The sequence below is a fragment of the Burkholderia pyrrocinia genome (genome assembly GCF_022809715.1).
Lineage (GTDB): Bacteria > Pseudomonadota > Gammaproteobacteria > Burkholderiales > Burkholderiaceae > Burkholderia > Burkholderia pyrrocinia_C.
This window is the reverse complement of record NZ_CP094461.1, coordinates 402,758-518,100: the sequence shown is the minus strand read 5'-3', so window position 1 is coordinate 518,100 and position 115,343 is coordinate 402,758. Positions and strand designations below refer to the sequence as shown.

Here is a 115,343-nt window from a genome sequence, read left to right as displayed (position 1 = left end):
TTACGTGCGCGGCGAAGGCGTGGGCATGGTGCTGCTCAAGCGTCTCGACGATGCGCGCGAGAACGGCGACACCGTGTTCGCCGTGATCCGCGGCTCGGCGGTGAATCAGGACGGGCGCAGCAATGGCCTGACCGCGCCCAATGGCCCGGCCCAGCAGGCCGTGATTCGCAGTGCGCTGCACGATGCCGGCGTACGCGCGCAGGACATCGGCTTCGTCGAAGCGCACGGTACGGGAACGCCGCTCGGAGACCCGATCGAGTTGAACTCGCTGACGGCGGTCCTGGGCGAATCTCGTCGGCCGGACGATCACTGCTGGATCGGTTCGGTCAAGACCAACATCGGCCATCTGGAGTCGGCGGCAGGCATCGCCAGCCTGATCAAGACCGCCCTTGCGCTACACCATCGTGCCATTCCGCCGAACCTCCATTTCCGGTCGATCAATCCTCAAATCGCGCTCGACGGCACGCCCTTCCGTATTCCGCAGCAGGTCACGCCGTGGCATCGGGAACACGGGCCGCGCATGGCCGGTGTGAGTTCGTTCGGCTTCGGCGGCACCAATGCGCACATGATCCTGTCGGAAGCCCCACGGCCCGCGGAGATCGAAGCCGACTCGGCGGCGCGCGTCGTGACGCTCTCCGCGCGCACGCCCGAAGCGTTGCAAGCGCTGGCGGCGTCCTATGCGGCGTATCTCGACGCCCATCCCGAGGTCCGTGTGCGGGATGTCGCGTTCACGGCAAATACCGGGCGCACCCACTTCACGCGGCGAGCGGCGATCGTCGCATCGAGTCTCGATACGTTGCGTTCGCAACTGGACGCCGTTTCGGCCGGCGAGCCCGCCGAAACACCGCCTGCGGTGACCTTCCACTTTTGCGCCGACGACGGCGGCAGCGCCGACGCGGTTCGGCAATTGCGTTCGACCAGCCCCGCCTTCGGCGCGCTGCTGCAGCAACAATCCGAGGCCTGCGCCGAAGCCGGGTTCACGGCATTCCAGTGCGCGCTGGCGCAACTGTGGATGTCCTTCGGCATTACGCCGGGCGCCGTCAGCAGCACGGGCGACGGGCATCGCGCCGCAGCCTCGCTGGCGGGCGTGCCGCAGGCGCCGGACGGCGGTGCGGCGGGAAACCCCGGCATCGTGATCGAAATCGGCGCGCACGCGGCCGCGTGGGACACGATCCTGCACACGCTCGCCGAGCTCTACGTACGCGGCGCGTCCATCAACTGGGATGCCGTGGAGCAGGACGCACCGCGCCGCCGGCTCGCCCTGCCGACCTACCCGTTCGAGCGTCGCGGCTTCTGGATCAGTCCACGCGCGCCTCGGCATCCGTTGCTCGGGCGCCTCATGGAGCCGCACGCGCATTCGCCGGCCACGTGGATCTGGCAGTCGCGTCTTGACGCTCCGGCAGCCACCTTTCTCAGCGGTCATCGCGTCAAGGGATCGCCCGTGCTGCCCTATTCCGCTTACGTGGAAATGGCGCTGGCGGCAACTTCGGAAATCGGCGCCGCCAGCCATACCACGTTGAAGGACCTCGCACTGCATGCGCCGTTGCCGCTGCATCCGCATGAATCGCGCACCGTGCAGACCGTGCTGAGCCGCCAGTCCTGGGGACCGTTTTCGTTTGCCGTCTATCACCGGATCGACGACACCAGCGCCGCCGCGACATGGCAGATGTGCGCGAGTGCCGAAATTCACGAATCGGATCGGAGCCACGCATGAAATTCGGCCTGATGTTCTTCGCCAGCAGTGAAGAGGCGCTGTCCGGCAACAAGTACCAGCTCGTGATGGAAAGCGCGCGTTTCGCCGATGCGAACGGGTTTTCCAGCGTCTGGGTGCCGGAGCGCCATTTCACCGAATTCGGCTCGCTGTACCCGAATCCCGCTGTCCTGCACGCCGCGCTTGCCGCTGCCACCCAACGCGTGAAGCTGGTCGCGGGCAGCGTGGTCGCAGCGCTGCACAACCCGATCCGGATCGCGGAAGAATGGTCGATGGTGGACAACCTGTCGAACGGCCGCGTGGGCGTGTCGTTCGCGTCCGGATGGAATCCGGACGACTTCGTGTTCGCGCCGGACAAATATGCGAGCCGGCAGGACGACATGCTGACCACGATGCGCGCCGTCCAGCATCTGTGGCGCGGCGGTACGCTGGATGCGCGCAATGGCGTCGGCAAGCCGGTGCAGTTGCGCATCTATCCGACGCCGGTGCAGCCGGAACTGCCGGTCTGGGTGACTGCCGCGAGCAATCCGCAGACCTTCGTGCGCGCCGGTGAAGCCGGCGCGAACCTGCTGACCCACGTGCTCGACCAGGATCGGGACCAGCTCGCGCACAAGATCGCCCTTTACCGCGACGCGCGCGCAAAACACGGCTTCGATCCGGCGGCCGGCACCGTGTCCGTGATGCTGCACACGTTCGTCGGCGACGATGCGGTGCGGGTGCGCGAGCAGGCGCGCGCGCCGTTCTGCAACTACATCCGCAGCAATATCGGGCTGTTGAACGGGCTGGCGCAGAGCCGCGGCCAGTCGGTGGACGTGCGCGCGATGAGCGCGCGCGAGCTGGACGAGTTCGTCGAGTTTCTCTATGAACGCTTCGCGCAATCGCGCGGCCTCATCGGCACGCCGGAAACCTGCGTCGAACTCGTGCGGGATCTCGAGTCGATCGGCGTGGATGAAGTGGCCTGCCTGCTCGATTTCGGTCCGCCGGTCGAGCTGATCCTCGGCAATCTTCCGCAGTTGCGTCGACTCCGGGAGATGTGCGCCCCCAGGCGAGCCGCCGCGCCGACGAGATTCGATGCCGCCGCGGTGCAGGCCCGCTGCACCGAAACGACTTCGGGCGCCGACTTCAATGGCGAAATCCGGCAGCACGGCGTGCAGATCGACGGCGTGTTCAACGCCATCCAGCAGATCTGGCGCACGGCCGGCGAGGCGCTGGGGAAAATCAGCCTGCCGGCGGACGCGCTGGCATCGTCGCAATACCAGGTGCACCCCGCTTTTCTCGACGCGTGCAGCCGCGTGCTCGCCGCCGCGATCGATCCGGACGCGCTGGAGGCGGGCGACCTGTACCTGCCCAGTTCGATCGGCGCGGTACGTGTTCATCAGCCGCCGTCGTCGGCAGATGCGTGGAGTCACGCCACGCTGCGCAAGCCGAGCGGGCACGGCGCGCTGGAGGGCGATATCCGCGTCCATGACCTCGCCGGGCGACTGCTGATCGAGATCGATGCGCTGCGGTTGCAGCATGTGCGTTCCAGGCGAACCGTCGAGCGGCACGATTTGTCCGCGCTGCTTTATCGGCGCGTGTGGAGACCGTCGAGCGTCGACGCGGCAACCGGCGGTTCGGCGCAGGGCGAGTGGCTGATTCTCGCGGACCGTGGCGGCGTCGGCGCGCAACTGTCCGGCCTGCTGGAGAGCGCCGGCGATACGTGCACGCTGCGCTTCGCCGACGCGACGCCGGAACTGCCCGCGCTCGACCGGCCGCTGAAGGGCATCGTTCACCTGTGGAGTCTCGATCTCGCGCCCGCCGACATCGCGGCGCGACGGCGTGCCAGCGCGAGCGTGCTGCAACTGGTCAGGACGCTGGCGTCACGTGCACCGGCAGCCCGGCAGGCGCGTCTGTGGCTGGTGACGTCGGGTGCGATGAATGTGCTGGACGGCGAATCGACCGCCGTCGCGCAGGCGCCCCTGTGGGGATTGGGCCGCGCGATCGCCGTCGAGCATGCGGCGATGTGGGGCGGGCTGGTCGACCTCGATCCCGCGCAGCCGTCGGCGGCGCACATCGTGCAAGCGGTACAGGCTGGCGGCAGGGAAGACATGATCGCGTTTCGCCGCGGACAGCGCTACGTCGCGCGTATCGCCCGCGACGATCGCGAATTCGTCAGCCACCGTCCGATCAGGTTCCACCATGACGCGACCTATCTGGTGACCGGCGGGCTCGGCGGGCTCGGCCTGCGGCTCGCGTCCTGGCTCGCCGCCAACGGCGCCGGCAAAGTCGTACTGCTCGGGCGCGGCGCGCCCTCCCCGGCAGCCGAGAAAATCCTGCGGACGCTCGACGCGCGGTTCGTTCGCGCCGACCTGTCGCGTCGCGAGGACGTCGCGCAAGCGCTCGATGAAATCGCAGATTCGATGCCGCCGCTCAAGGGGGTCTTTCACCTCGCGGGCGCACTCGACGATGCGCTGCTGACGCGCCAGGACGACGATTTCTTCCATCGCGCCGGAAGCGGCAAGGCCGATGGCGCCTGGTATCTGCACGAACTGACGGCCGATCTGCCGCTCGACCATTTCGTCCTGTTCTCGTCGATGGCCGCGCTGATCACCATGCCGGGCCAGGGCAACTACGCGGCGGCGAACAGCTTCCTCGACGCCCTCGCGCAGCATCGGCGCGCGCAGGGGAAACCGGGGCTCAGCGTCAATTGGGGGCCGTGGGCGGACATCGGCCATGCCGCCACCGACTACGGACGGCGCGCGCACGAGCAACTGGCTGCGCTCGGCGTCGGCACGCTGCCGCCCGAACTGGCCATCGCGACGCTGGAACGGCTGATGGCGTCGGGCGTCGCCCAGTCCGGGGTGGCGCGCATCGACTGGCCGACCCTGTTCCGGGTCGATGCGCCGGCCGCCGGGTCGGCGCTGTTTTCCGAACTCGCGCAACCGGCTGCGCAGCCTGCACAGCAGGAGACGGCATTGCTGCGCCAGCTGCATGCGTGCGCGCCGCGCGAGCGGATCGAGCTCATCACCGACACGCTCGCGAAGATGCTGGCCGAGACGCTGCGGCTCTCCAGCACCGACGCCATTGCGCCCGAGCAATCGCTGCTCGATCTCGGCCTGGATTCGCTGATCGCGCTCGAACTGACCGACCGCCTCACCAAGGTGTTCGGCAGGCCGTTTCGCGCGACGCTGTTCTTTTCCTATCCGAACCTGCAAACGCTCGCCCAATACGTGCTCAACGAACTGTCGCCTTCGCTTCCTGCTCCTGTCGTCGACGAAGCATCCGAAGACCTTGACGAAGACGACCTTTCCGAACTGATTGCCCAGGAGATCGGCGCCCAATGAACGCCAAGGCCACGCATGCACTGAAAGCCGCGCTCGACGAACTGCGCCTGCGGCGCGCGGAAATCGCGGCGCTGCGTTCGGACCGCAACGAGCCGATCGCGGTCATCGGCATGGCTTGCCGCTTCCCCGGCCGCAGCGATACGCCGGACGCGTTCTGGCAATTGCTCGATGACGCGCGCGATGCCGTCACCGAAGTGCCGGGCGAACGCTGGGACATCGATCGCTATTACGACCCCGATCCGGCCACGCCCGGCAAGATGGCGACTCGCCACGGCGCCTTTCTCGAACGTGTGGATCAATTCGACGCGGCGTTCTTCGGGATCGCGCCGCGCGAAGCGACCTACCTCGATCCGCAGCAACGGCTCCTGCTCGAAGTGGCCTGGGAGGCGCTCGAGAACGCCCATCTCGCGCCCGAGCGCTTCCGGCAGTCCGCCACCGGCGTGTACGTCGGCATTACCTGCTTCGATCATGCGATCCAGGTGTCCAATGCGTCGATGCCGTCGAGCAGCTACGCCGGCACGGGCAGCGCGCTGAACATGGCCGCGGGCCGGCTGTCGTTCGTGCTGGGCCTCACCGGCCCGAGCATGGCGATCGATACCGCCTGCTCGTCGTCGCTGGTCTGCCTGCACCTGGCCTGCGAAAGCCTGCGCTCGCGCGAAAGCAACATGGCGCTCGCGGGCGGCGTCAACCTGATGCTGTCGCCCGAGGTGATGGTCAGTTTCTCGCAAGCGCGGATGCTGTCGCCGGACGGACGCTGCAAGACCTTCGACGCGGCGGCGGACGGCTATGTGCGCGGCGAAGGGTGCGGCATGGTGGTGCTCAAGCGCCTCGCCGACGCGCTCGCCGACGGCGACCGGGTGCTCGGCATCGTGCGCGGCACGGCGGTCGACCAGGGCGGTGCGGGCGGCGGCCTGACCGTTCCGAGCCGCGATTCGCAAGAACGGGTGATCCGCCGCGCACTGAACCAGGCCGGCCTCGCGCCCGGCGACGTCTCCTATGTCGAGGCCCACGGTACCGGGACGTCGCTCGGCGACCCGATCGAGGTCGAAGCGCTGGCCGGCGTCTACGGCCCCGGGCGCGCAGCGACCGAGCCGCTCGTGATCGGTTCGGTCAAGACCAATATCGGGCATCTGGAATCGGCCTCCGGCATCGCCGGCCTGATCAAGGTCCTGCTGTCGTTCGAGCACGACCGGATTCCGGCGCACCTGCATTTCACGCAGCCCAATCCGCATACGCCGTGGCAGGACATCCCGATCCGCGTCGCGGCCGATCCGGTCGCGTGGCGGCGCGGGGAACGCAGGCGAATCGCCGGGGTGAGCGCGTTCGGATTCAGCGGCACCAATGCGCACGCGATCGTCGAGGAACCGCCCGTCGCGCCGGCGCACGCCGCGCAGCGCGGGCTGCTGCTGCTGTCGGCCAAATCCGAAGCGGCGCTGGCGGCGCTCGCGCAACGCTACGAGCGCGCGATTGACGGCGCGACGCCGCGGGAGCTGGCCGCCATCTGCCGCGCCGCGGCCACCGGACGGAGTCACTATCCGTTTCGCGCGGCCTATGTGTCGGGCGTGAAGGAAGCGTCGGCGGCAGCGGCGCGCACGGGCAAGGCGTTGCGCATGGGCTTCAGGTTCGGCGCGCCGGACACCGGCGTCGCGCGCGAGCTTCACGCGTCGGAACCGCTGTTCCGCGACGCGTTCGCGCGCTGCTCGGTGCCGCTGGAAGCCCTCGATACCGACGCGGGCCACTTCGCGATCCAGTTCGCGTGGGCGGAACTGTGGAAGGGCTGGGGCATCCACCCGTCCGTCGTGTCGGGCCACGGCGTCGGCGAATATGTCGCGGCCTGCGTGGCGGGCGTCGTGAGCGTTGCCGACGCGCTGCGCCTCGTGGCCGCCCGGTCGGATGCCGAAGCGTTGCGCGCCGCGCTTCAGGACACGCCGCTCGCACGGCCGTCGGTCCGCCTGATCTCCGGCTGTCTCGGTACCGAAGTGACCGACGAGGTGACGCATCCGCAGTACTGGCTGCAGCTTGCCGGGGCGTCGGAGCAAGCCGACGCGCCGCACACGCCGGAGGGGCTCGCCGACGGCTGGCTGCCGCCGCCATGCGCCGGCGATGCACTGGAGCGCGCACTCGCGGTGCTGTACGTGCAGGGCTGGCAGTTCGACTGGAGCGCGCTGTTCCCGGCGCCCGCCCAGCCCGCCACGACCCTGCCGAACTACCCGTTCGAGCGGCAGCGCTTCAGCCTGGAGAAGATCCCGTCGCCGATCGTCGGCATGGATGCCGGCAGCATCGACGCAGCGTTGCGGCACCTCAAGTCGTCCGGCAAGTACTCGGAGGACGTGCTGAACGCCTTTCCGGACTTGCTCAGGACTGCGTTCGCCCCTGCCGAAACCGCCGCTCCGACCGCCCCCCCGCTCTATCACGTGGTGTGGGAGCCGCAGGCCGCGTTGCCGGCGGCCCGGTTCGCCGCCGACGCGTCGCCGTGGCTGATCTTCGCGGACGAGCGCGGTGTCGGCGAACGGCTCGCGGCGCTGCTGCGCGAGCGCGGCGCATCCTGCTCGCTGGTGCGCCCCGGCCTTGATTATGGCGTCGGCGCGGAAGCCGGCCGGCAGATCGCGCCCGAGCGGCCGGACGATTTCGTCCGCTTGCTGAACGAGACTGCCGCCCCCGGCCAGCGCATCGTCTTTCTATGGGCGCTGGACGAAGCCGTCGGCGAGACGCGCATGTCCACTGCCCTGCTGCATCTCGTGCACGCGCTGGTCGGCAGCGAGCGCGAGTGGACGCCTTCGACCCGGCCCAGGATCCGGGTCGTCACGCGCGACGCGGTGGAAGCCGGCGACGCGCCGCTCGTATCGGGGTTCGCACAGGCTGCGCTGTCGGGCCTGGCACGCGGGGCGATGATCGAGCATCCGGAATGGTTCGAAACCGCGATCGATCTCGATCCGGCCGCGCCGGAGGACGAGACGCAGGCGCTGCTTCAGGAGATGCTCGGCGAGAGCCGCGAAGAACAGGTGGCGTTGCGGCACGGCGCGCGCCATGTCGCGCGCCTGAGCCCGCTCGCGCAAGCCGAAACGGCCGCGCTGCGGGTCGAACCGGACGCGGCCTACCTGATCACCGGCGGGTTCGGCGCGCTCGGGCTGCACACCGCCCGGTGGCTGGCGGCGCGCGGTGCGGGCACGCTGATCCTGGTCGGCCGGCAAGGGGCCGCGAGCGACGAGAGCCAGCGGGCGATCGCCGAGCTGCGTGAGCGGAACGTGTCGCTGCGCTGCGAGCGCGTCGATATCGCCGACCCGGTGGCGGTCACCGATTTTTTTGCTGCGCTCCGGCGCGACGGCGTGCCGCTGCGGGGCATCGTGCATGCGGCCGGCATCGTCGGCTACAAGCCGATCATGCAGGTCGGGCGCGAGGAGTTGGACGCGGTCCTGCAACCCAAGGTCGCCGGCACGTGGCTGCTCCATCAGCAAAGCGAGCACTTCCCGCTCGATTTCTTCATCCTGTTTTCGTCGATCGCGTCCGCGTGGGGTTCGCGCGAGCAGGCGCACTACAGTGCCGCGAATCGATTCCTCGACGCGTTCGCGCATCATCGCCGCAGCCGGGGCCTGCCGGCCCTGAGCGTGAACTGGGGGCCCTGGGCGCAAGGCGGCATGACGTTCCCCGACGCGGAAGCACTGCTGCGGCGTGTCGGCATCCGCTCGCTGGCGGCGGATCGCGCGCTCGACGTGCTGGATCACCTCCCCGCCGTGCCCCAGGTGGCGGTCGTCGATATCGACCTGGCGCTGTTCCAGGGCTCCTACGAGGCGCGCGGACCCAAGCCGTTCCTCGATCGCGTGCGGGTGGGCGAAAGCCCGCCACGCGCGCCGGCGATGCCGGCGTTGAGCGACGCATCGCCGCGCGAGCGAAAGCGCCTGCTGGCGGACAGCATCGATCGCGCGGTTGCCCAGGTGCTCGGCTACGCAGCGGGGACGCTGGATCGCGACCTCGGCTTCTTCGAGATGGGCATGGATTCGCTGATGGCGCTGGACGTGCGCACGCACCTCGAAAAAGCGCTGGGCATCCCGTTGTCGGTCGCGCTGTTGTTCGATCATCCGACGGTCAACGCGCTCGCGGATTTCCTGGCGGAGCAGTCGTCCGGTACCGCGCCGGACGCGCACGCGGCGCCGACGCAGGCCGTGCCGGCGCAGCCGCGGGCGGTCGCGCCGGCCATCGAGGCGCGCGAGGCCGGCACGCCGGAACCGATCGCGATCGTCGGCATGAGCTGCCGGTTTCCGGGCGCCGCGCACGATCTCGACGCCTATTGGCGGTTGCTGAACGACGGGGTGGATGCGATCTCCGAAGTGCCGCGCGAGCGCTGGGATGTCGACGCGTACTACGATCCCGATCCGGAAGCGCCGGGGCGGATGGTTTGCCGCTTCGGCGGTTTTCTCGACGACGTCGATCAGTTCGATCCGGCCTTTTTCCGTATCACGCCGCGCGAAGCGGCCGCGATGGACCCGCAGCAGCGCCTGTTGCTCGAAGTCAGTCACGAAGCGCTGGAGCATGCCGGCATTCCCGTCGACAGTCTCAAGGGCAGCCGGACCGGCGTCTTCGTCGGCATCACCACCAACGATTACGCGAACCTGCAGCTTCGCAACGGCGGCGGCAGCGGCATCGACGGCTATTTCTTCACCGGCAATCCGCTCAACACGGCGGCCGGCCGCATCTCCTATGGGCTGGGCTTGCAGGGGCCGAGCATGGCGATCGACACCGCCTGCTCGTCGTCGCTCACCGCGATCCATACCGCCAGCCAGAATCTCCGCAGCGGCGAGTGCGATCTCGCGATTGCGGGCGGCGTCAATCTGATCCTGTCGCCGGACAACTCCATCGCCGTCTCGCGCACGCGGGCGCTGGCGCCGGACGGCCGCTGCAAGACCTTCGACGCGGCGGCGGACGGCTTCGTGCGCAGCGAAGGCTGCGGCGCGCTGGTGCTCAAGCGCCTGTCCGATGCGCTCGCCGCCGGCGATCGCGTGCTGGCCGTGCTGCGCGGCTCGGCCGTCAACCACGACGGCGCGTCGAGCGGCTTTACCGCGCCGAACGGACGCGCGCAGGAAGCCGTCATCCGCCAGGCGCTGGGCGGGCTTCCCGCCGCGTCCATCGATTACGTGGAAGCGCACGGCACCGGCACCCCGCTGGGCGATCCCGTCGAGGTGCAGGCGCTGGCGACGGTGTTCGGCGAAGGCCGCGACGGGGGCCGGCGGCTGCGCGTCGGCTCGGTGAAAACCAACATCGGCCACACGGAATCCGCTGCCGGCATCGCGGGGGTCATCAAGGTCGTGCTGTCGCTGAACCACGACCGCCTTCCCGCCCACCTGCATTTCCGCCACCCGAGCCCGCTGGTGCAGTGGGACGCGCTGCCGATCGAGATCTGCGCCGAGGCGAGCGCGTGGCCGCGCGGCGAGCGGCCGCGGCGAGCCGGCGTCAGCGCGTTCGGCGCGAGCGGCACCAATGCCCACCTGGTGCTGGAAGAAGCACCCGCGCCGGCGCGGCCGGCGACGCCGTCGAAACACAAGGTGCATCCGCTGGTGCTGTCGGCCAAGACGCCGGCGGCATTGCGAGCGCTTGCCGGGCGCTATCAGCGGCGGTTCGAAGCCGAACCCGGTCTCGATATCGCGGCCGTGGCGTTTTCGGCGGCGACCGGCCGCTCGCATTTCGCGCATCGGCTGGCGCTGCCGGTGACGTCGCTCGAGGACGCCATCGACAAGCTGCGCGCGTTCCAGGCGAAGGAACCCGCCGGCGCGGCGCAGCCCGCCCCCCGCGTGAAGATGGCATTCCTGTTCACCGGCCAGGGCTCGCAATACGCCGGCATGGGCCGCCGTCTGTACGACGCGTATCCGGTGTTCCGCAACGCCATCGACCGCTGCCGCGCGGTGGCCGATCCGCTGCTCGACAAACCGTTGCTCGATGTTTTGTCCGCCCAGGGCGAAGAGATCCACCAGACCGGCTACAGCCAGCCGGCCCTGTTCTCGATGCAGTTCGCGCTCACCACGTTGCTGGCGTCGTTCGGCGTGGTGCCCGACGCCGTGATGGGCCACAGCGTCGGCGAGTACGCGGCGGCTTGCGCGGCCGGCGTCTTCTCGCCGGAAGACGGCCTGCGGCTGATCGCCGAACGCGGCCGGCTGATGCAGGCGTTGCCCCGCGACGGCGAGATGGCGGCCATTTTCACCGACCTCGCGACGGTCGAGCGCGCGATCGAAGCCTGTCCGCACGACGTCGCGGTGGCGGCCGTCAACGGTCCGGCGAGCATCGTGATCTCCGGCAGGCGCGAGCGCATCGCGATGCTGGTCGACGCGTTCGCTGCGCAGGACATCCGGTCCGTGCTGCTCAATACGTCGCACGCATTCCACTCGCCGCTGGTCGAGCCGATGCTGGACAGCTTCCAGGCCGTCGCGAAAGCCGTGCGCGTCGCGCGCCCGGCGATCCCGTTCTATTCGAATCTCACGGGCGCCGTGATGGACGAGGCGCCGACCGACGCGTACTGGCGCCGTCACTGCCGGGAGCCGGTGCAGTTCGCGAGCAGCGTCGAGCGCCTCGCAGAAGCCGGGTTCAACGTGCTGGTCGAAATCGGCCCCAAGCCGGTGCTCGTCAACCTGGCCCGCGCGTGCTGTGCACCGGACGCCGGGATCCAGTTCCTCGGCCTGCAGCGGCCGCAAGCCGAGCAGCAAGCGCTGGTCGAAACGCTGTCGAGCCTGTATGCCCGCGGCGTCGATGTCGATTGGGCCTCGACCGAAACACCCGCGCCCACGCGCGTCGCATTGCCGTCCTATCCCTTCCAACGCAGCCGTACCTGGTTCCAGAAAGCGGACACGTCCATGACTCAGACAAGCGCATCACCCATCGCCGCAACGCCGACGCACAACCGTAGCGGCGAGGTTCTCGAATGGCTTCGCGGCAAGATCGGCGAATTGATCCAGGCCGATCCCGCCACCATCAACATCGACCTGCCGTTCCTGGAGATGGGTGCCGACTCGATCGTGCTGATCGAGGCCATCCGGCACATCGAGAAGCAGTACGGCGTGAAGCTGGCCATGCGCCGCTTCTTCGAAGACCTGGCGACGGTGCAGGCGCTCGCCGAGTATGTCGCGGACAATCTGCCGGCGGCCGCCGCGCCGTCCGAGGCCGAGTCCGAGTCCGTCGCAGGGCCGTCCACGGCGGCGGTCGCGGTCGCGCAGTCCGCGGAGGTGCTTGCGCCGCTCGCCGCCGCCCCGGCGGAATGGGTGGCGGCCGAAGGCGGCTCCACGGTCGAGCGCGTGTTGCGGGAGCAGAATCAGCTGCTGTCCCGCGTGATGAGCCAGCAGATGGAACTGCTGCGCACGTCGCTGACCGGCCAGGCCGGCGTCCGGCCGACGACGGTCGCCGCGCAAGCCGTCGCGAGCACGGCGAGCGTCGCACCCACGGCCGCGACCGCGGCCCTGGCCGCCGCGCCAGCAGCGAAGCCCGCGCCTGCAGCTGCAGCTGCGGCCGCGGCCGCGGCGGACGATCGGCCGCCCAGGCCGATGATGCCGTGGGGCAGCCCGGTCGAACAGCGGGCGCGCGGCTTGTCCGCCGTGCAGCAGGAGCATCTCGAAGCGCTGATCGTGCGCTACACGACGCGCACCCGGAAATCGAAGGACTCGGTGCAGGCGTCGCGCCCGGTGCTGGCCGACAGCCGTGCCACGGTCGGCTTCCGCTTTTCGACCAAGGAGATGCTGTATCCGATCGTCGGCGATCGCGCTGCCGGTTCGCGGCTGTGGGACATCGACGGCAACGAGTACATCGATTTCACGATGGGCTTCGGCGTGCATCTGTTCGGCCACACGCCGGACTTCATCCAGCAGCAGGTCACCCGCGAATGGCAGCGCCCGCTCGAACTGGGCGCGCGCTCCAGCCTCGTCGGCGAAGTGGCCGCGCGCTTTGCCCGCGTCACCGGTCTCGATCGCGTGGCGTTCTCGAACACCGGCACCGAGGCGGTCATGACCGCCATGCGGCTCGCGCGCGCCGTGACCGGGCGCGACAAGATCGTGATGTTCACGCATTCGTATCACGGCCATGCCGACGGCACGCTCGCCGCGGCGAACGCGGAAGGCGTGACGGAAACCATCGCCCCCGGCGTGCCGTTCGGCTCGGTCGAGAACATGATCCTGCTCGACTACGGCAGCGACGCCGCGCTCGAAGCCATTCGCGGCATGGCGTCGACCCTCGCCGCCGTGATGGTGGAGCCGGTGCAGAGCCGCAACCCGTCCCTGCAGCCCGTCGCATTCCTCAAGGAACTGCGACGCATCACCGAGCAGGCCGGCGTGGCGCTGATCTTCGACGAAATGATCACCGGCTTCCGCGTCCATCCGGGCGGCTCCCAGGCCATGTTCGGCATCCGGGCCGATCTCGCGACGTACGGCAAGATCATCGGCGGCGGCCTGCCGCTGGGCGTCATCGCCGGCACCAGCCGCTTCATGGACGCCATCGACGGCGGCATGTGGACCTACGGCGACCACTCGTTCCCCGCCGCGGACCGCACCGCGTTCGGCGGCACCTTCTGCCAGTATCCGCTCGCGATGGCGGCCGCGCTGGCCGTGCTGGAGAAGATCGAACAGGAAGGCCCGGCGCTGCAGGCCGCGCTCAACGAACGGACCGCGCAAATCGCCGAGACGTTGAATGCGTTCTTCGCGGAGGCCGAGGCGCCGATCAAGGTGACGTGGTTCGGCTCGATGTTCCGCTTCGAATTCACCGAGAACCTCGACCTGTTCTTCTATCACATGCTCGAAAAGGGCATCTACATCTGGGAATGGCGCACCTGCTTCCTCTCCACCGCGCATACGGATGCCGATATCGACCGGTTCATCCGGGCAGTGAAGGACAGCGTCGCCGACCTGCGCCGGGGCGGTTTCATCCGGCCGCACTCGAAGCACGGCACGGTGGCCGCGCTGAGCGAAGCGCAACGCCAGCTGTGGATCCTGTCGGAAGTCGATCCCGAAGGATCGCTGGCCTACAACGTCAACACCACCCTCGAGCTGAATGGCCGGCTCGACGAGGCCGCCATGCGCGCGGCCGTCCAGGGTCTCGTCGATCGGCACGAAGCGCTGCGCACCACGTTGACGCCGGACGGGTCGGGCCAGATCGTGCATCCGTCGCTGCAGCTTCGGATTCCGCTGATCGACACGGACCAGGACGCGTGGCGGGACCATGAAAGCCGCCAGCCGTTCGACCTGGTGAACGGTCCGCTGTTTCGCGCCGCGCTGGTGCGCCTGGACAGCGAGCGTCACCTGCTGGTGATGACGGCCCATCACATCATCTGTGACGGCTCCACGTTCGGCATCCTGCTCGAGGATCTGGCCCGCGCTTATGCCGGTGCTGCGCCGGCCGCGGCGCCGCTGCAGTTCCGCGAGTACCTGAAGCAGCTCGACGGCCAGCGCCACAGCCCGGAAACGAAGGCGAATCGCGCGTACTGGCTCGCGCAATGCGCGCGCCGGGCCGAACCGCTGAATCTTCCGCTGGACTACCCGCGGCCCGCGGTGAAGACGTTTCACGGCGAGCGCGTGTCCGTGCATCTGGACGCGGCGGAGGCCGCGTCGCTGCGCGCCGCCGCCCGTCAGAACGGCTGCACGCTCTACATGATGCTGCTCGCGGGCTTCAATATGTTCCTGCACCGCATCGCCGGCCAGCAGGACGTCGTCACCGGCATCCCGGTGACCGGCCGTTCCGTGGCCGGCAGCGATCGCCTCGCCGGCTACTGCACGCATCTGCTGCCGCTGCGCTCCACGCTGCCCGAGCAGGCCACCGTGGCCAGCTTCCTGGCCGGCACCCGCCAGAGCCTGCTCGACGCGCTCGAGCACCAGGATTATCCGTTCGCCGAGCTGGTCCGCGAAATCGGCGCGCAGCGCGATCTCAACGCCGCGCCGCTGGTATCGGCGGTCTTCAACCTCGAACCCGTGTCGGCGCTGCCCGAACTGCCCGGCCTGACGGTCGGCCTGGTCGCCCCGCTGATCCGCTATACCGCGTTCGATCTGAACGTCAACGTGCTCGACGCGGGGCAGGAACTGCTGATCGATTGCGACTACAACACCGATCTGTTCGACGCGAGCACGGTGCAGCGTTTCCTCGCCATCTACCGGACCTTGCTGATGCGTGTCACGGACGATGCGTCGGCTGCCGTTGCCCGGTTGCCGTTGCTGAGCGAGGCGGAGCGGGATCTGCTGACCGTCGAATGGAACCGGACCGAAACGGATTTCGGCGATGCCGCGGCACAACCGCTGCATCGGCTGTTCGAGCAACAGGTCGAGCGCACGCCCGACGCCGTCGCCGCCGTCTGCGACGACGCCTCGCTCACCTACGCCGAACTCAACCTGCGCGCCAACCGCCTCGCCCATCGGCTCGTCGAGCTCGGCGTCGTTCCCGATGCTCTCGTCGGCGTGGCGATGGAGCGCTCGCTCGACATGATCGTCGCGCTGCTCGCGATCCTCAAGGCCGGCGGCGCTTACGTCCCCGTCGATCCCGACTACCCCGCCGAGCGCGTGCGCTTCATGATCGACAACGCGCAGTTGCGCTGGCTCCTCACCCAGCAGCATCTGCTCGCCGCACTGCCCAACACCGACGCCCGCGTGATCGTCGTCGATCGCGACACGCTCGAGCTCGACGCCGCACCCGCGTCCAACCCCGCGCCTGCGCTGAGCGGCGACAACCTCGCCTACATGATCTACACCTCCGGCTCGACCGGCAGGCCGAAGGGCGCGCTCAACACCCATCGCGCGATCACCAACCGCATCCTGTGGATGCAGCATGCCTACACGCTCGGCGCCGACGAGTCCGTGCTGCAGAAAACCCCGTTCAGCTTCGACGTCTCGGTCTGGGAATTCTTCTGGCCGCTCAGCGTCGGTGCGCGCCTCGTGTTCGCCCGACCCGGCGGCCAGCGCGAGACCGACTACCTGGTCGAACTCATCGAGCGCGAACGGATCACCACGGTCCATTTCGTGCCGTCGATGCTGCGCGCCTTTCTCGACCATCCGGACCTCGATGCACACTGCGCGTCGCTGCGCCGCGTCGTATGCAGCGGCGAGGCGCTGCCCTATGATCTGCAGCAGCGTTGCCTCGAGCGCCTGGACGCCAAGCTGTACAACCTCTACGGCCCCACCGAGGCCGCCGTCGACGTGACCGCTTGGGAGTGCCGGCGCGACGACCCGCACCGCATCGTGCCGATCGGCCGGCCTATCGCCAACACCCGCCTCTACATCGTCGACGCGCAGCTGCAACCCGTGCCGGTCGGCGTGGCGGGCGAGCTGCTGATCGGCGGCACGCCGGTCGGACGCGGCTACCACGGCGAGCCCGAGCTGAGCGCCGAGAAGTTCATCGCCGATCCGTTCTCCACCGACCCGCATGCACGCCTCTACCGCACCGGCGATCTCGCGCGCTACCGGCCCGACGGCAACGTCGAGTTCCTCGGCCGCATCGATCACCAGATCAAGCTGCGCGGCCTGCGCATCGAACCCGGTGAAATCGAGGCCGCGCTGACTTCGCACCCGCTGGTCGACGCCGCTGTCGTGGCGCTGCGCGGCGTGGACGACGGCGCGCGACTCGTCGCATGGCTGCACTCGTCGCACCCCGAAGCCGAACTGATCGAAGCGGTACGCGGCCACCTGCGGCAGCGGCTGCCGGATTACATGGTGCCGTCCGCGTTCGTCGTCGTGCCCGCGTTCGAGCATCTGCCCAACGGCAAGCTCGATCGCGCCAGGCTGCCCGAACCCGGCGACGGCCTGGACCACGTTGCGCCCGTCAACGCGCTCGAAGCGCAGTTGACGGCGATCTGGCAGGAAGTGCTCGGCCAGGCGCGGATCAGCACGACCGCCAATTTCTTCGAGCTGGGCGGCAATTCGCTGTCCGCGACGAAGGTCGTCGCGCGCATCCGTCGCGATCTGCATGCGAAGCTGGAAATCCGCAGCCTGTTCGCACACCCGACCATTTCGAGCCTCGCGAAGCGCATCGCCGATACGCAGCCGATCGATTACGCGCCGGTGACGCCGCTGCCGGCGCAGGCGCACTACGAACTCTCTCCCGCGCAGACGCGGCTGTGGGTCCAGGATCGCCTCAATGCGGCGCAAGCCGGCGGGCCGCTGCCCACGTCCCTGCTGTTCGAGGGCGTGCTGGACGTGGATGCGCTCGTGCGGGCGTTCCGCGCGTTGAGCGAACGTCACGAGATCCTGCGCACGCGTTTCGTGCTGGCAGGCAATCAGCCGGTCCAGCAAGTGCTGCCGCCCGGCGAAGCCGCCTTCGCGGTCGAGGTCGTGGATCTGCAGGATGCCGAGGACCGCGATGCGCAGGCCATGTCGATCCATGCGAGCGAACGGCTCGCGCCGATGGATCTCGCCACCGGTCCGCTCTTCCGCGTCAAGCTGCTCAGACTCTCGGAAGTCCGTCACGTCTGCATCTGCACGATGCATCACATCGTCAGCGACGGCTGGTCCACGGAGGTGCTGCTCGACGACCTGTCGAAGATCTATGACGCGTTCGTCCAGCGTCGCGACAATCCGTTGCCCGCACTCCCGATCCAGTACAAGGATTACGCCGGCTGGCTGAACCGCCTGCTCGCCGGGCCGGACGGCGAACGCATGAAGGAATACTGGCTGACCAGGCTGGGCGGCGGCCTGCGCGCGCTGGAACTGCCGGGCGACCTCGAGCAGCCGGCCGCGCCGAGCTGGAAATCCTGGCGATTCGAACTGCCCGCCGCCGAGACGACGGCGCTGGAATCGCTCGGCAAGCGCCACGGCGCGACCTTGTTCATCGCGCTGCTGTCCGCGATCAAGGCGCTGTTCTACCGCCGTTCCGGCCAGGAGGACATCGTCGTCGGCACGCCGGTCGCGGGCCGCGAGCTGCCCGAACTCGAGTCGCAGGTCGGCCCCTATCTGAACGTGCTGGCGCTGCGCGACCGCGTCGCCGGCGACGATCGTTTCGATACGCTGCTGACCCGGGTGCGGGACACCACCATCGAAGCGTTCTCGCACCCGCTGTATCCGCTGGATCGCCTGCTCGACGCGCTGCACATCAAACGCGTCGCGGGACGCAATCCGCTCTTCGACATCGGCCTGACGCTGCAGAACCAGCGACAAGGCGCCGTCGATCGCTACGCGGGGCAAGTGCGCATTGCCGAGCTGCCGGACCACGACCTGCAGGGCGCGGACCCGGAAGCCGCGACGGACTTCTGGTTCCTGGCCGAGCCGCGCGCCGAGGGCCTCGCGATCAGCGTCGTCTATCACGCCGGGCGGTTCAGCGAGGCCCTGGTGCAAGGCCTCGCCAACGAACTGACGTCCGTCATCGGGGAAGTGCTTGCCGATCCGGGCGTTCGCATCCGGAACCTGACCTTGGGACAACGCGCGCTGCACGCCGAAGCGCGCCAGCCCACCGTCGAACTCAGCGCATTCTAAGGAGCCTTCGTTGACCATTTCGTCCAGCACGCAGGTCTACCTGCGACAAAACATCCAGTTCGAACCGCTGATCAACGGCTGGTACGCGTGGTTTCACACGCTTCCGCCGTTGACCGCCGCCCTCAACGTGGCCGAGCGGTTCCTGCCGCTGATGAAGTCCTATGCCGCATCGCCGATGATGCATGCGGCGGCCTGCAAGGATCCGGCGATGCGCGGCGGCCCGTTCCTCGACCTGGGCGGCAAGCGCGTCGACGAAATCCGCGCGCTGATCGAGCAGACCACCCGGCGCGCGACCCTGCAGCTGGAACTGGCGAAGGCCTACAAGGCGTTCTCCACGCTGCTGCTGGAACAGGCCAAGGGGATGGCTTCGGACCCGCTCTACCCCGAGATTCCGGAGGTGTTGAAAGGCTATGTCGAGATCTACTACGACCTGAACCACAACCCGTCCTTCCGGGTGTTCGAAAGCCTGCTGTACGCGAGCCCGCTCTATGCGCGCGATGCGCAGAGCATCGCGCTGTCGGCGATCGAGGAGAACACGCCGCGGCCATTCATTCTCAGCACGCCCCGGCTCAGCGACGAGCGCACGCTGTTCAGCAACATGGCCTTCGACGATCGCGCACTCGACGCGCTGTTCCGCATGCGCGACACGCCCGGCAGCTACGCGAAAATCGTCGATCTGATGCGCGTGGAGGAGAAGGACGAGCCGCTGTTCCGCTCGTTCTTCGTCGAACAGGCGCCGGCACCGAAACCGGATCGTTCGTTCGACGGCGACGACATCCGCATCCGCTACTACGGCCACGCGTGCCTGCTGGTCCAGAGCCGGGGCGTGAGCATCCTGATCGATCCGGTGATCAGCTACGGCTACGACACCGCGCTGCCGCGCTATACGTTCGCCGACCTGCCGGACCAGATCGACTACGTGCTGATCACGCACAGCCATCACGATCACATCGTGCTCGAAACGCTGCTGCAGCTTCGCCACAAGGTCAAGACCGTGGTGGTCGGCAGGAACCTCGACGGCTTTCCGCAAGATCCGTCGCTGGAACTGGCCTTGCGCAAGCTCGGCTTCGACGACGTGCGGGAAGTTCGGGATGCTCAGGAAATCAAGTTGCCCAACGGGGCCATCACCGCCATTCCGTTCCTGGGCGAACACAACGACCTGGCGATCCAGAGCAAGCAGAGCTTCATGATCCGCTTCGGCACGCGTTCGGTGCTGTGCATCGCCGATTCGTGCAACCTGGACCCGCGCCTTTACGAACATGTCTTCCGCCTCGCCGGCAAGCCGGACACGCTGTTCGTCGGGATGGAAACCGAGGGCGCGCCGCCGTCATGGGTCTATGGCCCGCTGTTTCCCGACGCGCTGCCGCGCGACATCGATCGGTCGCGCCGTGCGCGGGGCTGCCAGTTCGGCGAGGCCGCCGCGCTGGTGGACGACTTCGCGTTCAACGCGGCGTACGTCTATGCGATGGGTCAGGAGCCGTGGCTGAACCACCTCCTCGACAACACCTTCGACGAAAACTCGCCCAGCCATATCCAGTCCACCCAGTTCGTCGCGCACTGCAAGGCCAAGGGCATCGCTTCCGAAATCCTGTACGCGACGAGGGAGATCGTGCTTTGTCAGAACTGAATCTCAACGCGCTCTCGACCAGCGGGCAATACCAGGAACACGTGGCGTTCTGGGGCGACGCGCTCGGTCGCATCGACGAAGACTTCCGCCTTCAGCAGGCGTGGCAGGCGTATGCGCTGCCGCTCGGCCCCGCGCCGGAACTGACGTTCGAGCTCGACGGCGACGCGGCGGCGGTGCTGGAGAAGCTCGCCGCCGGCAACGAGCTGGGCGCGTTCGTCGTGCTGCTGGCGGCGCTGTTCCGTGTGCTGGGGCGCTACAACGGCGCGGCCGGCCTGTTCCTGGATACGCCGCGCCTGATCTCCGGACCCGCGAGCGGCCCCGCCGATCCCGTCCCGCTGCTCGACGCCATCGAGCCCGGCCCGACGGTTCGCGCGTATCTGAACCAGGTGCGCGACAGGGTGCAGCGCAGCTATTCGTATCAGGATTTTCCGATCACCGCCCTCGCGCACAAGCTGCATGGCGAACGGCACACGACCAACGTCGGCGTGCGCTTCGACGGTCTGCACGAAGCCTGGGCGTCGGCCGACTACGACCTGTCGATCGAGATCCGCCATCGCGAGCGCTACGAGATCGTGCTGACGGGCCGGCCGACGGTGTTCACGCTGCATTATCTCCAGCATGTCGCGCGACACCTGCGCAACGTGCTGGCCGGCTTCGGCGCGCTGGACGCTGCGCTCGACACCGTCTCGCTGCTCGACGACGACGAACGCGCGCGCCTTCGTTCGCATGCGGCGCCCGTCGCGGTACCTGGAACCTTCCTGGAGCAGTTCGCGCAACGGGTCGCGGCCACGCCGGACGGCATCGCCGTGGTGACCGCCGATGCATCGCTGACCTACGCCGAACTGGACGACCAGGCGTCCCGGCTGGCGAGCTTCCTGCTCGCGGAATACGCGATCGAACGCGGCGACGTGGTGGGCGTGGTGGCCGACCGTTCCGAGCGCTGGATCGTCGGCATGCTCGGCGCCCTCAAGGCGGGCGCGGTGTATCTGCCGCTCGACCCGGAGTTTCCGCGGGAGCGGCTGCGCTTCATGATCGAGGACGCGAAGGTCAAGGCGCTGCTGACGCACTCGGAACACCTGCCGTTGCTCGCCGATTTCTGGGCGATCCCGATGTTCGCCCTCGACTTCCAGCTCGACACGCTGGCGCCTGCATCGGCGGCGGCGCAGGTCGAGGTCCGCCCGGACGATGCGGCGTACATCATCTACACGTCCGGCTCCACGGGCGTGCCCAAGGGCGTCGTGCTCGAACACGCAGGGCTCCTGAACATGGCGCAGTACCATGTGGACGCCTTCGGTTTCGATGCCGCCGACCGGTTCGTCCAGTTCTACTCGCCGGGCTTCGACGGCTCGATCATGGAGATTTTCGTCACGCTGCTCGCGGGCGCGCGCCTGGTGCTGGCGAAGCCCGCCGTGATCCGCGACGTGCCGCGTTTCGTCGAATATATCGCGCAGCAGGGCGTCACCACCCTCAACGCGACGCCCGCCTATCTCGCCGCGCTCGACTGGAACGCGCTCGGCACCGTGAAACGCGTCATCAGCGCGGGCGACAGCGCCCGCGCGGCGGATCTGCGCGAGCTGGCCCGGACCCGCACGTGCCACAACTCGTACGGCCCCACCGAGGCAACCGTGTGCGTCGCGGACTACGTGGTCGACCCGGCAACCGCCTACGGCGCCCGCCTGCCGGTAGGCCGCCCGATCCACAACACGCACCTGTACCTGCTCGACGAGCACGGGGCGCTGGCCCCCGAGGGCTGCACGGGCGAGATCTGCGTGTCCGGCATCGCACTGGCGCGCGGCTATGTCGGCCGGGACGACCTGACGGCCGCCGCTTTCGTCGACCACCCGTTCGACGCGGGCGAGCGCCTTTATCGCACCGGCGACCTCGGTGTCTGGCTGCCGGACGGCAACCTGGAAGTCACCGGGCGCCGCGACACGCAGGTGAAGATTCGCGGCTATCGCATCGAGATGGGCGAAATCGAAGCGGCGCTCCGGCAGCACGCCGACGTCGCCGACGCGATCGTGTTCGTGCGCGAGGACGCGCCGCAACACAAGCAACTGGTGGCCTGCGTCGCGACGGCGACGGCCAGCGTCGCCAGCCTGCGGGAACACCTGAAGGAACGTCTGCCCGAGTTCATGGTGCCGGCGTCGATCGTGACGCTCGAACGCCTGCCGCTGACGCCGAACGGCAAGCCCGACCGCAAGGCGCTCGCCGCGCTGGAACTGGCGCCCGTGCCGAGCGAAACCGCGTACGCCGCGCCGACCAATGACGTCGAAGCGCGCCTGGGCAAGATCTGGTCCGAGGTGCTGGGCCGCGAGCCGATCGGCGTGCACGACAATTTCTTCGAACTGGGCGGCGACTCGATCCTGATCATCCAGGTGATGTCGCTGGCCCAGCAAATCGGCCTCAAATTCACCGCCGACCAGTTTTTCGCGCATCCGACCATCGCCGAGCTGGCGCAGGTTGCGGTGGAGGCGCCGTCGATCCGGATTGCGCAGGAGCCGGTGGTCGGCCCCGCGCCGCTGACGCCGATCCAGCATTGGTTCTTCGCGCAGGACGTGGCGGATCCGCACCACTACAACCAGTCGACGATGATCGAGGTGCCCGCGTCGCTGCGGCCGGACGTGATCGAGCGCGCGCTGGCGGCCGTCGCGACGCATCACGACGCGCTGCGGCTGAGTTTCGAGCGCGTCGCCGGGGCGTGGCAGCAATCGCATGCGGCGCCGCCGCTGGCGATTCCGCTCGGCATCACGTCGCTGGCGGGCGCGGCGCCCGCCGCACGGCAGGCCGAGATGCTCGCGACCGCCACCCGCATGCAGGAGAGCTTCACGTTGTCCGTGGCGCCGCTGCTGCGCGCCCACCTGTTCCGGTTCGGTCCCGACGAACCGCAGCGCCTGCTCGTCGTGGCGCACCATCTGGTGATCGACGGCGTCTCGTGGCGCATCCTGTTCGAAGACCTGTACACCGCGTGTCGCCAGCTCGAAGCGGGCGAAGCGGTGCAGCTCCCGGCCAGGACGACGGCCTGGCGCGACTGGTCGACGCGCCTGTCCGAACTCGGCGCGACCGCGCTCGACGGGCTGGACTACTGGCTCCGGGAGAACGCCGACGAGCACGCGTGCTTCGACGACATGCCGGTCGGCACCGTCGCCGAGGCCGGCACGTCGGTCATCGAGTTCGACGCGCAGCAAACGCTCGCGCTGTTGCAGGACGTGCCGCGCACGTTCAATACCCAGATCAACGAAGTCCTGCTGACGGCCCTGCTGCTCGCGTTCGGCGACTGGACCGGCAACGCGTCGCTGGTCGTCGATCTCGAAGGCCACGGCCGCGAGGACCTCTTCGACGGCGTCGATACATCACGCACGATCGGCTGGTTCACCGCGCACTATCCGGTGTTCCTGAACGCCGGCGACGCCACCGTGGCGGTCGAGGCGCTGCGCCACGTCAAGGAGCAGCTGCGCGCGGTGCCGATGCGCGGGCTCGGCTACGGCATCGCCCGCTACCTCGGCAACGACGCCGGCATCGCGGCGGCGCTGGAACGGCAGCCGCCGGCGCCGGTGCGCTTCAACTATCTCGGCCAGGTCGATCGCGTGCTGGCCGACGACACGGGCTGGAAGCCGGTGCTCGACTTCCAGAGCCCCGAGCACAGCCCGCGCGCGCGTCGCGGCCATCTGTTCGAGATCGACGGGATGGTGTTCGACGGGCGTCTGCGCCTGACCTGGCACTACAACCGCGAGGCCTGCGCACCCGGCGTCATCGAGCAGCTGACGCAGTGCTACCGCAGCCGTCTGCTGTCGATCGTCGCGGCCGGCGGCGACGGCCCGCGCGGGCTGAGCCCGTCGGATTTTCCGGCCGCGCGCATCAGCCAGGAAGCGTTGGACGCCCTTGTCTCAAGGATCAAATCGTGACATCCCCCACCATCGCCGATATCTACGAGCTCTCCCCGATGCAGGAGGCGATGCTCTTTCATGCCGTGCACTCGCCCGGCACGAGAAGCAGCTTCAACCAGCTCGGTTGCCGGATCACCGGCAGCCTCGATCCCGTGCTGTTCCATGCCGCATGGCAGCAGCTCGTTGATCGGCATCCGGTGATGCGCACGTCGTTCCATTGGGAGGAATTCGACAAGCCCATGCAGGTCGTGCACGCGCACGCCACGCTGCCGTGGGTGCAGGACGACTGGCGCGACCTGCCGGAACACGAACAGCGCACGCGGTGGCGCGCGCATCTCGAAGACGACCTGGCCGAGGGCTTCGCGCTCGATCGCGCGCCGCTCGTGCGCTGTCGCCTGGTGCGCGTCGCCGCCGACGCATACCTGTTCAGCTGGAGCCACCATCACATCCTTGCCGATGGCTGGTGCCTGTCGCTCGTCATCGAGGAGATCTTCCAGGTCTATGGCGCGCTCGCGCGCGGCGTGCCGCCGGCGCTCCCCGCGGTGCGCCCCTATCGCGACTATATCCAGTGGCTGCAGCAGCGCGAGCCGCAAGCCGCGCAGCAGTACTGGACACGCTATCTCGAAGGTTTCCACTCGCCGACCCCGCTGCCCACGGCCGCGCGCGCGGAAGCGGGCGAGCGCTTCGGCCAGGGCCTCGCGCAAGTGCAGGCCGACCTGTCGGCCGACCTGAGCGCACGCCTGCGGCAATTCGCGGCCCGGCATCACGTCACCCTCAATACCCTTGCGCAAGCGGCCTGGGCGCTCGTGCTGTCGCGTTACAGCGGGGAGACCGACGTGGTGTTCGGCGCCGTCGTGTCCGGACGGGGCGCCAACCTGCCGGGGATCGAAACCATGCTCGGCCTGTTCATCAATACGGTGCCGGTGCGGGTGCGGGTCGATCCGAGGCAGCCGCTGGTGCCGTGGCTGAAGATGATCCAGGCGCGCGTGGCCGCACGTGCGCAGTTCGAGCACACCCCGTTGCCCGACATTCAGCGCTGCAGCGAAGTGCCGCTGACGACACCGCTGTTCGAGAGCAACATCACGTTCATGAATTACCCGCTCGACGCGTCGCTGACGCATGGCGCGCACGGGCTGGCGGTCGACGAGGTGCTGCTCTACAACCGCGCCGACATTCCGCTCGAATTCGTGGTGACGGCGCGCGACGACTGGCAGATGGAACTGTCGTTCGACCCGCGGCGCTTCGATGAAGACACCATGCAGCGGATGCTGGGCCACGTGGCCGCGACGCTCGACGCCTTCGCGGCCGATCCGAACCGGCTGCTAGGCCGCCTGCCGATACTGCCCGAGGCCGAACGCCGGCAGTTGCTGGAGACCTTCAACGACACCGCCGTGCCGTTCGACGCCGCGCGCACCGTCGTGCATCGCCTGGAGCAGGCCGCCGCGGACCATCCCGAGCGGCCCGCGGTCGAGTACCGGGGCAACGTCCTGAGCGCGGGCGAACTGAATGCGCGCGCCAACCGCACCGCTCGCCGCCTGCTGGCCGCCGCCGAGCTGGGGCCGGACGCGCTGGTCGCAATCTGCATGCACCGGTCGGCGCGCCTGATGGAGGCGATCCTCGCCGTGTGGAAGTGCGGCGCCGCCTATATTCCGATCGACCCCGACTATCCGGTGGCCCGCATCCGCACCATTCTCGAGGATTCCGGCGCCGCCCTCGTGATTACCTGCGACGGCCTGCTTCCTCCCGAGCTGGCCGCGCTCGCACCGGTCGTGTCGCTCGACGCCGCCACCGATATCGTCGACGACACCAATCCCGGCCGCCCCGTATCGCCCGACAGCCTCGCCTACGTGATCTACACGTCCGGCTCCACCGGCAAGCCCAAAGGGGCGATGGTCGAGCACGCCGGCATGCTGAACCACATGCTCGCCGAGATCGACGAATTTTCGATCTCGGCGTCGTCGGTGATCGCGCAAACCGCGCCGCATTGCTTCGATATTTCGGTGTGGCAATTTTTCACGGCGCCGCTCGTCGGCGGCAGGACCGTGATCGTCGACGACGAATGCATTCGCGATCCCGCGAGTTTCGTCACGACCCTGGAAGCCACCCGGATCAGCATCGTCGAACTGGTGCCGTCCTATCTGTCCGCCGTGCTCGACCGCGCATCGGAACGGCCGGCGCTGATGCGGCACCTGCGGCACCTGCTCGTCACCGGCGAGATGGTCAGCCCGGCTTTGGTGAAACAGTGGTTCGACGTGTTCCCGGACATCGCACTGGTGAACGCCTATGGCCCGGCGGAAGCGTCCGACGACGTCGCGCAGCACCGCATGACGTGCGCGCCGACCACGCCTTACGTACCGGTCGGCAAGCCGATCCGCAACGTGCGCCTCTACGTCGTCGACCCGCAGCTGAACCTGTGCCCGATCGGGATTCCCGGCGAACTTTGCGTGTCCGGCGTCGCCGTCGGCCGCGGCTATCTGAACAACGAAGCCGCTACGCGGGAGGCGTTCATCGAGGATCCGTTCCATCCGGACCGCGGTGTCCGCCTGTATCGCACCGGCGACATCGGCTGCTATCTCCCCGATGGAACGATCGTGCTGCACGGCCGCAAGGACCACCAGCTGAAGATCCGCGGCTACCGCATCGAGCTCGCGGAAATCGACAACGCGCTGGCCGCCATTCCGGAAATCCGCCAGGCGGCCGCGCTCGACTATCGCGACGAGACCGGCCGCGCCGCGCTGTGCGCGTATGTCGCGTTCCGCGACGGCGCGTCGCTGAGCGACGCCCGGATTGCCGCCGCGTTGTCCGCCACGCTGCCGGACTATATGGTGCCCGGCATCTACGTGGTGCTCGACGCGCTGCCCCTGAGCAGCAACGGCAAGATCGACCGCAAGGCGCTGCCCCCGCCGGACCGGTCGCGGCTGTCCGCCGCGGCACACGCGCCGACGCTGCCCCGCACGCCCACCGAGACGCTGCTGTGCCGCATCTGGGGAGAAGCGCTGGGGATTCCGTCGCCCGGCATCCACGACAACATCTTCGCGCTGGGCGGCGATTCGATTCTCAGCATGCGCATCGTGTCGCTGGCCGCCAAGGCGGGCCTGAAGCTCACCACCCGGCTCATCTTCCAGCATCCGACGGTCGCCGAGCTCGCCGCCGTGGCGACGCGCGGCACGACCGGCGCGGCGGAGTTCGTCGCGTCGTCCGGCCCGCTGCCGCTGACGCCCATCCAGAAGCGTTTCTTCGCGCAGCGCAAGGACGATCCGGACCAGTACAACCAGGCGGTCCTGCTCGACGTGCCGGCAGATCTCGATCCGGTCCTGCTGCGCCACGCGCTCCGGCACGCGGTCAAATGGCACGACGCGCTGCGGCTGCGCTTTCGCGCGGACGCGTCCGGCCGGGTCCAGGAAGTCGTCGACGATCCGGAGGTCCCCGTCGGCGTGTTCGACATTCCGCGCGATCGGCTCGCGCAGCACGTCGCGCAGTCGCATGCGAGCCTGAATCTGTCGGACGGCCCGGTCTTGCGCGCGGACCTGTTCCGCATCGACGAAGGCCGTTCGCTTCGTCTGCTGCTGGTCGCCCATCATCTGGTCGTCGACGGCGTGTCGTGGGGCGCACTGCTCGAAACCGTGTACGACGCCTATACCCGCCTGCGCAACGGCAAGGTGCCCGAATTCGCGGGCGGCAGCGCGACGTGGACCGCATGGACCCGGGCCATTTCGAACTGGGCCGGCTCCGGCGCCGCCGACGCCGACCTCGCCCACTGGCAAGCGCTGGCGCGTTCCGCGCTGCCCGGCCTGCCGCTCGATCGCGCCGCGTCGGCCGATGCCAATACCGTGTCGTCCGCCGAAACGATCGTGGTCGAGCTGGCTGAAGCCGCCACCGCGGCCTTGCTGGGCGCAGCGCCCCGCGCCTACGACGCGCAGATCAACGACGTGCTGCTTGCCGCGCTCGCGCGTGCCGTCAGCGACTGGAGCGGATGCGCCGACGTCCTGCTGGATCTCGAAGCGCACGGTCGCGAGGAACTGATCGAAGACCTCGACATCTCGCGCACGGTGGGCTGGTTTACGTCCGTCTTCCCGGTCGTGCTGACGGTCGATGCCGGTTCGCACGATCCGGCTCGCCTGGTTGCGTCGATCAAGACGCGACTGCGCGCGGTGCCGACCGCGGGCATCACCTGCGGCCTGCTGCAAGACCGGCTCGACGGCCCGGCTCTGCAGCCGCAACTGCTGTTCAACTACCTGGGCCAGACCGACCAGCTGTTCACCGCCGCACGCGACTGGAAACAGGCCGCGGAGCCAAGCGGGGACGGCCGCAATGCGAACCAGCTGCGCGAGCACCTGCTCGACGTCAACGCCTACGTGACCGGCAACCGCCTGCACGTTGCGTGGGAATTCAGCCGGGCCTGCCACGACCCGGACACCATCCGGCGCGTCGCGCAAGCCTATATCGCGGCGCTCGAAACCCTGGTCGCCGACCATGCCGTCCAGTCCGCATCGACCCGGCCCGCGACCGGTCTGCCGCAGGCGCCGGCCTCGGTCGTGCCAGACGAGATCGCCGACGTCTACGCGCTTACGCCGACCCAGCAGGGCATGCTGTTCCACGGCCTGTACGAACCCGCGTCGGATGCCTATTTCAGCAGCCTGAATTTCCGTATCGACGGGGCGCTCGACGTCGAACGGTTCCGCCGCGCGTGGGATACCGTCGCGCACCGGCACGACATCTTGCGAACCTCGTTTCACTGGGAAGAAATCGAAAGCCCGGTGCAGGTCGTGCATCGCCGTATCGACTTGCCCTGGCACGACGAGGATCTGCGCGCGGCGTCCGCCGCGGAGGCCGGGCAGCGTCGGGAAGCCTACGTGGCGCAAGACCGGGCGCGCGGCTTCGACTTTACCCGCGCGCCGCTGATGCGGCTCGCGCTGTTCCGCGTGGGCGATCACGCATGGCGCTTCCATTGGAGCCATCACCACCTGCTGCTCGACGGCTGGAGTTCCGCGCGGCTCCTGAGCGAAGTGGCCGCCGCCTATCAGGCGCTGCCGGCCGAAGGCGCTCCGGAGCGGCACGCGCCGCCCGCCTTCGCCGCTTACGTGCGCTGGCTGGCGCGCCAGGACTCCGCGGCGGCGGAACGCTTCTGGAAGACGAAGCTGGCGGATTTCCCGGCGACGACGCCGCTCGTGCTGGGCCGCCCCGAACTCGACGGCACGGCCGCGCCGGGCGCCTATGTGGAGGAGCCGCTGCTGCTGTCCGAAAACGACACGCAACGGCTCGTCGCGTTCGCGCAAACCAATCGCGTCACCCTCAACACGCTCGCGCAGGGTGCGTGGGCGCAGTTGCTGAGCCGCTATAGCGGTGAAGCGGACGTCGTGTTCGGCACGATCGTTTCCGGTCGCCCCGCGTCGCTGCCCGCGTCGGACGAGATGGTCGGGCTGTTCATCAACACGCTGCCGGTGCGGGTCCGCATCGACGCGCGCCCGACGTCCGCGTGGCTGGCGCAATTGCAGATGGATCTCGCGCAGCAGGAGGACTATGCGCACTATCCGCTGGCCGACATCCAGAAATTCGCCGGCCTGCCGCCCGGCGTGCCGCTCTTCGAAAGCCTGCTCATCTTCCAGAACTATCCGGTCGAGGAAGCACTGGCCGATGCGCTGCCCGGCCTGCGGATCGGCGAATTCCAGGTGTCCGATCCGAACAATTACCCGCTGACGCTGGTCGTGACGCCGGGCAAGCGCCTGTCGCTGCAGGTGCTGTACGACGACGGCCGGTTCGATCGCGAAACGATCGTCCGCCTGCTGCGCCATGTCGAAACCCTGCTGGTCGGCCTGGCCGGCGAGGAGGATCGCCCGAACCGCAGCGTTGCGCTCCTCACCGACGCCGAGCGGGACGCCATCCTGCTGGGCTGGAACGATACCTTCGCGCCGATTCCGTCCGACCGGACGCTGGTCGAACTGATCGAGGCCGTGGCCGCCGCGCACCCCGAGCGCATTGCGGTCCGCTGCGGCACGGAGGTTCGCACCTATCGGGACCTCGTCGAAGGCGCCGACCGGATCGCCGGCCATCTTCTGCAGACGGCGCCGATCCGGCCGGACGACCGGATCGCCGTCTGGATGCCGCGCTCGCCGCTGATGCTGGAAACGATCCTGGCCATCTGGAAGTGCGGCGCGGCGTATGTTCCGGTCGATCCGGCCTATCCGGCCCAGCGGGTCGAGACCATCCTGACGCTGGCCCGGCCGGCCATCATCGTCGGCACCGACTGCCAGCCGCCGCCGGCGCTGGCGTCGATCCCGCTGGTCGATCCCGCCCGCCTGCCCGGCCATCGCGACGCGGCAGCGCCGACGCCGCGCTGCCGGCCCGCGGACCTCGCCTACGTGATCTTCACGTCGGGTTCGACCGGCCAACCGAAGGGCGCGATGGTCGAGCATCGCGGCATGCTCAATCACGTGCTCGCGATGGCGCGCAGGGTCGGGCTCGGCGCGCAGAGCGCGGTCGCCCAGACCGCTTCGCACTGCTCCGACATTTCGGTCTGGCAGTGCTTCGCGGCGCTGGTGTCGGGCGGCACGACGGTAATCTATCCCGATGCCGTCATCCTCGAGCCCGCGCGCCTGATCGACAACCTGCACCGCGACCGCATCACGGCGATGCAATTCGTGCCGTCCTATCTGGCGACCTTTCTCGGCGAGCTGGAACGGCATGCGACGCCGGCCTTCCCGCACCTCGAAACGCTGCTGACGATCGGCGAAACCCTGCAGCCCGCCACCGCGCAAGCCTGGTTCCGCCTGAATCCGGCGGTCCGGCTCATCAACGCCTATGGGCCGACCGAAGCGTCGGACTCCGTCGCGCATTACAGCATGGAGCGTGCGCCGGATCTGCCGGCGATTCCGATCGGCCGGCCGATCGAGAACCTGCGCGTCTACGTCGTGGATGCCGACATGAATCCGTGCCCGGCCGGCGTCAAGGGCGAGATCTGCATCGGGGGCGTCGGCGTCGGGCGCGGCTACCTGTTCGACGAAGCACGCACCCGGGCGGTGTTCCGCGACGATCCGTTCAGTCCGGAACCAGGCGCGCGCCTGTATCGCACCGGCGATATCGGCTGCTTCGGGCCGGACGGCAATCTCCACTTCTTCGGCCGCCGCGACTTCCAGGTCAAGATCCGCGGGTATCGCATCGAGCTCGGGGAAATCGAAGCCGCGCTGACCGGCCTCGCAGGCATCTCCAACGCCGTCGTGGTCGCCCGCGAGACGCCGGACTCGGAAACGACCCTGTGCGGCTACGCGTCGGGTACCGGCTGGACGCCCAAAGGCCTGCGCGACGCACTGCGCGAAAAACTGCCGGCGCATATGGTGCCCGACACCGTGATGCTGCTGCCGGCGCTGCCCGTCATGCCGAACGGCAAGATCAACCGCGCCGCGCTGCCGCTCCCGGATGCCGCGTCCGTCCCCGACGGCGTGCCGGCCGAACCGCAGACGCCTGTCGAGGCGGCGCTGCTGCGCATCTTCGCCGAGGTGCTCGGCCGCCGGCCGAACGGCATCGACGACGATTTCTTCGAGCATGGCGGCCAAAGCCTCAAGGCGATCCAGATGGTCAGCCGGATCCGGCGCGAACTGAAACTGAACGTCGCGGTCGCCGACATCTTCCATGCGCCGTCGCCGCGCGCGCTCGCGCAGAAGCTGGCTGCCACGCCCGCCGACGGTGCCGGCGCCGACGCGATCATCCCGGCGCTTGCCGTGCAACCGTCCTACGCGGTGTCGCGTGCACAGAAGCGGATCTGGCTCGCGAGCCGCAGCGCGGATCCGTCCACGTACAACATGGCAGGCGCGCTGCAGCTGGACGGCGCCGTCGACACGGCACGCATCGTCCTTGCGTTCGACCGGCTGGTCGATCGCCACGAGAGCCTGCGCACGGTGTTTGCAATGATCGAAGGCGAGCTGCGGCAACGCATCCTCACCCGCGAGGCGTCCGGATTCCGGGTCGAGCAAATGGATCTGGCGGACGATGCCGGGCCGCAAGCGATCGATGCGCTGATTCGCGCGGAAAGCGAGCAGCCGTTCGATCTCGCGTCGGGACCGCTCTTTCGCGTCAAGCTGGTCCGGCTCTCGCCGACGCAACATCTGCTGCTGCTGAACATGCACCACGCGATATCGGATGCGTGGTCGATCCGCGTGCTGACCGACGACCTGCATGCGCTGTATGCGGGACGCCACCTGCCGCCGCTGCCGATCCAGTACCGCGACTACGCCGCGTGGCACAACGCGAGCCTCGCCGGTCCGCGCGCCGCCGCGCATCGCGCGTACTGGCTCGAGCAACTGGCGCCGCCGCTGCCCCGCCTGCAACCGGCGTCGGATTTCCCGCGTCCCGAGCGGCTCGGTCATGCCGGGCAGACGCTCGAAGTCGAACTGTCGGCGCCGCAGGCGGCGGGGCTCGCGACGCTGGCCCGCGCTCACCATACGTCGCTCTACGCGGTGCTCCTGGCGTCGTTCTGCGTGCTGATGCACCGCTACACGGGGCGTGAGGACATCGTCATCGGCAGCGTGACGGCCGGGCGCGACAGCGAACAGCTCGAATCGCAGATCGGGGTGTACCTCAATACCGTCGTGCTGCGCGTCCCGGTGCGGAAATCCGCGACCGTCGCCGAGGTGATCGACGGTGTGGCGAAGGCCTCCACGCAAGCGCTGGAGCATGCGTCCTATCCGTTCGACGTGCTGCTGGAAGACCTGAAGATCCGCACCCCGGCGAACCATTTCCCGATCTTCGACATTCAAGCGAACTACGTTTCGATACCCGCGCCGCAGCCCGGTCTGTGCATCACGGACATCTCGCGGACGGACAGCACGGCCAAGTTCGACCTGTCCTTCCAGATCGTGGAAAGCGAAGGCAGGCACCTTATCCAGTTCATCTACAACACCCGCCTGTTCCGCCCCGCGACCATCGCCGCGATGCGCGATCGACTGCTCGCGATCCACGACGTCTTCCGCCGCGATCCGGCCACGCCGGTCGATCGCATCCCGCTCTCCGGCGACGCGCCCGCCGCCAGCCCACGGGTCCGGGTCGGCCTGCGCCTGACGCGCGCGCCCGAAGTCACGGCCGACGACGCGCTCGAGGAGAAGACGTGATGCGGGCCGGCCGGAGTTCGGGCGGCGCGCGCCGTGCGCGCTGCTTCGGGTTGTTTCAGGTGAACAAAACGTCTCAAGGAGTTTCCTGTGCAAGACAATAACGTGCTGGTCACCGACCATCGCTATGCGCACACCGCGCGTTTCTGGCGCGAAAGCCTTTCCCTGGTCGCCGGCAGCTACCGGATCGCAGCGCACGCGCCGGGACAGCAGCCGGCTCGCCTGCTGTCCCGCACGGTGCCGCTCACGCCCGCGTCGCTCGACCTGTTGCGGCGCATCGGCGACGGCGAGCTGGCCGAATTCGCCGTCACGGCCGCGGGCATTGCGTTCCTGCTGTGGAAATACTTCCGGATTCCGGTCACGGTGCTCGGAACGCCGGGGCTTGCCGAGCATCCGCCGGCCCGGGCCGCCACCGTTCCGCTGATCATCGAGGTACGTCCCGACGAGCGCATCGACGACTACCTGTCGCGCGTGGCCGGGATCGTGGAAGACAGCTACGCCGAGCCCCATTTCCCGCTGGAAACGCTCGTGCGCAACGAAAAGGATATGGATCTCGCGCAGCTCACGAAAGTCGCGCTGGTGGACGATCGGGTGCACCACGCGCTGGCCGGTCGGGACGACGACCTGCAGTTGCACCTGCGGCTCGCGCGCGGCGAAATCGAGCTCCGTCATACCGGCGCCATCGAGCCTTTCGTCATCGACGGTTTCGCGAGCAGCCTCGGCGCGGTGCTGGAGGCATTCGAACACCTCGACAAGCCCGTCGGCGACATCGAGTCGAGCCCGCCGGAAGCGCGCCGGCTGCTGGCCGCCTTCAACGAAACCGCGGCGGCCGGGCCCGGCCATCTCACGGTCGTCGACATGTTCGAAGCGCAGGTCGCCCGCACGCCGGCGGCGCCGGCCCTGGTCACCGACAGTTCGCTGATGACCTACGCCGACCTGAACGCCCGCGCCAACAGCCTCGCGCATCAATTGCGCGACCGCTACGGCGCCGGGCCGGAATCGCTGGTCGGCGTCATGCTCGACCGTTCCGAATGGATGATCGTCGCGATTCTCGGCATATTGAAGGCGGGGGCGGCGTTCGTTCCGCTGGACCCGGCGTATCCGGCCGAACGGATCAATCACATCCTCGGCGACACCGGCCTGTCGCTGCTGGTGACCCAATCGAGTCAACTGGCGCAGTGGTATGAATTCTCCGGCGCGACGCTGCTGCTGGATCAGGAACTGCCCGGCTGGACGCCGCTGCCGGACAATCCGCCGCGCCGCGCCGAGCCGTCGCAGCTGGCCTACGTGATCTACACGTCCGGCTCGACCGGGCGACCGAAAGGCTGCCTGCTCGAACACCGGAACCTGGCCCACTACATTGCCTGGGCCGCCGGGTATTACTTTCCGGAAGGCACGACCGGCAGTTTCGGCCTGTACAGCTCGCTTTGCTTCGATTTCACGCTCACCAACATCTTCTGCCCGCTGGTGCGCGGCAAGACGCTGCGCATCTATCCGCAGTCGGAAAGCATCGACACCATCCTGGCCCGGATGTTCCAGCCCGGCAGCGGCGTCGACACCCTCAAGCTCACGCCCACCCACATTCACCTGCTGGAATACATGAACCTGGCACGCTCCGGCGTGCGCAAGGTGATCGTCGGCGGCGAGGAACTGACGCCCCAGCACATCGCCACGCTGCGGAAGATCGATCCCGCGATCGAAATCTACAACGAGTACGGTCCCACCGAGGCGACGGTCGGCTGTATCGTCGAGCGCGTCGAGGACGCGCCGTCCACGGTGCTGATCGGCCGGCCCATCGCCAACACCCGGGTATACATGCTCGACGACGCCCTGCGGCCGGTTCCGATCGGCGTGCCGGGGGAAATCTGCATCGCCGGCGACGGCCTCGCGCGCGGCTACCACCAGCGGCCGGACGTCACCGCCGCGAAATTCGTCGAGCATCCCTTTCCCGGCGAAGCGCGCGTCTATCGCACCGGCGACATCGGCCGCTGGTTGCCCGACGGGCGGATCCAGTGTTACGGACGCGTCGACGACCAGGTCAAGATCCGTGGGCACCGTGTCGAACTGGGCGAGATCGAGGCCGCGCTCACCGCGCATGAGGATGTCGTCGGCGCAGCGGTCATGCTGCGCGAAACCGCCCAGGGGGTGCGCAAGCTGGCGGCCTACGTCAAGGGTTCCGCGAGCTTGAGCGTTGCGGACCTGCGGGCCTTCCTGGCCGGGAAACTGCCGGACTACATGGTCCCGTCCGACATTTTTACGATCGCCGAATTTCCGCTCAACGCCAACGGCAAGCTGGATCGCCCGGCGCTCCTGGCCATGGAGCCTGCCGCCGCGCCCGAGGCCGCGAGTCTCGACGCAACGCCGATCCAGCTCGAGCTGGTGCGCATCTGGCGCGAAGTGCTCGACAATCCGGCCGTCGATCTCACCGGCCGCTTCTTCGACTACGGCGGGGATTCGCTGCAGGCCATGCAGATCGTCTCGCGGATCTGGGGCAGTTTCTCCGTCGAGATCGGCATCGACGCCATCTTCGAACTCCAGACCATCGGCGCGGTGTCCGACCTGATCGAAGCATCGTCGCCCCGGACCGGTTCGATGGCCGGCAACATCCAGCCCCGCTCGCGCGCGAACGACCTGCCGCTGTCCTTTCCGCAGCAGCGCCTGTGGTTCCTCGCGCAACTGGAAGGTCCGTCGGCGACCTACAACATCTCGAGCGCGCTGCGTTTCGACGGCGCTCTGGACATCCCGCGCCTGCGCGCCGCCGTGTCCGAAATCAGCCGGCGTCACGAGATCCTGCGCACCACGTTTCCCGCGGTCGACGGCCGCGGGGTTCAACGCATCGCCCCACCGGCACCGGTCGCACTCGACGTGATCGACGTCGACACCGAGTCCGACACGCTCGCGCTGCTCGCCGAGGAAGCCGACCGCCCATTCGATCTCGCCGCCGGCCCGCTCTATCGTGTCGTGCTGTATCGCGTGCACGCGCGCCAGCATGTCTTCGGCATCACGATGCATCACATCATTTCGGATGCGTGGTCGTCGGGCATCCTCATCGGCGAACTGGCCGCGCTCTATGCCGGCCGGTCACTGCCGGAACTGGCCGTCCAGTACGCGGACTACGCCGGCTGGCAGCATGAACGCCTGGCATCCGCCGACACGCATCGGGAACTGGCGCTCGTCAGCGCGGCGCTGGCGGACGCGCCGGACCTGCTGGAACTGCCCACCGACCGCCCCCGCCCCGCGATCCAGCGTTTCCGCGGCGCGGTTCTGCCGTTCCAGCTGAACGGCGAGCGCTCCGACGGCCTGCGCGCGATCGCGCGCGCGTCCGGCACCAGCACGTACATGGTCGTGCTCGCCGCGTATGCGCTGCTCCTTTCGCGGTACAGCAACCAGCAAGACCTCGTCATCGGCTCCCCGATCGCCAATCGGCGTTCCAGCATGACCGAGCCGCTGATCGGCTTCTTCGCGAACATGCTCGCGCTGCGCGTGGATCTGTCGGGCAATCCGACCTTCGGCGAACTGCTGGCGCGCGTGAAGCGCGTCGCGCTGGACGGCTATAGTCGCCAGGAAATTCCGTTCGAGCAGGTGGTGGACTCGCTCAAGCTCGACCGCAACCTGAGCCGCACGCCCGTGTTCCAGGCCGTGTTCGCGTATGAGAAAGCGCAGCCCGATGCGCTGAACTTTCCCGGTCTCACGGCCACGCCGGTGTCGGTGGAGACCCACACCGCCAAGTTCGACCTCACGCTGCATATCCAGGATGCCGAGCACGGCCTCGCGGGCTCGCTGGAATACAACCTGGACCTGTTCGACGCCGACACGATCGATCGCATGGCGGAACACTTCCGCACGCTCGTCGATGCCGTTGTCGCCGATCCGGACCAGCCGCTCGGCGAGCTTTCGTTGTCGAGCGATGCGGAGCGGGATCTGCTGACCGTCGAATGGAATCGGACCGAAACGGATTTCGGCGCCGACGCCACGCAACCGCTGCATCGACTGTTCGAGCAACAGGCCGAGCGCACGCCCGACGCCGTCGCCGCCGTCTGCGACGACGCCTCGCTCACCTACGCCGAACTCAACCTGCGCGCCAATCGCCTCGCCCACCGGCTCATCGAGCTCGGCGTCGTTCCCGATGCTCTCGTCGGCGTGGCCATGGAGCGCTCGCTCGACATGATCGTCGCGCTGCTCGCGATCCTCAAGGCAGGTGGCGCCTACGTCCCCGTCGATCCCGACTACCCCGCCGAGCGCGTGCGTTTCATGATCGACAACGCCCAGTTGCGCTGGCTCCTCACCCAGCAGCATCTGCTTGCCGCGCTGCCCGACACCGACGCCCGCGTGATCGTCGTCGATCGTGACACGCACGACTTCGACGCCGCGCCCGCGTCCAACCCCGCGCCTGCGCTGAGCGGCGACAACCTCGCCTACATGATCTACACCTCCGGCTCGACCGGCAGGCCCAAGGGCGCGCTCAACACCCATCGCGCCATCACCAACCGCATCCTGTGGATGCAGCACGCCTACGCGCTCGGCGCCGACGAGTCCGTGCTGCAGAAAACCCCGTTCAGCTTCGACGTCTCTGTCTGGGAATTCTTCTGGCCGCTCATCGTCGGTGCGCGCCTCGTGTTCGCCCGACCCGGCGGCCAGCGCGAGACCGACTACCTGGTCGAACTCATCGAGCGCGAACGGATCACCACGATCCATTTCGTGCCGTCGATGCTGCGCGCCTTTCTCGACCATCCGGACCTCGACGCGCACTGCGCGTCGCTGCGCCGCGTCGTATGCAGCGGCGAGGCCCTGCCGTTCGACCTCCAGCAGCGCTTCTTCGCGCGTCTGGACGCCAAGCTGTACAACCTCTACGGCCCGACCGAGGCCGCCGTCGACGTGACCGCATGGGAATGCCGGCGCGACGACCCGCACCGCATCGTGCCGATCGGCCGGCCCATCGCCAACACCCGCCTCTACATCGTCGACGCGCAGCTGCAACCCGTGCCGGTCGGCGTGGCGGGCGAGCTGCTGATCGGCGGCACGCCGGTCGGACGCGGCTACCACGGCGAACCCGAGCTGAGCGCCGAGAAGTTCATCGCCGATCCGTTCTCCACCGACCCGCACGCACGCCTCTATCGCACCGGCGATCTCGCGCGCTACCGGCCCGACGGCAACATCGAGTTCCTCGGCCGCATCGACCATCAGATCAAGCTGCGCGGCCTGCGCATCGAACCCGGTGAAATCGAGGCCGCGCTGCGCGAGCATCCGTCGGTCGACGACTGTGTCGTGATCGCGAAAACCGACGGAGCCCGAACGTTCCTCATCGCCTATGTCGCGACCGCATCGCCGGACATCGCCGATCTTCGCGGCCATCTGAGCGGCAAGCTGGCGGACTACATGGTGCCGTCGAGGTTCGTCGCGCTCGAATCCTTGCCGACGCTGCCCAACGGCAAGATCAACCGCAAGGCGCTGCCCGTCCCGGCGGACACGGTCGACGCGGCCCGGTTGCACGCGCCTGCCGTCACACCCAGGGAAGTCCTGCTGGCGTCTATCTGGCAAGACGTGCTGCAACTGCAATCCGTCGGCATCCACGACAATTTCTTCGAACTTGGAGGCGACTCCATCCTGAGCATCCAGGTGATCTCGCGCGCCAATCAGGCGGGACTTCGCGTGACGGCGAAACAGCTGTTCCAGTATCAGACGATCGCCCAGCTGGCCGCCGCGCCTGAAGAACGGGCGGCGCATGCGCCGAGCGTCAGCCCGCTGGGCGATGCGCCGCTCACACCGGTCCAGCACTGGTTCTTCGAACAGGAGATCGATGCGCCGTCGCACTACAATCAGACGGTCCTGATTCAGGTGCCGTCGGATATCGACGCGTCGAAGCTCGACGACGCGTTCCGACAAGTCTACGAACATCACGATGCGTTGCGCCTGCGCTTCTCGCGCAGCGCCGGCGGCTGGACGCAAGAGGTCGTCGCCGGTGGCGAGATGCCGGCGCTCTTCGCGAAGCAAGCGATCGCGGGCGACGCCGGCGAGCGCATCGCAGCCATGCGCGCCGCCGCTGCGCAGGCGGAACGCGGCATCGACATCACGCATGGCCCGTTGCTGGCGGCCCGGCTGTTCTGCTTTGCCGGCGAGCCGCTCGCCCGCCTGTTCGTGTCGGTTCATCACCTTGCGGTGGACGGCGTGTCATGGCGCGTGCTGCTCGAGGACCTGCATGCCGCGTACCACGGCCAGCCGTTGTCAGAGAAGACGACTTCGTTCCGCGAATGGGCCTTGCATCTGCAGCAACTGGCCCGGTCGCCTGCCATCGGCGACGAAGCCCCACGGTGGCAAGCCCTCCTCTCGCAGGACGTCGAGCCCATGCCGGTCGATTATCCGGCCGCGGGCGCGGCCGACAACGCGGTCGGCGACTCGGCATCCGTTTCATTCGAGCTGGACGAAGCCGAAACCGCGGCGTTGCTGCGCCGGCTGCCGCGGGCCTACGACACCCGCATCAACAACGTCCTGCTCGTCGCGCTCGCGCAAGCATGCAGCATGGTCACGGGCAACGCCCGCACCCGGATCGATGTCGAAAGTCACGGCCGCCACGTCGGCGATGCGCCGATCGACGTCAGCAGGACGGTGGGCTGGTTCACCTCCATCTATCCGATCGTCCTCGAGGTCGACGCGATGCAGACGCCGCAGGAAGCGCTGCGCGACGCGCAGCAGCAGTTGCGCCGGATTCCGGCCGAAGGCCTCGGTTATTCGCTGCTCCGCTACCTGGGCCCCGACGCCGCCGTGCGTGACAGCCTCGCCGCGCTGCCGAATGCCGACATCCTCTTCAACTATCACGGACAGCTCGATACCGTGCTGCAGCAATCCGACGGCTGGAGCCCGGCTGCCGAAGACCTCGGTTCGCTGCGCTCCGAGCGGTCCCTGCGCACGCATGCGTTCGAGATCGTCGCCGCCGTTTCCGACGGCAAACTTCAGGTGGACTGGCGCTACGGCGAGCGTCTCCACCAGCGGCAGACGGTCGAAAACCTGGCCGCGCACTTCAAGGACCGGTTGCTCGACTTCGCGGCGTCGGTTCCCGACACCGCGTGGGACAACCTCGAAGACAGCTACCCGCTCTCGTCCCTGCAGCAGGGCATCCTGTTCCATTCGCTGTACGAACTGGATCCCGCCGCGTATTTCCAGCAGTTCAGCTTCGTCGTCAACGGCCCGCTCCAGGTGCCGGCGCTCCGGCAAGCCTGGGCCAATGCGCTCGCGCGCCATGCCGTGCTGCGTACCGCGTTCGCGTGGGCCAATCGCGATCATCCGGTCCAGACCGTCCGGCACACGGTCGATCTGCCGTGGACGTTCCTCGACTGGCGACACCGCGATGCATCCCGCCGCGCGCAGGACTTCGATGCATTCCTCGCCGACGACCGGCGGCGCGGCTTCGATTTGCAGCGGGCGCCGTTGTTCCGCTGCACGCTGATTCAGGAAACGGAGACACGCCATCGGTTCTGCTGGAGCGCGCACCACATCATTCTCGACGGCTGGAGCACCGCCACCCTGATGAAGGAAGTGTTCGACGACTACCTGTCGCTCGCCCGCACCGGCATGCCCGCGCTCGCCGCGTCGGCGCCGGGATACCGCAGGTACATCGACTGGCTCGCGCGCCATCCTCGTTCGGCCGACGAAACCTGGTGGCGCGCCGAACTGGCCGGGTTCCATGCCGCCACGCCGATCGTGGCCCATCCGGCCGGGCAGATCTCCGGCGATGCCGCACGGCAGGACAAACGCAGGACCCAGCAATTCCTGCTGGACGAGGCGCTGACCGCTCGGCTGCAAACGCTCATGCGAACCCATCGCCTCACCCTCAACGTCCTGATCCGCGCGGTCTGGGCATTGGTGCTGCGGCGCCGCGCCGGGACCGACGACGTCGTCTTCGGCGTCACCGTGTCCGGTCGCCCGCCGCAGCTCGACGGCGTCGAGTCGATCGTGGGCCTGTTCATCAACACGCTGCCGTTTCGCGTGCGCATCGCGCCGGAACGCCCGTTCGTCGAATGGCTGGCGACGGTTCACGCAGCCCAGACGGCGATGGAGCCGCATTCGTACAGTTCGCTGGTCGATATCCAGTCGTGGAGCGAACTGCCTGCCCGCGACAGCCTGTTCGACAGCCTGCTGGTGTTCGAGAACTTCCCGGTTGCCGCCGCCCCCGCTCTCGGGCCCGACGACATCGAGATCCTCGACACCCGCGCGTTCGCGGAAGCGCATTACCCGCTGACCCTGACCGTACACCCGGATACGCGCCTCGGCTTCCATATCACGCACGATGCGCACCGCGTCGCCCCCGAGGTGGTCCGGCAGATGCTGGACATCATCCGCGCGTTGCTGGAACGATTCGCGGACGACCCGGCCCAGTTGACCGGCCAGCTCGCCGATGCGCCGGTGCCGGCCGCCGGCGGCCAGCCGGGCGCGCCGCGCGGCGCGGCCGCCTCCGACGTCGAACCTGCGGCCGGTGCGGCCACGGCGGCCCGCACCGGCGTGCCGACGGCGGACGAAAGCACGTTGCTGGAGATCTGGCAGCGGATCTTCAAAAGAAACGACATCACGGTCAGCGACAATTATTTCGACCTCGGCGGACACTCGATCATCGCGATCCAGCTGATGGCCAATGTCGAAAAGGCGTTCGATCGCCGGCTGCCCATTTCGTGCCTGTTCGAGAATCCGACCGTCGAGAAACTGGCGGCGGCCTTGGCCGGGAAAGCGCCGGCCGCCCCCGCCGGCGGACTCGTGCCGATCCGGGACGGCGGTCCCGCCGCGCCGCTTTTCCTGCTTCCGGGCGCCGGCGGGAACGTGGTCTACTTCCACCCGCTCGCGAACCGCCTGACCGAAGCTCACGCGGTGCACGGCCTGGAAGCGCTCGGCCTCGACGGCTCCTGCCTGCCGCTCACCCGCGTCGAAGACATCGCGGCCCGTCATATCGAATGCATCTGGCCGCTGGTGGGCGCGGGCCCGTACTACCTGGCGGGCCACTCGTTCGGTGCGCAGGTGGCGCTCGAAATGAGCCGGCAGCTCGTTGCCAAGGGCGCCGTCGTCGAACTGCTGGCGATCTTCGACGCTTCCGCGCCCATCGACAGCTCGGCCGCAGCCTACTGGCAAGACTGGGACGACACCGAATGGCTGGTCGCGATCGCTCACGAAATCGGCACCTTCCTCGGGACCGACCTTCAGGTAACGCGAGCAGACCTCGCCCCGCTCGACCCCGACGGCCAGGCCGGCCTGATCCTCGACAGAATCGGCGACCGCGGCAACTGGTTTGCGGATGCCGGAGCCGACCGCCTGCGCGCCTATCTGCGCGTCTATCAGGCCAACTTCAAATCGCGCTACGCGCCGCAAGCCACCCCGCTTCCCGTGCCGATCGCGTTGTTCCGCAGCACCGAGCGGGATCCCGGCGACTACGATCCGTCGCCCGAGATAGCGCAGCTCCGCCTCGACCCGAGCTGGGGGTGGTCCCGCTTCTCGGCGCTGCCCGTCGAGGTGATGGACGTACCCGGCGACCACCTGACCATGCTGCTCGACCCGCACGTCGCCGTCCTCGCTACCCGCGTCAATCAGTTCCTGGAAAAAAAACACTCATGAAATCAGCACCGACGATCGACAACGCTTTCGCCCGCAAGGTCTGCATCAATCTGGACCGGCGCCCCGACCGCTGGGAAGCGATGCAAAGAAAATTCGCCGAGCAGAACATCCTCACGGTGGAACGACTGCCCGCCGTCGATGCAAGGCTGGTGACCGTGCCGGAATCCCTGAGCCATATGCGTGCGCAGGACTACGGCTGCACGATGAGCCATCTAGCCGCGGTGAAACAGGCCAAGGCCGCGGGCGCGAGCGAAGTCCTGATCTTCGAGGACGACGCCTTCTTCGACCCCGACTTCGCCGCGCGCTTTCCCGAGTTCATCGCGCAAGTGCCGAACGACTGGCACATGCTGTTTCTGGGCGCCTATCACTTCACGCCGCCCATTCCCGTCGCGCCGAACATCGTCAAGGCCGTAGAGACGCTCACCGCGCATGCCTACGTCGTCAGGGACTCGCTTTACGACGCATTCATCGCGATCAACGAAAACCCGCCGGCGATCAACGACCGCAACAACCTCGTGCTGCAGCAGAAGTTCAATTGCTACTGCTTCGAACCCAATCTGGTCGGACAGGAGTCCGGTTACTCCGACATCATGGACGAAGTCATGCCGGAAAAGCCGCTGAGCTATTCCCTTCCGATTCCGGATGGCTGGTAACGCCTGCGGCCGGCGCTCGCTGCGATCCCCTGCGGTCCCTATCTCAACAGGCCATTGAAGCTCATGAAAACCATCACCGTTGACCTCGAAGCGGAGTTCGTCAAGTCCGCGCTCGATTCGCTTCACCGGGACTGCAAGCTCGGCGAGGCAATTTCGCTGGCTTATGGGAAATGCGAATCGATCGACGACGTGATCGATCTGATTTTTCCGTTGATCACGAAGACACGGCGGGTCGATTACATCCTGATGTACAGCATAGAAAGGAATCCCCGCACCCTCCTGCAGTTTCTTCGACTGATCGAAGCGCGGTTGACACGGAACGACAGCTGGACGGTCGCGTCGGTCGAGGCTTCGTTGCGTGGCGTGGCCGATGCATCGGGCCTCGGCTGGGACCGTGCGCAGCGCTTGCTGAAGTGCTGCATCCTGTTTTCCGACTCGCCGCTGGAAATCGTGGAAAGCATCGCGTTCCTGGGCAAGCACGAAACCTCGTCGAGATTGAGATCAGCGGCAAGAAACGTCGAACTCAGCCACCTGATCAACTGAGCAATATTGGCGACTCATGGATTCCACTCAAAGTAAATCGCCGCCGTGGCATTCGGCAGCCACCCTGATGTGGCGCAGTCATCCCTGGTTGACCCTGGGCACGGTCCTTACGGGCCTCGTCAGCGGCATTGCGTCGATCGTGGGCGTCGGATTGATCAGCAGGGTGCTGCATGACCAGGACGACCGACAGACGCTGCTGATGATATTCATTGCGGTGAACGTCATCGCAGTTGTCTGCAGGAGCAGCGCTGCCGTGATGCCCTCCTATGCCTGCATGAAAGTCATGACGAGATTGCGCGTCAACCTGTGCAAAAGGATCCTGGCGACCCCACTGGACGAAATCGACCGGCGCGGCGCCCCGAATATCCTGACCATGCTGACGCAGGACATTCCGCAGTTGAGCCAGACCCTGCTCACCATACCGACGATCATCGTTCAGTCCGTCGTCCTGGTATGCAGCATCGTCTATCTCGCCTATCTGTCGTGGATCGTTTTCGCTTCGACGATCACCCAGACAATCGTTGGCCTGGCGCTTTATCTGTTTTTCTATCGAAGGGCGGTCAATTTCACGGAAAGAGTTCGCGATGAATTTGTCCAGTTCAATGAATATACCCATGGCCTCGTGTTCGGCATCAAGGAACTCAAGCTCAACAGGGCCAGACGACGCTGGTTTACCAGGGCTGCGATCGAATTATCATCGAAGCGCGTGGCAGGATTCAATTACATAGAACGCTTCTGGTTCATGAGCGGCGACACCATTGGCCAGATCACGGTAGCGGTCCTGCTCGGATTCTTGCTGTTCGGCGTACCTTCGTTCGGCGTCGTGGACCCGTCCGTACTCACGGCGAGCATTCTGGCCGTGCTCTACATGATGGGGCCGTTGACCATGCTGATCAGTATTCTGCCGATCGTGGCCGAAGGCAAAACCGCGCTCGCCCGGCTGGCGGAATTCGGTTTTTTGATCGATGACGGGGAGGATTCACGCAAGGAACCGCCCCATCCGCGCACCAGGGAATCCTCGGCGAATTCATGGCAACTCATTGAGCTGAAAGATGTGAAGATGAACTACCGCGACAATGATTCGTCGGTCGATTTCGTGCTCGGCCCCATCAATATGACGATTCATGCCGGAGAGCTCGTCTATGTCATCGGTGGAAACGGCAGCGGCAAAAGCACGTTGGGCAAAGTACTCAGCGGCCTCTACGTGCCTACCGAAGGCCACATCGCCCTCGATGGAAAAGTCGTTGACGACGCTGCCAGGGAACGGTACCGCAATCTGTTTTCCGCGGTATTTACCGATTTCCATTTGTTCAACCGCATCATCGGTCCGGACCGCGAAAATTCGAGCATCGAGCTTGCCCGAAAATATCTTGAAACCCTGAAACTGGCCGACAAAGTAGAGATCAATGGCAAGGACTACTCGACAACCAGAGCCCTATCGACAGGGCAACGCAAGCGATTGGCGCTGCTTTGCGCCTACATCGAGGATCGCCCGATTTACATCCTGGACGAATGGGCTGCCGATCAGGATCCGGTCTTCAAGAGATTTTTCTATGAAGTGCTGGTTCCCGATCTGAAATCCCGCGGGAAATGCGTCATTATCATTACCCACGACGATCAGTACTTCAAGCTCGCAGATCGGGTCATTCGCCTGGATAGCGGCCGCATCTTCTCCGATACGGCCATGTGTGCCGTCCAAGCCGAAGCTGCAGGATGAGCAGCGATCCGGATGCGGTGCGCGCGTTGCAGCTCCGCGCAGATCCGATCCGCCACACCGTCCCACGATCGAATGGAACCGCGACCGCACGTGGGACGCATCGAAATCGAACCATGCGAGCGACTGCTCGACCATCACACCCTTCGGTTTACCGGTCGAACCGGACGTGTAGATCGCGTAGGCGAGATCGTCAACGCGCGACGCCGGTTCGACGTAGCCGTCGGTGGCCGGCGATGCGTCGCCTGTCCCGGCTATCCGTTACAGACGCGTTCGCCGCCGGGTGTTTAAATCATGTCGGCAACCATGCGCGCAAGCGCAGCTTCAACGTCTCATCAGGAATCCGTTCATGGAGTTCAGCAGATTGTTCGCACACGTCGGCGAAGCGATCTCAAGCAGCGGGAGCCGACGCTTTCCCCGAGTGATGTACAGCCTGATCTCTGCGGCCGTCCCCGTCGACGAGATCCGCATTTCGGAGCTCGCGGTCGACGCGACGCCTGACGGCGATCTCCAGGTGCGCAGCCTCGGCGCGGTCGGCGCGGCGCTCGCGAAGGCCGGCCCGGCAGCCGCCTGTTACGGGCCGCAGATGCCGCCGCGCCCGGGCGCGAGCCGCCTGCACGTCGATGACACGCTCGCCGGCCACGGCCCGACCCACGCGCTGCTCCATCGCTTCGCCCTCATGCAGGCTGCGATCGTGCCACCGCGTTGCGCGCAATTCCACCTCTTGACCCGCAAGCGGGGCCACTATTACCTGATCTCGCTGTATCGCACGAACACGTTCGACGACTTCACGCCGCGGGAGCAGACCGTCCTCAAGGAGCTCTCGCACGTGCTGTTTCCGATCGTCGAGACCCATGTCGCGGCGCTCGATTCGACTCCGCCGCCCGCCCACGCGGCCGCCGCCGCGCCGCCGGCGACGCAATCGGGCCGGGAGCGCGTGGCGCGGCGGTTCGCCGACCGTCTGCGGCAAGCCGGCGTCAAGCTGTCGACGCGCGAGATCGAGGCATGCACGGCGCTGCTGGCCGGCGACACGGTGCCCGCCATCGCCGTGCGTTTCGCGCTGCGCGAAAGCACCGTCGAGACCTACCTGAAGCGGGCGGCCGTCAAGCTCGGCTTCGGCGGGCGCCATGGTCTCACGCGCTGGATGCTCGACGAGGCCGCAGGGGCCGCGAGCGAGGCCGCGACTGGAGCACGCCGACACGGCACGAGAAGCGTGCGGCGCGACCGCGCATCGCCGTACATCATCGGCACCTGAAGCGTCGGCATCCGAAGGCTGGCGGTCCGAAAGCGCGTGCCGGCACCGCGGCGCGCAAGGAACTGCAGCCTGCGCGACGCTGACGCGGGCTGCGTGCCAAACAGCATCGGATGGCTGCCGCCGGTCTCCCCCTTGAGCCGCGCGCCGGCAATCACGCCGACGACGAAGGCCGAACCGCCGCACCCGGTGACATCGTCGTCATCACCCGCGACGAGAGCGCCGGCGCGCGCACGCGCGCCAGCAATCCCGGCACGTCGGCCGGCGGCGCGTATCGCGCGCCGGGTATCGGCGCCCGCGCCCGGCGTGACGGCATCACGCCGCCGACGCGCACGGCACGTAATCGTCGATCATCCATTTCGTGAGCCCGTGCCGGCCGCTGATGCCGAGCTTCACCGCCGCGCGCTTGATGTACGTCTCGACCGTACTCTCCTTCACACCGAGCTCGCCGGCCAGTTCTCGCAGCATCTTGCCCGCGAGCAGGCCGAGGCACACTTCGCTTTCGCGCGCCGACAGCACGACCGCCGCGCGCGCAAGCCGCGATTCGAACTCCTGGCGCAGCGCCTCGACGGCGGGCATCGTCGTGCCTTCGAGGTCGCCGTGCCGGCGCGTCGACGCATGCCACTCGACGAGCGGCAGCAGCGTATCGGCGAAATTCTTCAGGAACGACATCTCCTGCAACGAGAAGTCGCAATGCGACGCCGTTCGATGCAGCGAGATCACGTAGCGGCGATTCGCCTTGCACGACACGAGATGGCACTGAAATCCCCCGCCCGGCCCACGCAGCGGCGCGACTTCGCTGCCATTGCCGCTGCGCATCAGCGGATTGATGTGAATGAGCTGCCGGTCGCAAGCAGCCACGATCCGGTTCAACAGCGGATGCGCTGCCGGCTGCCGCTCGCCGTGCGCGGCCGGCCCGGTGCTGCGCCCGTCGTCACCCGGCGCACCGAACGCGCCGAGCGATTGCACGTGGACGACTTCGCCCGCCGGCTCGTCGAGCGTCCATTCAGTCATCCGGGTGATCGCGAGCGGAATCGATTCGACCAGCAATGCATGCATGTCGGATGCGAACCGCTCACTGCCGGCGCTCGAAATCACCTTCCCGAGCTTCGAGAACATCGCGAACATCTGACTCTCCTTGTTTCCTTGTTGTGCGTGCTTGAGGACGGCGGCGCAACGCCAGCGCGGGCGAGCCGGCGCGGTTTGCGCGGCGCGCGTTTCGTCGCGCGCCGATGTGTTCGGCTCACGCGAAACGGCGGCGCGCCGTGCTCTGTTCAGTTCGATGCGAGATCGCGCGCGGGGACGAGGGCGGTGAAAACGCACTGCCGCCGGACGCGCTGAACGCCTGAATTGGAAAACCCTGCGCCGGCCCGGAGCGGGCGCATTCCCGGCGGATTCAACGAATAATCACGAACAAAAACCGAGATAATCCTTTCCATTGAATTTGATCCACGAATACCCCAGCCGCGTATGATAGCGACGATTTAAAATATCTGCATTTATCGTGACATTCGTTTTTTTAAATTGCGCCGCTTGCAAAACGGAAGTCGATAAATTTGCAAGCCACTCACGAGCACAATTATGGTAGGCCATACGAATTTACCTTTATTTACCCCGAAATCCTGTAATAGTCACCCGAGCGCCGTATACCATGGATTTTCGTCAAAGAGGTCTTGTTCGAGAGAAGAATAAGATAATTTCATTACGTCACTCCCGCTCGCCACGTGGCCCCGAGCACTTTCCTCCGGGAATTGTTTCGATTCGATAAACGATCGATTCAATCTGCGTGATGGACAGGCATAATTTTCGCTGCCTGCTTGCGGCAGCACGCTGTCGATTACACCTTCAGGCGATAAAAATCGCCACAAACAACATTTCCAGCACCGCCGACACGGGCGTTGCAAAATATCAACAAATGGAAAAATCATTGACCGTCATAAAATATCCATATTGAAGCGCACGCAATTTACCCACTCCGCCCGTTGCCGCGCGACAGATAAATTGCTACGCTTTTTCAGCGAAATAAACGACAAAACGTCGCCCGATTTTGAACTGCAAGCGGGTTTATTTAAAAAAACGAAACATGGAAATTAATATGCACGTGCAATCATCTTTTATCGATCGTCGCGGCTAGCGCTTCGTCTCACGCTATTCAGCCGAATCACCATATCCACCTGCCGGCAGGACAGACCGACGGCCAGTTGCAGAAGTCGCCGGAGGTTTTCCGATTCCCTTCCAGACGTCCGTGATGACGAGCGGCCGCGCATTGTCGAATGCACCGTCCTCTTTTCAATCCCGGCCCGTCTACGCGCAACGCTGCCCGCGCGTCACGCCTGCTCGAATTACCACGCTGGCTTCAACGCGTCATTTGTCGTCTTTCCAATCCGTAAAACAATTCCGAGAAATTGGAGCACACCATGAGTCACGACTTTCGAGACGAACCTGCGCCGCGTCGCGCCTTCCTGGCCAACATGGCGAAACTCGCGGCGGCCGGCGTCGTCACCGGCTGGACACCGGTCTACCAGGTAGCGGCGCACGCGCTGACGGCCGGCGCGACACCGCCCGGCTTCCCGGCCGACATTCCGCTTTACAAGCAGGCGTTCCAGAACTGGAGCGGCGAGATCGCCGTGCAGGACGTATGGACCGCCGCGCCACGCTCCGCCGACGACGTCGTTGCGACGGTCAACTGGGCCCGCGCGAACGGCTACCGGGTACGTCCGCGCGGCTACATGCACAACTGGTCGCCCCTGACGCTGGACCCAAGCGCCGGCGCCGCGAACCTCGTGCTGCTCGATACGACGAAGTCGTTGACGGCCGTCTCCGTCGACACGTCGACGAGTCCGGCGCGCGTCACCGCGCAAACGGGCGTGTCGCTGGAGTCGCTGCTCGCGACGCTCGAGCAATCCGGCCTCGGCATGGTCGCCGTGCCTGCGCCGGGCGGCATCACGCTCGGCGGTGCGCTTGCGATCGACGCGCACGGCACCGCCGTACCGGCGGCCGGTGAAACCTTGCAACCGGGCCACACCTACGGCTCGCTAAGCAATCTCGTGGTCGCGCTGACCGCGATCGTGTTCGATCCGGCCCGGCAGCAATACGTGCTGCGCCGGTTCGAGCGCAGCGATCCCGAGATCGGCGCGTTCCTCGCGCACATCGGGATGGCGTTCGTCGTCGAAGTTACGCTGACGGCAGGACCGAACCAGCGGCTGCGCTGCCAGAGCTTCGTCGACATTCCGTCTTCCGAACTATTTGCACCGGCCGGCACGTCGGGCCGAACGATCGCGTCGTTTCTCGATCGAGCGGGCCGGATGGAAGCGATCTGGTTCCCGTTCACGACGTGCCCGTGGCTCAAGGTCTGGACGCCGACGCCCAGCAAGCCGTTCCTGTCGCGCACCGTCACGCAGCCGTACAACTATCCGTTCTCCGATTCGATCTCGCAGTCCATCTCGGATCTCGTCAAGCGGATCGTGATCAACGGAGAAGGTGCATTGACGCCGTTGTTCGGCCAGACGCAACTGGCGATCACGACCGCCGGCCTCGCGCTCACGCTCAGCGGGGACATCTGGGGCTGGTCGCGCACCGTGCTGCAGTACATTCGGCCGACGACGCTGCGCGTCACCGCGAACGGCTACGCGATACTGGCGCGGCGTGCCGACGTACAACGCCTGATCAGCGAATTCGTGCAGTTCTATCAGAATCGCATCGACGCATACAAGGTACGCGGCGAGTACCCGATCAACGGCCCCGTCGAGATCCGGGTCACCGGTCTCGACAAGCCGGCCGATGCCGGCGCCGGCGCGGTCGTTCCCACGCTGTCCGCGCTCAAGCCGCGCCCCGATCACCCGGAATGGGACATCGCCGTATGGTTCGATATCCTGACGTTACCGGGCACGCCTGGCGCCGGTCGCTTCTATCGCGAGATCGAGCAATGGATGCTCGCGAACTACACCGGTTCGTATGCGACGCTGCGTCCCGAATGGTCGAAGGGCTGGGGCTATACCGACACGGCCGCCTGGCAGGACGGCACCATGCTCGCCACCACGATCCCGAACCTGCATCGTGAAGGCCAGCCGCCGTCGAGCAGCTGGGATGCGGCGCGCGCGACCCTCGAACGCTACGACCCGCACCGGATCTTCCGGTCGCCGCTGCTCGACCGGTTGATGCCGTAGCGATCCCGGCGGAAGCCGGCGCGGCGCGCTGCCATGCGCGCCGTGCGCCGGCGCCGCTCCCGGACGCACGGCCGGTCTCTGCCCGATTCAGGTTGCCGCCTCGACGAGACACAGGCCCCCCTTTCTCATAATCGGTGACTTGCATCTCAATGGAAGGAAACCGAAGCGGGCGCTATCAGGCATGCGTCATGTCCAGCGGCACGACGTATCGGTCGAAATCCGTCGGCGTAACGAACCCCAGCGCATTCGCGACTTCACGCAGAGATTTCCCTTCGCGGTGGGCCGTCTTCGCAACGATCGCCGCGTTGTCGTAGCCGATGTGACGATTGAGAGCGGTGACGAGCATCAGGTTCTTTTCGAGGTTGTCACCCATCTGCTGGAGATTGGGCTCGATGCCGACCGCGCAATGCACGTTGAACGCGCGACACGCGTCGGCGAGCAGCGTGATGCTCTCCAGCACGTTGTGGACCATCACCGGCTTGTACACGTTCAGCTGAAAATTCCCCTGACTCCCGGCGAACGCGACAGTCGCGTCGTTGCCGAATACCTGCGTGCACACCATCGTGAGCGCTTCGCATTGCGTCGGATTGACCTTCCCGGGCATGATCGACGAGCCGGGCTCGTTCTCGGGAATGTAGATCTCACCAATCCCGCAGCGCGGCCCGCTTGCCAGCCAGCGCACATCGTTGGCGATTTTCAGCAGCGCCATCGCTAGCGTCCGGATCGCCGCGGACGTGCTGACGAGCGCGTCGTGGGCGGACAGCGCAAAGAACTTATTGAGCGACGACCGGAACGGATGTCCGGTGAGTTCGCCGATGATCGCCGCGCACCTGCCGCCGAACAGAGGATGCGCGTTCAGGCCCGTGCCCACGGCCGTTCCGCCGATCGCGAGATCGTACAGCCCGGTCAGGTTGGTTCGGATCGACGCGAGCGAATAGTCGATCTGCTCCACCCAGCCACCGATCTCCTGCCCGAATGTGATCGGCGTCGCGTCCTGCAGGTGCGTGCGGCCCACCTTCACGACGTCGGAAAACCGCTCGGATTTTTCGAACAACGTATCGCGCAACTCCGTGACGCTCGGGAGCAACGTATCGAACAGTTCCGTGACGACCGCGATATACATTGCAGTCGGAAAGGTGTCGTTCGACGACTGGCCGCGATTGACGTGGTCGTTCGGATGGATCGGCGTCTTACTGCCAAGCACGCCACCCTTCATTTCGATCGCGCGATTGGAGATGACCTCGTTGACGTTCATGTTCGACTGCGTTCCCGAGCCGGTCTGAAACACCACGAGCGGAAAATGCTCGTCTAACGCCCCTGCAATCACTTCATCCGCTGCCTCCGAGATCGAGATGGCGATCGACTCCGGCAACTCGCCGAGCTCGAGGTTCGCGAGTGCCGAGGCCTTCTTCAGGATGCCCATTGCACGGATGATCGACCGCCCCCATTTGAAGCGGGACTGGCCGATCGGAAAATTGACGATGGAACGCTCGGTTTGTGCGCCCCAGTATTTGTTCGACGGGACCTGGATGGAACCCATCGAATCCGATTCGATACGCATGTTCATTGACCTCGATTGAATGGCTCGCAGCAGCGAGCGGTGAACTTGTTCCGTTGGCGAAGCACGGTCCGGATGCATTCGCCGGGCGACGCACGCGACTGTCGGCGCCAGCCTTGCCGGCGGTCTCATCGCGAATCGCGAAAGTGTGCGACCCGCTCGATTTGTTTCGCCGACCGGTTAGGCCCGGAGCACCGATGCCATTTTTCCAAGGTGCTCGCAGGCCCTGATCACATACTCGTCGGACAGCATGCCGATGCGACGGTAATTGATCTTCTGGTTCGATGCATCCGCATAGAGCGTCAACGCATCGGCCGCGTGCCTGAAATGCCGCGCTTCGACGCTTCCGCAATGCACGCTCAGAAATGACGCTATCCGGTTGACCTCGGTCGCCGTAACGGAGAAGGACTCGCGGATCCATTTCTTCCACATCGGCGTCATCAGGTTGTATTCGCCCGTATTGAACAGCTCGGTCATCGCCATCATCTCGATGGCCTCGGTCAGGTCGGGCGCGAGCGGGCGCTTCTGTCCGACCCATGCAGAGAATTCCTTCGTGGCGGGATCGAGAAATCGGTCCTGTAGACGCCAATTGTCCGAGCCGCAAATGGCCGTTGCCATCCGGTGATACAGCTTCGAGTGGTGCGGATGTCCATGCAACTCACCGAGGCCGATATCCTCGACGATGATCTCGCCGCAGTGTCGTGCAGCTGTCAGCAGCTTCACTTTGTTCCGTTCGGCATCGAGTGACTCGGACTCCTGCAGGATGCGCACGATGATGCTCGATACGGCATGGGCGGCGCCGTCGGGGCTGCGCCAGCCGCAAAAGAACGTACAGAGCGAGTCGCTCGACCATTTGCCCGACGTGATGCCTTCATAGGTCTTTCGGTATTCGTGCAACCTGTCGCGATTGTTTTCAAAGCCGGTCAGCAGCGCGTCGACGAGTTGCCTGTCCTCCACATCGATCAGTGCGTCGTTGACGTAATCGATGAATGCATGCGCCGGATGCTCCATGTCTTCCTCCTCGATTGATGAATCGGGTCGATCCCGACGAGATTTGCCCCGCTAGTGCCGCCCAGGCCAGGGCCTCCCGGCAAGCCGATCGAGCCGGGTGCCGGCATCAACTCGGCCGTCGCATTCAGTCGGCGTCGATCTCCGCAACGAACCGCTGGAGACGCGTCAGACCTTCGACCAGCTCTTCGTGCTCGATTGCATAGGAGATTCGAATGCAGTTCGGATCACCGCAGCCGGCGCCGGGAACGACGGCCACGTGCGCTTCCGTCAGTAGCAGCTCGCCGAGATGGTCAACGTCGCGGATCCTTTGCCCGCGGTAATGGCGGCCCAGCTTTTCGGAAACATCGACGAACAGATAGAACGCGCCTTCCGGTGGCGCATAGGTGATCCCCGCGATCCGGTCCAGAAGCGCGCGTGCCGTGTTCAGTTGCTGTTCGAGGAACCGGTTGATCTCTGCGATGAATGCTTCGGAGCCGGACGTGATTGTGCTCAGCGCCGCGTACTGCGACAGGCTGCTGGGGTTTGACGTCGTATGCCCCTGCAGGTTGTGCATCGCGGATATCACGTGTGCTGGTGCACACGCGTAGCCGACACGCCAGCCAGTCACGGCCTGGCTTTTCGAGAACGAGTCGACGAGGATTGTCTGTCGCCTCAGCGGCTCGAACAGCGACAGAATGTTGTGATGCTCATGAGGGTGCCTGACGAGATGCCGGTAGCACTCGTCGAACACCACCCAGATCTGGCGGTCGAACGCGAGCTTCGCAATTCCAAGCAACTGCTCGCGCTGATAGACGGTTCCCGTCGGGTTGTTCGGCGTGTTGATTACGATCATGCGGGTTCTGTCCGTCAGCGCGCTTTCGACCGCACGCCGGGTCAGTCGGTACTGATCGGCCTGCGTGTCGACGCAGACGGCCGTCGCACCGGCGAGCCGGATCTGGGTCGGAAAGGTCTCCCAATAGGGTGTCGGGACAATCACTTCGTCGCCGGGGTTCAGCAGCACCATCGATGCGTTGAAGAGCGCCTGCTTCGCGCCCGCGGTGACGGCGATCTCGTCTGCCGTAAACCCGACGCCGCATCGCCGGCTGACGCTTTCCGCCAGCTTTTCACGAAGCTGGGGCAATCCGATCGGGGGCGTATAGCGATTACGTCGGCTTTCCACTGCGTCAATCGCGCCCGCCTTCATTGGCGGGCAGGCATCGAAAGAAAGCTCTCCGGCGGCGAAATTGATCACCTTGATGCCGCAATCCTTCAATGCGTTTGCTTTGCTGCGCATGCTTGACGTCCCCGGTGCGGTAACGCCCCGCGCACGGTCCGACAACGGCAACTCGATTTTCGGGATGTCGCGTGTATTCATATCGTTGTATGCGAAAACCAATGAAATCAGGCGTGGCGGAAAGGCGAGCCGGTCGCCGGCCGTGCATCGCGCTCACGCGCACGACCGGCGACCGGCGACCGGCGACCGGCAGGTGCGGCGACGCGCCAGACCCTGCCCGGCGTCAGACGAGCGCCTGCGCGCACTCGCGCATGACGGTCGCCTTGCGACGCAGGTAGTCCTGGAACAGAGCTTTCGCGGTCGCCTCGTCGATCGTTACCTGCATCGCGTCTGCGAACGCGTTGACCGCCTGTACGGCATGACCGAAGTGGTTGCTCTCGGTCCCGCCGGTATGGACGGTGACCCACGCGACGATGTGGCGCACGCGATCGGCCGGAATGCCGACGTGCGTGTGGAACCACGATTTGTAGAGGTCGTGGATGAACTCGACTTCGCCGTGCGTGTAGACCTCGTGAACCAACGTGGTGAGGAGGCCGAGGAGGAGATCCCGTTCCTTCAGACGCTGACGGTCCGTCCAGTCCTTGAACGCCTGCGCGGATCGCAGGCACGACGATTTCAGCAGCCATGTGTCGTCGCCGCACGCAGCCGTCGCCATCGTATAGAAGAGGTCGGCATGGAGCACACCGCCTAGCGCGCCGAGATCCTCGTCGGTGATGCGCTGCAGGCTGGCACATACGTCATGGAGTTGCTTCGACGCCGCCGAACCGGTGTCGGAGCGCGCGAGCAGCGTGATCCGGTTTGCAAGCCCGGAAACGCTCGCCGCGGAATTGTTGGTCCTTGACCAACTGGAGAAAAAAGTGCGAAGGGCCGGCGCCGGATGCCGACGCTCCGTCAATCGATGGAATGCATTTTCAATGTCCTGAAGCGCCCCCTGTTCGGCCGAGAAGGCCGCGACCAGCGCATCCTTCAGGACTCCGCTCTCCATCTCGTGAAGCACCGGCGTGACGATATCGAGCAACCCCGCTTGCGATTGAAACGCTTCCATCCCTTTCTCTCCGGTTCTAGGTGTGGTTTGAAATGAACTACCGAGTCAGACTGATTTCATGCGAACGCGGGTTGCCCGCGCCGGCTGCGGTATTCCCGCGCCAGAAGAAAAACACGAGCACGCCTGCGATCGCCTGTGCGCCGGCGACAAATGCGACGCAGCCGGGCCAGCCCCAGCGATTCCAAGCGGGAACGGGCAGGACCGAGCCGAGACTTCCGCCAAAGTAATAGAAGGAAAGGTAGATGCCGATCGCCGTCGATCTTGCCCCCAGTGCCGCCCTCGAGATGAACGCGTTGGCCGACGCCTGCTCGACAAACACCGCGGTTGAGCTGAGCGCGAGACCGATCAGGATCGCGGTGACACTGCTCGACAGCGTCAGCAATGCGCCGACAATTGCGAGCCCGGCAGCCGCGAGCGCGAGGTCGCGCGGGCCGCGTTGCGCCGCGACGCGGCCTGCGAGCGGTGTGACGACGACCGCGACGAGAAACACCGCGTAGATCGCGCCGACCTCGACCGTATTGAAGCCAAACGGCGCACCGGCGAGTCGCAGTCCGACAAAGGTGAACGTCGCGACCTGCGATGCGAGCACGCATGCCCCGACCAAAAACGATGCCAGGAGCGGGCCGCGCGTCATGAGCTTCCAGCGCGGCGTCGACGCGCCATCGTCGCCCGGACGCGCGGCGCCGGACGCCGGCAGGCTCGCGTGGATTGCGAGGCCCGTCGCGAGGCACAGGAACGCAATGAAATCGAGCGCGTGACGCCAGCCGAATTCGGACGTCAGGACGTTGGTAACGAAGCGCCCGGCGAATCCGCCGAGGGTCGTGCCGGCGACGAAGAGCGCGCTGACCTCCGTTGCCGCATCGCGGCTGAAGATCTCACCGATACAGGCGATCGAGATCGCGAAGATGAACGGCATCAGCACGCCCGCGGCAAAGCGGGCGCTGAGGAACGATGAAAAGCTCGCCGCGTGCGCGGACCAGACGACGGGAAGCGCACACGCCACTGCCGCGCACGAAATTACTGTCCGGCGATCGAAGCGGGCTGCCAGCGCACCGACGAACGGAGCGATAATGGCGACCGCCAAGGTGGTAGCGCTGACGCCTTGGCCTGCTTGCTCGGCGCTCACGTTAAATGTCGCGGCGAGTTCGTGCAGAATGCCCTGAGTCGAATAAAGATTGAGAAAAGCCGCGAATCCGCACAGAAAAAATGCGAATCGGATGGTTCTGTTGCCCACTGGTAACGCCCTATCTAGTTTGTGTGACAGTCTGACGAGTGGGCGAAACGCGTGCCAATACTGTTTTCGTGGCTATTGATACCGAAAAGACATAAATGCTTGACCTGCGCCGCCTCCGCTATTTCGTGACCGTCGCCGATGAATTGCACTTCGGGCGCGCGGCATTGCGTTTGCGTATCGCCCAGCCGCCGTTGACACGCCATATCGCAGCGCTGGAAGCCGACCTCGGTATCCGGTTGTTCGAACGGTCAACGCGCGCGGTCCAGCTCACGCCGGCAGGCGCGCTGTTTCTCGAACATGCGAGGAGCGTCATTCATGCGGTCGGCGAGGCGGAGGAGACAGCGCGCAAGATGGCGCACGGTATGGCCGGCCGAATCGTGATCGGCTATGCGAGCTCTATTCCGATGTCCGACGCGTTCTCGGACATCATCCGCAATGTGAGCCGCAGCATGCCGGAAGTGGAACTGGCATTCCGGGAAGTGTCGACCGCCAACCAGCGACAGCAGATCAGCGACGGCACGATGGACATCGGATTCGGCTGGTCAGCGACGAAGACATCCGGGGAGCGTGTCCGGTCCCTCGTCGTCTCGCGGGAGCCGCTCGTCGCCGTGGTGCCCGCCCAGAGCACCTATGCGGGCAAGGCGACGATCGAGTTCCGCGAACTCGCCATGGAGAGTTTCGTCACGTTCCCGTCGGGGTACGGTTCCGCGCTGAACGCGGCGCTGGAGGATCTTTGCGCGCATGCGGGCGTATTGCCGCGGATAGGGGCGACCGCGTCTCAGATTACGACGCTCGTGTCGCTTGTGGCCGCGGAACGCGGTGTCGCGATCGTGCCCAGCTTCACGTCGACGTTGCAACGCTCGGGCGTCGCTTACGTGCCGCTCGCCAGGCCGCACGTTCTCGAACTGGTCGTCACGTGGTCCGAACCGTTCTCGTCGACCTGCGTCGAACGATTCGTCGAGTTCGCCAGGTCGATCGCATTACGCTAGGCGTCCAGCCCCTTCTGTACGTACCACGATAACGGGAGCGTCAGCAGAAGGATCGACGCCAGGGCGAGCAGCGCGGTCGGGACACCCGCTATGTCGCCCAGACGGCCGAACAGGACCGGCGACAGCGCGCCACCGCCGATCGTGCCCGTATAGAACAACGCGAACGCCTGCTCGCGCTTGCCGGCACCCGCCAGCTCGGGCACGACTCCGTAGAGCACCGACGACGTCCCGTTCAGCGCGAGTCCCAGCAGCGGCAGAATCGCCATCATTGCGAAGAGTGGCGAGAACACCGCGACCACGATCAGCAGCGACGTGGCAGACTCCGTGAGCCACACCGTCTTCATCATCCCGATCCGCACGCCCAGATAGCCGCAGAACAGCTTTCCGAATGCGCCGCCCACGAACAGCAACGTCAGCGCGAGACCGATACCGGCGGTGCCGGCACCCTTGCTTTTCAGCAGGAACGGCAGGAACGTCAGAAAGCCCATCCGCACGGCACTGTCGAGGGTGCCGGTCGCGAGCAGCGCACGCAAGCCGCCGGACGAACCGCTGCCGCTCGCCGCTTTCGGCATCGTCTCGCGCGCCGCATGCGGCGCGCCGCGCGACGGAATCAGCCACCACAGCAGGCCTGCTGAAACCACGCCAAGCACACCGATCAGCGTCGCGCCGGTGCGCCACGTGACGACCGTCAACAGAAGGCCGATCAGGCCTGGTATCAGCGTCTTGCCGATGTCGCCGGAGAAGTTGTACTGGGCCAGCGCCTCCTTCACGCCCCCGCCTGCCTCGTACGAATCGGTGACCATCGAGGACGCGAGCGGGTGCTGCGTGCTCGCGCCCAGTCCGCCCAGCACCAGTGCGACCAGCAGCACCGCCAGCCCGGCGGCCTGACCGGCGATCAGGTAGGCAACGCCTGCGAGCGCGGTCCCCGCCACCAGCATGCGCTCCCGCCCCCATCGCCGCGCTGCCCGACTCGCGAGCAACTGGAAACCCGCCATCACGCCGGAATAGAGCCCGCGCAATAGGCCGATCTGCGCGTAATTGATAGCGAACTGCACTTGCCAGATGGGCAGCAGCACGTAGATGACGTCCGTCAACCCGTCGTGTACGGCGTGCGCGACGCATGCGGCCACCAGCGAGCGGCGACGGGACGCATCGGGGTCATGCTGTGCCTCAAGAGAGAGTTCGCTTTTCAAATCGCTCATTTCGTCTATTGTTGTTCGGAATGTCGGTTGCAGTGCGCTGTAACTCGTGGGGTGATCCGCTTGAACACTACTGCTGCTTGAACGGGTCGGGCGTCAGGTATGCCAGACTCGAATGCGGTCGGATGGCATTGTAGTGACACCCAGGCGCCTCGCCTCGATCAGAACATATCGATGAGCCCCGCCGAGACCGCCTTGACGACCGCCTGCACCTTGTTGGTCGCGCCAAGCTTCACGAGGACGTTGTTGACGTGAAAAGTCACCGTCCGCTCCGCGATGCCGAGGATCTGACCGATCTCGCATGCCGTCTTGCCTTCGGCGGTCCAGCACAGCACTTCGCGTTCCCGCGCCGTCAGCACGACGCTTGCCGCTGGCGCGAGCTTCGGCACCATGAAGCCGCTCATCAGCGAATGTGACAGGTTCGCGAGCCAGTGGGTCTGCAGCGTGAGCATGTCGATTTCGGCAGGCGTGAGGCGATCCGCATGGCGCGCGATGCTCAGCAGGCCGAACGCGCCGCGCGCGGCCCAGCTCGACTGCGCGATGCCGACCGACAACCCGGCCTCGCGCGCATCTTCCCACAACGGGCATGGCGCGACCTCGTCGACGTCCGGCCAGACGATCATGTTGGTGGTGAGCGCACCGTCGCGGACCGTCGAATCGATCTTGATGTAGTCCTGCGCCTGATAGTGCGCCATCCAGCCGTCCGGATAGGTGTCGAAGATCGCGACGGCCGATTTCGACACGGGCAGCGGCACCCGGATTCCGTAACAGCAGTATTCGAAGCCCAGGCGCTTCGAATACGCGGCGATCCGCTGGAAGAGCTGCTGCTCGTTCTCCGCGGCGCTGAATTGATGGTAGGCGTCCTGCCAGCGCAGCTCCATTCGTTCTCCGGCTAACTCGCCTGTCCGAGGCGAACATCCATCCCCCGCGGCAACAAGATGCTCAAGCGCGCCCTGCTCCTCTCCACCTGCCCAGCCTTGCGAAACCCCGCCTCATGGGCATATTGCATGCGCGAGATCCAGCAAGGGCAACGCCACTCCAGGCGCTCATCGGCAATTATCGCCGAATCCGGCGCGGCGATCGCCAGACCTGACTGCCTTACATAAATATTCCAGATACTCGGCGAACGATATTTACCTGCCCATCACTTTCTTACAAAAAAAATGAAAAATCCTTTAATGGTATAAATTTTACAATACGAAAAGGATAGACGGCATCTCTCTGTTAAGAGTATCGCGACTTTTTTTATAACAAGCAGGTGGCTCATTATGCAGCGCTGCACAACCGTGCAGTTGACCATAAGGAGCTTAAAGTGTACGAACATTATGAAGGGAAATCCCGGTCGAACGTTGGCGAAGTCTCGCTTCCGGCATTCGTTGCCGAACGTGTCACACGCTATTATCGCGAACGCGTTCAAGAAAACTGGAACGGTGGCCATATTATGCGAGGACGTCTGCCTGGCCCCGACGCGTTGCATTTGTCGAGCAACGATTATTTGTCGATCGCCCGACACCCCGATATCCTCGAATCGATGTGCGCAAGCATAAAATCCGAGGGTAATGGGATGCTGATGTCTGGCATATTTCTGCACGGTGCATGTCCGCTGCTTGATCTCGAAGACAGGTTCGCCCGCTTCATGGGCTCGGAATCGGCCATTCTTTGCCAATCCGGCTATGCAGCGAATACCGGCTTGCTTCAGTCAATCGCTTCCGCTGAAACGCCCGTATACCTCGACATGATGGCCCATATGTCGCTATGGGAAGGCGTGCAAAGCTCAGGCGCGAAAGCGGTCGGCTTTGCCCATAACGATGTCGACCATCTCGCCCGGCAAATCCGTCGTCATGGCCCTGGCATCGTGGTCGTCGACTCGATCTACAGCACGAACGGCAGCGTTTGCCCGTTGGCCGACGTCGTCGACGTGGCGACAACGGCCGGCTGCGTGCTGGTCGTCGACGAATCACATTCGCTCGGCACGCATGGGCCGGATGGCGCAGGGCTCGTCGTCGGGTTGGGGCTGACCGATCGTGTGCACTTCCGCACGGCGAGTCTCGCAAAAGCGTTCGCCGGCCGCGCGGGTGTGATCAGTTGCTCGAGCCGATTCCAGGAGTATTTCAAGTTCGAATCGCGTCCGGCGATCTTCAGCTCGACATTGCTTCCGCATGAAGCCGCCGCCTTGGAGGCCACGATCCTCGTGATCGAAAAGGAAGCGTGGCGGCGCACGCAGGTCGCAGAAAATGCACGGTACCTGCGCGAGCAACTCACGCGACTCGGCTATAACCTGAATGGGAGTGAAACTCAAATCATCGCGCTCGAGTCCGGCACGGAGCAACGGACGATCAAACTACGCGACGCGCTCGAGTCGCATGGCATTTTCGGCTCGGTCTTCTGCGCGCCTGCCACGGCGAAAAACCGCGCGCTAATTCGGCTGTCCGTTCATGCAGCACTTACTCACGACGAGTTGCGGCGGATCGTCCAAGCCTGCGAAGCGATTCGCGATGAGGTCGAGCTCGATGACTGGCCGTCAACACAGCGGATGCGCGCCAGCGCACACGCGATCGACCGGATAGCGGCCATCAGGCAAGCAGTGTAAGCAACATGAACGCCTAGGCGTCAATCACATTGATCCGGGGATTCACGCCCGTGAATCCCCTTTTTCATCTATATGTCGATCAAGGCGGTCGAGATAGTCGTCGTAGGAAACGACGGAACCCAGCTCGAGGCCAGGCGGATTCTTGATGACGCTGCACGTATAGACTTGCTGGCCTCGCACGACCGTCGCGGAATGCATGTACGACTGCCACGACGTGCACGCGATCGGATAGTACCCCTCCGAATCTGGAAAGTAAGGCGCACGATGGCCACTGTCGAGCTCGGCGAGAAACGCGGCGGGCGCGCCACGCTCGACGGCGATTTCGCGGGTCGCGCGCAGCGCATCCTCGGTGTGCACGAGAAGCAGATAAGGCGTGCCTGCACTATCGAGCATCACGAGCCCCGTCGGGCGCGTCGACAGGTAATGCTCGACAATGCCGAGCTCGCGAAAGATTTCCGTCGCCTTCGCGGCGAATGCCGGATCAACCAGAAACCGGTACTCGGACAAGCCGAGCGCTTCGATGACCGTGCGTTGCGTCTGGTGCAGATACGCGCGCTTCAGCTCGTCGATCGCTTCATTGAGGACGGAAACGGCGTGAACATCCTGTTTGCGAATGAACCGGTCAATGAGGCCTTCGTTGAAGCTCTTGACGGCCAGCTGTTCATTGGCCTTCCCGGTAAGAATGATCTTCTTGATGGCCGGATTGGCGATGCGCCGGCAGACTTCCAGGCCGTTCATGCCCGGCATGTCATAGTCGACGACGACAACCGACGTCCGCTCGAATCGCCGCGCGTTGTGCATTTGGCGTCGGATCGCGTCGATCCGAATTGCGATCACCTCGTGGGCGTCGCTCTGTTCCGTCCGATCGTGATAGCGGCACAGGAAGTCTTCGGCGGCGAGCGGCTGGATCGCTTCGTCGTTGATAACGCTGATCGCACGCTCTGCCGAATGGAAGAAGCGAAATGCCAATTGCGTGTCGAGCTGCAAGCTCAGATTGGCGAGAAAGGATGCACTGTCGTCAATGAAGCCGACCGTGGTCGGGAATGCGAAGGGTTCGATCATGATCATCAGGGTAACGGGAAGGTCAGTACAAACTGTGTGTACACGTTCTTCGTCGAAGTGCACTCGATCGTTCCACCGATTGCCCGCATAACATCACGACAGAAGGCCAATCCGATCCCGGCACCGAGCGAGACATCATCGTTGATCACCGAAGAGGTGTAAAAACGCGTAAAGATGTGAGGCAGCGCGTCGGGCTCGATTCCCGACCCGTTATCGCGAAACACAAGACGGTTCGCCTGCTCCGAGCGATAGAGCAGAATCGAAATGTTGCCATTGTCGACGCCGCTCAACGAGCGCAGCGCATTTTTGATGAGATTGAACAGCACGTGTACTATCAGCGTCTCCGAACCTTGAAATTCGAAGTCGTCAACGAGATCACAGCGAATTTGGTCGCGCTCGACTCCGCGAAACGGGTAGCGATGCAGGGTCGTTTCAACGCAGCGCGCGATTGAGCAGCGCTCGGGCCTTTGATCGAAGCCGCCGGTAAAACGCGCATTGACGAGTAACATGTCGATCACCGAATTCGACAGCAACGCCTCTTGTTCGATCCGTTCAAGTACGCCGTGCATCGACGACAGATGCGCGAAGCGGATTTTCGGAATGTGAAGGCCGCTGCGTTGCGCGAGATCGTAGCTGGCGAGCAGCTGAGGCAAAAAACGGCTCAGCCCCGCTGCGCCGGCACGGATCGCCAGGAGCGGCGTGCGAAGCTCATGCGCGACGCTGCCTGCGGTGGCGACCATCGCGCGCTCCTGCTCGAATCGAATGCGTGCCGTGTCGTAGTTGGCTACGGCACCGATGAGGATCGCGAACGCAAGGATAGCGAGATGCGCGAAATAAGGCGTGCCGAAATGAACCGGCGTCGTGGTCAGGCAATAGGCGACGACGGCCAGGCTGACGCCCGCGACGAAGCTAAGTAGCAGCATGAGCCAATCAAGCAGCAGCACCGCCACGAACGCGGCGATCAGGCTGCTCTCGACCCAAACCTGCGAGCCATCATTTTTCAACAACATGAACGTGAAGAAAAATGGTAGCGCATAGAGAATAATGGCGTACCAATAGTAGGGCAGAAACCCGCGCACGGCAGCCGGCCAGCGGTGATGAAACAGGACGGGCAGAAAGAGTATCGATCCGATGAGCCGCAGCGATAGATTCTCGTAGCGTTGCGGAAAGACTTCGTGCCAGATGTAGTAATAGAGCGGAAAGCCGATAATGGCGACGATCGCGAACGGACGCAGTCGCCCCTCGACATATTGCATATTGCGCAATGCCGGTTCAAACGCTTTATGGATGCTGCGCTGCAGCGAATTGCTCCGGCGCTGAACGTGCATGCTGCTTCTCTCTCCAAATTTGTGTTTTTGATATGCCTTCAGCCCTATTCGCCCTCGTCGAAATTTGAAGAATTCAGGCATTGGCAAATATACTGGCTTCCTGCAGTTCCCTCGCCAGCATGTTATCAGCAAAGCGTCGCCACAAACGCCTCTCTCGGCTGATTAGTCGGCATCGGCAGAGCTTCTGCTTCGGCCGGCGAGTGTTGTTGCCGGTTGATTTTAGAAGCCAGCGGCGCTTTTACCGTTCGGCCCATTTTAGCGTGGGTATCTCGATGGCCTACAGGTTAGGCCGCGGTCCCGGCGAATGCCAGGCTGCGTGAGGATTAGTTGACACACTCGTATTGACTCAGATCGACAGCTTCGCGGCCAGGCCTGCGACACGTTGCCACGATGGCGCTACCCGGTCAGCTTCGACCTACGGCGGATATCATCGGACTCCAGCCAGGCTCGACGGACCGCCGACCCGCGTCAGTTCTCGCCATCCGCCGGGCGTGCACACCGAGCCCGCTCGATACATGCGCACAGCGCTTCCGCGATCGCGTCGAGCGGTGTGCCCGGCCCGAAAGCCGCCGCGACGCCCTTCGCCTTCAGATGGCGAATATCCGCGGCCGGAAAGATTCCGCCCAACACCACCGGAATCCCGGCGCGATGCAATGCCGGTTCGTCGAGCAGCCCTTCGACGAGCTCGAGGTGAGCGCCTGACAACGACGAAATGCCTACGATATCGGCGCCATGCGCGTGTGCGGCAGCCGCCACGGATGCCGGCTGCTGAAACAGCGGCAGGCGGACGACATCGAATCCGGCGTCCTCGAGTGCGGCTGCGACGACGGCCGCTCCGCGGTCGTGTCCATCCTGGCCGAGCTTGGCGATCACGATGCGCGGCCTGCGTCCCACACGTTTCGCCAGTCGGTCGACGCAGCCCTTCGCCGCCCGCCAGGCGGCGTCGCCTCGCCGATTTTCGCCGTAGACGCCCTCACCGTCCGCTTCCACCGCCGCGGCATGCCGCGGCCATACCGATTCCAGCGCGCGAGTACACTCCCCGACGGTCGCACGTGCCCGCATGCAGTCGATCGCCAGTGCGAGCAGGTTTCCGGCGCCGTCGCGCGCCGCGTCGGTCAGCCGCTGCAACGCTGTCGCCACCCGCGCCGGATCGCGCGCGGCCTTGACGGCTGCGATCCGCCGCGCCTGCACGGCCCGCACGTGACGGCCGTCCGTCTCGCGCACCATGAGCTCGCCCGCCGGTTCGTCCGCGACGAAACGGTTCACGCCGACCACGGTCCGGCGCCCGGAATCGACCTGCGCCTGCGTCGCGACCGCGGCACGCTGCAAGCGCCGCTTGACCCAGCCGGACTCGATCGCGGCGATCACACCGCCCTGCGCGTCGATGGCAGCCAGCTCGGCGCGCACGCGTGTCGCGATGCCGTCCGTCAGCGACTCCATCATGTACGAGCCGGCCCACGGATCGATCGTGTCGCACAGCCCCGTTTCATGCTGCAGAATCAGCTGCGTGTTGCGTGCGAGGCGTGCCGCCGCCGCGGAAGGCAGCGCAAGCGCTTCGTCGTACGCATTCGTGTGCAGCGACTGCGTGCCGCCGAACGCCGCAGCCATCGCCTGCGCCGTCACGCGAACGATGTTGTTTTCCGGCTCCTGTGCCGTCAACGACCATCCCGATGTCTGGCAATGCATGCGCAGTGCGCACGCCCGGGGCGAACGCGCGCCGCACGCGTGTGCGATCTCCGCCCACAGCAGACGCGCCGCGCGCAGCTTGGCGATTTCCGTATAGAAATCGCTGCCGACGCCGAAGAAGAAGCTCAGACGGGAGCAGGCCTCATCCGCAGGCATGCCGCGTGCGGCCAGCGTGTCGACGTACGCGCGCGCGTTCGACAGCGTCAACGCGAGTTCGAGCACGGCATCGGCACCGGCTTCCTGGAAGTGATATCCCGACACCGACAGCGCATTGAAGCGCGGCGCATGCCGCGCCAGCCACAACGCCACGTCGGCGACGATCCGCATCGACGGCGCCGGCTCGAAGATCCACGTATTGCGGACCATGTACTCCTTCAGGATGTCGTTTTGAATCGTGCCGCCGATCCGGGCGGGCGGCACGCCCTGCGCCTCGGCGGCCACGATGAACGCCGCCATGATCGGCAAAACCGCGCCATTCATCGTCATCGACACGGTCGTGCTGTCGAGCGCAATGCCGTCGAACAGCCGCACCATGTCCTCGACCGTATCGATCGCGACGCCGGCCACGCCGACATCGGCCCGCGCCTCGGCGCAATCCGAGTCGTAGCCTCGCTGCGTCGCCAGGTCGAATGCCACCGACAGTCCCTGCGCGCCCTGCTCGAGCGCCGTGCGAAACGCGAGATTGGAATCCGCTGCGTCCGCGTGCCCCGTGTATTGCCGGATCGTCCACGGGCGATCGGTATACATCGACGCGTACGGCCCGCGCACATAGGGCCACGCGCCGGGCATGCCGTCGAGATGGGCAATGCCTTCGAGATCGCTCTGCGTGTAGAGTTTCCGCAGCGGCACCGCGCGCGCGTCTCGACCGTTCGGCGCGACGTTCTCCACGTCGGCGCCCGGCTCCATGAATGCGGCTTCGTTCATGGCCGACTCCAGCGCTTTTGCGTGATCACGTCGGCAATCTTGGCCCCGTCGCTGTCGCGCACGATTTCGCTCCAGTGCAGCAGGCCACCGGCATCGGATCGTGCGCGCGCGAAACGCACGGTCAACGAATCGCCAATGTCGAGATTCCCATGAAAGTACAGTTGACGCGCCGCCAACACCGGCGCGTGCTCGAAGCGGTAATGCTGCCATTCCGCGCGGTCGACGAATGCCTGAAAGCTGGCGAAGTAAAGCAGGTCCGCACCATTGAAATCCATGTTCGGGCACGGCAGAAACGAGACGCTTGCGCCATCGCCCTCTGCGAGGCCGGCGAGCGCCGGCACGATCGACGCATCCCGCACCCGCAACTTCTTCGCGTGTTCCGCCATCGACAGCGCATCGGCAGGCACCGGACCGGTGCGGCCGTCGACGCCGCTCATCCGCGCCTTCGCCACCGAGCGGTTGCTGCCGGCATGTTCGCGCGTGACGAACGCCGACATCATCCGCACGATACCGACTTCGTCGTCGCCGCACCGGATCCGCTGCTCGCTGAAATGGCGAATCGGGCCGACCCTGCGAAGCGCGACATGAAGCGCGAATGTGTCGCTCTCGCGAATCGCATGACGGCGGTTCATGTCGACGCGCACCGCAACGAACGATGCATAGGCACGCCGCCCCTCATCGTCGAAGAACTCGGGGACATCGCGGCAGCTATGCGCGGCAAGCGCGTCCCAGTGACGCTGCCCGCACTCCTTGAGCAGCCAGTTTTCCGCGAGCCCCGTGTGCGCGAGTTGCGGCATGCCGGCCCGATAGCGATGGATGGCGGTATGCATCGGCGTCAGGCGGCCACGCTTTCGGCCGAGCGCCGCGCGGCCGTCATCTCGGCCTGGATCAGGTCGACGATATGGGCGGCATCGCGCGCAACCCCGGAGAATCGCCCCGAACCCCACGTGTATAGCCAGGGCAGCCCGACGAAGTAGAGCCCCGGAACCGGCGTCACGCCGCGCCGGTGCGCGGGATAGCCGCGGCCGTTGAATACCGGTGCATCCAGCCAGCTGAAATCCGGGGTGAAACCGATGCACCAGACGACCGATGCGATGCCGCTGGCCGCGAGATCGAGCGCCGTGCGCTCGGCGGCCGGACGCCACACGGGTTCATAGCGCGTCGCAGGCGGCGCCGCGATCCCGTTCTTCTCGATATGGGCGTCGATGCCGGCATTGATCCGGTTGTACGTATCGTCGGCGCTGTCGAGCTGCGCCGACAGATCCGCGGAGAATCGGAACTGCCCGTCGGCAAAATCCTCCAGCCGGCCATACAGCTCCATCCCTTCGGCGGCAAAGCGGCGCAGATCGATATCGCGCCCGCCATCGCGGCCGGTCACATAGTGGTTGGTGTTGTCGCGCACGCCTTCGCGCAGCGGATGCGCATCGACCGGCATGTCGTAGTACTGCATGTCGGCCAGCCAGTCGACGACGTCCCTGCCCCGGTAGAAACGGGCACAGCGAGGCGCATCGCCAACCGCGAGAAACACCTTTCGCCCGGCGAGATGGAGGTCTTCCGCGATCTGCGCGCCCGACTGCCCCGATCCGACCACGAGAACCGGTCCGTCCGGCAACGCGGCTGGATTCCGGTATTCCGACGACTGGATCTGCACGATCGTTGCCGGAAGCCGCTCGGCCATCCGCGGCACGATCGGTCGATGGTAGCCGCCGGATGCAACGACAACCTGATCCGCGGTGTACGCGCCGCGCGACGTCGCGATGCGATAGCGTCCGTCCGCGTCGCGCGTCACACGTTCGACGGCGGTGTGTTCCAGCACAGGTGCATCGACGCTTCGGATGAATCCGTCGAGATAGTCGACGATCTCGTCCTTCGTCATGAAGCCGTGCGGATCGGCACCGCGATACGGATAGCCCGGCAGCGCACACTGCCAGTTCGGCGTCACGAGACAGAACGCGTCCCAGCGCTGCTTGCGCCACGTGTGCGTCACGGTCTCTTTTTCGAATACGAGATGATCGATGCCTGCCTGCTTCAGGTAGTAGCTGATCGACAATCCCGCCTGCCCGCCGCCGATGACGGCTACGCCGAGACGGGAATCGATGTCCGGGAGGCTGGATGAAACAACGGGTTCGCTTGACATGATGCAGTCCTGAATGTGTGTTGAAGACGACGATGGATTCCTGCGTGGCGGACGCCTCAAACGAGTTCGATGACGGTCACGGTCGCGTCGCCCTGCGGCGCAAACCGTTCCGCGTGTGCTTCGATCCGTGCCAGCTCGTCCATCGCGGCCGAGCACGCGAACCCGTATTTCTCGCGTACGCGATCGGACGCGATACCCAGCGCGCGTCGGGCTCGCTCGACGAAGTCGTCGAGCGCGTATCGCGTGCCGGGCGTGAAGAATTCCGACACGACGGTCGAAGGCGAATAGCAATTGGTTTCCGACTGATCGGGCCAACGAACCCGAAAATGCATGACCGGCATGATTCCTCCTCATTCGACGGACGATGCTTGCGCACGCTGCGCCAGCCTGTCCAGGTAGATATCCAGATGTTTGCGCGCACTCGCTTCCCATGTGAAGCGGTTCAGCAATGCGGGGACGGCATGTGCGAAATCGGGAGCACGCCGTCCCGAGAGCGCATCGCGCAGCGCGTCGGCGATCGAATCCACATCGGCGGGATCGGCCCACACACACGCGTGCTCGTCCAGATACTCGGTAAAGGGTTCGATTTCGGACACGACGACGGGCTTTCCGCAGGCGAGCCCCTCGAGCACGACCAGACCGAATCCCTCGCGGATCGACACCATCGACACCACATCGGCGCAGTGCATCAGCGCGACCAGCGCCGCGTCGTCGAGCGGCCCCGTCGTCACGACGGGTTCGTCGACGCCGATCCCCAGCCCGAGCGCAGCGGCGCGCGCGACGAAGCGGCGCGCGTACGCATCGTGGTCAAGCAGGCTCGCGCCGCCGCCGATCACGAGCCGTGCACCGGGCAACGTGCTGCGCAGGCGTGCGAACGCCTCGAGCAACGCGATCGAGTTTTTTCGCTGCTCGATCCCGCCGACCGCCAGGACAACCGGCCCGCTGCCCAGGCCGAACCGCTGCCGCACTGCCTGCATGTCCCCATGGTCCGCACCAGCGAACCGGGCGACGTCGACGCCGTTGGGCACCACGCCTGCGTCGATTCCGAACTTCTCGCGCATCGTGACCGCCCAGGCAGCGCTCACGCACAGCACCTGGTCCGCCTCTCGCCACGCGCGTTCCTGCCAGCGTTCGAGCCGCGGGTCGTCGAATACGTCGAGGTGATGCACGGTCCGTACGAACCCGTCGATTGCGCCTGACTGCTTCAGTTCAGCCAGTGCATTGCCCGTGATGCTGTCCTGCGCATGCAGGACGTCGAATCCGCCCGCATCGTGCTCCAGCAATGCGCGCCTGATCGCGGCAATCCGCGCGGACACCATTTCCGCGACGCCGCGCGGACGGCCATCGACGCGTGCCAGCACGACGCGGCACGGGACATCGCGGAACATCGCCTCACCCGGCGCGGCCGGCGCAAATACGGTGACGTCGCTTCCCGCCAAGTGCAGCGCACTGGCCAGTTCAAGTGCGTGCACGACACCGCCACGCGGATTGACCGAGTGGGTAAGAAGCGCTATGCGCAACGCGTCGCGACTCATCGGGCACCTCCGCTGACGCCGGTAATAAACGGCTCGATCCGGAAATCCCACAGCACCGCCGATTTGCCAGCCTCTTCGACGACGACCTCACGGGTTGCGTCGATATCGCCGATCACCGCGCACGCGAGCCCGCGCGCGGCGAAGCGCTCCACGATCGTGTCGACATGCGCCGGCCGGGCCGCCATCAGGAATCCGTAGCTCGGAAAGGCCGTCAGCCAGCGATCGAAGTCGACGCCGGGCGGACGCGGGATCGCGTCGAGGTCGATGCGCGCACCGACGCGCGAGCACTCGACGAGCATCAACGCCGTACCGAGCACGCCCGCCATCGAGATATCCTTCGCGGCATCGCACAGCCCGTCTTCAGCCAGTGCCGGCAGAATCTCGAGATCGCCGCGCAGCCGGGCCGGCGGCGCGCCGACCGACGCATTCCAGAACGGATACGGATCCTCGAACGCGCCGCGCAGGTCGACCGCCATCATCAGGCGATCGCCCGGCCGCGCGCTGAAGCTCGACAGCAGCGCACGCGCCCGACCCAGGATCGATACGGCCAGCTGCCCCTGCGCGCTGCGCGTGTTGCTGTGGCCGCCGACGATCGGTACGCCGTACGCCGACGCAGCCGCGGCCATCCCGGCGAGCACCGGCTGCGCGGCGTCGATCCCGTCGCTCCACAACGCATCGACGACGGCGATCGGCCGCCCACCCATCGCGTAGATGTCGCTGACATTCGCCATCACGCCGCTGTATCCGGCGAACCACGGCATCGACTCGACGAAATCGCCGACCATGCCCTCGATCGCAAACAACAGGTAGCCGTCCGCGTCCGGAATCGCCGCGCAGTCGTCACCGAGCGCGACGGCCTGAGCGAGATCCCGCTCGCCGTTCGGCAATGCCGCTGCGAGCCACGCAACCACGCCGGAAATGTCGTGCTTGTGCTGGAAGCCCCGGCTTGCGCGCAGCGTTGCGATACGATCGTCGACACTCATGGCCGCCCCTCCGAGCGCAGGACGAAGCCCGCGTACGGCGTGCCACACGGCGGATAGTGCGCAAGTTGCGCCTGCATCAGCTGGTGAGGGCGGCCGAACAACGTTTCCTCGCCGAGCGCATCCCAGTGAAGCCGACGAAACAACGGCACGTTCTGCGATTGCACGTGCGCGACGAATGTGCGGCAACCTTCGGCATGCGCGCTGCTGACGGCCAGCGCGATCAGCATCGAGCCGATCCTGCCCTGCCGGCGAAACGCGGGGTGTACCGCCAGCCGCGAACCCATCCAGGTTCCGGGGACGGTTTCATGAATCCGCACCGTGCCGACCACCTGCTCGGGCAACCCTGCGCAGCAGCTGACCGCGACCAGCAATTGCGCGCGACGATCGATATCGTCGCGATCGTCGCCGACGAAGATCCCCTGCTCGACGCAGAATACGGCCCGGCGCAGCTTGTACGCCTCGTCGATTTCCCACGGAAGCTCCGCCCATTTGATCCGGTACTCCGAAGGCCGATACGTGCCGCGGCTGTCGGCCAGGCCCATCTCTGCGCAGTACATGGTCACACCTCGTAGGTCGACAGCGACGAGCAGGCGCCGCACTTTCCGCAACCTGCCTTGATGTCGGCGGAGCGCATTCCGGCGTCGCGCAGCATCGCACCGAGCGGCTCGAGCACCGCCCGCATGAAGTCCGGCGACGGTGCAGGATGACTCTCCAGCGGCGTGCCGCTGATCGGAACGAACGGCACGACGAACGGATAGACGCCCAACCCGATCAGTTCGCGCGACATGTCGAGAATCGCAGCCGCGCTGTCGCCGAGCCCGGCCAGGATGTAGGTGCTGACCTGTCCGCGACCGAACACGCCGACGGCCGCGCGGAATGCCGCCATATACCGGGACAGCGACACGCTCGCCTTGCCCGGCATGATCCGTTCGCGCACGGCCGGCGTCACGGCTTCCAGATGCATGCCCAACGTATCGATCCCGCTTGCCTTCATCCGGTCGAACCAGCCGTCGTCGTCGGGCGGTTCGCATTGCGCCTGGATCGGGAGATCGACGGCCGCCCTGATCGCGAACGCGCTTTCGCACAGCACGCGCGCACCGCGATCCGGCGTCGGCGGTGTACCGGTCGTCAACACCATGTGCTTGACGCCGTCGAGCAGGACCGCCGCACGCGCAACCTCGGCGAGTTGTTCAGGTGTCTTGCGGGCGATCGTGCGGCCGGCCGCAAGCGACTGGCCGATCGAGCAGAACTGGCAGGTCTTGCGCCGGCTCTCGTAGCGAATGCAAGTCTGCAATACCGTGGTCGCAAGCACGTCGGCGCCATGCAGCGTCGCGATGTGCGAGTACGGCACGCCCTCCAGCGTCTGCAACGCGTAGAAGCGCGGGCTCGACGGAAAGCTGATGCTCGCAATCGGGATGGTGCCGCGCGAGAGCAGGCTGACGCCCGCCGCATCAGGTTCCGCCGCGACGAACGGCGAATCCCACGCGGTGCTCGTGTGCACGGGCACCATGATGGTCACACCGTCGACCGTCACGGCCTTGTGATCGGATGGCCCGGCGCCGCCGCGCCGGCTCGCGGCACCAACCCGTGGATCCGTGAGGCGCAGCCCGACCGATTGCAGTTCAGTCATCAATTGCCGGCTCTGCACCGACGGTTTCGCGTTCGCGCTCATGGCAATTTCCCTCGAAGTCGCGCGCGGCCGACGCGCTGCTCCCCATCGGGGTCACCGTCGTCGCCGGCCGATCGTTGATGGCAAGACTCAGCAGTTCCGGCCGCGCATAGTGGCCGACCGAATCCATCATTCGCTTGCGCTTGGTGATCAGCGACATGTCCAGATCGGCGATCACCATCCCTTCGCCGGCGCGCAGCGGCTCGGCCAGATGCTGACCCTCCGGGGACACGATCGCGGTATTGCATCCGCCACGCAGGGCTTTCTGCAGATTCGGATCGCCCGTGATCGACTCGATCTGGGCGTCCGTCAGCCAGCCGGTTGCATTGACGACAAAGCACCCGGACTCCAGCGCGTGGTGGCGGATCGTGACTTCGATCTGTTCCGCGAAGATCGGGCCGACCAGCGAACCGGGAAACTGACTGCAATGAATTTCCTCGTGCTGCGTCATCAGCGCATAACGGGCGAGCGGGTTGTAGTGCTCCCAGCACGCGAGCGCACCGACCCGCCCGACACCGGTCTGCGCAACCTTGAGTCCGGCCGCGTCTCCCTGTCCCCAGATCATCCGTTCGTGAAACGTCGGCGTGATCTTGCGGCGCTTCACCGCGAGGCGTCCGTCGACGTCGAAGATCAGCTGCGTGTTGTACAGGCTGCCGTGGTCGCGCTCGTTCACGCCGAGCACGACCACCATCCCGTGCAGGCGCGCACGCTCGGCAACCGCATGCGTCACGGGGCCCGGCACCGCCACGGCCTGCTCGTAGAGCCGCATGTGATCGGCACCGGATGCGACCGGCGCCCGCACAAACGAGAAGTACGGGTAGTACGGCACGAACGTTTCAGGGAAGACGATCAGCTGAACACCTTTGCCGGCGGCCTCGTCGATCGCCGCACAGACCTTGTCGAGCGTACCGCCGGCGCGTTCCAGATCGGGGGCGATCTGGACAGCCGCCGCCCGGACGATGCGTTTGTCGGACATGATGGCACCCGTCATTCGATCAAACGGTCCAGGTGTGGATGACCAGCGCGTTCTCCTTGCGGTGAAGCAGCTGGATATCCAGCACGTCGAGCGGATTGATCGGTCGAATGCCCTCGATCAGCGACGCTTCGCCGTGCCCGTAAAGCGCCTGCAGCGCAAAGCGGCACGCGTAGACTTTCCCGCCTTCTTCCATGAACTTGACGAGCTGCTTGTTGAAGTTCAGGTGACCGGGAAACGCCTCGTCGCCGAGCGTCGGAAATCCGCGCTGCAGGCCGAGCGTCACACCGGGGCCGTAGAGCAGCACCGACGTCTCGAACCCTTTGCGTTGCAGGCGTGTCGCCTGCAGCAGGTTGACGAAGCCGATCGACCCTTCGAATGCAACCGTGTGGAACGTCACGAGCGCCTTCTCGCCCGGTTCCGCCTTGACGTCTTCGAACACTTTTTCCTCGTAGTCGACGAGGAAATCTCCTTTCTTGTGCAGAGGCTGATTCACTGCGGGCATGGCACGCTCCGTTTGAAAATGAGTTGAGTGATGATCCCGAACGCTTTCGAATCCGGGCGACCTCATTAACGCAACGCATATGCCAACCAGGCACAGACATGATGCGATCACTCTCCGATCATTCAGTCGATAAATGCCGCTGCCGCCGGTCCGATCCTTGCGTGACCCAATCCGGATCCGACCGGAACCGGCCTGACCGGGCCAGACGGCGCACCTGACTGATGCAGCAGGAGTGAACCGGTGCGCATCCAGCGTGCATCGATGCATCAATCCGATACATGATGCGATCAATGCAATCATCCGACTTCAAAGTGGCGATATATATATTGTCGATTAATGCGCCATGCTAACGTTTTGATGAATCATCAAATGGAAACAGGTATGGATTACGCCATCCATCATTGGTCGAAGCGCCTGTTGGAAAGCAGGAAACCGGCGTATCTGCTGATCCCCGACCTCATCGAGGAAGATCTCACTGCAGGCCGGCTTAAACCGCGCGACCGCCTGCCCGGGCTGCGCGATCTCGCCAGTGCGCTGAACCTGAACTACACGACGGTGGCCCGCGCTTATGCTGAAGCTCGCCGACGCGGCTTGCTCGATTCGCGAGCAGGAAGCGGCACGTTCGTGCGCGGCCCGACGCGAACGATTCCGCTGTCGGGCGGGAGCAGCATCGAAATGTCGATGAACATGCCGCCCGAGCCGCCCGAGATGGCCAGGCGGCTGCAGCAATCGGCTGCGGCATTGTTCGATGCAGCGGATCCTTACCAGCTGATGCGATACCAGGATTTCGGCGGCACACCGGCGGATCGCGCCGCCGGACGCGCGTGGCTGGCCAATCGCCTGCCCGGCTGCAGCGGCGACGCCGTACTGGTCTGCCCGGGCATCCACAGCGCCCTCGTCGCGCTCATCTCCAGGCTTGCGCGCCGCGGCGATTCGATCTGCCTCGATTCGCTCGCTTACCCCGGCATCAAGGCTATCGCGTCACAATTGGGCGTGCAGTTGCAGCCGCTGCCACGGGACGACGACGGACCGTTGCCGCATGCGTTCGAATCGCTCTGCAGAAGCGGACGGCCTGCCGCGCTGTACTGCAACCCGACCCTGCAGAACCCGAGCACGCTCACGATACCGTTCAGACGCCGCGAAGCGCTGGCCGATATCGCGACGCGCTACAACGTGCCCATCATCGAGGACGACGCCTACGCGATGCTGCCGCAGAGCGCGCCGCCGCCATTGGCATTGCTGGCGCCCGAGCTGACCTACTATGTGACCGGCATGTCGAAGAATCTCGGCGCCGGGCTGCGAATCGCTTACCTGCTGGCGCCGACGGTGCGCGAAGCACAGCGTATCGCCGGTGCATTGCGCGCCACGACCGTGATGCCGAGTCCGTTCACGATGCTGCTGTCCACGCAATGGGTCAACGACGGCACGGCAGGCGAGATGCTGGCCGCGATTCGATCGGAGGCGCATGCACGGCAGGCGATTGCAAGGCGGATTCTCGGCGCATGGCCTTTCGATGCACATCCCGACGGTTTCCATCTCTGGTTGCCGATTCCGCGCGAGTGCCTGTGGACTGCCCCCGATCTGGCGCAGCATCTGCGGAGTCGAAGCGTCGCCGCCGTGGCAAGCGCGGCATTTTCGACGGACGGCGACCCGCCGGCCGCGATCCGCATCTGCCTCGGCGGGCCGCAGAGCCAGGAGCAATGCCTGGACGGTTTGCAGCTCGTCGCGGATGCATTGGTCGACGCACATCATCTTTACGGTGCGGCGATGTAGCGGCCGATACAGCCTCGAAGACATTCGAACTCGAATTGCCGATCTGAAGTGTCATAACGCTGGTGTACGCAGATGTGATGCGTGATGACCTCATTTGCGTTCATGTTGGTTTGCGTCCTCGAACCAGCCCGCCAGTCCCGGCTACCAGTATCCATGCCGGCACATTTTCCGATCATCGACTTCCGAATAACGATAGCGCCATAGTGAGAATAAAGAATATTTAATAAAGTAAATTATGGCCGTCGTTGTCGCTCCGCTCCACATCGCCCGTTCCGCTCGAGCGGCGCCCCCGTGTCACCCGCCCCTCCCCAAGCGCACTCCGCCAGCGCAATGCTGCCGATACCGCCAACGCGGCCGACAAGATCATTTCATATTTCTCACCAAATCCCGACTTGATTAACATCGAAAGGATAAAAAATTAACCTGTCAGAAAATATCTTGTAATTATAAAAACTACCTCCTAGCATGCCCCTGCGGTTCGCGACATGTCTCATATCAAAGTTTATCCTTGATGCATTCCTCGAAAATCACGCTTTTATTCATAATCTGGGGGATTACATGAAGAAACTGTCTCGTCTGCTGTCCATCACCGCGATTACCCTCGCCAGTCTCAGCGCTTTTGCCCAAGCCGGCGACCAGCCGGCCGCGGTCGACAGGGCGCTGCAACTGATCCAGCAGAACCCGTCCGCCTTCAGCCTGACTACCGGCAGCGCCGCTCGCACCTTGAAGTTCGCGGCGCCGCAGGCGAGCGCGCCGACGGACGGCGACCAGTTCCGGGTGCGCGACGTGATCGTCGATCCCGACGGCACCGAGCACGTGCGTTTCGACCGCTTCTACGCGGGTCTGCCCGTGATCGGCGGCGACGTCGTCGTCCATTCGAACCAGGGGCAGCTGAAGCAAGCGAGCCTGACCCAGCCCGCGCCGATCGATCTCGCCGGCAAGATCGGCAAGGTCGGCGACCGCTTCGTGGTGCGCAACGCGCCCGACGTGGGCGCGGCCAGGGTCAAGCGCATCGCGGCCGCGCGTTTCAACTCCGACGTGCGCCGCATCGATGACGCGGAGCTCGTCGTGTTCGCGCGCGACGTCACGCCGACGCTGGCCTACGCGGTACGCGTATACGGGAAGGCGACCGACGCGCACGGCGACGCCGTGCTGTACTACGTCGACGCGCGCACGGGCACCGTGCTCGACGCGCAGGACCTGATCAAGACCGCCGCCGCGACCGGCACCGGCCGCTCGCTGTACTACGGCAACCTGACGCTGACCACCGACCAGACCGGCACGAACGCGTACCGGATGCTCGATCCGACCCGCGGCAGCGGCTCCGTCTACGACGGCCGCGGGCTGATCGCGGAGGATGTCGAGCAAGCGAGCGACCTGCCGATCTTCACGAGCAGCACGAACGTGTGGGGCAACAGCTCGACCACCGACCGGCAAACCGTCGCCGCCGATATCGACTACGGCCTCGCGTTGACTTGGGACTACTACAGGACTACGCACAACCGTAACGGCATCTTCAACGACGGGCGCGGCGTGAGGAGTTTCGCGCACGTGGTGTTCGACACCGGCAGCGGCACGACCGGCGCGAACGCGGCATGGATGCCGTCGCACATCATGGTGTACGGCGACGGCCAGTCGGGCACGAGCCTGCCGAAGCCGGTCGTATCGGTCGACGTGGCCGGGCACGAGATGAGCCACGGCGTGACCGAGGCCACCGCCAACCTGAACTATTCGAGCGACGCCGGCGGCCTGAACGAATCGACGTCCGACATCTTCGGCACGCTCGTGAAGTTCTACGCGAACAACCCGAACGATCCCGGCAACTACGTGATCGGCGCGCGCGTGGTGAGCGGCGGCCTGCGCAAGATGTACAAGCAGGATCTCGATGGCCGGTCGTTCAGCTGCTATCCGTCCGGCGGTTTCTCGTGGTCGAATCCGCGCCACGATCCGCACTTCACGTCGGGCGTCGGCAACCGCTTCTTCTACCTGCTTTCGGAAGGCCCGGCGGTGCCGTCGACCGACACCGGCCTGTCGAGGACGCAGCTGGTCTGCAACGGCGACACGACCTTCAGCGGCCTCGGCCGCGAGAAGGCCGGCAAGATCTGGTACCGGACGCTGACCGTGTACCTGAACGCCAACTCGAGCTACCCGAGCGCGCGGCGTGCGTCGATCCAGGCGGCGAACGACCTGTATGGCGCGAACTCGACCGAGAGCGCCACGGTCGCGCGCGCGTGGAGTGCGGTCGGGGTGAATTGATCGCGCTTGGGTGGGCGTATTGAACGCCGGAAAGCCGCGTGGCGGTTCGTCGCTTCGGAGGAAAGCGAGTCGATCGAGCTCACGCGGCGCTCGGACATGAGAAAGGCAGGTGCCGATCAGCTGCCTGCGATTGCAGGCGGCTGATTTGCTTCGGACTCGGCCCGACGTTGATTGCGCTCGTCGCCGATCGCGTGTTCTGCAATCCGAAGATGGTCGGCAACTCGATCGGCATCATCTGCACGATCGCGGCCGCGCTCGCCATCGAAGTTACGGTTGTCGAAATTCGGCGCAGAAGCCGAAATGGCGCACCATCGAACGCAACGCACCCAAAACGGGAAGCCATATAACAAAAAGCTTTCCATTACCCCCGTATGCACAGATTCGAACAGGCTCAGTCCAAATTTGCATGCTGTTTGTGAGCGGAATTACGGCTGAATACTTTCTTGTCTGACCGTGCCCCTCGCTGTTGCCGGCGAGCCGCGACCAGGATGCCCGACGTGTCTTTACGCGTCGTGGTCGCAGGTGCCGGTGGGTCCTGATCGTCACGCGATCCGGATGAATGCGATCACGCAAATGCAAGAGGGTGCAGCCATGGCATCGATTCCTGAACCGTCGCCGACCGGCGAAACCAACAAACGCAGCTGGCTCGAATCCCACGAGGCCGGTTATCACAAGACGCTCGGCAATCGACAGGTGCAGATGATTGCGATCGGCGGTGCGATCGGAACGGGGCTTTTCCTCGGGGCCGGCGCGCGACTGCAGGCTGCGGGGCCGTCGCTCGCTATCGTCTACCTGGTGTGCGGCGTGTTTTCGTTCCTGATCCTGCGTGCGCTCGGCGAGCTGGTGATGCACCGGCCGAGCAGCGGCAGCTTCGTGTCGTATGCGCGCGAATTCCTCGGCGAGAAAGCGTCTTTCGTCGCGGGCTGGATGTATTTCCTGAACTGGGCAATGACCGGCATCGTCGACATCACCGCGGTCGCGCTCTACATGCATTACTGGACGCCGTTCGCCGGTATTCCGCAATGGATCTTCGCGTTGATCGCGCTCTGCATCGTCGCCACGATGAACCTGATCGGCGTGAAGTGGTTCGCCGAAATGGAGTTCTGGTTCGCGTTGATCAAGGTCGCTGCGATCGTGCTGTTTCTCGGCATCGGCTCCGTGATCCTGGGCACCGGCGGACACGTCGCGGGCCATGACACCGGCATGCACCTGATCACCGACAACGGCGGCTTCTTCCCGCACGGACTGATGCCGGCGCTCGTGCTGGTGCAGGGCGTGGTGTTCGCGTTCGCGGGCGTCGAACTGGTCGGCACGGCAGCCGGCGAATGCAAGGATGCGCGCAAGGTGCTGCCGCGCGCGATCAACAGCGTGATCTGGCGCATTGCGATCTTCTACGTCGCGTCGGTCGTCCTGCTCGTCTGCCTGCTGCCCTGGAGCGCGTACAAGGCGGGGCAAAGCCCGTTCGTCACGTTCTTCGGCGCGCTCGGCGTTCCCGGTATCGGCTCGGTGATGAATCTGGTGGTTTTGACGGCGGCGCTGTCGAGTCTCAACTCGGGGCTGTATTCGACCGGACGCGTGCTGCGTTCGCTGTCGATGGGCGGCTCGGCCCCCGCGTTCCTCGGGCGGATGAGCGCGCAATCCGTGCCGTACGCGGGCATTCTCGTGACGGTCGCGATCTACGTGATCGGCGTGCTGCTCAACTATCTGGTGCCGTCGAGCGTGTTCGAGATCGTGCTGAACATCGCGTCGCTCGGCATCATCAGCACGTGGGGGTTCATCATCGTCTGCCAGATGAAGTTCCGGGCGGCCGTCAAACGCGGCGAAGTGGACGACGTGCCGTTCAGGATGCCCGGCGCGCCGGTGACATCGTGGCTCACGCTGCTGTTCCTGCTCGGCGTGCTGGTCCTGATGGCGTTCGACTACCCGAACGGCACGTGGACGATCGCGTCGATTCCGCTGGTCGCACTGCTGCTCGTCGCCGGCTGGAAGTGGTTGAGCGGCCGCGCGCGCCGTGCGTCGCTCAAACCGACGATTCCGTCGGTCACGCTCACGCAGAGCGTCCTCGAAAAGGGCGACAACTAGGCGATGCGCGATAGCGGACGGCGGCCGTGCAAAGTTCAGAAAAATCCCGCGACAACGACATTTATTGTCCGCACTACACTGCACTTAGCCCCTGCCGCCGTTCAACGCCGCCATGTCCGCCACCGCCCTGCAATTCGCGCTGCTCGCCAAGCAGCAGGAAATCGCGTCGCTGCGCCGCGTGGCCGAACAGATCGAGCTGATCGACCTGCTCGGCCGCCTGATCCACGCGCTGCAGCGCGAGCGCGGCGCGACCAGCATCTATCTGGCGTCGCTCGGCCGGCGTTTCGTCGCGGAACGCGCGGCGGCACGCGACGAATCCGCACCGCTCGTCGCGCAGCTGCGCGAGCGCCTGGATCTGGAACTGGCGCCCGCGCGCGGCTCGACGTCGCGCCTGCTGTCGCTGATCGCATGGGTGCTGCTCGACCTGGAATCGCTGGATGCGCTGCGGGAACGGATCGACCGCATCGCGCTGTCCGCGCCGGATTCCGTCCAGGCGTTCAGCACCGTGATCGGCGGCCTGGTGGAGCTGATTTTCCAGCTGGCCGACAGCGCGGCCGATCCGTCGGTGTCGCGCATGCTGATCGCGCTCGTCCACGTCGTCGAAGGCAAGGAGGAAGCGGGGCAGGAACGCGCCGTCGGCGCGCACATGTTCGCGGCGGGCACATTTTCGGCGGACCAGCAGCAGCGCCTGCTGTATCTGATCGCGGCGCAGGAGCGCAGTCTCGAAGTCTTTGCGAATTTCGCGAGCGCCGAGCAAAACGCATGGCGGGAAACGCGCATGACGGGGCCGCACGTGGCGGCGCTCGAGAAGCTGCGACGCATACTGTGCACGGCGCAGGCCGGCGACACGCTCGATGCGGGCCTGAGCGAAGCCTGGTTCGACGCCGCGAGCGCCCGCATCGACGATCTCTGGCACCTTCAGATCGCGCTGACGCTGCAGGTGCAGGAAACGTGCGACGCCCGGATCGACGACGCGCATCGGACGCTGCGCGACTCCGAGCGCCTGATGGCGCAGTTGCGGAACAATCCGCCGCCGCATATCCAGGCGCTCGCCCATTTCTTCGCCGGCGATCCGCTGTCGGCGCGCGCGGCGGTTCACGAACTGCCGGAGCGCCTCTCCGGCGCCGACCCGTCGACGCTCGCCAGCCTCAAATCCCTGCTGGAATCGCAATCGGCGCGACTGGCCGGCGCGGAGGTCGAACTCGACGCCGCACGTCGCGCACTTTACGAACGCAAGCTCGTGCAGCGCGCGAAAAACACGCTGATGACGCGCTTCAACCTGCGGGAGGACGAGGCGTACCGGATGCTGCAGAAAGCGTCGATGGACCGCAATCGGCCGCTTGCCGATATCGCGGAAGACGCGCTGACGTCGCCCGAGCGATTCATCGACGAGCACGCGCAGCCCGCCGCGCGGCGACGTACGCAGCGAAGCCCGCCGAAGACACCGCGCGACGACGGCACGACCTGAGCTGACCGGAGCGCGCGCCGCGCCACGCACCGCGGTAGCGCCCACAGCGCGTGCAGGAGGCGCGAATTGCACCGCGCGAGTGCGATTCGCGGCGATCGGCTCGCGGCCGGCGCCCCCGGCATGTCGCGCCCCGCCTGCCTGCATCGCGATTTCCCCGCCACTGGTATGAAAGTTGCGAACAACACGTTCGTCGGGCTAATGGCGGCCTGACGGTCGCGCCATGTCGAACCATGGCGGACGATCCCGTGGATAACAGCGTCCGCGCCGGGCACTCGCATGTCGAGCGAGTGCCCGGCGCGGATTTTTTTTGCCCGTCCAACCTTGCGAGCACACACCATGGCCTACCTCACGCCCAACGAGTTCGTCACCAAGATGGTCGACGCCGGCGAATCGAAACTGTCGATGTCGACCCGCGACACGCTGATCCGCGCGTACATGGCGGGCGCGATCCTCGCGCTCGCGGCCGCGTTCGCGGTCAGCATCACGATCAACACCGGCAACGCGCTGGTCGGTTCGCTGCTGTTTCCGGTCGGATTCTGCATGCTGTACCTGCTCGGCTTCGACCTGCTTACCGGCGTCTTCACGCTCGCGCCGCTCGCGGTGATCGACCGCCGGCCCGGCGCGACCTGGGGCGGCGTGTTCCGCAACTGGACGCTGGTGTTCATCGGCAATTTCGCGGGCGCGCTGACGGTCGCGCTGTTCATGGCGATCATCTTCACGTTCGGCTTTTCGGAGGCGCCGAACGCGATCGGACAGAAGATCGGCGGCATCGGCGAAGCGCGCACGCTCGGCTATGCGGCGCACGGCGCCGCCGGCATGCTCACGCTGTTCGTGCGCGGCGTGATGTGCAACTGGATGGTATCGACCGGCGTGGTCGCCGCGATGATGTCGACGTCGGTTCCCGGCAAGGTGATCGCGATGTGGATGCCGATCCTCGTGTTCTTCTACATGGGCTTCGAGCATTCGGTCGTGAACATGTTCCTGTTCCCGTCCGGCCTGATGCTCGGCGCCCACTTCACGATCGCCGACTATCTGCTGTGGAACGAGATCCCGACGGTGCTCGGCAACCTGGTCGGCGGGCTGCTGTTCGTCGGCGCGGCGCTGTACAGCACGCACTACAAGACCGCGCCGAAACGCGTGCCCGCTTCGCCGGTAGGCGTCGTCGCGCGCAAGGCCTGATCCATCCTGCGGCTCCGCATCAACCCGTGACAGGCCGCCCCGCTGCGTTCGTCGCGCAGCGGGGCGGCGTACGTCACTCGACGTTGTCCGTCACGTCCGTCATCCGGATCATGTGCGGGCGCACCGCGTCTTCGTCCGGCGCTGCGCCCGTCGGCTCCGGATGGATCAGCGCCTCGAGCCGCGCCTTGGTCGCGATGAATTCCGGCGTGTTGAACTGCGAATAACCGCGCGGGCGCGGCACCGGCACCTCGATCAGCTCCTGCACTTTGCCCGGATTGGCCTTCAGCACGAGAATCCGGTCCGCGAGCAGGATCGCCTCGTCGAGATCGTGCGTGATGAACAGCACCGTCACGTCGATGTTGCGCCAGATGTCGAGCAGGTGCGCCTGCATCTTCGCGCGGGTCTGCGCATCGAGCGCGCCGAACGGTTCGTCCATCAGCAGGATGCGCGGCCGGTTCGCGAGCGCGCGCGCGATCGCGACGCGCTGCTTCATCCCGCCCGACAACTGGTGCGGATATACGTCCGCGAAGCGCGTGAGCCCGACGAGGTCGAGCCATTGCAGCGCCTCGCGCTCCGCCTCGCCGCTGCTGCTGCCGTTGCGCTTCAGGCCGAACATCACGTTCTTCTTCACGGTCAGCCACGGAAACAGCGTATAGCCCTGGAACACCATCCCGCGATCGGCGCCGGGGCCCTGCACGGGCTTGCCGTCGAGCAGCACGTCGCCGCTCGTCTGCGACTCGAGCCCGGCCAGGATGCGGATCAGCGTCGACTTGCCGCAACCGGACGGCCCGATCACGCAGACGAACTCGCGCCGGTGGGTGCGGAAGCTGATGTCGTCGAGCGCGACCACTTCGCCCTGCGGCGACCGGAAGCGCTTGCCGAGATGGCGCACGTCGAGAATCACGTCGCGCGCCTTCAGGCGTGCGAAGCGTTCGCTCACGGCGTCGGACTGGAGCAGGTAGTCGGGAAGGCTGTGCGGATTCTGCATGATCGTTTCTTCCGAAAGGATGCGGTAGGTCATCGTCTTCAGCCGTCACGCCTTCAGCGTGCGGTCCCATGGAAACAGCCGGCGGCCGAGCAGCGCGAGCACGATGTCGGTCCCGAGGCCGATGATCCCGATCATCAGGATCGCTGCATAGACGTTGTCGAAATGCTGGTAGCGCGCCTGCTGGCTGATGTACCACGTGATGCCCGAACTGGTGCCGACCAGCTCGGCGACGATCAGGTAGGTCCACGCCCAGCCGAGCAGGATCCGCTGGTCGCGATACAGGTCGGGCAGGATGCCCGGCACGACGACGTGCGCGATCAGCCCCGGCTTTTTCGTGCCGAGCGTCAGCGCCGCCTCGAACAGCCCGTACTCGAGCTTGCGCGTGGTGTTCGCGACGATCAGCACCTGCTGAAAGAACGTGCCGATCACGATGATCGCGATCTTCGGTGCGTCGTAGATGCCGAGGATCGCCACCATCAGCGCGCCGAACGCCGGCGCGGGCAGATAACGAAAGAATTCGAAGAACGGCTCCTGCAGCCGCGCGAGCGCGCTGAAGGTGCCGCATACGATGCCGATCGGCACGCCGATCGCCGACGAGATCACGAAGCCCCAGAAGATGATGCGGATGCTGTGCCACAGGCTTTCGTGCAGCCATACGCCGTCGCGCGATGCCGGCGGCGTCGTGAACGCCGTATAGAACGCGCGCAGCACCTGATGCGGCGCGGGCAGGTACACGGGATTCGCGCGCTCGCCTTCGGGCACGGCCGCATGCGTCGCTCGCGCATGCGCGAGCTCGTCGTCGAACACGTCGCGGTCGATCTGCATGCCGGGCTGGAAATAATCGACGCTGCCGGGGTTCGTGATGCGCACCTGAGGATGCCAGACGAACGGCACGTAGCTGAGCACGCACCAGACGGCGAGCGGCAGCAGGAAGGACGCGACGCCGAGCGTCCACTTGCCGCGGGTCGACAGCTCGCGGCGCACCGCGAGCCAGTCGGTCGTATTGCGGGTCACTGACATGGTGAATCTCCGTATCGTGTTGCTTGCCGGTCGCGGGCGACCGGGCGTTCAGTGCGGCGCGCCGTTCGCACGGTAGGCGCGCCAGCCGCCGAAGCGCGTGATGTCCACGGCGCCGTCGAGCGCGGCGGGTTCGCAGAGAAAGCCCTGCACCTGCGCGCCGTCCGCGAGCGTCAGCGTGCCGATGCCGAGCGGCGCACCGATGCCGGCAACGAAGCTGCCATAAGCCGCGACCGGCATCTCCCAGATCTCTACCGCGATCGCCGCACCGCCTTCCGGCACGCGCACGAGGCCCGGCTTCGCGACGCCGCCCGACACGGCCGCGCTCAATGCGTAGAGGCGGTAGGACAGCGCGGTGGTCGTCGCGGCGACGAAGCGCGCGCCGCGCTGCGTGAGCTGCCCGTTCAGCGGCTCGCCGCGCAGATGCGCGCCGACGACGGCCACGCGCACGACGCCCGCCGGCGCGGCGAGCGGCAGCGTGATCGCACCGGAACGCTTGTCGCGCACGGCGGCATGAGGTTCGTTCGCGCCTGCGTTTGCACGATCGTCGGCATCGACATCGACATCGGCGTTGGCGTTGGCGTTGCAAGCGCCCTCGCCCGTCGCGGCGTCGCCGTGCTGCGCAGCGCCCCACGCGTCGGCCAGATCGAGCAGCATCGCGTCGTCGTGCGCGCGGCCGACGAAGGTGATGCCGAACGGCAAACCCGCATGCGGTCCGGTGTCGCAGATGCCCGCCGGCACCGCGATCGCGGACAGGTCGAGCAGGTTCACGAAGTTCGTGTAATAGCCGAAGCGCGCGTTGACGCCGATCGGATCGGCTTCCAGTTCGTCGACGGTCGCGGTCGTCGCCGACGTCGGCATCACGATCGCATCGATGTCGTCCCAGGCGCGGGCCGCGTCGACACGCAGCGCGGCGAGCCGGTCGAACGCCGCGAACGCGTCGGCGGCGCTGAACCGCGCCGCGCCGCCGACGATCTCGCGTATCACCGGATGCAGCGCGTCAGGCCGTTCCGCGAAGAACGCGCCGATCGCAGCCAGCCGCTCGGCGACCCACGGCCCTTCGTACAGCAGCCGCGCGGTCGCGAGGAACGCGCTGAAATCGATCTCGACGATTCGTGCGCCGGTCGTACGCAAGCGTTCGACGGCCGCCTGCCACGCGGCCCGGTACGACGCGTCGCCGAAGAACTCGAGCTGATCGGCGCGCGGCATGCCGAAGCGCATGCTGGCGAGCGGCCGAGCGTGCCGCGCATGGCGGCCATCCGCGTCGAGCAACGGCTGCCACGCGCGTCCGTACGGATCGCCGTCGGTCACGCCATGCGCAACGGCGAACACCGCGCGCGCGTCGCCCGGCGTATGCCCGAACACCGACACGCAGTCGAGCGACCGGCAGGCCGGCACCACGCCGAGCGTGCTCAGCACGCCCTTGGTCGGCTTGAGCCCGACGAGCCCGTGAAACGCGGCCGGCACGCGGCCCGACCCGGCCGTGTCGGTGCCGAGCGCGAACGCGGCAACGCCGAGCGCGACGGCCACCGCCGATCCCGAACTCGATCCGCCCGACGCATAACGCGGATCGAGCGCATTGCGGCACGCGCCGTACGGCGAGCGCTGCCCGGACAGCCCGGTCGCGAACTGGTCGAGATTGGTCTTGCCGATCGGGATCGCGCCGGCGGCGATCAATCGCTCGACGACCGGCGCGCTGCGCGACGGCACATACGCGTAAGCGGGGCACGCTGCCGTCGTCGGAATGCCGGCCAGGTCGATGTTGTCCTTGATCGCGAACGGCACGCCATACAGCGGCAGCGTGGCGATGTCGCGTCCGGCCAGCGCATCCGCGTAGCGTGTCATTTCGTCGTGCGTCAGCGGCCGGATCCACGCATGATGCGGATCGCCCGCGTCGAAGTGGGCGGCGATCGCCTCGACGAGCGCATGCGGCGTCAGGCTGCCGGCCTCGTACCGCGCGCGCAGCGCGGCGATCGAGCTCAGGTCGGGTAGCGGATGACGATCGAAGGGCTTCATGCGACCTCCTCGGCCGCGCCGGCCTTCATCACCATCAGCCGCTGCCCGGCGACGACGGCCGCGCCCGGCACGCAATCGACCGTCTCGATCACGCCGTCTTCCATCGCCACCACGGACACCTCCATCTTCATCGATTCGAGAATCGCGACGACCTGCCCCTCGGTCACCCGCGCGCCGGTTTCGACCAGCACCTTCCATACGCTGCCCGACACGTCGGCGGTAATGCCGCGCTGTTCGTCGGCGAGCGTGTCGCCGGCCGCCGCTGCACCGGCACCGGCGTCGCCCTGCCCGGCTTCGCCCGCATACTCGGCGTGGCCGGCGGCCCGCCAGCGCTCGCGCTCATCATCGAACGCGGCCTGCTGCATCGCCTTGAACGCGGCGATCGATTCGGCTTCGTCGCGCAGGAAGCGGTTGTACGCGCCGAGATCGAACACGGATTCCTCGATCTTCAGCTCGGCGCGGCCCGCGATGAAATCCGCGCGCAGTTCGGCCAGCTCGGCCTCGCTGACCTCGTAGAAACGGATCTCGTCGAAGAACCGCAGCAGCCACGGCTTGCCGGGCTCGAACGCGCGCGTCGTCCGGTGACGGTTCCACATCTGCACCGTGCGACCGACGAACTGATAGCCGCCGGGCCCTTCCATCCCGTACACGCACAGGTAAGCGCCGCCGATGCCGACCGCGTTCTCCGGCGTCCACGTGCGCGCCGGGTTGTACTTGGTCGTCACGAGCCGGTGCCGCGGATCGAGCGGCGTCGCGACGGGCGCGCCGAGATAGACGTCGCCGAGCCCCATCACCAGATAACGCGCGTCGAACACGATGCGCTTCACGTCGTCGATGCTGTCGAGGCCGTTGATCCGGCGGATGAACTCGATATTGCTCGGGCACCACGGCGCATCCGGCCGCACCGACTGCATGTAGCGCTCGATCGCGACGCGCGTCGACGGGTCGTCCCACGACAGCGGCAGATGCACGATCCGGTTCGGCACGCGCATGTCGGCGACGTCGGGCAATTCGCGCTCGGCTGCCTGCAGATGCGCGAGCAGCGTATCGAGCGGCAGCGCGTGCGCATCGAAATGCACCTGCAGCGAACGGATGCCGGGCGTGAGGTCGAGCATGCCGGGCAGCCGGTGCGCGTCGAGCCAGCACATCAGCGCGTGCACGCGAAAACGCAGGTTCAGGTCGAGCACGAGCGGGCCGTATTCGATCAGCACGTTGCGGTCGCCCGAGCGCCGGTAGACGACGCCGATGCCGTTGCCGGCCGAGGGATCGCGGTACAGCACGCAGTCGTCCGGCGCAGCCGCGTTCGACGAAGCAGCCGGTGCCGGCGATGCGCATTCGGGAGCCGCAGCCACGCGCGCGAACTGCACGGTGTCGCCCGGCCGCAACTGCCCGAGCTTCCACAGCTCGTCGCGCACGACCGTCACCGGGCACACGAAGCCGCCGAGGCTCGGCCCGTCGGGCCCGAGTATCACCGGCATGTCGCCGGTGAAATCGACCGCGCCGATCGCATACGCGTTGTCGTGGATGTTCGACGGATGCAGGCCCGCCTCGCCGCCGTCCGCGCGCGCCCATTGCGGCTTCGGGCCGATCAGCCGCACGCCCGTGCGGCTCGAGTTGTAATGGACCGTCCAGCGCGTGTCGTACAGCATCGCGATGTCGTCCGCCGTGAAGAAATCCGGCGCGCCGTGCGGGCCGTCGAGCACGCCGAGCGTCCACGCATGCGTCAGCGCGGGCCGGTCGGCTTCGGCGAGCGTCGCGCCGGCTTCGCCGCGCCCCGCATCCGCATGCAGGTGCAGCACGTCGCCCTTGCGCAGCGCGCGGCCTGCGTGGCCGCCGAACTGGCCAAGCGTGAAGGTCGCCTTGCTGCCCAGATAGTCCGGCACCTGCAGCCCGCCCTTCACCGCGAGACACGCGCGCACGCCGGCGCCCGTCACGCCGCCCAGCTTCAGCACCGCGCCGGGCGCCGCGCGCAGCACCTGCCAGAACGGTGCGGGCGCGCCGTCTAGCGTCGCCGCGAGCGGCGCGCCGCCGAGCACGAACAGCGTGTCGGTGTTGAAGCGCAGCGTCGCGCCGACCATCGTGAACTCGAGGCCGGCGGCGTCGCGCGGATTGCCGAGCAGCGCATTCGCGAGATCGAACGCGCGATCGTCCATCGGCCCGGACGGCGGCACGCCGACGGCCCAGTAGCCGACGCGGCCCGGCGTTTGCTGCACGGTCGTCTGCACGCCGCCGTCGAGCACGTCGATCGTGTGCGGCGCGAACGCGAAACGCGACAGGAACGCGGTGGTCTGCGCGCCGCGCGCGAACGTGTCGGAACCGGCGATCGCGCGCAGATAGTCGAGATTGGTCTCGATCCCGTACAGCTCGGTGGCGGCCAGCGCGTCGCGCAATGCCGCGAGCGCATCGCGGCGCGTATCGCCGCGCACGATCAGTTTCGCGAGCAGCGGATCGTAATAGGCGCTGACCTCGGTGCCCGCATCGATCCACGTATCGACGCGCACCGCATCCGGAAACGCGACATGCGTGAGCACGCCCGCGCTCGGCCGGAACTGCTGGTGCGGGTCTTCCGCATAGAGCCGCACCTGGATGCTCGCGCCGCGCGGCGCGACGGCGAGCGTATCGAGCGGCGGCAGGTCGCCTTCGGCCTGCAGGATCATCCATTCGACGAGATCGATGCCGGTCACGGCTTCCGTCACGCAATGCTCGACCTGCAGCCGCGTATTCACCTCGAGAAAATAGCAGCGGCGCTCGCGTGCGTCGAACACGAATTCGACCGTGCCGGCCGACGCATAGGCGACCGCGCGCGCAAGCCGCACCGCGCTTGCGTGCAGCGCGGCGCGCTCGCCGTCGGCGAGATCCGGCGCGGGCGTTTCCTCGATCACCTTCTGGTTGCGCCGCTGCACCGAGCAGTCGCGCTCACCGAGCGCGATCACGCCGCCGCGCCCGTCGCCGAAGATCTGCACCTCGATGTGCCGCGCGTGCTCGACGAACTTCTCCAGATAGACACCCGCGTGCGCGAAGTTCGCGCTGCCGAGCCGCACGACGGATTCGAACGCCGCCGCGAGCTGCGCGGCGTCGCGGCACAGCGACATGCCGATGCCGCCGCCGCCCGCCGTGCTCTTCAGCATCACCGGATAGCCGATCGCATCGGCTTCGGCGAGCGCCGTCGCGACATCCGCGAGCAGCCCGGTGCCCGGCAGCAGCGCGACGTCGTGCGCGCGCGCCAGTTCGCGCGCGGTGTGCTTGAGGCCGAACGCGCGCATCTGCGCGCCGCTCGGCCCGATGAAGCGCAGGCCGGCGGCCTCGCATGCGTCGGCGAACTCGGCGTTCTCCGACAGAAAGCCGTAGCCGGGATGCACGGCCTGCGCACCGGTCGCGCGCGCCGCAGCGAGGATCGCCGCGACGTTCAGGTAGCTGTCGGCCGCCGGCGCGGCGCCGACGCAGACGGCTTCGTCGGCGAGCGTCACGTGACGCGCATCGCGATCGGCTTCCGAGTAGATCGCGACCGACGCGATGCCGAGCCGCTTCAGCGTTCGGATCACGCGGCAGGCGATTTCGCCGCGGTTCGCGACGAGGACTTTTGTGAATCTCATGTTGCCTCCCGCCGGGCCGCCCCAAGGCAGGCAACCGCCCCCTCGGGGGGCAGCGAAAAATAGTGAGCGTGCGGGTCGTTCATCATGCCTCCCAGATCGTCAGCCGCACCGGCGTCGGGTTGTAGCCGTTGCACGGGTTGTTGAGCTGCGGGCAGTTCGAGATCAGCACCGTGACGTCCATCTCCGCGCGCATCTCGACATACTTGCCGGGCGCGGAAATGCCGTCCTCGAACGTCAGCCCGCCGAGCGGCGTGACCGGCACGTTCATGAAGAAATTGACGTTGCCGACGAGGTCGCGCTTGGTCAGCCGCGCGCCGGTGCCGCATGCGCAATGCGCGATCGCGTTGAGGAAGCTGTCGCGGCAGTTGTGCATGTGGCGCTTGTCGAGCGCGTAGCGCACCGTGTTGCTCTCGGCCGCGCACGCGCCGCCGAGCGTGTCGTGGCGGCCGCAGGTGTCCGCCACGATCGTCACCATCGGATTGCCGAGACTGGACAGCAGCACGCTGCCCGCGCTCAGGTACAGGTTGCGCTGCTCGCGGATCGTGTCCTGCGCGCTGTAGCGCTCGTCGGGTGCGTCGGTGCGATAGAACAGCGTGTCGACGGCCTGGTTGCCTTCGAGGTCGAGGATGCGCAGCACCTGCCCGCGCTTCACGTCGTGCAGCCACGGTTCGCCGGCGTTCAGCGTGGTGTCGTAGATCGCGTGCCGCGGGTCGAGGCGGCTTTCGATGATCGGCATGTCGGGGCTCCTCAAGCGAACAGTCGGTCGGTGTTGACGAAGCCGCGCGTGTTCTCCGCGCACGCGGTGCGGCACGGATCGTCGTCCGGCGCGGCGCCGTCGGCCGGATACGCGCGGTATGCGATCAGCTTCACGGGTTTCGGCGCATAGGCCGGCTGCGGATCGAGCGGATGCGGCGCGGTCGAGAACGCGGCGAGCGTATTCATCTCGAAGCGCAGGTCGAACGCGCTGCCGGCCGGCGAGTGGCCCGCGACGAAATCGAACGACCCGTCGTCGCGCGGCGCGAGCTTGCTGAAGAAATTGACGTTCGCGACGAGGTCGCGCGCGGACAGCCCGTATTTCGCGAGTTCGAGCACGAGGCTGTCGCGGCCGTTGCGGATCATCGCGTTGCGATCGACCTGATACGACGACGGGCCGTACTTGCGCGCGAACAGCCGCGCATCGCCGATGCCGCCGAGCGGATCGTGCCAGCCGAGCGTATCGGCCGTGATCGATGCGATCACGCGGCCCATGTCCGTATACAGCGCGTGGCCGCGCGTCAGGTGCGCGGTGTGCTGCGCCTTCAGCGTATCGGCCATGTTGTAGCGTTCGAGCGGATCTTCGTGACGATGAAACACGGCGGACAGGTTCGCGCCGCCGTCGAGATCGACGACGCGCAGCGCGAGGCCGCGGCGCAGGATGCCGGACCAGTGGGTTCCGGCGGGGACGACCGTTTCCCACACGACGTGCGGCAACGGGGCAAGCGGGGCTTGGGGGCTCGGCGACATGGCGGCTCCTCGGATCGGTTGGACAAAAGGCGTGAGAGGGCGACCGAACGACATCGCGACCTCCCGGGCTTTTGTCCCTCCGTGGAGCCTCGCCGGATCCTCGTGACAAGGCAGGCGGCAAGACCGGATTGCTCTCGGACCAGGCATCGCGCGGCGTGTGACGCCTTGCGACCGGAACCCTAGCGATCCTGAAGATGATGCAAATTGCTTCGCACCTCTCGGACGGTGAATAAGCGAGTTGCGTGCCAGCGCATGCATCCGAGCACGCGCGGCCCCGTTCGGCGGGGCATGCGAGGACGAACGGCGCGCCATGCACGCGCATCGGCCCGCCCTCCCGTTGGGCAGCGTGCGCACCACTCGAACGCGGCCGGCACCAGCGCGGGGCAGCCGCGGGCCAGCAATACGCACGCGCACCGCGTGCGATCGCAATGGCACGGCCATTGCTGAATACGCACACCGTCACTCTGTCCACCGATCGCTCATGAACAAACTCGACCTGCTTCGGCGCGCGCTGGCCGCGCTCTTCTCCGCGCGTTTCATCGAACTTCAGCGTGCGGCGCGCCGTCGCTGAACGGCGCGTTTCCGACGCACGTCAGCCGCCGGACCACATCGCTGGCATGCTTCTCGCTCGCTCCGATGCCGAGAGGTGCGGCGGAGTCGCATCTTAGGGATGCTAGGGTTCCGGTTCGTCGAACGTCTGGTCCGAGAGCAGCCCGGCGTCGGTGCGTACGGTCGTCTGACCGTGCGCGCGTGGCGCTACACGGCGGGACAAAAGCCCGGGAGATTGGCGATGGCGACGGCCGTCGCGCCTCTCCGTGGCCGGTCGTTCGTCCCGCATCCGCAGGAACCGGTCACGCGGCCGGATCGCGCATGGGCGCGACCCGTGCCGACGATCCCGATCCCGGTCTCCTGGAGAAAACGATGACCCGCCTCGCCTCGCCGTTCCGCCGCCTGCTGTCCTCCCGGCACCTTCGTTCCGTCCACCGTGCGCTTGCCGCCGTCGCCGTCACGACGTCGCTGTTCGCCGCGCCCGCCGCGCATGCGGCTCCACCGCTGAAAATCGGCTACAGCGACTGGCCCGGCTGGGTCGCGTTCCAGGTCGCGCTCGACAAGGGCTGGTTCAAGGAAGCCGGCGTCGACGTCGATTTCGAATGGTTCGATTACTCGGCGTCGCTCGACGCATTCTCCGCGGGCAAGCTCGACGCGGTCGCGGTGACCAACGGCGATGCGCTCGTCACGGGCGCGTCCGGCGCGAAGAACGTGATGATCCTGCTCACCGACTATTCGGCGGGCAACGACATGATCATCGCGAAGCCGCCGCTGCGGACCGTCGAAGGCCTGAAGGGCAGGAAGGTCGGCGTCGAGCTCGGGCTCGTCGATCACCTGCTGCTCGAAACCGCGCTGCAGAAGCACGGGCTGAAAGACGGCGACGTCACGCTCGTCAACGCGAAGACCAACGAACTGCCGCAGGTGCTCGGCTCATCGTCCGACATCGCGGCGGTCGCGGCGTGGCAGCCGAATGCCGGCGAGGCGCTGAAACGCGCGCCGGGTGCGCGCGCGATCTTCACGTCGGCGGATGCGCCGGGGCTGATCTACGACGCGATCACGGTGACGCCGACCAGCCTCGCCGCGCGCCGGGCCGACTGGGCGAAGGTCGTCAAGGTCTGGTATCGCTGCGTGGCCTACATCAACGATCCGAAGACGCAGGCCGACGCGGTGAAGATCATGTCCGCCCGCGTGGGCCTCGCGCCGGCGCAGTATCTGCCGCTGCTGAAGGGCACGCACCTGCTCGATGCCGCGGCAGCAAAGCAGGCGTTCCGCAAGGGCGACGGCCTCGATTCGATCTACGGATCGACCCGCAACGCGAATGCATTCAACGTGCGCAATGCGGTCTACAAGCAGTCGCAGGACATCGACGCGTATATCGATCCGCGTCTCGTCGAATCGCACTGAAGGCAGCGGGCGGGCCGCCCGGAACGATGTCATCTGTCGATATCGAGCGGCCGCCGCCGGGATCCGAAAGGTGTCGAGGAGCCCGGCGCAGGCGTGAAGGCGGTGGATTGCCGGGCGAACGCCACGCCCTCGCGCGACTATAAGAGATGGCCCCACCGCCGGGCCGCTCACTCCTTGACACGCAGCAGCAACGACCTGTGCTTCCAGCTTTCCCTGCTGATCTAATCGGAAGCGGCCATGTCGTCGTCGAAAGCACCCTCCGTCGGTCGAGTCCGACCGACGCCTGCCGGAAGAGCCGCTCAAGTAGACCCCGCTGATGTTGATGCCGCCCAGAAATGCCGTACGCGCATCGACGATCAGGAGCTTGCAGCGATCGCGATGATCGACATTGAAAATCCCAGAAGTACACACCGCGTTCATAGGCTCGATGACGACCGGAATCATGACGACGGTCGGCTTGGCCCTGGCTATCGGCGGCATGTCCATGGCGCCGGCTTTCGGCGCAGACTACGGCAACTACGAGAACCAACAGCAGTATGGCGCGAATGACGGCTATCAGCGTTACCCAAGCCAACCACAGCAACATCGCATGGGTGACGGTTATTGGCAGAACCACGGGCATCAGTGGGATCACCGCAATCGGCAGGTTTATCGACATCCGGGCAATGACTACCGTCGCGGCGACTACTACGACAACCGGGACTATGTGTATGCGCCACCACCCGTGGTCTATGCCCCGCAGTCGTCGCCGGGCGTCAGCCTGTTCATACCGCTCCGGTTCCGGTAGGGTGCGGGATCGCACGGGGCTTTGTCTGCTGGGTCGGATGGCAACGAAACCAGGAGAGACCGCTGTTCGGGCTGTCTCGGTTTCTTTGCTTCGCGATTGCCGCGCAACCAGCCTTTTGCGGTGACCTTATTGCGATTCCATTCTGTTCGGATTGCGCGACCGCGCGGAGGACAACATGCATAAACCTGCGGAGCTTGCCGAAAAATTCTTTGGCGTACCCTATGAATCATTGGACGAGCGCGCGAAGAATGTTGCACGTCTCGTTTCGGAACGAAAGCGCATAGCGAGAGACTCCACGAAAGAACTGGATGCAGCGGCAACGCGCGGCCAGCGCGCGGCAGATGCCGTTGCCGCCTTCGGCGGGTCGTGGATATTCATCACGTGCTTTATTGTCGTCATGGTCGTGTGGGTCGGCCTGAATTCGCTGATTCTGGCAACGTACAGCAAAGCCTTCGATCCTTACCCGTATATCTTGCTCAACCTGTTTCTCTCGATGCTGGCAGCGATCCAGGCACCCATTATCCTGATGGCCCAGAACAGGCAGTCATACAAGGACCGGGTGTCTGCCGAACATGATTACGAAATCAATCTGAAGGCCGAACTCGAGATCATGTTGCTCCATGAAAAGCTGGACGGGTTGCGCGAGGAGCAATGGACTGAATTGCTGAACATGCAGAAGGAACAGATGGCGGCGCTGAAGAACCTGCTCGAGTCCGGCAGGACGTGAGCGATGGGGCATCAGGTTCGCCAGCGTCGCGAAACGACGCGAATCTGTCATGATGACGCGCGCCGGGCGAACGCTGACCGGCGATGTTCATGTGATGACCGCGGCCGACCTACCATCCTTCCCGCTGCCCGTCCTTATGCGGCCACCGGTCATCGGGATGCCGGGAATGATTCATGTGATCGCGGGAAGTGTCGCCTCGATTCCATCCGCTTTCGTGACCGCCGCCGTACGCGCCGCCATACCCCCCGTTTCGATCACCACGATAGCCGTCGCCGGGTACCCAAAGGCATCCTGCAAGCACGGTTGCGATAGCCGCAAGACAGACATAGATAGACGCACGCATGTTGCTCTCCTTGCCAGTCGCATTCGAGCGTGGTGCTTCGTTTGATCGACCGGAGACGAATGACGGAATCATTCACCACTGATGTGAACCACGTCGATGTTCGTGAAAAGGTCACGCACGAATGGATAGTTTCAGCAGACATCCTCCTGTCAACGAGATTGCGAGTCTGTACGGTGAAGGACGCTTGCGGAAGCGGACAAGTGGAGGATCCCGGCCGCCATCGTGAATCTCTGCGATTTGATTTTGCATACGTTGCCGGACCGGTTGCGCGGCATCGACCGACACTCACCCACGCACGACGTACGTGCTGCGAAGCTGAACGAGACGCGGGCCGAGGCGGATATCGCGTCTTTGTACGCTGTCGTAATGCGGCGATCCGACGGCGCGGCGGCGAATCTGGACTCAACTCGCCTGATACGCACGTAAGCGCAAGCGTGCTCGTGCCTGGCGCTTGTCCGGCAATGTACCTGACGCACGCGAATCATCGCGGCGCATCATTCCGCGGTCGACGCCGTCCAGGGCCTGGCGACCGCGATTTCCCGTCAATCGCGCCGTGAGATATCGGTTCCGTATCGAGCACGCGCGATTGCGCGCACCTTGATGAGACATGTATCGGCACTATAATTTTTGAAGGTCGATTCGCATTCGAACGGTAGGTCACACCGAATTCATCGGGAAAAGGGACACATTGCCGTCACCCTCCCGTCCGGACGTCGGATCGGTAAAGTATGATGGTTGACCCCTTCCGCCGATTCCCGCTGCGTCCACATCGGCCGGGTTCTCCATCGTCAACCGGGCGCGAGCGCAGGAGCCACGCATGCAAGACAACCCGCCCATTACCGAAAACCACCTGCTTGCCGCGCTGCCGGAAAACGAGCGCGCCCACCTCGCCGCACACCTGACGCTCGTCGACATGCCGTTGGGGAAAGTGCTGTACGAGTCGGGTGGCCAGCTTCATCACGTCTATTTCCCGACCACGTCGATCGTGTCGCTGCTGTACGTGATGGAGGACGGCTCGTCCGCGGAAATCGCGATCGTCGGCCATGAAGGCATGATCGGCGTGTCGCTGTTCATGGGCGGCGAAACGACGCCGAGCCGAGCCGTCGTGCAAAGCGCGGGGCAGGCCTACCGGCTCGACGCGGGCATCCTGAAAGAAGAATTCCGGCGCGGCAACTCGATGCAGCGCCTGCTGTTGCGCTATACCCAGGCGCTGATCACGCAGATGGCTCAGACCGCGGTATGCAACCGGCATCACTCGATCGATCAGCAACTGTGCCGCTGGCTGCTGCTCAGCCTCGACCGTCTGCCGTCGAACCAGCTGCGCATGACGCAGGAGCTGATCGCCAACATGCTGGGCGTGCGCAGGTCGGGCGTGACGGAAGCGGCATTGAAGCTGCAGGACGCGGGCCTCATCCGCTACAACTACGGTCATATCGAGGTGCTGGATCGGCCGGGGCTCGAAAAGCGCGTGTGCGAATGCTACAGCGTGGTCAAACGCGAATTCGATCGCCTGCTTCCCGATCTGAAGCGCCTCTAGCCGCGACTGCGACGCACCGTGGCGCGAACGGCCCGAATGCGATATTCCGTGAGCATACGACTGTCGACGCGACGAAACCTCTGCGTGACATCGTTTCATCCGGCTACCCAGTACGGCGTCCGGTTGTAGTACTGGTGAAGCGACATTCCCCACCGTGATTGCGTCATCACCGGCCAATGCTCGTCGTCGAAGCCCGGGGTGCCTTTGACATGCGCGGCGGTCACATCCAGATGGAAAGATTTGTCGCCGATATCGTATTTCATCGCACTCCACGGAATGGCGCAAAGCATCTCGCCCGTTCCTCCGCTGGAAGCAACCGCGTAGGCAATTCTGCCGTGGTGCAAGTCGAGCACGATGTCGAAAACACTTCCAACATCCTCGCCGTCCGACGCAACGATCTTGCTGCCCTTCAGTACATCCGCAGTCCTTACCATAGGACCGGGCTCGTCGCCTGAATCGCGTTCGACAAGCTTGCCTCCGTTGCCGTCATCCACAGGTCGATCGGGGGGGTGAAGCGTCGTCATGATGTCCTCCTTGGACAAGATCCGGGAATATCCGTCTCGTGCGCAGCGTCGACATCGACAATGGCACTCGACGCACGAGAAAACGCTGCGCGCACCGGCATCGGAAGTCGGTACGGTTCCGTACCCGGGAAGACCGGGAATATCGGCTCGCCGTCGCTCTGACCGATGCCTCCGCGTTCATCGATATCGCTGAATGCCGGCGACGACTCGATGGATCCCTGTCACGCAAGGCGTTGGCACGCATCGCGCAACCTGCGCTAACGGTGCTTGACGTGTGACGATTTCCGGTGATGCTTTCGATGGGCCGGGCGGGAAATCATCCGGGTGACACCGCCTATCGACGGCGGATCGCTGGCGGGGAACGTCCCCTCGACCGCGTCGTCGACATTGCGCTCGCTCTTGCTGCCGTTCGTATGCTTCTCTCGATACCTGCTGCGCATAACCGCCTCCATGGAGCTGATGGTCGGACCGGGCTGCCCCGGATTCGACTGGCCGCCTGCGGCCGGCCCGCCAATGTGGAATACCGCTGGTCACGACGCCAGCATAGGCCCCATTTGAAAATTACGCAGGGCACGAGCGGACCCTGGCGATCTTCACCGCTTCGTGATCCTGATGACAAAAAATCGACAGGATGTTTCGCGACATGTCGGGAGGGGGACGGTTCGCCGCCGGATCGCCCCCGCACACGCTTTGTACGGTTTCGTACCGCATCGGCCATTCGTCGCGTGTAGCGTCTCAAGCATGCCGGCCATCCGAGGGGACGCGCTCGGCAGGAATCGCTCCGCACCGACGGACGTACGGCTGGACGCCGCCGCACGGCAGGCATGCCAGCCGGATCACCGACGTGCCGAGCATCGATCTGGCGAGGACATCATGTTACGAAGCATCCGAAGGTTGCACGGAGACACGGTTCGAGCGAAGGACGGCGATATCGGGCGTATCCATCAGGCCTACTTCGACGACGACAACTGGTGCATCCGCTACCTCGTCGTCGAGACGGGCGACTGGCTGCACGACAGGCAGGTGCTGGTCTCGCCGTATTCCGTCACGCATGCCGACCCCGAAACCCGCACGCTATACGTCAGCCTCACGCAACAGCAGGTGAGAGACAGCCCGAACGTGGACACGCACAAACCGGTATCGCGCCAGCACGAGATCGAGTACCTGCGTTACTACAACTACCCGACTTACTGGGGCGGCCCGAACCTTTGGGGGATGGGCGCGTATCCGGCTTTCGATCCCGCCGGGCCGTCGCAGGATCCTGAAGCGGGCGATCCGCTCGTCTCGCGCACCGCGCCGGCCAGCGCAGCGGCGGATACGCATCTGCACAGCACCCGCGAGGTCGACGGATATCGGCTCGAAGTCAAGGACGGACATATCGGCCACGTGTTCGACTTCATTTACGACGATGAAGCCTGGGTGATCCGCTATCTGGCGATCGACACGTCGAGCTGGTGGTCGACCGGCAAGGAAGTGCTGATCGCGACTCACTGGCTCGACCAGGTGGACTGGCCGACGGAAACGGTATCGACCACGCTCACGCGCGACGCGATCCGCCGCAGCCCTCCATACGACGACTCGCAGCTCGTGCATCGCAGCTACGAGATCGAGTTGCATGAGTTCTACGGCAAGCACGGCTATTGGCACGGCGACCGATAACGCTGACCCGCGCAATGGCTAGCCAACGCAACCACCATCCCGTGCGGGATATCCCGTAACCGGACGCCAGGGAGCAACTGCATGACCTCAACCGATTTCCCGCCAACCGAAGGTTCGGCACTCGATGCACTCTGCATCAATACGCTGCGCTTCCTGTCGATCGATGCCGTGCAGAAAGCGGCGAGCGGCCATCCAGGCTTGCCGCTCGGCGCCGCACCGATGGCCTATGCGTTATGGATGCGCCATCTCAAGCATCACCCCGCCAACCCGGCGTGGTTCGATCGCGATCGCTTCATCCTGTCGGCCGGACATGGCTCGATGCTGTTGTACAGCCTGCTTCACCTGACCGGCTACGACCTGCCGCTCGATCAGATCGGGCGCTTCCGGCAATCGGGCAGCCTCACGCCCGGCCATCCGGAGCGCGGCCTCACGCCGGGCGTCGAGACGACGACCGGCCCGCTCGGCCAGGGCTTCGCCAACGCCGTCGGCATGGCGATGGCGGAAGCGCAGCTCGCCGCGTGCTACAACCGTCCCGGCTTCGAGATCGTGGATCACCACACCTACGCACTCGTCAGCGACGGCGACCTGATGGAAGGCGTCGCAGCGGAAGCCGCATCGCTTGCCGGCCATCTGCGGCTCGGCAAGCTGATCTGCCTGTACGACGACAATCGCGTCACGCTGTCCGCCGGCACCGCGATCACCTTCACCGAAGATCGCGCACAACGGTTCGACGCCTACGGCTGGCATACCGAAACGGTCGACGACGGCAACGACCTGGCCGCCATCGACGCGGCGCTGGCCAACGCACGTGCGGAGAAGCTGCGTCCGTCGTTGATCCTCGTGCGCACGCATCTCGGCTACGGCTCGCCGAACCGGCAGGACACGTACCAGGCTCACGGATCGCCGCTCGGCGATGCCGAGGTGCGCCTGACCAAGCACAACCTCGGCTGGCCGCCCGACCCCGCATTTCATATCCCCGCACCGGCGCTCGCGCATTTTCGTCGTGCGTTGACGGAGGGGCGGGCACGGGAAGATCACTGGAACGCGCGATTCGCCGCCTATGCGCGCGCGTTTCCCGAGCTGGCCGAGATGCTGCTGAACACGGTGCGCGGCACGCTGCCCGACAGTTGGGACCGCGATATCCCGGTCTTTCCGGCCGATCCGAAAGGCATCGCGACGCGGGTCGCATCCGGCCAGGTGCTGAATGCCCTCGCCTCCCGCGTACCGTCGCTGGTCGGCGGCTCCGCCGATCTGAATCCCTCCACCTTCACCGCGCTGACCGGGCACGGCGATTTCGAGGCCGCCGGCATGAATGCGCTCGACCGGCAAGGCTCCGACGGCGGCGGCTGGAGCCGCAGCGGCCGCAATCTGCATTTCGGCGTGCGCGAGCATGCGATGGGCGCCATCCTGAACGGCCTGGCGACCCACGGCGGCATCCTGCCGTTCGGCGCGACCTTCCTGATCTTTTCCGACTACATGCGGCCGCCGATCCGGCTCGCCGCGTTGATGCGCCTGCAGGTGATCTATGTGTTCACGCACGACAGCCTCGCGATCGGCGAGGACGGTGCGACGCATCAGCCGATGGAGCAGCTGGCCGGCCTGCGCGCGATCCCGGGCCTGCTGGTGATTCGACCGGCCGATGCCAACGAGACGGCCGTCGCGTGGCGGGTGGCGCTCGAAGCGCGGGAGCGGCCGACCGCGCTGGTCCTGACCCGCCAGGACGTGCCGACCATCGATCGCCTCCGCTTCGCGCCGGCCGAGGGCTTGCGGCGCGGCGGCTACGTGCTGGCCGATGCCCCCGACGGCCGCCCCGCGCTGATCCTGATCGCGACCGGCTCGGAAGTCGCGCTCGCGCTGGCGGCGCAAGTCGAGCTGCTCGCGCGCGGCGTGGCGGTTCGGGTGGTGTCGCTGCCCTGCTGGCGATTGTTCGACGCTCAGCCTCAGCCATATCAGGACGCCGTGCTGCCGAAGTCGGTCGGCGCGCGGCTGGCGATCGAAGCGGGGGTGTCGCAAGGCTGGCACCGCTATGTCGGCGATCGTGGCGACGTGCTCGGCGTCGCGGGTTTCGGCGCGTCGGCGCCGGGCGCCGAGCTGATGCGCGATTTCGGCTTCACGGTCGAGAACGTCTGCGACCGCGCGATGAAACTGCTCGCTTGAGCCATCGGCGATAGAGATCCCCGGTACCCGATGGCCGGCCGTGCTCAATGCGCGGCCGGCTTGCCCGCTCGACGCTCGAGCATGAGGATAAGGGCGATGATGCTGACGAAATGCGTGCGTTCCGACGGCGTCAGACTGCCGTGTTCCAGAATCGATTCCAGCCGGATTCGCCAGAGTGCCCATGGCGCAGGCTCACCGGGCGCGACGCGTGCAATGAGTCGTTCGAGCGAACGCAGGTCTCCCTCGATTGCTGTGTGGGCCATGGCAGTGCTCCGGTGGTCGTCAGGGTCGGGGAACAGTCTATGACGACCCACGGCGCCGCTCTGCCCGCTACCGTACATCGTATGCGTGCCGTTTCGGGTACGCGTTCCCGAGCGCTTCAGCCGCGGGCACGCGTGGCTGCGAATGCAATGGTCATGCCCGGTCCTTTGTCCGCCATCCGACAGACGCCGAACCGCCTCGCTGCGAACGTGGGACGATCGGCGCGATACTGTGCGATGAGTGCGAGGCCTCGACGCCCCGAGCGTGCCCCACGTACAGCTCCACGACGCCACATGGCGACCTGCAACCGAAGCGCGGCGAGCGCGACGTTATTCATGCGGGGAATGCAAAGTGACCGAAACGATCGGATGCCTCATTTTCGGAGCCCTGCTGATTTTCATGGGACTCATCGGATCGTCGCTCGAGCGCCTGCCGCTGAGTGCGGCCATGGTGTATCTCGGGATCGGCTTTCTGATCGGCCCAGCCGGCATCGGCATCCTGTCCATGACATTGCCGGACGACGTCGCGCGGTTGCGCATCGCCGCCGAAATCGGCCTGCTGATTTCGCTGTTCGCGATCGGCCTGAAGCTGCGTGTCCCGCCCGTCGATCGCCGCTGGATGCTGCCGCTGCGGCTCGGCGTCGTCGCGATGATCTTCACCGTCGCGTCGATCGCCGCACTCGGCGTGCTGGTGTTGCATTTGAGTGTCGGCGTCGCGGTACTGCTGGGCGCGATGATCGCGCCGACGGACCCGGTACTTGCTCATGACGTCGGCGTGCGCGACGCGGGCGACGTCGAGCTGGTGCGTTTTTCGTTGTCCGGCGAAGGGGGGATCAACGACGGCACGGCCTACCCGTGCGCGGTGCTCGGCCTGCTTTTGTGCAGCTCCGGCCCGACGCCGGCGCTTCACTGGAGCATGGTCGGCGGCATTGCATGGGGCATCGCGTCCGGCGTGGGCACCGGCTGGCTGTTCGGCTTCGTCACCGCCCGGCTCGTCGCATTCCTGCGCAGCCGTCACGGACAGGCGCTCGGCTTCGAGGGGTTCTTCGCGCTGGGCCTGATCATGCTGTCGTACGGCGTGACGCTCGCCATTCATGGCTACGGGTTCCTGGCCGTATTCGCGGCGGGCGTCGCGATGCGGCGCGTAGAGCATCGAACGAGCGGCCGGAAGACGCCGAAGGAGACGGTCGGCGTCGTGGACAGCGAGGATGTCGAAGCCACCGCCACCGATCCCGACAAAGCCCATGCGTTCGTCGCGGAATCGGTCATGGGATTCACGGCCGAGTTGGAACACATCGCCGAAGCCGTGCTGATCCTGCTGATCGGCGCGCTCGTGTCACGCTATTGGGCCGGCATGCTGACCTGGACGGGCGTGGCCGTGGTCGCGACACTGCTGTTCGTGATCCGGCCGGCCGCCATCCAGCTCGCGCTGATCGGGTCCCGGGCGTCGCACCGCCAGCGCCGCTTGATCAGCTGGTTCGGCATTCGCGGCGTGGGTTCGCTGTATTACCTGATGCTGGCCCTCGAGCAAGGGCCGCGCGCGGACCTGTTGCCGCTGGTGCCGTGGGTGCTGGCCATCATCGCCGTGTCGATCGTGCTGCACGGCATTTCAGCGGCACCGCTGATGCGCCGCTATGCGTGAAATCGCGAACGTCGCGGCGCATCATTCCGGCCGCGCGACCTCGATTGCAATCGGCACGCGACGGCGCAACCGGGCAACGCACCGGCACATCGTTGCGCGGTCGACTCCGTGCGGACCTGGCGACGGCAGCGGTTCGACGATCGCGGGTGCCGCCTGCAAGGTTCGAAACCCGCTTTTTCGTGGCTGGCCCGGGTCAGTGGATATGTCCGCCGAACAGCCCGAGCAACCCGATGACGATCAGGTAGATCGCAACGATGTAATTCAACAGACGGGGCACCACAAGAATCAGAATGCCGGCGATCAGCGAAACCAGTGGTCCCGCGCTCGTGAGGATGTTCATACGCCCTCCGCAAGATTGAAAACAACACATGAATACAAAGCCGCCCCGCCTCCGATGTTCGTGACAGCGGCTCGAGCCCGGCGACACGCGAGCCTTCGGCAGTCGTGCAACGGTGCGCAAGGGTCGGGCCGGCGCCCGCGTCGATGGTGTGGCGTTGGTCGATCTGGCTGCCACTGGCGTCGGCGGTGCCGGTCGTCGCACATCCCGGAACTACTACACCGATAGCAAGGATCGATCCCGGCGCACCTCATGGAAATGTTCGTCGCAGCCTGATTCGCCGCGGATTGTTCGTGGATATACTGACGCTACACACGGGCGAATGCGAATGCGGTACGAAAGCGTACCGAGCGTGCTAAAACAGACAACCTATACAAGCCCTCCTCGCGACGATCGCCCCCGATCGCCGCCCGCATGCATCCGCTGCTGCGCCGGCGCCGACTCGCGTACGGCATCGTACCGACTTGCGTCACCATCGCGCGCAGTGTGTCTTCGGGCGCCCTGAGTGCCCCGCGCCAAAGCGCCCGATACGACGCTTCGATGGTTCCGGGTTTCGTACCGGTGAAACGGGCGACTCATGTCAAGGAGCGATGTCATGAACAGGGATCAGGTGAGAGGCCGCATCGCGGAAGCGAAAGGCAAGCTGAAGGTCATGGTCGGCAAGGTCATGGGAAATAGATCGACCAGAATGCAGGGCAAGGTCGAGCAGGTCGTCGGCAAGACACAGGCGTCATTCGGCGACGCGAAAGAGCAATTCAAGAAGCGGCCGTAGGGCGTTCGCGCGAACGGTTCCGAAGCGCCGCGCGATCGGGCAGCATGCCGCGGATTCGGCGGGTATCGACGGCGCGTGCGTGCATGCATCCGGCGATACCCGCTTCCCGACTGAGCGTCACGATGCCGCAATGCGTCAGGTGTGATCGCCGTGCGCGGCACGTGGTTTGTGCTGCTCGTCTCCGACGCCGGGAAAGAACGCGTCCCACGCGTCCCGGACACCTTTCGCTGCGGTCGCATCCGCGGCAAACGTCTCCTGGTCGCCCGACTTGGCCGGATCGGAGCACAAGCCTCGCCAGCGCGTAAAGGCGAGCACCGGCTTTTCGGTCCATTCGCCGCCGCCGAACTTCGCAAATGCCGTGTCGCCGCTCACCAGTCGAACCTCATACCATCCGTCGCGAACCGGTGCATATCGGTCCAGCGGAAACCATCGTGTAGATTGGATTTTCATCATTGCCTCACTTGTCCATGGAGCGTTGTACGCGACAAAACTCCCGTCTCGTCCGGTCAATGCGCGCGCTAATCGGCGCACCGATTCAGCCACAGCCGGCCTGCGGCCGTCATATTGATCGAGCCGCCGGTGCGCGACTCGTATGCAAGCCCGTGAGTCAACAGTTCGTTGGCTATGGTGCGTGGAATATCCGCTTTGGAATCCGGAATTCGATCAAGCGATTTGAGGGTCTCGACGACCTCGGGTGAAAGTGGGATGCACATGGCTGCCTCCTCGGTGTTGAGTTCATCGTGAACCGCACGACACGCCGGCGTCTGTACGGTATCGACTATTCGGAATCGGGTATTCCGGCAGCGCAATTGACTGCCTATTGCAAACCGGTGATTCATCTGCATCGAAATATGCTTCGGCATCCGATATGTTCGTTGCCAAACCGGTATTGAGCGCGCACACTGAAGACACCTGCCGGTATGTTGTCAAGGCATCGGCGCCCTCGAATCCTTCGGCGCCAACGGTTGCTCTGTCAGGAGCACATCATGACCATCCCCACTCTCGAATATCGCGGACGTGAACTCCGTGTCTATTCGCAAATCCTGTTCCCGCCGTTCGGCGATCCCCACGCCCCCGGCCTGAAGCGCTTCGGTTCGATCGTGCGCATCGATACGATTCCGGCGACCTCGGCAACGGCACCGCGTTACTCGACCATTTTCGAGCATGGCGCTCCGCAAACGGCGGCGCTCGCACTCGACCTGGCGATGCAATTCGGCAAGGACATCGTGGACGGCAAGATCGCCGCTACGGCGATCTGATCCGTCCGCCGCATCCGGCTCGACGCGACGTCTCGCGACGCGAGCACACCTCACTCAGAGGAGCAATCCATGAAATCTTACTCAGGCCCCTCGATGGACCGGCGCGATGACGCGACCCGGCAAAAGCAGCGGGACGATCTGGCCCGTGCCGACGTCGATTCCAATGCGAGCAAGTGGCGTTATTCGCGTCCCGACAATCGGGCGAGATGAACTGCGCACTGTTGCACGCCGATCCCGCATCGCGGGCACGCCGGCGTGCCGCGATCACGCATACCGGCGCAGGCGCATCGAGAAATCGGCGATCGCCTTGATGCCGCTCTGCTCCGCACTACGGCACCAATCCTGCAACTGAACCAGCAATTGCTCGTGCGACGCGTGCGACCACGTCCATAGCTCGAGCAACGTCTCGTACATATCCACGTACACGCGTATTCGCCGGTTCGCATTGGGGCTCGTCAGCGCCCGTAGATCGGGCTTGTCCCGATGGCCCCAGGCCTGGCGCAGCCAGCGTTTCATGCCGAGCGCGAACGCGCGCTTGTCGTCGCGGCTCATGTCCTCGATGCGGCGCAGCTCCCGCCGGCAGGCCGGCTCGAGCATGCGCGCATAGGCGGCCAACACCGCATGCCGGTTGCGGATGATCGCTTGCAGCGTCGCGTCGTCGGCCACCGCCTTGTGCGGGAGCAGGCGCGGCTTCGTCGCGACTCGCCGAATGGTCGCGAGTCTCAACGCCGCCAGCAGGCGGATGTACAGCCAGCCGATGTCGAACTCGAACCAGCGGTTCGACAGCCTGGCGGACGTCACGTATGCGTGGTGATTGTTATGCAGCTCTTCCCCGCCGATCAGGATGCCCAGCGGGAAAAGGTTGGTGCTCGCATCGGGCGTCGCGAAATTCCGGTAACCGCTGAAGTGGCCGCAACCGTTGACCACGCCGCCGGCCCAGAACGGAATCCACATCATCTGGATCGCCCACGCCGCGACGCCGGGCAGCCCGAACAGCCCGACGTCGAGCACGGCCAGCAGCCCGACGCCGAGATTCGGATAGCGGGCATACACGTGGCGTTCGAGCCAGTCGTCCGGCGTACCCGAGCCATATCTGCGCAGCGTTTCCTCGTTCCGCGCTTCCGCCCGATACAGTTCCGCACCGCGCAGCAGCACGGCCGCGAGGCCGCGGGTGCGCGGGCTATGCGGATCTTCCGGGGTCTCGCTTCTTGCGTGATGCTTGCGATGCACCGCGACCCACTGCGTGGTCAGCATGCCGGTCGTCAACCACAGCCAGAACCGGAAGAAGTGACTGACGCCCGGGTGCAGTTCCAGCGCCCGGTGTGCCTGGCAGCGGTGCAGGTACACGGTCACGCTGATGATCGTGACATGCGTGAGCGCGAGCACGACCCACGCAAGCTGCCACCAGGACAGCCTCAGCTCGCCGTTCAGGAGAAATGCCGACATACCGGTCGTACTCCAAGCCACGCGCGTATCGCGCGCGCTTCGCCGTAACGGCGCATGCGCGTGCCGATTCCCTGCCCTTCAACCGGCCGGCCTATTTCCCGACCTGATTGCCGACAACCCCGCCGACGGCCGCGCCGCCCACCGTGCCCAACGCACTGCCGCCCGTCAGGACCGCACCGGCGACGCCGCCGACACCGGCCCCGATCACGGTATCCCTTCCGCGGCGAGACATATCGCCGCAACCCGCCAGCACGACAATCGTCATGGTGACTATCGTCATCTCGACTGCAACGGAATGTAGCTTTCTCATGATCATCTCCTCGGGTTGCCGCCGCGCCGGCCGATCCGGCACGACGCACGGAAACCCATGCGCCGACATCCCGATGGAATTCGAGACGTCGGTTCATGATGGACGGTGAATCGCGCACAGTCCGTCCGCTAACGTACCGGCCCGGATGCCGGCCTGCCGCTCACAGCAGCACCGCTTGCGCAGCCCCCAGCGTCACGACCACGCTGTGCCGCCGACCGTCGTCCACGAGCCGCACCGCCGCTTCGCCGGTGGCGAGCCGCACGCCATCGACGACGAGGCGCGACACGCCGCCGCTGACGTCGTCCGGATTCTCGACGACGATGTCGTAGTGCGACGCGCCATGACGCAGCGTTGCGCTGAAGCCCGGCCAGGATCGCGGGATGCACGGTTGAATGGACAGCATGTCTCCATGCCTGCGCAGGCCGAGCAGCCCTTCGACGCCCGCGCGATACAGCCAGCCCGCCGAGCCGGTGTACCAGGTCCATCCGCCGCGGCCGACATGCGGCGCGACCGAATAGACATCGGCCGCGACCACGTACGGCTCCACCCGATAGCGATTCGCGCCGCTGCGCGTGCGGCTGCGATTGACCGGATTGAGCAGCGCGAACAGCTTCGCGGCGCGATCGCCGTCACCCATTTGCGCGAACGCGAGCACCGACCACGTGGCCGCATGCGTGTACTGGCCGCCGTTTTCCCGGATGCCCGGCGGATAACCCTTGATATAGCCGGGATCGACCGGCGAACGATCGAACGGCGGTGCGAACAGCAGCGCCAGGCCATCGTCGCGGCGGATCAGCCGCGCGTCCAGCGCGTCCATCGCCTGCGCGGCGCGCGCCGGGTCCCCCGCGCCCGACAGCACGCTCCACGACTGCGCGATCGCGTCGATCGAACATTCGGCGTTGCCGGCCGAGCCGAGCGGCGTACCGTCGTCGAAGTAGCCGCGCCGATACCACTCGCCATCCCATCCCGCATCGGCGAGCGCGTCGCGCAACGCGTCGGCGCGCGTCAGCCAGCGCGCCGCCAGCTCGCCCGCGCCGCGCGCCGCGGCGAGCGGCGCAAACGCCGTGAGCGTCGCATGCAGGAACCACCCGAGCCACACGCTTTCGCCCCGCCCGGCTTCGCCGACGCGGTTCATGCCGTCGTTCCAGTCACCCGTGCCGATCAGCGGCAGGCCATGCTCGCCGACGTGCGCGAGGCTGGACTCCAGCCCGCGCACGCAATGCTCGAACAGCGACGCGCTCGTTTCCGAGATGCGCGGGACGAAGAACGCGTCCTGCTCGTCCGCCGCCAGCGGTCGCCCGTCGATGAACGGGATCGACGCATCGAGAATTGCCCGGTCGCCGCTGACGTCGACGTAGTGCGCGACCGCATGGGCGAGCCAGACACGATCGTCGGAGATCCGCGTGCGTACGCCGCTGCCGCTTTCCGGCAGCCACCAGTGCTGCATGTCGCCCTCCGGGAACTGGCGCGCCGCCGCCCGCAGCAGATGCTCGCGCGTCAGGGCCGGGCGGGCGGCCGCGAGCGCCATGCCGTCCTGCAGCTGGTCGCGAAAACCGTACGCGCCGCTGGCCTGATAAAAGCCCGCACGCGCCCAGATCCGGCACGACAGCGTCTGGTACAACAGCCAGCGGTTCAGCATCAGATCCATCGCACGGTCCGGCGTCTCGACCTGGAGCGCGCCGAGCGTCTCGTCCCAGAACGCCGTCACCGCGGCGAATATCGCGTCGAGATCCGCCTGACGGTAATGCTCGACCAACTGTCGCGCCGCCGCCGCATCGGCGCCTTCGCCGAGCAGCAAGACGATTTCGACGACACCGCCGGGTTCGAGATCGACCGTGGTCTGCAACGCGGCACACGGGTCGAGCCCGGCGCCGACCCGGCCCGACAGCGGCGGCGCGCCGACGCTGCCCGGAAAACCGGCGGGATCGCTCAGCACGCCATTGCGGCCGATGAACTCGCGCCGGTCCGCGCTCCAGGCGGTTTGCAGGCCGCACAGATCGGCGAACGCCACCCTGCCGCGATACGCGTGGCTCCAGTCGTTGCGGGCAAACAGCGCGCCGGTGGCCGGATCGATCTCGCTCGCGGTGTGCGGCGCCGCGGCGCTGCGCGACGCGCCCAGCGCCCACTCCGCATAGGTTGCGACGGACAGCCGGCGGGTCCGGTCCGACAGGTTGCGCAGGGTCAGGCGGGAAATCTTGACGGGATCGGCCAGCGGCACGAACTGCAGCAATTCGACGGCGACCTCGGCGGCAGTATGCGCAAACCGGCTGTAGCCCTGGCCATGGCTCGCCACGAACGGAGTCGCGCCCGGCGCATCGTCGCCGATCGAGTTCGCCTGCGGCCCCCAGCGCATGCCGGTTTCGTCGTCGCGAACATAGAACACCTCGCTGGGCGGATCGGTGACCGGGTCGTTCGACCATGGCGTCAGCGGATGCTCGCGGCTGTTCGTCACCCAGGTATAGCCGCCCCCTTCCGCCGAGCTCAGGAAGCCGCACGACGGGTTCGCGACGACGTTGACCCACGGCATCGGCGTGCATTGACCGGGCTGCAGGGTCACCACGTATTCGCGGCCGCCGCGCGCGAAACCGCCGATGCCGTTGAAGTATTCGAGACCGGCGCCGGCCTGCGCCCCCTTCGGCGGCAGTAACGCAGGCGGCAGCGGCGGGCGCGCGGCATCCGCGCGGGCGGGCAGCGGTGAGGCCGCGAGCCGCCGCAACTGGTCCACCAGCCGGCCGTTGCGCGCGGCGAGCACGGCGCGCGCAACCGACGGAAACAGCGCGCGCGCAGCCGCCGCCATCAGGTCGTCGCGCAGCACGAAAATACTGCCGCGCCCGGCTTCGTCCGGCTGCTGCCGGGCCCGCACCAGCCCCTCGAGCGCCGCCTGCAAATCCTGCACATACGACGCCGCGCGCTCGTTGACGATGACCAGATCGACCTCGAGCCGCTTCATCCGCCAATACTCGTGCGCGCGGATCAACTGCCGCACCATCGCGATGTGCTCGATGTCGTCGATCCGCACCAGCAGGATCGGCAGATCCCCGGATACGCCATGCGTCCATAGCGGCGACGCGCCCACGCCGCCCGCCGCCGACACCGCCGCCGCATGGCGCAGCAGTGCGGCGGAACCCGGCCGCATCGACGCATCGCTGTAGAGCATGTATCCGGCCAGCTGCTGGAACAACGCGGCCTCGTCGAGGCTCACCGCGCTATGCCGCAATTGCACCTGCGCCTGGGTCCACGCGAGCATCGCCGCACGCGCGAACGATTCGCCGTCGCGATGCTTGTCGACCAGGTCGAGCAGCTGCGCGCGCGAATCCGCGACGATGGTCCAGTAGACGATGCTCGCCTTCGCGCCCGGCTCGATGCGCAGACGCCGCCGCAACGTGAACGCCGCGTCCAGCACCGCGCCTTCGGAAGCGCCCAGCGCACGCCGTTCGGTCAGCGCAAGCGGCAGCCGAACGCCGCGCCCGCGTCCGATGAAACGCAATCGATCGGTGTCGAATTCTTCCGCGCCGACGGTTTCGCCGGACGTCACCGCCAGATGGGCGGCCCAGACCTCCGCCTCGTTCGGCGCACGCTTGCGCCGCGTCGCCAGAATCGCGCCGGACGCCGGCACGTACTCGGTCTCGATGAACAGCTTCGAGAACGCGGGATGGGCGTGATCGGCGGCGGGCGGCGCGAGCACGATTTCCGCGTAGGACGTGAATTCGATTACGCGGGCCCGGGTGCCCGCATTGGCCACCGACACCCGCCGCACCTCCGCGTCGTCCTCGGCGGAGACCACCACCTCGAGCGACGTCGTCAAGGTGCCGTCGCGCCGCACGAACTCGGCGCGATCCTCGGTGAACGTCACTTCGTAGCTGTCCGGCACCACCCCGGTGGGCTGCCATGCGGCCGACCAGACGTCGCCGCTGTCGACGTCGCGCAGATACAGATAGCTGCCCCAATCGTCGCGCGTCGCGTCCTCCCGCCAACGCGTGACGGCCAGATCGTCGCGGCGGCTGTAGCCGGAACCCGCGGCCGTGAGCATCACCGCGTAGCGGCCGTTGGACAGCAGATGCGTGACGGGCGCGGGATCGTCCGCCGACAGCAGGCGCCGCGCGACGCCGGCATCGATGCCATGCATCCTGCCGGCGGGGCTCGCGTCGACCCGCGGCCGCCCTGCCGCGACCCGGCCCGGCACCCGCTCCTGCAACAGCAGCTCGGTGGCGCGGACGGCCGGCTCGCCATGGAAGAACGCGCGAATGCGCCCGCCCAGCAGCGCATTGGCGATCGACACGATCGACATGCCCTGGTGATGCGCCATGAACGCCCGCACGATGGCCACCGGCATGCCTTCCGGCACGCGTGCGGGCGTGTAGTCGAGCGCTTCGTAGAAGCCGAAGCGCCCGCACGCGCCGGCCGCGCGCAGCCGCTCGAAGTTGCGCGCGGCGGCGTCCGGCGCGACCATCGCCGCGAGCGCGGTCGCATAGGGTGCGACCACCAGGTTCTGGTCGAGATCGCGCTTGAGCCCCAACTCCGGCACGCCGAAGCTCGAATACTGATAGGTCAGCTCGATGTCGCGCGTGTTGTATGCCGATTCGGACATGCCCCACGGCAAGCGCAGCCCGTCGGCATAGGCGATCTGCCGACGCACCACCAGGTGATTGGTGCGCGCGAGCAGGCTGCTGTCCGGCGCGCGCATCACCAGCGACGGCATCAGGTATTCGAACATCGATCCCGACCACGAGATCAGCGCCGCGCCGTGCCCGATCGGCGTCGCCAGGCGGCCGAGCCGGAACCAGTGCCGCGCCGGGACATCGCCCTTCGCGATCGCGACGAAACTCGCCAGCCGAGCCTCCGACGCCAGCAGGTCGTAGTTGCCCGGATCGAGCCGTCCGTCGGCCACCGCATAACCGATCGACAGCAGATTCCGCACCGGGTCGAGCAGAAAGCCGAACTCCATCGCATAGGCCATCTGCAACGCGGTATCGGCCAGCGCATGAAGACGCTTGTTCAACACGTCCGCTTCGTCCGGCGTGCGCGTCGCGTCGCGGCAATGCCCCTGCACCGCATGCTCCAGCGCCTGCGCCCAGAACAGCACGTCGTCGACGTCGCCGCCCCGCACCCGGCCGATATCGTCCATCAGCGCGCGCGCGACATCGGCGACCGTCGCGGCGAGGACCGTGATCGCGGGCCATTCCGGCGCGGCGCGGCCGTCCGGTGCGGCGTCGTCCCCGGCCGGCGCGGCGAGCGCCTCCTCCAGCTCGGTCGCGGCCCGCTCGAATTCGCCGTGCAAGGCCGTGCGGGCGTCGCCTTCCCGGCACACGGCGTTGCGCAGCAGCGCGAGCGTATCGCCGATCCCTTCATACGCGGCCTGCCGCCCCACGCCGGCGGGCTGATTCGCCCACGCGCGGCAACCGTTGCCGAGCGCGATCAGGTGGCCGGCGAGATTGCCGCTGTCGACCGACGACACGTACCTCGGCTCGAGGGGCCGCAGGTCGCGCGTGTCGTACCAGTTGTAGAAATGGCCGCGATAGCGCGCCATCAGCCGCATCGTCGCGAGGGTCGCCTCCAGCCGCGACACCGCGTCCAGCGTGCCGAGCCAGCCGAACTCGCGGGCGCTGACGGCGGACAGCAGGTACAGCCCGATATTGGTGGGCGAGGTCCGGTGCGCGACAACGGGCTTCGGGTCTTCCTGGAAATTGTCCAGCGGCAGCATCTGATCGTCCGCCGTCACGAAGGTCTCGAAATAACGCCAGGTCCGGCGCGCGTCGCGCCGCAGTTGGCGCGCATCGTGCGGCGCCACCGTGAGCTCGCCCGCCGGCCGCGGTGCGCGGCTCAGCCAGTAGGCGATCGCGGGCGCCGCGAGCCAGACCAGCGCGAACGGAACGGCCAGCCAGCCCGCATCACGATCGAAGCGCCAGCCCGCCGCCAGGCCGGCGGCCGCAGCCAGCAGCGCGAGCGTCACGCCACCGCGCATCTGTAGATAGGTGAACGCCAGGGTCCGCCGCTCGCGCGCGCCGGCTTCGGCCGCCGTGGTCCATTCGAGCAGGTGGCGACGGCTGATCCCCACGCGAAACAGCGTGCGCGCGATCGCGTCGCCCATCGACCACGCCTGCTGCGGCAGCATGACGATCGACAGGCCGAACCGCGTCAACGCGAACCGCAGCTCTATCGACCATGCATGGAGCACGCTGCGCGTGGTCATCTTCACGTGCGTGCGCCGCCAGCGCGGCACCAGCCCGCTCAACACGGGCAACAGGAACGGCAGCGCGATCGTCGTCAGCACGAACGCGCTCCACGCGAGCGACACGGGCAGCGGCAGCATCCATCCGGCCAGCAGCGCGACCATCATCGCGGGCGCCGTGAGTGTGCGGCGCAGGTTGTCCAGCATCTTCCAGCGGCCGACCGCCGTCAGCGGCTCATGGCCGAAAATCAACCACGGCAGGAGCTGCCAGTCGCCGCGCGCCCATCGGTGCAGGCGCCCGGCCGCGACGTCGTAGCGGGACGGCGACGCTTCGACGACCTCGACATCCGACGCCAGCCCGGCCCGCGCGAAAATGCCTTCGAACAGATCGTGACTGAGCACCGTGTTCTCCGGCACGCGGCCGGCGAGCACTGCCTCGAACGCATCGACGTCGTAGATGCCCTTGCCCGCATACGAGCCTTCGTCGAACAGGTCCTGATAGACATCCGATACGGCCGACACGTAAGGATCGATGCCGTGCGCGCTCGACGACACGCGCTGGAACAGCGAGCCCTCGTCGCCGCTCGCGAGGGATGACGTGACGCGCGGTTGAAGGACGCCGTAGCCTTCGACGATGCGCCGGCTCGCCGAGTCGAATACCGGCCGGTTGAGCGGGTGCGCCATCTTGCCGACCAGGCGGCGCACGGTATCGCGCAGCAGCCGCGTATCGGCATCGAGCGTGATCACGTAGCGCACGTCCGGCGGCACGCGCGGCGGCCGGCCTTCCCGCGCGACGAACGTCGTGTCCTGCGCGCCGCGCAGCAAGCGGTTCAGCTCGTGCAGCTTGCCGCGCTTGCGCTCCCAGCCCATCCAGCACCGTTCGCCGTCGTTCCACACGCGCTTGCGGTGCA

General features: G+C 66.2%; 64 protein-coding genes, 1 pseudogene and 2 riboswitches (2 of these 67 running past the window's edge). Of the genes and pseudogenes, 29 read left to right on the top strand and 36 right to left on the bottom strand.

Annotated features, from left to right (window positions below; all coding sequences use genetic code 11):
- The 10 genes from MRS60_RS32470 to MRS60_RS32425 all read left to right on the top strand — a co-directional run.
- A protein-coding gene (locus MRS60_RS32470; protein WP_243567415.1) for a beta-ketoacyl synthase N-terminal-like domain-containing protein crosses the window boundary here: on the top strand, positions 1–1,714 show its end. Its footprint begins 2,681 nt before the window's first position; only the last 1,714 of its 4,395 coding nucleotides appear in the window; its start codon lies beyond the left edge, outside the window; the stop codon is at positions 1,712–1,714.
- Positions 1,711–5,034, top strand: coding sequence for a type I polyketide synthase (locus tag MRS60_RS32465; RefSeq protein WP_243567414.1), 3,324 nt, complete (start codon positions 1,711–1,713; stop codon positions 5,032–5,034). Before MRS60_RS32470 ends, MRS60_RS32465 begins: the two co-directional genes overlap by 4 nt.
- The gene (locus MRS60_RS32460) at positions 5,031–18,446 is read left to right on the top strand and encodes a non-ribosomal peptide synthetase/type I polyketide synthase (protein ID WP_243567413.1); all 13,416 of its coding nucleotides are present in this window, start codon (positions 5,031–5,033) and stop codon (positions 18,444–18,446) included. The genes MRS60_RS32465 and MRS60_RS32460 overlap by 4 nt, the downstream gene beginning before the upstream one ends.
- A gap of 10 nt (positions 18,447–18,456) precedes the next feature.
- Entirely contained in the window at positions 18,457–20,073 is a 1,617-nt protein-coding gene (locus MRS60_RS32455; protein WP_243567412.1) for an MBL fold metallo-hydrolase, read from the top strand.
- Positions 20,061–23,975, top strand: coding sequence for an amino acid adenylation domain-containing protein (locus MRS60_RS32450; RefSeq protein ID WP_243567411.1), 3,915 nt, complete (start codon positions 20,061–20,063; stop codon positions 23,973–23,975). The genes MRS60_RS32455 and MRS60_RS32450 overlap by 13 nt, the downstream gene beginning before the upstream one ends.
- Positions 23,972–33,058: a non-ribosomal peptide synthetase gene (locus tag MRS60_RS32445; protein WP_279388980.1), complete on the top strand. Its 9,087-nt coding sequence runs from the start codon at positions 23,972–23,974 to the stop codon at positions 33,056–33,058. Before MRS60_RS32450 ends, MRS60_RS32445 begins: the two co-directional genes overlap by 4 nt.
- Positions 33,059–33,145: 87 nt before the next feature.
- Positions 33,146–42,646, top strand: coding sequence for a non-ribosomal peptide synthetase (locus tag MRS60_RS32440; protein WP_243567410.1), 9,501 nt, complete (start codon positions 33,146–33,148; stop codon positions 42,644–42,646).
- The gene (locus MRS60_RS32435) at positions 42,643–43,299 is read left to right on the top strand and encodes a glycosyltransferase family 25 protein (protein WP_243567409.1); all 657 of its coding nucleotides are present in this window, start codon (positions 42,643–42,645) and stop codon (positions 43,297–43,299) included. Before MRS60_RS32440 ends, MRS60_RS32435 begins: the two co-directional genes overlap by 4 nt.
- A gap of 63 nt (positions 43,300–43,362) precedes the next feature.
- Positions 43,363–43,842 carry a hypothetical protein gene (locus MRS60_RS32430; RefSeq protein ID WP_243567408.1) on the top strand — a complete coding sequence of 160 codons (480 nt, stop codon included), beginning with the start codon at positions 43,363–43,365 and terminating at the stop codon, positions 43,840–43,842.
- Positions 43,843–43,858: 16 nt separating this feature from the next.
- Complete coding sequence (locus tag MRS60_RS32425) at positions 43,859–45,559, top strand: cyclic peptide export ABC transporter (RefSeq protein ID WP_243567407.1); 1,701 nt, start codon at positions 43,859–43,861, stop codon at positions 45,557–45,559.
- 135 nt (positions 45,560–45,694) lie between these two features.
- Here MRS60_RS32425 and MRS60_RS35005 read toward each other — a convergent pair.
- Positions 45,695–45,814: pseudogene (locus tag MRS60_RS35005) on the bottom strand (AMP-binding protein); the annotation flags it as partial.
- On the opposite strand from MRS60_RS35005, the gene MRS60_RS32415 reads away from it, so the two are divergent.
- Positions 45,783–46,811 carry a helix-turn-helix transcriptional regulator gene (locus tag MRS60_RS32415; RefSeq protein WP_243567406.1) on the top strand — a complete coding sequence of 343 codons (1,029 nt, stop codon included), beginning with the start codon at positions 45,783–45,785 and terminating at the stop codon, positions 46,809–46,811. The pseudogene MRS60_RS35005 and the gene MRS60_RS32415 sit on opposite strands and share 32 nt — an antisense overlap.
- Positions 46,812–46,921: 110 nt before the next feature.
- Entirely contained in the window at positions 46,922–47,173 is a 252-nt protein-coding gene (locus MRS60_RS32410; RefSeq protein WP_243567405.1) for a hypothetical protein, read from the top strand.
- Here MRS60_RS32410 and MRS60_RS32405 read toward each other — a convergent pair.
- Positions 47,124–47,936 (bottom strand): helix-turn-helix transcriptional regulator, encoded by an 813-nt coding sequence (locus MRS60_RS32405; RefSeq protein ID WP_243567404.1) that lies wholly within the window; start codon positions 47,934–47,936, stop codon positions 47,124–47,126. The genes MRS60_RS32410 and MRS60_RS32405 overlap by 50 nt on opposite strands.
- Before the next feature lie 1,289 nt (positions 47,937–49,225).
- Here MRS60_RS32405 and MRS60_RS32400 point away from each other — a divergent pair.
- Positions 49,226–50,974, top strand: coding sequence for a cholesterol oxidase substrate-binding domain-containing protein (locus MRS60_RS32400; protein WP_243567403.1), 1,749 nt, complete (start codon positions 49,226–49,228; stop codon positions 50,972–50,974).
- A gap of 175 nt (positions 50,975–51,149) precedes the next feature.
- Here MRS60_RS32400 and fumC read toward each other — a convergent pair whose 3' ends face one another.
- The 5 genes from fumC to MRS60_RS32375 all read right to left on the bottom strand — a co-directional run bounded on the left by fumC (position 51,150) and on the right by MRS60_RS32375 (position 57,095).
- Positions 51,150–52,535 carry a class II fumarate hydratase gene (gene fumC, locus MRS60_RS32395; protein WP_243567434.1) on the bottom strand — a complete coding sequence of 462 codons (1,386 nt, stop codon included), beginning with the start codon at positions 52,533–52,535 and terminating at the stop codon, positions 51,150–51,152.
- 177 nt (positions 52,536–52,712) lie between these two features.
- On the bottom strand, positions 52,713–53,543 hold the full coding sequence (locus tag MRS60_RS32390; RefSeq protein ID WP_243567402.1) for a hypothetical protein: 831 nt from the start codon (positions 53,541–53,543) through the stop codon (positions 52,713–52,715).
- A 124-nt stretch (positions 53,544–53,667) separates the two neighbouring features.
- The gene (locus MRS60_RS32385) at positions 53,668–54,897 is read right to left on the bottom strand and encodes a pyridoxal phosphate-dependent aminotransferase (RefSeq protein ID WP_105390888.1); all 1,230 of its coding nucleotides are present in this window, start codon (positions 54,895–54,897) and stop codon (positions 53,668–53,670) included.
- Positions 54,898–55,039: 142 nt separating this feature from the next.
- Positions 55,040–55,861: a hypothetical protein gene (locus MRS60_RS32380; protein WP_131946411.1), complete on the bottom strand. Its 822-nt coding sequence runs from the start codon at positions 55,859–55,861 to the stop codon at positions 55,040–55,042.
- A 37-nt stretch (positions 55,862–55,898) separates the two neighbouring features.
- Positions 55,899–57,095, bottom strand: coding sequence for an MFS transporter (locus MRS60_RS32375; protein WP_131946412.1), 1,197 nt, complete (start codon positions 57,093–57,095; stop codon positions 55,899–55,901).
- A 95-nt stretch (positions 57,096–57,190) separates the two neighbouring features.
- Here MRS60_RS32375 and MRS60_RS32370 point away from each other — a divergent pair, with 95 nt between their 5' ends.
- Complete coding sequence (locus MRS60_RS32370; RefSeq protein ID WP_243567401.1) at positions 57,191–58,084, top strand: LysR substrate-binding domain-containing protein; 894 nt, start codon at positions 57,191–57,193, stop codon at positions 58,082–58,084.
- Here MRS60_RS32370 and MRS60_RS32365 read toward each other — a convergent pair.
- Together MRS60_RS32365 and MRS60_RS32360 are read right to left on the bottom strand one after the other, a co-directional pair.
- A complete protein-coding gene (locus tag MRS60_RS32365; protein ID WP_034182264.1) occupies positions 58,081–59,286 on the bottom strand; it encodes an MFS transporter in 1,206 nt (401 codons plus the stop codon). The two genes, MRS60_RS32370 and MRS60_RS32365, sit on opposite strands and share 4 nt — an antisense overlap.
- 158 nt (positions 59,287–59,444) lie before the next feature.
- Positions 59,445–60,164 (bottom strand): autoinducer binding domain-containing protein, encoded by a 720-nt coding sequence (locus MRS60_RS32360; RefSeq protein WP_243567400.1) that lies wholly within the window; start codon positions 60,162–60,164, stop codon positions 59,445–59,447.
- Between the two features lie 431 nt (positions 60,165–60,595).
- Between MRS60_RS32360 and cqsA the strand changes: the two genes are divergently transcribed.
- Positions 60,596–61,873 (top strand): alpha-hydroxyketone-type quorum-sensing autoinducer synthase, encoded by a 1,278-nt coding sequence (cqsA, locus tag MRS60_RS32350; RefSeq protein WP_243567399.1) that lies wholly within the window; start codon positions 60,596–60,598, stop codon positions 61,871–61,873.
- 42 nt (positions 61,874–61,915) lie between these two features.
- On the opposite strand, the gene MRS60_RS32345 is transcribed toward cqsA, so the two are convergent.
- The 12 genes from MRS60_RS32345 to MRS60_RS32290 form a co-directional block, all read right to left on the bottom strand.
- On the bottom strand, positions 61,916–62,941 hold the full coding sequence (locus MRS60_RS32345) for a response regulator (RefSeq protein WP_131946417.1): 1,026 nt from the start codon (positions 62,939–62,941) through the stop codon (positions 61,916–61,918).
- Entirely contained in the window at positions 62,941–64,263 is a 1,323-nt protein-coding gene (locus MRS60_RS32340; RefSeq protein WP_243567398.1) for a sensor histidine kinase, read from the bottom strand. Before MRS60_RS32340 ends, MRS60_RS32345 begins: the two co-directional genes overlap by 1 nt.
- A gap of 468 nt (positions 64,264–64,731) precedes the next feature.
- On the bottom strand, positions 64,732–66,873 hold the full coding sequence (scpA, locus tag MRS60_RS32335; RefSeq protein WP_243567397.1) for a methylmalonyl-CoA mutase: 2,142 nt from the start codon (positions 66,871–66,873) through the stop codon (positions 64,732–64,734).
- Positions 66,870–67,703, bottom strand: coding sequence for a Pnap_2097 family protein (locus MRS60_RS32330; RefSeq protein WP_243567396.1), 834 nt, complete (start codon positions 67,701–67,703; stop codon positions 66,870–66,872). Before MRS60_RS32330 ends, scpA begins: the two co-directional genes overlap by 4 nt.
- 5 nt (positions 67,704–67,708) lie before the next feature.
- On the bottom strand, positions 67,709–69,010 hold the full coding sequence (locus MRS60_RS32325) for an MSMEG_0569 family flavin-dependent oxidoreductase (RefSeq protein ID WP_243567433.1): 1,302 nt from the start codon (positions 69,008–69,010) through the stop codon (positions 67,709–67,711).
- 56 nt (positions 69,011–69,066) lie between these two features.
- A complete protein-coding gene (locus MRS60_RS32320; RefSeq protein ID WP_175749108.1) occupies positions 69,067–69,351 on the bottom strand; it encodes an MSMEG_0570 family nitrogen starvation response protein in 285 nt (94 codons plus the stop codon).
- A 9-nt stretch (positions 69,352–69,360) separates the two neighbouring features.
- Positions 69,361–70,545 carry an MSMEG_0565 family glycosyltransferase gene (locus MRS60_RS32315; RefSeq protein WP_243567395.1) on the bottom strand — a complete coding sequence of 395 codons (1,185 nt, stop codon included), beginning with the start codon at positions 70,543–70,545 and terminating at the stop codon, positions 69,361–69,363.
- Positions 70,542–71,528, bottom strand: a complete 987-nt coding sequence (locus tag MRS60_RS32310; protein WP_243567394.1) for a sll0787 family AIR synthase-like protein — start codon at positions 71,526–71,528, stop codon at positions 70,542–70,544. Before MRS60_RS32310 ends, MRS60_RS32315 begins: the two co-directional genes overlap by 4 nt.
- Positions 71,525–72,085 (bottom strand): MSMEG_0567/Sll0786 family nitrogen starvation N-acetyltransferase, encoded by a 561-nt coding sequence (locus tag MRS60_RS32305; RefSeq protein ID WP_105390900.1) that lies wholly within the window; start codon positions 72,083–72,085, stop codon positions 71,525–71,527. Before MRS60_RS32305 ends, MRS60_RS32310 begins: the two co-directional genes overlap by 4 nt.
- A 2-nt stretch (positions 72,086–72,087) precedes the next feature.
- Positions 72,088–73,158 carry an MSMEG_0568 family radical SAM protein gene (locus MRS60_RS32300; RefSeq protein ID WP_131946313.1) on the bottom strand — a complete coding sequence of 357 codons (1,071 nt, stop codon included), beginning with the start codon at positions 73,156–73,158 and terminating at the stop codon, positions 72,088–72,090.
- Positions 73,151–74,173, bottom strand: a complete 1,023-nt coding sequence (locus tag MRS60_RS32295) for a Nit6803 family nitrilase (protein WP_105390901.1) — start codon at positions 74,171–74,173, stop codon at positions 73,151–73,153. Before MRS60_RS32295 ends, MRS60_RS32300 begins: the two co-directional genes overlap by 8 nt.
- A 19-nt stretch (positions 74,174–74,192) precedes the next feature.
- Positions 74,193–74,675: an MSMEG_0572/Sll0783 family nitrogen starvation response protein gene (locus tag MRS60_RS32290; protein WP_006405208.1), complete on the bottom strand. Its 483-nt coding sequence runs from the start codon at positions 74,673–74,675 to the stop codon at positions 74,193–74,195.
- 381 nt (positions 74,676–75,056) lie between these two features.
- On the opposite strand from MRS60_RS32290, the gene MRS60_RS32285 reads away from it, so the two are divergent.
- Both MRS60_RS32285 and MRS60_RS32280 read left to right on the top strand, forming a co-directional pair.
- Positions 75,057–76,448: a PLP-dependent aminotransferase family protein gene (locus MRS60_RS32285; RefSeq protein WP_243567393.1), complete on the top strand. Its 1,392-nt coding sequence runs from the start codon at positions 75,057–75,059 to the stop codon at positions 76,446–76,448.
- Between the two features lie 558 nt (positions 76,449–77,006).
- Positions 77,007–78,704: a M4 family metallopeptidase gene (locus tag MRS60_RS32280; RefSeq protein ID WP_243567392.1), complete on the top strand. Its 1,698-nt coding sequence runs from the start codon at positions 77,007–77,009 to the stop codon at positions 78,702–78,704.
- Between the two features lie 116 nt (positions 78,705–78,820).
- Here the strand turns inward: MRS60_RS32280 and MRS60_RS32275 are convergent, their stop codons facing one another.
- Entirely contained in the window at positions 78,821–79,066 is a 246-nt protein-coding gene (locus MRS60_RS32275) for a hypothetical protein (RefSeq protein ID WP_243567391.1), read from the bottom strand.
- 229 nt (positions 79,067–79,295) lie between these two features.
- On the opposite strand from MRS60_RS32275, the gene ansP reads away from it, so the two are divergent.
- From ansP to MRS60_RS32260, 3 genes are all read left to right on the top strand, one after another.
- Positions 79,296–80,786 (top strand): L-asparagine permease, encoded by a 1,491-nt coding sequence (ansP, locus tag MRS60_RS32270; RefSeq protein WP_034182575.1) that lies wholly within the window; start codon positions 79,296–79,298, stop codon positions 80,784–80,786.
- A 112-nt stretch (positions 80,787–80,898) separates the two neighbouring features.
- Positions 80,899–82,254: a nitrate regulatory protein gene (locus MRS60_RS32265; RefSeq protein ID WP_243567390.1), complete on the top strand. Its 1,356-nt coding sequence runs from the start codon at positions 80,899–80,901 to the stop codon at positions 82,252–82,254.
- A 336-nt stretch (positions 82,255–82,590) separates the two neighbouring features.
- Positions 82,591–83,433: a formate/nitrite transporter family protein gene (locus tag MRS60_RS32260; protein WP_243567389.1), complete on the top strand. Its 843-nt coding sequence runs from the start codon at positions 82,591–82,593 to the stop codon at positions 83,431–83,433.
- 73 nt (positions 83,434–83,506) lie between these two features.
- Here the strand turns inward: MRS60_RS32260 and MRS60_RS32255 are convergent, their stop codons facing one another.
- From MRS60_RS32255 to MRS60_RS32230, 6 genes are all read right to left on the bottom strand, one after another.
- Positions 83,507–84,421, bottom strand: coding sequence for an ABC transporter ATP-binding protein (locus MRS60_RS32255; protein WP_217590998.1), 915 nt, complete (start codon positions 84,419–84,421; stop codon positions 83,507–83,509).
- A gap of 45 nt (positions 84,422–84,466) precedes the next feature.
- A complete protein-coding gene (locus MRS60_RS32250; RefSeq protein ID WP_034182273.1) occupies positions 84,467–85,441 on the bottom strand; it encodes an ABC transporter permease in 975 nt (324 codons plus the stop codon).
- A gap of 48 nt (positions 85,442–85,489) precedes the next feature.
- A complete protein-coding gene (atzF, locus tag MRS60_RS32245) occupies positions 85,490–87,454 on the bottom strand; it encodes an allophanate hydrolase (protein WP_243567388.1) in 1,965 nt (654 codons plus the stop codon).
- Positions 87,451–91,047 carry an urea carboxylase gene (uca, locus tag MRS60_RS32240; protein WP_243567387.1) on the bottom strand — a complete coding sequence of 1,199 codons (3,597 nt, stop codon included), beginning with the start codon at positions 91,045–91,047 and terminating at the stop codon, positions 87,451–87,453. Before uca ends, atzF begins: the two co-directional genes overlap by 4 nt.
- Positions 91,048–91,129: 82 nt before the next feature.
- On the bottom strand, positions 91,130–91,783 hold the full coding sequence (locus MRS60_RS32235) for an urea amidolyase associated protein UAAP2 (protein WP_034182276.1): 654 nt from the start codon (positions 91,781–91,783) through the stop codon (positions 91,130–91,132).
- Between the two features lie 11 nt (positions 91,784–91,794).
- Positions 91,795–92,550 (bottom strand): urea amidolyase associated protein UAAP1, encoded by a 756-nt coding sequence (locus tag MRS60_RS32230; RefSeq protein ID WP_243567386.1) that lies wholly within the window; start codon positions 92,548–92,550, stop codon positions 91,795–91,797.
- A gap of 58 nt (positions 92,551–92,608) precedes the next feature.
- Positions 92,609–92,744: riboswitch (guanidine-I (ykkC/yxkD leader) on the bottom strand.
- A gap of 468 nt (positions 92,745–93,212) precedes the next feature.
- Positions 93,213–93,335: riboswitch (guanidine-I (ykkC/yxkD leader) on the top strand.
- 136 nt (positions 93,336–93,471) lie between these two features.
- Here MRS60_RS32230 and MRS60_RS32225 point away from each other — a divergent pair.
- The 4 genes from MRS60_RS32225 (at position 93,472) to MRS60_RS32210 (ending at position 97,897) form a co-directional block, all read left to right on the top strand.
- Positions 93,472–94,503 carry an ABC transporter substrate-binding protein gene (locus tag MRS60_RS32225; RefSeq protein WP_243567385.1) on the top strand — a complete coding sequence of 344 codons (1,032 nt, stop codon included), beginning with the start codon at positions 93,472–93,474 and terminating at the stop codon, positions 94,501–94,503.
- Positions 94,504–94,945: 442 nt separating this feature from the next.
- The gene (locus MRS60_RS32220) at positions 94,946–95,290 is read left to right on the top strand and encodes a hypothetical protein (protein ID WP_243567384.1); all 345 of its coding nucleotides are present in this window, start codon (positions 94,946–94,948) and stop codon (positions 95,288–95,290) included.
- Positions 95,291–95,465: 175 nt separating this feature from the next.
- Positions 95,466–96,017, top strand: coding sequence for a DUF1003 domain-containing protein (locus MRS60_RS32215; RefSeq protein ID WP_034182582.1), 552 nt, complete (start codon positions 95,466–95,468; stop codon positions 96,015–96,017).
- A 1,160-nt stretch (positions 96,018–97,177) separates the two neighbouring features.
- A complete protein-coding gene (locus tag MRS60_RS32210; protein WP_078041814.1) occupies positions 97,178–97,897 on the top strand; it encodes a Crp/Fnr family transcriptional regulator in 720 nt (239 codons plus the stop codon).
- A 95-nt stretch (positions 97,898–97,992) separates the two neighbouring features.
- Here MRS60_RS32210 and MRS60_RS32205 read toward each other — a convergent pair whose 3' ends face one another.
- Positions 97,993–98,421, bottom strand: coding sequence for a PRC-barrel domain-containing protein (locus tag MRS60_RS32205; RefSeq protein ID WP_034182584.1), 429 nt, complete (start codon positions 98,419–98,421; stop codon positions 97,993–97,995).
- Positions 98,422–99,294: 873 nt separating this feature from the next.
- On the opposite strand from MRS60_RS32205, the gene MRS60_RS32195 reads away from it, so the two are divergent.
- Both MRS60_RS32195 and tkt read left to right on the top strand, forming a co-directional pair.
- Positions 99,295–100,080 (top strand): PRC-barrel domain-containing protein, encoded by a 786-nt coding sequence (locus MRS60_RS32195; protein ID WP_243567383.1) that lies wholly within the window; start codon positions 99,295–99,297, stop codon positions 100,078–100,080.
- An 81-nt stretch (positions 100,081–100,161) separates the two neighbouring features.
- Entirely contained in the window at positions 100,162–102,237 is a 2,076-nt protein-coding gene (gene tkt / locus MRS60_RS32190; protein ID WP_243567382.1) for a transketolase, read from the top strand.
- 44 nt (positions 102,238–102,281) lie between these two features.
- Here tkt and MRS60_RS32185 read toward each other — a convergent pair whose 3' ends face one another.
- Complete coding sequence (locus tag MRS60_RS32185) at positions 102,282–102,500, bottom strand: hypothetical protein (RefSeq protein ID WP_081938515.1); 219 nt, start codon at positions 102,498–102,500, stop codon at positions 102,282–102,284.
- A gap of 349 nt (positions 102,501–102,849) precedes the next feature.
- Between MRS60_RS32185 and MRS60_RS32180 the strand changes: the two genes are divergently transcribed.
- Complete coding sequence (locus MRS60_RS32180; protein ID WP_243567432.1) at positions 102,850–104,139, top strand: cation:proton antiporter; 1,290 nt, start codon at positions 102,850–102,852, stop codon at positions 104,137–104,139.
- 193 nt (positions 104,140–104,332) lie between these two features.
- Here MRS60_RS32180 and MRS60_RS32175 read toward each other — a convergent pair whose 3' ends face one another.
- Complete coding sequence (locus tag MRS60_RS32175) at positions 104,333–104,479, bottom strand: DUF3096 domain-containing protein (RefSeq protein WP_081938516.1); 147 nt, start codon at positions 104,477–104,479, stop codon at positions 104,333–104,335.
- A 592-nt stretch (positions 104,480–105,071) separates the two neighbouring features.
- Between MRS60_RS32175 and MRS60_RS32170 the strand changes: the two genes are divergently transcribed.
- Positions 105,072–105,248, top strand: coding sequence for a CsbD family protein (locus MRS60_RS32170; protein WP_243567381.1), 177 nt, complete (start codon positions 105,072–105,074; stop codon positions 105,246–105,248).
- A gap of 135 nt (positions 105,249–105,383) precedes the next feature.
- Here the strand turns inward: MRS60_RS32170 and MRS60_RS32165 are convergent, their stop codons facing one another.
- Together MRS60_RS32165 and MRS60_RS32160 are read right to left on the bottom strand one after the other, a co-directional pair.
- Positions 105,384–105,698, bottom strand: coding sequence for a hypothetical protein (locus tag MRS60_RS32165; RefSeq protein WP_034182586.1), 315 nt, complete (start codon positions 105,696–105,698; stop codon positions 105,384–105,386).
- Positions 105,699–105,766: 68 nt separating this feature from the next.
- On the bottom strand, positions 105,767–106,093 hold the full coding sequence (locus tag MRS60_RS32160; protein ID WP_243567380.1) for a hypothetical protein: 327 nt from the start codon (positions 106,091–106,093) through the stop codon (positions 105,767–105,769).
- Between the two features lie 141 nt (positions 106,094–106,234).
- On the opposite strand from MRS60_RS32160, the gene MRS60_RS32155 reads away from it, so the two are divergent.
- Positions 106,235–106,507: a hypothetical protein gene (locus tag MRS60_RS32155; protein ID WP_243567431.1), complete on the top strand. Its 273-nt coding sequence runs from the start codon at positions 106,235–106,237 to the stop codon at positions 106,505–106,507.
- A gap of 264 nt (positions 106,508–106,771) precedes the next feature.
- Here MRS60_RS32155 and MRS60_RS32150 read toward each other — a convergent pair whose 3' ends face one another.
- The 3 genes from MRS60_RS32150 to MRS60_RS32140 form a co-directional block, all read right to left on the bottom strand.
- Complete coding sequence (locus MRS60_RS32150; RefSeq protein WP_217590976.1) at positions 106,772–107,953, bottom strand: DesA family fatty acid desaturase; 1,182 nt, start codon at positions 107,951–107,953, stop codon at positions 106,772–106,774.
- 91 nt (positions 107,954–108,044) lie between these two features.
- Positions 108,045–108,263 carry a glycine zipper 2TM domain-containing protein gene (locus tag MRS60_RS32145; RefSeq protein ID WP_034182587.1) on the bottom strand — a complete coding sequence of 73 codons (219 nt, stop codon included), beginning with the start codon at positions 108,261–108,263 and terminating at the stop codon, positions 108,045–108,047.
- Positions 108,264–108,423: 160 nt separating this feature from the next.
- On the bottom strand, positions 108,424–115,343 hold the 3' portion of the coding sequence (locus tag MRS60_RS32140; RefSeq protein WP_243567379.1) for a GH36-type glycosyl hydrolase domain-containing protein. The gene runs 1,711 nt beyond the window's last position; the window shows 6,920 of its 8,631 coding nt (coding positions 1,712–8,631); its start codon lies beyond the right edge, outside the window; the stop codon is at positions 108,424–108,426.

Coding starts and splice junctions, on each gene's coding strand:
- MRS60_RS32425 (WP_243567407.1), top strand. CDS start 43,859: ATGGATTCCACTCAAAGTAAATCGCCGCCGTGGCATTCGGCAGCCACC.
- MRS60_RS32150 (WP_217590976.1), bottom strand. CDS start 107,953: ATGTCGGCATTTCTCCTGAACGGCGAGCTGAGGCTGTCCTGGTGGCAG.
- MRS60_RS32405 (WP_243567404.1), bottom strand. CDS start 47,936: ATGTTCGCGATGTTCTCGAAGCTCGGGAAGGTGATTTCGAGCGCCGGC.
- MRS60_RS32210 (WP_078041814.1), top strand. CDS start 97,178: ATGCAAGACAACCCGCCCATTACCGAAAACCACCTGCTTGCCGCGCTG.
- MRS60_RS32160 (WP_243567380.1), bottom strand. CDS start 106,093: ATGCAGATGAATCACCGGTTTGCAATAGGCAGTCAATTGCGCTGCCGG.
- MRS60_RS32195 (WP_243567383.1), top strand. CDS start 99,295: ATGTTACGAAGCATCCGAAGGTTGCACGGAGACACGGTTCGAGCGAAG.
- MRS60_RS32275 (WP_243567391.1), bottom strand. CDS start 79,066: ATGGAAAGCTTTTTGTTATATGGCTTCCCGTTTTGGGTGCGTTGCGTT.
- MRS60_RS32310 (WP_243567394.1), bottom strand. CDS start 71,528: ATGAGTGTCGACGATCGTATCGCAACGCTGCGCGCAAGCCGGGGCTTC.
- MRS60_RS32145 (WP_034182587.1), bottom strand. CDS start 108,263: ATGAGAAAGCTACATTCCGTTGCAGTCGAGATGACGATAGTCACCATG.
- MRS60_RS32280 (WP_243567392.1), top strand. CDS start 77,007: ATGAAGAAACTGTCTCGTCTGCTGTCCATCACCGCGATTACCCTCGCC.
- MRS60_RS32290 (WP_006405208.1), bottom strand. CDS start 74,675: ATGCCCGCAGTGAATCAGCCTCTGCACAAGAAAGGAGATTTCCTCGTC.
- MRS60_RS32345 (WP_131946417.1), bottom strand. CDS start 62,941: ATGATCATGATCGAACCCTTCGCATTCCCGACCACGGTCGGCTTCATT.
- MRS60_RS32295 (WP_105390901.1), bottom strand. CDS start 74,173: ATGTCCGACAAACGCATCGTCCGGGCGGCGGCTGTCCAGATCGCCCCC.
- MRS60_RS32305 (WP_105390900.1), bottom strand. CDS start 72,085: ATGTACTGCGCAGAGATGGGCCTGGCCGACAGCCGCGGCACGTATCGG.
- MRS60_RS32265 (WP_243567390.1), top strand. CDS start 80,899: ATGTCCGCCACCGCCCTGCAATTCGCGCTGCTCGCCAAGCAGCAGGAA.
- MRS60_RS32185 (WP_081938515.1), bottom strand. CDS start 102,500: ATGGCCCACACAGCAATCGAGGGAGACCTGCGTTCGCTCGAACGACTC.
- MRS60_RS32215 (WP_034182582.1), top strand. CDS start 95,466: ATGCATAAACCTGCGGAGCTTGCCGAAAAATTCTTTGGCGTACCCTAT.
- scpA (WP_243567397.1), bottom strand. CDS start 66,873: ATGAACGAAGCCGCATTCATGGAGCCGGGCGCCGACGTGGAGAACGTC.
- uca (WP_243567387.1), bottom strand. CDS start 91,047: ATGAGATTCACAAAAGTCCTCGTCGCGAACCGCGGCGAAATCGCCTGC.
- MRS60_RS32165 (WP_034182586.1), bottom strand. CDS start 105,698: ATGAAAATCCAATCTACACGATGGTTTCCGCTGGACCGATATGCACCG.
- fumC (WP_243567434.1), bottom strand. CDS start 52,535: ATGCGTATCGAATCGGATTCGATGGGTTCCATCCAGGTCCCGTCGAAC.
- MRS60_RS32400 (WP_243567403.1), top strand. CDS start 49,226: ATGAGTCACGACTTTCGAGACGAACCTGCGCCGCGTCGCGCCTTCCTG.
- MRS60_RS32205 (WP_034182584.1), bottom strand. CDS start 98,421: ATGACGACGCTTCACCCCCCCGATCGACCTGTGGATGACGGCAACGGA.
- atzF (WP_243567388.1), bottom strand. CDS start 87,454: ATGAAGCCCTTCGATCGTCATCCGCTACCCGACCTGAGCTCGATCGCC.
- MRS60_RS32410 (WP_243567405.1), top strand. CDS start 46,922: ATGGCTGCCGCCGGTCTCCCCCTTGAGCCGCGCGCCGGCAATCACGCC.
- MRS60_RS32260 (WP_243567389.1), top strand. CDS start 82,591: ATGGCCTACCTCACGCCCAACGAGTTCGTCACCAAGATGGTCGACGCC.
- MRS60_RS32370 (WP_243567401.1), top strand. CDS start 57,191: ATGCTTGACCTGCGCCGCCTCCGCTATTTCGTGACCGTCGCCGATGAA.
- MRS60_RS32430 (WP_243567408.1), top strand. CDS start 43,363: ATGAAAACCATCACCGTTGACCTCGAAGCGGAGTTCGTCAAGTCCGCG.
- MRS60_RS32380 (WP_131946411.1), bottom strand. CDS start 55,861: ATGGAAGCGTTTCAATCGCAAGCGGGGTTGCTCGATATCGTCACGCCG.
- MRS60_RS32225 (WP_243567385.1), top strand. CDS start 93,472: ATGACCCGCCTCGCCTCGCCGTTCCGCCGCCTGCTGTCCTCCCGGCAC.
- MRS60_RS32360 (WP_243567400.1), bottom strand. CDS start 60,164: ATGGAGCTGCGCTGGCAGGACGCCTACCATCAATTCAGCGCCGCGGAG.
- MRS60_RS32465 (WP_243567414.1), top strand. CDS start 1,711: ATGAAATTCGGCCTGATGTTCTTCGCCAGCAGTGAAGAGGCGCTGTCC.
- MRS60_RS32385 (WP_105390888.1), bottom strand. CDS start 54,897: ATGAATACACGCGACATCCCGAAAATCGAGTTGCCGTTGTCGGACCGT.
- MRS60_RS32285 (WP_243567393.1), top strand. CDS start 75,057: ATGGATTACGCCATCCATCATTGGTCGAAGCGCCTGTTGGAAAGCAGG.
- MRS60_RS32300 (WP_131946313.1), bottom strand. CDS start 73,158: ATGACTGAACTGCAATCGGTCGGGCTGCGCCTCACGGATCCACGGGTT.
- MRS60_RS32220 (WP_243567384.1), top strand. CDS start 94,946: ATGACGACGGTCGGCTTGGCCCTGGCTATCGGCGGCATGTCCATGGCG.
- MRS60_RS32320 (WP_175749108.1), bottom strand. CDS start 69,351: ATGCCGGTCATGCATTTTCGGGTTCGTTGGCCCGATCAGTCGGAAACC.
- MRS60_RS32255 (WP_217590998.1), bottom strand. CDS start 84,421: ATGCAGAATCCGCACAGCCTTCCCGACTACCTGCTCCAGTCCGACGCC.
- MRS60_RS32330 (WP_243567396.1), bottom strand. CDS start 67,703: ATGCATACCGCCATCCATCGCTATCGGGCCGGCATGCCGCAACTCGCG.
- MRS60_RS32315 (WP_243567395.1), bottom strand. CDS start 70,545: ATGAGTCGCGACGCGTTGCGCATAGCGCTTCTTACCCACTCGGTCAAT.
- MRS60_RS32175 (WP_081938516.1), bottom strand. CDS start 104,479: ATGAACATCCTCACGAGCGCGGGACCACTGGTTTCGCTGATCGCCGGC.
- tkt (WP_243567382.1), top strand. CDS start 100,162: ATGACCTCAACCGATTTCCCGCCAACCGAAGGTTCGGCACTCGATGCA.
- MRS60_RS32235 (WP_034182276.1), bottom strand. CDS start 91,783: ATGCCGATCATCGAAAGCCGCCTCGACCCGCGGCACGCGATCTACGAC.
- MRS60_RS32460 (WP_243567413.1), top strand. CDS start 5,031: ATGAACGCCAAGGCCACGCATGCACTGAAAGCCGCGCTCGACGAACTG.
- MRS60_RS32340 (WP_243567398.1), bottom strand. CDS start 64,263: ATGCACGTTCAGCGCCGGAGCAATTCGCTGCAGCGCAGCATCCATAAA.
- MRS60_RS32390 (WP_243567402.1), bottom strand. CDS start 53,543: ATGGAGCATCCGGCGCATGCATTCATCGATTACGTCAACGACGCACTG.
- MRS60_RS32435 (WP_243567409.1), top strand. CDS start 42,643: ATGAAATCAGCACCGACGATCGACAACGCTTTCGCCCGCAAGGTCTGC.
- ansP (WP_034182575.1), top strand. CDS start 79,296: ATGGCATCGATTCCTGAACCGTCGCCGACCGGCGAAACCAACAAACGC.
- MRS60_RS32325 (WP_243567433.1), bottom strand. CDS start 69,010: ATGTCAAGCGAACCCGTTGTTTCATCCAGCCTCCCGGACATCGATTCC.
- MRS60_RS32170 (WP_243567381.1), top strand. CDS start 105,072: ATGAACAGGGATCAGGTGAGAGGCCGCATCGCGGAAGCGAAAGGCAAG.
- MRS60_RS32230 (WP_243567386.1), bottom strand. CDS start 92,550: ATGTCGCCGAGCCCCCAAGCCCCGCTTGCCCCGTTGCCGCACGTCGTG.
- MRS60_RS32250 (WP_034182273.1), bottom strand. CDS start 85,441: ATGTCAGTGACCCGCAATACGACCGACTGGCTCGCGGTGCGCCGCGAG.
- MRS60_RS32155 (WP_243567431.1), top strand. CDS start 106,235: ATGACCATCCCCACTCTCGAATATCGCGGACGTGAACTCCGTGTCTAT.
- MRS60_RS32365 (WP_034182264.1), bottom strand. CDS start 59,286: ATGAGCGATTTGAAAAGCGAACTCTCTCTTGAGGCACAGCATGACCCC.